Annotated in this window: 98 protein-coding genes and 4 tRNA genes (1 of these 102 running past the window's edge); 37 read left to right on the top strand and 65 right to left on the bottom strand. The window is 35.6% G+C overall.

Annotation, left to right across the window (positions count from 1 at the left end; genetic code table 11):
- From QOL71_RS10950 to QOL71_RS10915, 8 genes are all read left to right on the top strand, one after another.
- Positions 1 to 1,645: the 3' portion of a type IV secretory system conjugative DNA transfer family protein gene (locus QOL71_RS10950; RefSeq protein WP_283416964.1), read on the top strand. The gene continues 350 nt to the left of window position 1, outside the view; the window shows 1,645 of its 1,995 coding nt (coding positions 351–1,995); its start codon lies off the left edge, out of view; the stop codon is at positions 1,643 to 1,645.
- Positions 1,642 to 2,481 (top strand): M23 family metallopeptidase, encoded by an 840-nt coding sequence (locus tag QOL71_RS10945; RefSeq protein ID WP_283416963.1) that lies wholly within the window; start codon positions 1,642 to 1,644, stop codon positions 2,479 to 2,481. The genes QOL71_RS10950 and QOL71_RS10945 overlap by 4 nt, the downstream gene beginning before the upstream one ends.
- A gap of 15 nt (positions 2,482 to 2,496) precedes the next feature.
- Entirely contained in the window at positions 2,497 to 3,192 is a 696-nt protein-coding gene (locus QOL71_RS10940) for a hypothetical protein (RefSeq protein WP_283416962.1), read from the top strand.
- A gap of 61 nt (positions 3,193 to 3,253) precedes the next feature.
- Positions 3,254 to 4,906 carry a hypothetical protein gene (locus QOL71_RS10935; protein ID WP_283416961.1) on the top strand — a complete coding sequence of 551 codons (1,653 nt, stop codon included), beginning with the start codon at positions 3,254 to 3,256 and terminating at the stop codon, positions 4,904 to 4,906.
- Positions 4,907 to 4,974: 68 nt separating this feature from the next.
- Positions 4,975 to 5,655, top strand: coding sequence for a hypothetical protein (locus QOL71_RS10930; protein WP_283416960.1), 681 nt, complete (start codon positions 4,975 to 4,977; stop codon positions 5,653 to 5,655).
- The gene (locus QOL71_RS10925) at positions 5,648 to 10,816 is read left to right on the top strand and encodes an Eco57I restriction-modification methylase domain-containing protein (RefSeq protein ID WP_283416959.1); all 5,169 of its coding nucleotides are present in this window, start codon (positions 5,648 to 5,650) and stop codon (positions 10,814 to 10,816) included. Before QOL71_RS10930 ends, QOL71_RS10925 begins: the two co-directional genes overlap by 8 nt.
- A 144-nt stretch (positions 10,817 to 10,960) precedes the next feature.
- Entirely contained in the window at positions 10,961 to 12,034 is a 1,074-nt protein-coding gene (locus QOL71_RS10920; protein ID WP_283416958.1) for a ComEC/Rec2 family competence protein, read from the top strand.
- Positions 12,031 to 16,905 carry an NACHT domain-containing protein gene (locus tag QOL71_RS10915; RefSeq protein WP_283416957.1) on the top strand — a complete coding sequence of 1,625 codons (4,875 nt, stop codon included), beginning with the start codon at positions 12,031 to 12,033 and terminating at the stop codon, positions 16,903 to 16,905. Before QOL71_RS10920 ends, QOL71_RS10915 begins: the two co-directional genes overlap by 4 nt.
- Positions 16,906 to 16,939: 34 nt before the next feature.
- On the opposite strand, the gene QOL71_RS10910 is transcribed toward QOL71_RS10915, so the two are convergent.
- The gene (locus QOL71_RS10910; RefSeq protein WP_283416956.1) at positions 16,940 to 17,617 is read right to left on the bottom strand and encodes a hypothetical protein; all 678 of its coding nucleotides are present in this window, start codon (positions 17,615 to 17,617) and stop codon (positions 16,940 to 16,942) included.
- Positions 17,618 to 18,002: 385 nt separating this feature from the next.
- Here QOL71_RS10910 and QOL71_RS10905 point away from each other — a divergent pair, with 385 nt between their 5' ends.
- Together QOL71_RS10905 and QOL71_RS10900 are read left to right on the top strand one after the other, a co-directional pair.
- Positions 18,003 to 19,394: a hypothetical protein gene (locus QOL71_RS10905; protein ID WP_283416955.1), complete on the top strand. Its 1,392-nt coding sequence runs from the start codon at positions 18,003 to 18,005 to the stop codon at positions 19,392 to 19,394.
- A gap of 19 nt (positions 19,395 to 19,413) precedes the next feature.
- The gene (locus QOL71_RS10900) at positions 19,414 to 20,289 is read left to right on the top strand and encodes a DUF4238 domain-containing protein (protein WP_283416954.1); all 876 of its coding nucleotides are present in this window, start codon (positions 19,414 to 19,416) and stop codon (positions 20,287 to 20,289) included.
- Positions 20,290 to 20,566: 277 nt separating this feature from the next.
- Here QOL71_RS10900 and QOL71_RS10895 read toward each other — a convergent pair whose 3' ends face one another.
- From QOL71_RS10895 to QOL71_RS10810, 18 genes are all read right to left on the bottom strand, one after another.
- The gene (locus QOL71_RS10895) at positions 20,567 to 21,805 is read right to left on the bottom strand and encodes a site-specific integrase (protein ID WP_283416953.1); all 1,239 of its coding nucleotides are present in this window, start codon (positions 21,803 to 21,805) and stop codon (positions 20,567 to 20,569) included.
- Between the two features lie 438 nt (positions 21,806 to 22,243).
- Positions 22,244 to 22,317 (bottom strand) — tRNA-Asp (locus QOL71_RS10890).
- A gap of 135 nt (positions 22,318 to 22,452) precedes the next feature.
- A complete protein-coding gene (gene trxA, locus QOL71_RS10885; protein ID WP_123281215.1) occupies positions 22,453 to 22,770 on the bottom strand; it encodes a thioredoxin in 318 nt (105 codons plus the stop codon).
- Positions 22,771 to 22,836: 66 nt separating this feature from the next.
- A complete protein-coding gene (locus tag QOL71_RS10880) occupies positions 22,837 to 24,009 on the bottom strand; it encodes a cysteine desulfurase family protein (protein WP_283416952.1) in 1,173 nt (390 codons plus the stop codon).
- A 50-nt stretch (positions 24,010 to 24,059) separates the two neighbouring features.
- Positions 24,060 to 24,647 (bottom strand): HAD family hydrolase, encoded by a 588-nt coding sequence (locus QOL71_RS10875; RefSeq protein ID WP_283416951.1) that lies wholly within the window; start codon positions 24,645 to 24,647, stop codon positions 24,060 to 24,062.
- A gap of 84 nt (positions 24,648 to 24,731) precedes the next feature.
- The gene (locus tag QOL71_RS10870) at positions 24,732 to 25,457 is read right to left on the bottom strand and encodes an SDR family NAD(P)-dependent oxidoreductase (protein WP_283416950.1); all 726 of its coding nucleotides are present in this window, start codon (positions 25,455 to 25,457) and stop codon (positions 24,732 to 24,734) included.
- 29 nt (positions 25,458 to 25,486) lie between these two features.
- Positions 25,487 to 26,803: an FAD-binding oxidoreductase gene (locus QOL71_RS10865; RefSeq protein WP_283416949.1), complete on the bottom strand. Its 1,317-nt coding sequence runs from the start codon at positions 26,801 to 26,803 to the stop codon at positions 25,487 to 25,489.
- On the bottom strand, positions 26,803 to 27,687 hold the full coding sequence (locus QOL71_RS10860; protein WP_283416948.1) for a decaprenyl-phosphate phosphoribosyltransferase: 885 nt from the start codon (positions 27,685 to 27,687) through the stop codon (positions 26,803 to 26,805). Before QOL71_RS10860 ends, QOL71_RS10865 begins: the two co-directional genes overlap by 1 nt.
- A gap of 88 nt (positions 27,688 to 27,775) precedes the next feature.
- On the bottom strand, positions 27,776 to 28,465 hold the full coding sequence (locus QOL71_RS10855) for a YiaD family glycine zipper/OmpA-like lipoprotein (protein WP_283416947.1): 690 nt from the start codon (positions 28,463 to 28,465) through the stop codon (positions 27,776 to 27,778).
- Between the two features lie 18 nt (positions 28,466 to 28,483).
- Positions 28,484 to 28,978 carry a lipocalin family protein gene (locus QOL71_RS10850; RefSeq protein WP_283416946.1) on the bottom strand — a complete coding sequence of 165 codons (495 nt, stop codon included), beginning with the start codon at positions 28,976 to 28,978 and terminating at the stop codon, positions 28,484 to 28,486.
- A gap of 109 nt (positions 28,979 to 29,087) precedes the next feature.
- Entirely contained in the window at positions 29,088 to 30,779 is a 1,692-nt protein-coding gene (locus QOL71_RS10845; RefSeq protein WP_283416945.1) for a S8 family serine peptidase, read from the bottom strand.
- A 56-nt stretch (positions 30,780 to 30,835) separates the two neighbouring features.
- On the bottom strand, positions 30,836 to 31,450 hold the full coding sequence (locus QOL71_RS10840; RefSeq protein WP_283416944.1) for a WbqC family protein: 615 nt from the start codon (positions 31,448 to 31,450) through the stop codon (positions 30,836 to 30,838).
- Positions 31,451 to 31,785: 335 nt separating this feature from the next.
- Complete coding sequence (gene lepB, locus QOL71_RS10835; protein WP_283416943.1) at positions 31,786 to 33,420, bottom strand: signal peptidase I; 1,635 nt, start codon at positions 33,418 to 33,420, stop codon at positions 31,786 to 31,788.
- 68 nt (positions 33,421 to 33,488) lie between these two features.
- A complete protein-coding gene (gene dapB / locus QOL71_RS10830) occupies positions 33,489 to 34,187 on the bottom strand; it encodes a 4-hydroxy-tetrahydrodipicolinate reductase (protein WP_283416942.1) in 699 nt (232 codons plus the stop codon).
- 26 nt (positions 34,188 to 34,213) lie between these two features.
- On the bottom strand, positions 34,214 to 34,843 hold the full coding sequence (locus QOL71_RS10825) for a DUF5683 domain-containing protein (RefSeq protein WP_283416941.1): 630 nt from the start codon (positions 34,841 to 34,843) through the stop codon (positions 34,214 to 34,216).
- Complete coding sequence (locus QOL71_RS10820) at positions 34,844 to 35,737, bottom strand: ParB/RepB/Spo0J family partition protein (RefSeq protein ID WP_283416940.1); 894 nt, start codon at positions 35,735 to 35,737, stop codon at positions 34,844 to 34,846.
- A gap of 49 nt (positions 35,738 to 35,786) precedes the next feature.
- On the bottom strand, positions 35,787 to 36,560 hold the full coding sequence (locus QOL71_RS10815; protein WP_283416939.1) for a ParA family protein: 774 nt from the start codon (positions 36,558 to 36,560) through the stop codon (positions 35,787 to 35,789).
- Positions 36,561 to 36,748: 188 nt separating this feature from the next.
- The gene (locus QOL71_RS10810) at positions 36,749 to 37,579 is read right to left on the bottom strand and encodes an energy transducer TonB (protein ID WP_283416938.1); all 831 of its coding nucleotides are present in this window, start codon (positions 37,577 to 37,579) and stop codon (positions 36,749 to 36,751) included.
- A 183-nt stretch (positions 37,580 to 37,762) separates the two neighbouring features.
- Here QOL71_RS10810 and QOL71_RS10805 point away from each other — a divergent pair, with 183 nt between their 5' ends.
- Positions 37,763 to 39,094: a PDZ domain-containing protein gene (locus QOL71_RS10805; protein ID WP_283416937.1), complete on the top strand. Its 1,332-nt coding sequence runs from the start codon at positions 37,763 to 37,765 to the stop codon at positions 39,092 to 39,094.
- Between the two features lie 28 nt (positions 39,095 to 39,122).
- A complete protein-coding gene (locus QOL71_RS10800) occupies positions 39,123 to 39,638 on the top strand; it encodes a hypothetical protein (RefSeq protein WP_283416936.1) in 516 nt (171 codons plus the stop codon).
- Here QOL71_RS10800 and QOL71_RS10795 read toward each other — a convergent pair whose 3' ends face one another.
- The 3 genes from QOL71_RS10795 to QOL71_RS10785 are packed head-to-tail and all read right to left on the bottom strand — an operon-like array spanning position 39,639 to position 41,618.
- Positions 39,639 to 40,469, bottom strand: coding sequence for a glycosyltransferase family 2 protein (locus QOL71_RS10795; RefSeq protein WP_283416935.1), 831 nt, complete (start codon positions 40,467 to 40,469; stop codon positions 39,639 to 39,641).
- Positions 40,469 to 41,080, bottom strand: coding sequence for a recombination mediator RecR (recR, locus tag QOL71_RS10790; RefSeq protein WP_283416934.1), 612 nt, complete (start codon positions 41,078 to 41,080; stop codon positions 40,469 to 40,471). The genes QOL71_RS10795 and recR overlap by 1 nt, the downstream gene beginning before the upstream one ends.
- A gap of 43 nt (positions 41,081 to 41,123) precedes the next feature.
- The gene (locus QOL71_RS10785; protein WP_283416933.1) at positions 41,124 to 41,618 is read right to left on the bottom strand and encodes a dihydrofolate reductase; all 495 of its coding nucleotides are present in this window, start codon (positions 41,616 to 41,618) and stop codon (positions 41,124 to 41,126) included.
- 139 nt (positions 41,619 to 41,757) lie between these two features.
- Here QOL71_RS10785 and QOL71_RS10780 point away from each other — a divergent pair, with 139 nt between their 5' ends.
- Entirely contained in the window at positions 41,758 to 42,780 is a 1,023-nt protein-coding gene (locus QOL71_RS10780) for a glutaminyl-peptide cyclotransferase (protein ID WP_283416932.1), read from the top strand.
- A gap of 53 nt (positions 42,781 to 42,833) precedes the next feature.
- Here the strand turns inward: QOL71_RS10780 and QOL71_RS10775 are convergent, their stop codons facing one another.
- From QOL71_RS10775 to tsf, 6 genes are all read right to left on the bottom strand, one after another.
- Positions 42,834 to 43,277 (bottom strand): DUF6759 domain-containing protein, encoded by a 444-nt coding sequence (locus tag QOL71_RS10775; RefSeq protein ID WP_283416931.1) that lies wholly within the window; start codon positions 43,275 to 43,277, stop codon positions 42,834 to 42,836.
- Positions 43,270 to 43,950 carry a tRNA (guanosine(46)-N7)-methyltransferase TrmB gene (trmB, locus tag QOL71_RS10770; protein ID WP_283416930.1) on the bottom strand — a complete coding sequence of 227 codons (681 nt, stop codon included), beginning with the start codon at positions 43,948 to 43,950 and terminating at the stop codon, positions 43,270 to 43,272. The genes QOL71_RS10775 and trmB overlap by 8 nt, the downstream gene beginning before the upstream one ends.
- A 103-nt stretch (positions 43,951 to 44,053) precedes the next feature.
- A complete protein-coding gene (locus QOL71_RS10765; RefSeq protein WP_283416929.1) occupies positions 44,054 to 44,857 on the bottom strand; it encodes a hypothetical protein in 804 nt (267 codons plus the stop codon).
- Positions 44,858 to 45,006: 149 nt separating this feature from the next.
- Positions 45,007 to 48,162: a T9SS type B sorting domain-containing protein gene (locus QOL71_RS10760; RefSeq protein ID WP_283416928.1), complete on the bottom strand. Its 3,156-nt coding sequence runs from the start codon at positions 48,160 to 48,162 to the stop codon at positions 45,007 to 45,009.
- 59 nt (positions 48,163 to 48,221) lie between these two features.
- Entirely contained in the window at positions 48,222 to 50,573 is a 2,352-nt protein-coding gene (locus QOL71_RS10755) for a choice-of-anchor L domain-containing protein (RefSeq protein ID WP_283416927.1), read from the bottom strand.
- Positions 50,574 to 50,669: 96 nt separating this feature from the next.
- Positions 50,670 to 51,497, bottom strand: a complete 828-nt coding sequence (gene tsf, locus QOL71_RS10750) for a translation elongation factor Ts (protein ID WP_283416926.1) — start codon at positions 51,495 to 51,497, stop codon at positions 50,670 to 50,672.
- Between the two features lie 238 nt (positions 51,498 to 51,735).
- On the opposite strand from tsf, the gene QOL71_RS10745 reads away from it, so the two are divergent.
- From QOL71_RS10745 to QOL71_RS10700, 10 genes are all read left to right on the top strand, one after another.
- On the top strand, positions 51,736 to 52,299 hold the full coding sequence (locus tag QOL71_RS10745; protein ID WP_283416925.1) for a DUF6759 domain-containing protein: 564 nt from the start codon (positions 51,736 to 51,738) through the stop codon (positions 52,297 to 52,299).
- Between the two features lie 20 nt (positions 52,300 to 52,319).
- A complete protein-coding gene (locus QOL71_RS10740; RefSeq protein ID WP_283416924.1) occupies positions 52,320 to 53,081 on the top strand; it encodes a hypothetical protein in 762 nt (253 codons plus the stop codon).
- 75 nt (positions 53,082 to 53,156) lie between these two features.
- A complete protein-coding gene (locus QOL71_RS10735) occupies positions 53,157 to 53,771 on the top strand; it encodes a deoxynucleoside kinase (protein ID WP_283416923.1) in 615 nt (204 codons plus the stop codon).
- A gap of 72 nt (positions 53,772 to 53,843) precedes the next feature.
- On the top strand, positions 53,844 to 54,194 hold the full coding sequence (locus QOL71_RS10730; protein WP_283416922.1) for an arsenate reductase family protein: 351 nt from the start codon (positions 53,844 to 53,846) through the stop codon (positions 54,192 to 54,194).
- Positions 54,195 to 54,348: 154 nt separating this feature from the next.
- On the top strand, positions 54,349 to 54,597 hold the full coding sequence (rpmB, locus tag QOL71_RS10725) for a 50S ribosomal protein L28 (protein ID WP_120212588.1): 249 nt from the start codon (positions 54,349 to 54,351) through the stop codon (positions 54,595 to 54,597).
- The gene (rpmG, locus tag QOL71_RS10720) at positions 54,597 to 54,779 is read left to right on the top strand and encodes a 50S ribosomal protein L33 (protein WP_027384735.1); all 183 of its coding nucleotides are present in this window, start codon (positions 54,597 to 54,599) and stop codon (positions 54,777 to 54,779) included. The genes rpmB and rpmG overlap by 1 nt, the downstream gene beginning before the upstream one ends.
- A gap of 19 nt (positions 54,780 to 54,798) precedes the next feature.
- The gene (locus tag QOL71_RS10715) at positions 54,799 to 54,954 is read left to right on the top strand and encodes a DUF4295 domain-containing protein (protein ID WP_120212587.1); all 156 of its coding nucleotides are present in this window, start codon (positions 54,799 to 54,801) and stop codon (positions 54,952 to 54,954) included.
- Between the two features lie 109 nt (positions 54,955 to 55,063).
- Entirely contained in the window at positions 55,064 to 56,017 is a 954-nt protein-coding gene (ftsY, locus tag QOL71_RS10710; RefSeq protein ID WP_283416921.1) for a signal recognition particle-docking protein FtsY, read from the top strand.
- Positions 56,018 to 56,055: 38 nt separating this feature from the next.
- Positions 56,056 to 56,307, top strand: a complete 252-nt coding sequence (locus QOL71_RS10705; RefSeq protein ID WP_283416920.1) for a GlsB/YeaQ/YmgE family stress response membrane protein — start codon at positions 56,056 to 56,058, stop codon at positions 56,305 to 56,307.
- Between the two features lie 107 nt (positions 56,308 to 56,414).
- Positions 56,415 to 59,312 carry a reprolysin-like metallopeptidase gene (locus QOL71_RS10700; protein ID WP_283416919.1) on the top strand — a complete coding sequence of 966 codons (2,898 nt, stop codon included), beginning with the start codon at positions 56,415 to 56,417 and terminating at the stop codon, positions 59,310 to 59,312.
- 71 nt (positions 59,313 to 59,383) lie between these two features.
- On the opposite strand, the gene coaE is transcribed toward QOL71_RS10700, so the two are convergent.
- The 6 genes from coaE to QOL71_RS10670 all read right to left on the bottom strand — a co-directional run bounded on the left by coaE (position 59,384) and on the right by QOL71_RS10670 (position 64,420).
- Positions 59,384 to 59,965 (bottom strand): dephospho-CoA kinase, encoded by a 582-nt coding sequence (coaE, locus tag QOL71_RS10695; protein ID WP_283417191.1) that lies wholly within the window; start codon positions 59,963 to 59,965, stop codon positions 59,384 to 59,386.
- 52 nt (positions 59,966 to 60,017) lie between these two features.
- Entirely contained in the window at positions 60,018 to 60,884 is an 867-nt protein-coding gene (locus QOL71_RS10690) for an MBL fold metallo-hydrolase (protein WP_283416918.1), read from the bottom strand.
- Positions 60,885 to 61,141: 257 nt separating this feature from the next.
- Positions 61,142 to 62,164, bottom strand: a complete 1,023-nt coding sequence (gene ruvB / locus QOL71_RS10685) for a Holliday junction branch migration DNA helicase RuvB (RefSeq protein WP_120212581.1) — start codon at positions 62,162 to 62,164, stop codon at positions 61,142 to 61,144.
- A gap of 56 nt (positions 62,165 to 62,220) precedes the next feature.
- Positions 62,221 to 63,345 carry an LIC_10190 family membrane protein gene (locus QOL71_RS10680; RefSeq protein WP_379953571.1) on the bottom strand — a complete coding sequence of 375 codons (1,125 nt, stop codon included), beginning with the start codon at positions 63,343 to 63,345 and terminating at the stop codon, positions 62,221 to 62,223.
- Positions 63,326 to 63,823: an LIC_10190 family membrane protein gene (locus QOL71_RS10675; protein ID WP_283416916.1), complete on the bottom strand. Its 498-nt coding sequence runs from the start codon at positions 63,821 to 63,823 to the stop codon at positions 63,326 to 63,328. Before QOL71_RS10675 ends, QOL71_RS10680 begins: the two co-directional genes overlap by 20 nt.
- A gap of 63 nt (positions 63,824 to 63,886) precedes the next feature.
- Complete coding sequence (locus QOL71_RS10670) at positions 63,887 to 64,420, bottom strand: glycine zipper domain-containing protein (protein WP_283416915.1); 534 nt, start codon at positions 64,418 to 64,420, stop codon at positions 63,887 to 63,889.
- 441 nt (positions 64,421 to 64,861) lie between these two features.
- On the opposite strand from QOL71_RS10670, the gene QOL71_RS10665 reads away from it, so the two are divergent.
- Positions 64,862 to 65,521: a helix-turn-helix transcriptional regulator gene (locus QOL71_RS10665; RefSeq protein WP_283416914.1), complete on the top strand. Its 660-nt coding sequence runs from the start codon at positions 64,862 to 64,864 to the stop codon at positions 65,519 to 65,521.
- Positions 65,522 to 65,813: 292 nt separating this feature from the next.
- On the opposite strand, the gene QOL71_RS10660 is transcribed toward QOL71_RS10665, so the two are convergent.
- On the bottom strand, positions 65,814 to 67,100 hold the full coding sequence (locus QOL71_RS10660; RefSeq protein WP_283416913.1) for an adenylosuccinate synthase: 1,287 nt from the start codon (positions 67,098 to 67,100) through the stop codon (positions 65,814 to 65,816).
- 503 nt (positions 67,101 to 67,603) lie between these two features.
- Here QOL71_RS10660 and asnB point away from each other — a divergent pair.
- Positions 67,604 to 69,265 (top strand): asparagine synthase B, encoded by a 1,662-nt coding sequence (gene asnB, locus QOL71_RS10655; protein ID WP_283416912.1) that lies wholly within the window; start codon positions 67,604 to 67,606, stop codon positions 69,263 to 69,265.
- Positions 69,266 to 69,324: 59 nt separating this feature from the next.
- On the opposite strand, the gene QOL71_RS10650 is transcribed toward asnB, so the two are convergent.
- The 4 genes from QOL71_RS10650 to QOL71_RS10635 all read right to left on the bottom strand — a co-directional run bounded on the left by QOL71_RS10650 (position 69,325) and on the right by QOL71_RS10635 (position 73,131).
- Positions 69,325 to 70,146: a M23 family metallopeptidase gene (locus QOL71_RS10650; RefSeq protein ID WP_283416911.1), complete on the bottom strand. Its 822-nt coding sequence runs from the start codon at positions 70,144 to 70,146 to the stop codon at positions 69,325 to 69,327.
- 43 nt (positions 70,147 to 70,189) lie between these two features.
- A complete protein-coding gene (locus tag QOL71_RS10645; RefSeq protein WP_283416910.1) occupies positions 70,190 to 70,780 on the bottom strand; it encodes a DUF6705 family protein in 591 nt (196 codons plus the stop codon).
- A 180-nt stretch (positions 70,781 to 70,960) separates the two neighbouring features.
- Positions 70,961 to 71,554: a DUF6705 family protein gene (locus QOL71_RS10640; RefSeq protein WP_283416909.1), complete on the bottom strand. Its 594-nt coding sequence runs from the start codon at positions 71,552 to 71,554 to the stop codon at positions 70,961 to 70,963.
- Between the two features lie 17 nt (positions 71,555 to 71,571).
- Complete coding sequence (locus tag QOL71_RS10635; RefSeq protein WP_283416908.1) at positions 71,572 to 73,131, bottom strand: hypothetical protein; 1,560 nt, start codon at positions 73,129 to 73,131, stop codon at positions 71,572 to 71,574.
- 169 nt (positions 73,132 to 73,300) lie between these two features.
- Between QOL71_RS10635 and QOL71_RS10630 the strand changes: the two genes are divergently transcribed.
- Together QOL71_RS10630 and QOL71_RS10625 are read left to right on the top strand one after the other, a co-directional pair.
- Positions 73,301 to 73,537 carry a helix-turn-helix domain-containing protein gene (locus QOL71_RS10630; RefSeq protein ID WP_283416907.1) on the top strand — a complete coding sequence of 79 codons (237 nt, stop codon included), beginning with the start codon at positions 73,301 to 73,303 and terminating at the stop codon, positions 73,535 to 73,537.
- A gap of 35 nt (positions 73,538 to 73,572) precedes the next feature.
- Entirely contained in the window at positions 73,573 to 74,055 is a 483-nt protein-coding gene (locus QOL71_RS10625) for a hypothetical protein (RefSeq protein WP_283416906.1), read from the top strand.
- A 319-nt stretch (positions 74,056 to 74,374) separates the two neighbouring features.
- Here the strand turns inward: QOL71_RS10625 and QOL71_RS10620 are convergent, their stop codons facing one another.
- From QOL71_RS10620 to QOL71_RS10610, 3 genes are read right to left on the bottom strand one after another with little or no spacing between them, the layout of a single operon-like run.
- Positions 74,375 to 74,839: a hypothetical protein gene (locus QOL71_RS10620; protein WP_283416905.1), complete on the bottom strand. Its 465-nt coding sequence runs from the start codon at positions 74,837 to 74,839 to the stop codon at positions 74,375 to 74,377.
- Complete coding sequence (locus tag QOL71_RS10615) at positions 74,840 to 75,220, bottom strand: RidA family protein (protein WP_283416904.1); 381 nt, start codon at positions 75,218 to 75,220, stop codon at positions 74,840 to 74,842. It lies immediately after the preceding gene.
- 46 nt (positions 75,221 to 75,266) lie between these two features.
- Positions 75,267 to 77,888 carry a putative LPS assembly protein LptD gene (locus QOL71_RS10610; RefSeq protein ID WP_283416903.1) on the bottom strand — a complete coding sequence of 874 codons (2,622 nt, stop codon included), beginning with the start codon at positions 77,886 to 77,888 and terminating at the stop codon, positions 75,267 to 75,269.
- A gap of 42 nt (positions 77,889 to 77,930) precedes the next feature.
- Between QOL71_RS10610 and QOL71_RS10605 the strand changes: the two genes are divergently transcribed.
- From QOL71_RS10605 to aroQ, 6 genes are all read left to right on the top strand, one after another.
- Positions 77,931 to 79,214, top strand: coding sequence for an N-acetylmuramoyl-L-alanine amidase family protein (locus tag QOL71_RS10605; RefSeq protein WP_283416902.1), 1,284 nt, complete (start codon positions 77,931 to 77,933; stop codon positions 79,212 to 79,214).
- A 57-nt stretch (positions 79,215 to 79,271) separates the two neighbouring features.
- Positions 79,272 to 79,343 (top strand) — tRNA-Glu (locus QOL71_RS10600).
- A 276-nt stretch (positions 79,344 to 79,619) separates the two neighbouring features.
- Positions 79,620 to 79,874: a 30S ribosomal protein S20 gene (rpsT, locus tag QOL71_RS10595; RefSeq protein ID WP_120212569.1), complete on the top strand. Its 255-nt coding sequence runs from the start codon at positions 79,620 to 79,622 to the stop codon at positions 79,872 to 79,874.
- Positions 79,875 to 79,885: 11 nt separating this feature from the next.
- Positions 79,886 to 79,957: transfer RNA gene (locus tag QOL71_RS10590), tRNA-Glu, on the top strand.
- A gap of 104 nt (positions 79,958 to 80,061) precedes the next feature.
- Positions 80,062 to 80,133: transfer RNA gene (locus QOL71_RS10585), tRNA-Glu, on the top strand.
- Between the two features lie 66 nt (positions 80,134 to 80,199).
- On the top strand, positions 80,200 to 80,607 hold the full coding sequence (gene aroQ / locus QOL71_RS10580) for a type II 3-dehydroquinate dehydratase (RefSeq protein WP_283416901.1): 408 nt from the start codon (positions 80,200 to 80,202) through the stop codon (positions 80,605 to 80,607).
- A 30-nt stretch (positions 80,608 to 80,637) separates the two neighbouring features.
- Here the strand turns inward: aroQ and QOL71_RS10575 are convergent, their stop codons facing one another.
- The 10 genes from QOL71_RS10575 to QOL71_RS10530 all read right to left on the bottom strand — a co-directional run bounded on the left by QOL71_RS10575 (position 80,638) and on the right by QOL71_RS10530 (position 91,619).
- Positions 80,638 to 81,135: a hypothetical protein gene (locus QOL71_RS10575; RefSeq protein ID WP_283416900.1), complete on the bottom strand. Its 498-nt coding sequence runs from the start codon at positions 81,133 to 81,135 to the stop codon at positions 80,638 to 80,640.
- On the bottom strand, positions 81,098 to 82,489 hold the full coding sequence (locus QOL71_RS10570; RefSeq protein ID WP_283416899.1) for a DUF4153 domain-containing protein: 1,392 nt from the start codon (positions 82,487 to 82,489) through the stop codon (positions 81,098 to 81,100). The genes QOL71_RS10575 and QOL71_RS10570 overlap by 38 nt, the downstream gene beginning before the upstream one ends.
- Before the next feature lie 143 nt (positions 82,490 to 82,632).
- On the bottom strand, positions 82,633 to 83,316 hold the full coding sequence (locus tag QOL71_RS10565; protein ID WP_346772095.1) for a metallophosphoesterase: 684 nt from the start codon (positions 83,314 to 83,316) through the stop codon (positions 82,633 to 82,635).
- Between the two features lie 333 nt (positions 83,317 to 83,649).
- Positions 83,650 to 83,940 (bottom strand): winged helix-turn-helix domain-containing protein, encoded by a 291-nt coding sequence (locus QOL71_RS10560; RefSeq protein WP_248874359.1) that lies wholly within the window; start codon positions 83,938 to 83,940, stop codon positions 83,650 to 83,652.
- A 52-nt stretch (positions 83,941 to 83,992) separates the two neighbouring features.
- The gene (locus QOL71_RS10555; protein WP_283416898.1) at positions 83,993 to 84,610 is read right to left on the bottom strand and encodes a hypothetical protein; all 618 of its coding nucleotides are present in this window, start codon (positions 84,608 to 84,610) and stop codon (positions 83,993 to 83,995) included.
- Positions 84,611 to 84,689: 79 nt separating this feature from the next.
- Entirely contained in the window at positions 84,690 to 85,112 is a 423-nt protein-coding gene (gene paaI, locus QOL71_RS10550) for a hydroxyphenylacetyl-CoA thioesterase PaaI (RefSeq protein ID WP_283416897.1), read from the bottom strand.
- Positions 85,113 to 85,187: 75 nt separating this feature from the next.
- On the bottom strand, positions 85,188 to 85,979 hold the full coding sequence (locus QOL71_RS10545) for an enoyl-CoA hydratase/isomerase family protein (protein WP_283416896.1): 792 nt from the start codon (positions 85,977 to 85,979) through the stop codon (positions 85,188 to 85,190).
- A gap of 124 nt (positions 85,980 to 86,103) precedes the next feature.
- Positions 86,104 to 88,782 (bottom strand): reprolysin-like metallopeptidase, encoded by a 2,679-nt coding sequence (locus QOL71_RS10540; protein ID WP_283416895.1) that lies wholly within the window; start codon positions 88,780 to 88,782, stop codon positions 86,104 to 86,106.
- A 139-nt stretch (positions 88,783 to 88,921) separates the two neighbouring features.
- Positions 88,922 to 89,869 (bottom strand): T9SS type A sorting domain-containing protein, encoded by a 948-nt coding sequence (locus tag QOL71_RS10535; RefSeq protein ID WP_283416894.1) that lies wholly within the window; start codon positions 89,867 to 89,869, stop codon positions 88,922 to 88,924.
- A gap of 178 nt (positions 89,870 to 90,047) precedes the next feature.
- Positions 90,048 to 91,619 carry a helix-turn-helix domain-containing protein gene (locus QOL71_RS10530; protein WP_283416893.1) on the bottom strand — a complete coding sequence of 524 codons (1,572 nt, stop codon included), beginning with the start codon at positions 91,617 to 91,619 and terminating at the stop codon, positions 90,048 to 90,050.
- Positions 91,620 to 91,996: 377 nt separating this feature from the next.
- Here QOL71_RS10530 and clpB point away from each other — a divergent pair, with 377 nt between their 5' ends.
- Positions 91,997 to 94,588 (top strand): ATP-dependent chaperone ClpB, encoded by a 2,592-nt coding sequence (clpB, locus tag QOL71_RS10525; protein WP_283416892.1) that lies wholly within the window; start codon positions 91,997 to 91,999, stop codon positions 94,586 to 94,588.
- Positions 94,589 to 94,662: 74 nt separating this feature from the next.
- Here the strand turns inward: clpB and QOL71_RS10520 are convergent, their stop codons facing one another.
- Both QOL71_RS10520 and QOL71_RS10515 read right to left on the bottom strand, forming a co-directional pair.
- Positions 94,663 to 95,616: a hypothetical protein gene (locus QOL71_RS10520; protein WP_283416891.1), complete on the bottom strand. Its 954-nt coding sequence runs from the start codon at positions 95,614 to 95,616 to the stop codon at positions 94,663 to 94,665.
- A gap of 26 nt (positions 95,617 to 95,642) precedes the next feature.
- On the bottom strand, positions 95,643 to 97,499 hold the full coding sequence (locus QOL71_RS10515; RefSeq protein WP_283416890.1) for a M1 family metallopeptidase: 1,857 nt from the start codon (positions 97,497 to 97,499) through the stop codon (positions 95,643 to 95,645).
- Between the two features lie 223 nt (positions 97,500 to 97,722).
- On the opposite strand from QOL71_RS10515, the gene QOL71_RS10510 reads away from it, so the two are divergent.
- Together QOL71_RS10510 and QOL71_RS10505 are read left to right on the top strand one after the other, a co-directional pair.
- Entirely contained in the window at positions 97,723 to 98,697 is a 975-nt protein-coding gene (locus QOL71_RS10510) for a M43 family zinc metalloprotease (protein WP_283416889.1), read from the top strand.
- Positions 98,698 to 98,830: 133 nt separating this feature from the next.
- Positions 98,831 to 101,053: a glycoside hydrolase family 3 N-terminal domain-containing protein gene (locus tag QOL71_RS10505; RefSeq protein WP_283416888.1), complete on the top strand. Its 2,223-nt coding sequence runs from the start codon at positions 98,831 to 98,833 to the stop codon at positions 101,051 to 101,053.
- 125 nt (positions 101,054 to 101,178) lie between these two features.
- Here QOL71_RS10505 and QOL71_RS10500 read toward each other — a convergent pair whose 3' ends face one another.
- The 7 genes from QOL71_RS10500 to folK form a co-directional block, all read right to left on the bottom strand.
- Entirely contained in the window at positions 101,179 to 102,009 is an 831-nt protein-coding gene (locus tag QOL71_RS10500) for an endonuclease/exonuclease/phosphatase family protein (RefSeq protein WP_283416887.1), read from the bottom strand.
- Between the two features lie 34 nt (positions 102,010 to 102,043).
- A complete protein-coding gene (nudK, locus tag QOL71_RS10495) occupies positions 102,044 to 102,625 on the bottom strand; it encodes a GDP-mannose pyrophosphatase NudK (RefSeq protein WP_283416886.1) in 582 nt (193 codons plus the stop codon).
- A gap of 39 nt (positions 102,626 to 102,664) precedes the next feature.
- Positions 102,665 to 103,615 (bottom strand): methionyl-tRNA formyltransferase, encoded by a 951-nt coding sequence (gene fmt / locus QOL71_RS10490; RefSeq protein ID WP_283416885.1) that lies wholly within the window; start codon positions 103,613 to 103,615, stop codon positions 102,665 to 102,667.
- Positions 103,616 to 103,803: 188 nt separating this feature from the next.
- Complete coding sequence (locus tag QOL71_RS10485) at positions 103,804 to 105,705, bottom strand: RecQ family ATP-dependent DNA helicase (RefSeq protein WP_283416884.1); 1,902 nt, start codon at positions 105,703 to 105,705, stop codon at positions 103,804 to 103,806.
- Positions 105,706 to 105,778: 73 nt separating this feature from the next.
- Positions 105,779 to 107,215, bottom strand: coding sequence for an OmpA family protein (locus QOL71_RS10480; RefSeq protein WP_283416883.1), 1,437 nt, complete (start codon positions 107,213 to 107,215; stop codon positions 105,779 to 105,781).
- Positions 107,216 to 107,241: 26 nt separating this feature from the next.
- A complete protein-coding gene (locus tag QOL71_RS10475; RefSeq protein WP_283416882.1) occupies positions 107,242 to 108,663 on the bottom strand; it encodes an OmpA family protein in 1,422 nt (473 codons plus the stop codon).
- 21 nt (positions 108,664 to 108,684) lie between these two features.
- The gene (folK, locus tag QOL71_RS10470; RefSeq protein WP_346772094.1) at positions 108,685 to 109,080 is read right to left on the bottom strand and encodes a 2-amino-4-hydroxy-6-hydroxymethyldihydropteridine diphosphokinase; all 396 of its coding nucleotides are present in this window, start codon (positions 109,078 to 109,080) and stop codon (positions 108,685 to 108,687) included.
- 43 nt (positions 109,081 to 109,123) lie between these two features.
- Here folK and sppA point away from each other — a divergent pair, with 43 nt between their 5' ends.
- Positions 109,124 to 110,869 carry a signal peptide peptidase SppA gene (gene sppA, locus QOL71_RS10465; RefSeq protein WP_283416880.1) on the top strand — a complete coding sequence of 582 codons (1,746 nt, stop codon included), beginning with the start codon at positions 109,124 to 109,126 and terminating at the stop codon, positions 110,867 to 110,869.
- A 203-nt stretch (positions 110,870 to 111,072) separates the two neighbouring features.
- Here sppA and QOL71_RS10460 read toward each other — a convergent pair whose 3' ends face one another.
- The 4 genes from QOL71_RS10460 to QOL71_RS10445 form a co-directional block, all read right to left on the bottom strand.
- On the bottom strand, positions 111,073 to 111,741 hold the full coding sequence (locus QOL71_RS10460) for a DUF6048 family protein (RefSeq protein ID WP_283416879.1): 669 nt from the start codon (positions 111,739 to 111,741) through the stop codon (positions 111,073 to 111,075).
- Positions 111,707 to 112,189, bottom strand: a complete 483-nt coding sequence (locus QOL71_RS10455; RefSeq protein ID WP_283416878.1) for a DUF6452 family protein — start codon at positions 112,187 to 112,189, stop codon at positions 111,707 to 111,709. Before QOL71_RS10455 ends, QOL71_RS10460 begins: the two co-directional genes overlap by 35 nt.
- Positions 112,190 to 112,261: 72 nt before the next feature.
- The gene (gene rlmD / locus QOL71_RS10450; RefSeq protein ID WP_283416877.1) at positions 112,262 to 113,671 is read right to left on the bottom strand and encodes a 23S rRNA (uracil(1939)-C(5))-methyltransferase RlmD; all 1,410 of its coding nucleotides are present in this window, start codon (positions 113,669 to 113,671) and stop codon (positions 112,262 to 112,264) included.
- 3 nt (positions 113,672 to 113,674) lie between these two features.
- Positions 113,675 to 115,171: a TlpA family protein disulfide reductase gene (locus tag QOL71_RS10445; RefSeq protein WP_283416876.1), complete on the bottom strand. Its 1,497-nt coding sequence runs from the start codon at positions 115,169 to 115,171 to the stop codon at positions 113,675 to 113,677.
- Between the last annotated feature and the right edge of the window lie 172 nt (positions 115,172 to 115,343).

The following is a 115,343-nucleotide window of genomic DNA, read 5'->3' as shown; positions in this document are numbered from 1 at the left end:
CCCAGGAATGAACTTTTACCAGATCATCTATGCGAGTCTCTCTTTTATGGGGGCTGTAATCCTTCAAATGGGTGCAGACAGTATCTCCAAGCTGATGCAGCAGAAAATGGGGAAAGACCGATGGAATGTGGAAGAAGAATCCTTTGACCAGAACAAAGAGCTGGTAAATACCGAGACAAGCGTTAATATTCCCTACCTGTTTCGGTATAATGGCAAGATCAATAAAGGATGGATCAACATTAATCCGTTTCGTGGTACAACCGTGATCGGAACACCGGGAAGCGGAAAGTCGTTTGGGGTGATAAATCCGGCCATCCGCCAGATGATCGCCAAAGGTTTCTGTTTATGCATTTATGATTTCAAATTTCCGGATCTGGCGCAGATCGCATACTACCATTATCTGATTAAAAAAAGCAGGGAATCGGAATACAACTACCAGTTTCACGTCATTAATCTGAATGAGGTCGAAAGATCAAAACGGGTCAATCCTTTTCATAAAAAGTATATCCAAACCCTGGCGGAAGCACAAGAAATGGCGGAATCAATGGTATCCTCACTCCAGAAAGGCGGAAGCAGCTCCGGCGGGGGATCAGACGCGTTTTTTACCCAATCTGCGATCAACTTTCTGTCATCCTGCATTTACTTCTTTGCCACCCTGGAAAATGGGAAATATTCAGACCTGCCGCATATTCTTTCTTTTATGAACCGAAGCTATCAGGAAATTTTTGACACGTTGTTTACCAATGAAGAGATAGGCTCATTGCTTTCTCCCTTCAAAACAGCATATGACAACAAAGCTTTTGATCAACTGGAAGGACAGATTGGAACACTGAAGATATATCTCTCCCGATTAGCAACCAAAGAAAGCTTTTGGGTCTTCTCAGGAGACGAAGTCGAACTTAAAATTACTCACAGGGAGAACCCTTCCATCTTGATTTTAGCCTCGGACCCCGGAACACAGGATATTAATTCTGCTTTGTATTCGTCGGTGTTAAACCGAACCTTGCGACTGATCAACTCCAAGCACAACCTGCCGGGAGGTATCATTGCCGATGAATTTCCAACCATTTATATCCATAAGATAGACAATGTTGTTGCCACAGCAAGAAGCAACCGCGTTGCTGTATTACTCGGGCTTCAGGAAATTCCACAACTTCGGCAATTTTACAAAAAGGAAGTGGCAGACACTATTTCTGCCATTGTCGGAAATATTCTCTCCGGTTCTGCAAGAGATAAAAATACACTGGACTGGCTGGAAAAACTGTTTGGAAAGATCAAGCAGAAATTTTACTCACAGTCCATATCACAACAGGGAACAACGACCAGCATAAATGAGAAAATGGATAACATGATACCGGCCGGAAAAATAGCCGCATTAAAAACCGGGGAAATGGTTGGGATGATCGCCCAAGGCGAAGAAAACGATGCGGAGGAATACAAGACGTCAGCGATTCACGGGAAGATCAATCTGGATATGAAAGCCATTAAAGAAGAAGAGCGAAACTATGCTCCGATGCCGATCTATTATTCATTTCTGGATAAAAGGGGAGTTAACCGCAAAGAGGAAGTACTGATGAGCAATTTTCGGAAGATCAACAAGGAAGTGGAGCTCATCGTGAATGAATTTATAAAATCAGTCTCATGAAAACGCTTACAACATACTTTTTTATCGGGTTGTTTTTTTCTTTTCATTGCTTTGTGTATGGGCAATTCAATACCCTTATACCCATCCAGCCTAAGAAAACAGAGAATCTTCCAATTGTGGAGAAGACGGATGAGACTAAGGATTTGAAGCAGAAAAGCGACAAAAAATTCTGGAAGGCTATTTTTAACACAACCTCCAAAGCAGACCTGAAAAAAGAACTGGATTCTTTGAAAACAATGATCAAAGAGAATTCAGAAAATAACAACAAAAAATGGAGAATACAAAAAATCCAGGACTCGCTGATTTTACAGCTGCAAAGCCAGGTAATTATTAATGAACAGAAACGAACTACTTCTATAACGAGGAATGATTATGAAAATGAAACCGGAGAACTGAAGTTATCAAAAATCGCAATGCCATTAAGTAGGTCTGTTTCTCTAAAGTCTCCATACGGAATGAGAATACACCCCTTACTTGGAAGAGCCAAAATGCATAATGGTATTGACCTGAAAGCCAATTATGAGAATGTATATGCCGTGATGGACGGAATGGTTACCGCCACAGGATGGGATCCTAAAGGCGGTGGAAATTACATCAAAGTGAAGCATTATAACCGGTTTGAAACTTCTTACCTGCACCTTTCAGAAATTTATTACAGAACAGGAGACCCGGTGAAAGCGGGATATATCATTGCGAAAAGCGGCAATTCCGGAAATTCTACAGGAGCACACCTGCACTTTGCGGTCAGGGAGAATGGGAATTACATCAATCCTATCCGTTTTCTCAATGACCTTATCGAAGCCAATCATTGGCTTGCAACATCTTATCAAAACTAACAAAAACATCATCATATGGAACATCACAATTTACCCACCGAAGACCTGAAAACCTACGGCATCATCAATGAGGACCTGACGTTTTCCAAAAAGTTAAGTCCTGACGACGTCCAGAAGTTTCTTCGAGGCTATACGATTGTCGCCGATAATGACAGGAACCGGGCTACTTTTCAGCTGACCGATAACAATACCCAGCTGAAGGTCATCTTTCTAGAACGAGACAAAAGCCTTTCGGAGATTCTGGAACAAAGCAAAGAAAAAGTCCAATATACGGACATTAAGAACCTGTCAAAATCTCCGGACCAATGGAATATCGAAATGAAAGCCTTCATTTTTGATAAGGAAAACAGCAAAACAGTGGAATTCGATTTTATCAAAAATGCCACTGAGCTTACCGCTATTATCGCCGACCAAAAGGACCTGCAGGAACTGGGCCGCTACAAAGCAGAACTGCAGAAGCTGAAAAATTACCTCTATGACAAACTCGACAAGTACCCGGAGATTGCCAAAGAAATCGCAAATGATATGAACATTGTCTCCAGGGAACTTGATGCCGTGACGAGGATATCTGTAGAAGATAAAAGAATGTACAATGGCAATTCTGATGTTAAGCTCAATGTCAATGACAGGGATATGTATGAAGATGTTAATCGAACGCGGGAAAATGAAGAACAACAGCAGCAGGAAGAAAAACGAAGATTAAGAAGATAAATCCCTTGAAATCCTGTGACACCCTTCAAAATAATAAAATACCAAACTCAAAAATGTAATAATGGATCTATTTGAAAATTACCACCAACTTTCCGAAGAACTGCAGGCAGTCTTGGATAAATGGCAGCAAAAAGAAGCCAACATGGGACTTGATTACAAGGATTGTAAAGCGTTCCAGGAAGAATGTGAAGCTGTAGGTTACACCTTCGATTACCAGTTAGATGCTCAGCCATTTAATTTACGACCCCTCAGTTCTGAAAAACAACAATTAAGTAATGTGATCGATCATCATAACCCTGACAATATCATACCAACAAATGAAACCCAGGCAGCTGATCTTCCCAAAGGATGGAGCTGGAATGACTACGATGATGGAAGTGGTTCCCTGAAAAGTCCGAATGGAAACAGCTATTACAGCTATGACCTGCAAACCCAGGAATACCGATTACCGTACGGTAAAAACGAGTGGGCAGGGATGAAAGACGTTGATGAAACATCAAAAAGCCTGAACGAATTTAAAGTTTTTGCAGAAATTGACCTGACAGAAAAAGCCCAACTCAACCATCTTTCTCCGAAGCTTTCTAAAGAAGAAATTAATGATCTGCTTGATTATAGAAATAGTACAAAAGAGCAAAAATTTATACTGGAAGATTTAAACATTACCCAGCATCAAAGGGAAAGCTACCTGGAAGAGAAAGAATTCGGAACGACAAGCGGAGACTACTCTTTAAGCGAAGAGCAATTAAGACAACTACCGGATTTCGTTGATGGACACCATCTATCTAAAAATGATAAATACGAACTGGCTTATGGCTTACTTCAAAAACAGCAGTATGCGGAAGCTTACTCCATATTGCCAGGAGGTGAAATTATTAAAATGTTCCTGGACGAAGAAGAGATGTCAGCATATAGGCCATTATCAATCAATGAAATAAAATATAACAATCAAAATCCAGACATTATGGAAACACAAAAAGATTTCGACCAGGTACAATACCTGAAGGACCAGATGAAATACTTAGGTTTTGGCGAAGGTGAACAGCTTCACAAAGATCTTGAGAAAGCTATTACATCCAGCAAAACACAATTTGAACTAAAAACCTCCTCTGACAAGACATTGCCTGAAAATAAGGTAGGCTTTTTATTAAGATTTAACAAAACGGATAGCGGTGGAGTATTTTTCAATTCTTACCATGCGATTTTGGAGAATAAACAAAATGAGACCATCCATCAGAAATTTCAAGTTAACAAGGAGCATACATTTACCGCCAAGGAAGCCGTGAATCTTCTGGAAGGGCGTGCTGTAAAAATAGAATTTAAAAACGCGAAGACCGAACAAATGGAACCAGCGTTTGTTCAATTAAATTTCGATGAGCCAAAAACAGATAACGGAAATTACTATTTCAAGAATTTCTACAAAAATTATGGTGTGGATACCACGAAGATCGTTGAAAAAGCGGAGCTAGTATTTGATCGACCAGAATGGAAAGACAACGCGATAAAATCTCTTGAGAAAGGAAATATTGTCAAAGTAAAATTCAAACAGGATGATTCGGTCATCGAAGGCAAAGCAGTTCTTGATCCTCAGAACAGGAATCTTAAACTCTATGACAATGATATGAACCGGCTGAATACCAACAAGCCTCTGGAAGGCCTAGATCAGGATCATAAGCACGAAAAAAACAACGTGAAAGAGCAAAGTATCAAACGTTAGAAATACCTGAACATTATTTCGAAGGCGGTGGGTCTCATGATCTGCCGCTTTTTTAAAAATTCAACACGATGAAAATAAAATTGACACTATTATCCTATGCAGTAATGTTAGGCTTAAGTTCCTGCCACAAAGAAATTAAACCCGAAAAAGGAGGAATTGACATCATCTCTAATGTTTATTTCGAAGCTTCCAAAGGCCTGGACCAGACGCAGAGTTTCCATATTTCCAAAATGAGCTATTCTCAGGATCAGCTGATAGAGATCATTCCCGATCGAAGCTTTCCGGAAATTAATAGACAGATTTATTTTATCAGAGATTCTCTCTGTTATCCGTTAGGCACCGAAAGAAAGACCGTCCTGTTTTCAGAGCTTGTCTTAAAACAAAAGCCATTGCTGGTGTGGCAGAAGAAAGAAGGCTCTGTATTTTCAAAAGAATGGATCCCGAATTACAGGAACAGGAGAAAGCTATCGGACACCGTTTTGTTCGGGAAGCAATATAAACGCTTTGAGATCAATTCGCCCTGGAACTATACCCGGTTCTATATCTACCCTACCGACACCATCCTTCCCTACTCATTATACCGACACGCCGAACAGGACTATCGCGGCCGGCTGGAACGTATTGACTCTTACAATAAGAAGAATGACATTTTTGTCACGCTTCAGTTGATTCCGAGAAAAAACTGGGATGAGGCGGCCCGGGAACTATTTGAGTTTAATCGTTTTGTAACACGCACTAAAAATGAGTGAGCCTTTAGAAATAAATGATGACCTCACTGTCATTGAAGGAAGTAAAAACGAACTAATCCTTTTTGCAAAAGATGAGGATGCTAAGTCGTTTCTAAAACTGTTAGAACTTAACTGGCAATCCAATAGCAGAACCCTTGTTACGCTCAATGAGGTTACGAATACAAAAAAATTTCTCAACAGGTTCCAGTATTTCGAAGGCAAGATCTTTTTGTGTCTTGAAGCAAACCGGACAGGCGATGCAGCAACGCTAAAAATCCTGATGGATTTTAAGGAAAAGAATATCAAAGACATCCGGAAAATGTATGAGATATCCGCCAATGGAAATAAAGACCTGTCTCAGTATCTTAAAAACAAATTAGATGATCTTCATAAAAATAGTAATTTAGTCACATCAAAAGAATCAGAAAATGCAGCCACTACTATTAGACCAAACGGAATATCCGACACTCAGCACCTGGAATCCGGATCTGCTGGACGAGATTCTGGAAAACCTCTGCAGAACAGCCCATCCGAGCAAAAAGGAAATAACAACAGAGGACAAAATGTGGGCGGCTCAAATGCTGGAAATGGATCTTCAGGCACAGAGCGGAGCGATCTCACAACCGGAGAGCGAGGAAGAAGATCCACTGACGGAACACAATCTCAGGATGCTGAAGAAAAAGCTTCCGTGGGCAGAATCGTATTCGGACGAATTGCACCCAACACCGGAAGATCCGACGGACAAGTTCCCGAGATAACCAATAATTCTGCAAATGTCGCAGAATTAGACGGTCTCATCGCAAAATATAATGGTCAGAAGCTGACCAATCAGCAAGTTGCAGAAGTCGTTTCCGCAGCTTGTTTTATTTCCGATAACAAAAAGGTTGTTTTTAAAGATGGCGTTGCCATTACCGATGAATTGAAAGACATCTGCAATCAGTTCAAAAGCGGTGGTGTCGCAAAAGAAGGTCGCGGTATTCTTGACGAGTATTACACGGATCAGAAAATCGTAGAGGCTGTCCGAAACCTCATCAAAGAACCATTTAAAAACAGGAAAGAATTAAGCGTTTTGGAACCGAGCCTGGGGACGGGCAACTTTTTGTATGCAGCAAAAAGACTTTCTTCTAATACAACTATTTCTGCCTTTGAGATCAATGAGACCACAGCAAAGATCGCTAAAATACTCCATCCTGAAGCCAACATAAATCTCCGTTCTTTTGAAACTGAATTTATTGACGAGAAGGGAAACAAAAAGGATTTTTCTCAGCAATACGATCTTGTAATCGGAAATCCGCCTTATGGCGAACATCGTGGTCTCTATAAAGGGTTGGGTGAGGAACCCAAACTTTCCAAATACGAAGATTACTTTGTTAAACGCAGCCTGGATGTTCTGAAAGACGACGGAGTCCTGGCGATGGTCCTTCCGTCAGGCTGGATCAACCGCAAGAAAGATCTTGAAAATGCTGAACTTGTAAAGGCTTTCCGGTTACCGACAGGGGCTTTTTCAGGAACACAGATCGGAACAGATATCATTATCCTAAAAAAGTCCTCGCAAAGAATCAAGCATAAAATCTCGGATTACTTTGAAAAAAATCCAGAAAACATTTTGGGTGAAATCCGTGAGAAATCAAATCGTTTCGGACGGATGGAACTTTATGTCCACGGAAATCTGGATGAAGCATTAGCCAGGCTGCAGAGACTTGAATCGAACAGACAAACTGAAAGGATCGGAAATCTCTTTGAAGATCTTTTGTCAGAGCCTGCGGAACAAATGGTAATTCAAGCGTCTTCTTCCTTGCAAAAGACAGATCTGACCGAATCGAATTCGGAAAGTATTGCTGATAAGGAAAAAAGTGATGTCAGCCATAATGAAGTCCGGGAAAAAATTGAGACCGTACTTTCAAAGCTCAATACCATAAAATTTAAATCGCCGGCGGTTCTGAAAGAAATTGAAAAATACAAAAAGCTGCAGTCTGAGATAGCAGATCAGCCAAACAAATTTTCAAAGGAAAGAATCCACGAAATTCTGAAAAAAGCAGAGCGGCTTATTAGTTCCCATAAAGATAAAAACACGGAATACAGTGTCCAAACGAAGCCCCAAATCAAAAAAGGAATTTTAAAATACCTGTTTTCAAAAACTGATGAAGTGGTGAATACTTCGCTTCAGAATAGCTCTGATATTACTCAGGAACAAATTGAAGCCTTTCGGGATACTAATTATGACGGCACATTGAACAATTATGGAAAACATTATCAATTCGCTAATTACATGGATGGCAAGTGGGTTCACGATTTTTATTATGGAGAAGGAAATATTTATGCAAAGCTCGAGCAGCTGGAGATAGATTTCAAGGATAAATTGGCTGTCGGAGGAACTGAAGACCAATATGACAAGCAGCTGAATCTCCTTCTTAATGTGCTTCCCAAACCAAAAACTTTTGATGAGATTTTTATAAGTCCTAATCACGAGTTTGTCCATCAATTCGGATTGGGAGAGGTGGAAAAAGAACGGTACAATTATAATACAAAGCTAAGCGAGGTCGTCACTGTTGATTACAACCTTGCTGAAAAATTTAAAGATTTTATCGGAACTTTATCCAGCGAGGCTTTTCAAGGGTCTTCAGCCTGGGAAGTGAGACAATTTGTCGATAATGAGACGGTCACCGGAAGTGACAAGGAACGCAATGCTTTGGTTCGGGACAGGAGAAAGGCTGCAGCCAACGATCTGTTTCAAAAATTTATCCGAGAAGAATTATCGGATGAACTTAGGGAAAGATTTGTTAAGGATTTTAATAGAAATTATAACAACATTCACGTTCCGGACTATTCCAAATCCCCTTTGTTTTCTAAAATCTATAAGAACTTCAAAGGACAGGAATTAAGATTAACGGAAGTTCAAAAAACAGGTATCGGAAGGCTGACAACGAAAGGTGTTGGCTTGCTGGCGCACGAGGTAGGCTTCGGAAAAACCTTATCCGGAATCCTCTCGATGCACGAAGCGATGGAAAGGGGAAATTCCAAAAGACCATTGATCGTGGTTCCCAACGACAACATACTAAAGCAGTGGGTGGAGACCATCTTTGAAACGATACCTAATGCGAAGGTCAATGTGCTTGGCAATCTGGGTAAGGATTACGATCTTTCAAAATTTGACAATAAGGATGGAGAAATTACCATCGTTACATATGAAGGCTTCAACAACATAGGTTTCTCCGAAAGTACCACCCAGGATCTCGCCTCAAAGTTTTCGTATATCTCCGAAAGCGAACTACGCGGCGTAAACTCAATTAGTGAACGGGATTTTCACAAGGAATTAGAGAAGGGCAAAGAGATCGAGGGTAAAATGAAGCGTGGGAAAATCTATGACTGGGAAGATTTCGGTTTTGACCATATGACCTTTGATGAAGTTCATAACGCTAATCATATTGTAGGTAAGGTGAGAATTGAGGATAGAAGATTCTCTTCCGATTTCAGGAGCCAGAATCAGCAGACTTCGAAATTAGGCATCAACACCTGGATGGCGGCACAGTACATTCAGCAAAAATATGACGGTAGAAATGTTACCCTGCTTTCGGCGACACCATTCACCAATAAACCGCTTGAATATTATTCCATATTATCTCTGATCGCCAATAAACGGCTGGAAGAGTCCGGTTATTTCAATGTCAACACCTTCTTTGAAACCTTTATGGAAGCAGATACTGATATGGAGATCGACGCTAAAGGTGATGTGAAGTTTAAAGCCAATGTCCGCCGGTTCAAGAACAATTCTCTTTTTCAGCAGCTATTATCTGAATTCATCGACATCAAGGGTGAAGAGGATAATCCTGAACTGATTCGTCCCAACAAGATCAACAAAGAATACAAGATTGAGCAAAATGACCTGACGCGCGAGCAATATGATTTACTGACCGAAAGTTTCAGGGAAACAGAAAAAGGAGCAATTCTCACCCACATTCTAAATGCAAGGCTGATTGCTATTTCTCCCTATCTGTCACCCTATTACGATGGAGAATTTCCATCCTTAGAAGAATTTATTGAAAACTCACCTAAGCTGAACGAAACGATGAACCTCATCCGACAGAATAAACAAGACATCCCGGAAACTGGACAGATTATCTATTCCGAATTGGCCGTGTCGGAGTTCCCACGAATGAAAGAATACCTTGTGACCAATATTGGCTACAGACCAGATGAAATCGGGGTCATTACTGGTGCAACATCGAAAACGCAAAGGATATCTATACAGAATGACTTTAATTCCGGGAATATCAAGATCATTATCGGCAGTGAAGCAATTCAGGAGGGAATGAATCTCCAGGAAAATACTACGGACCTGTACATGCTTTCCCTACCTTACAACTTTACGACCTTGAGACAAGTGGAAGGCCGTGCCTGGCGACAGGGAAATAGGCATGAAAATGTTAGGGTGAACTTTATGTTGACTAATGACAGCATAGACGTCTTTATGCTGCAGAAGTTGCAATCGAAACAGGCAAGATATCTGGAAGCGATGAAGAAGGGAGCGGACGTCCTCGATATCTCGGATATCAGTACACAGGAACTTAAAACCTCAATCATTACGAATCCAGAAACACGGGCTACTATTGAAATTGAATTGCTGAAAAAGAAGATAGAAAGTGAGAAAAACAAGCATTTGGCGGATATTGCATTTGTCCTAAGAAAACAGGAAGACTTTCTAAAAGTGAAGGAAATGGTGAACAAAGCTGAACAATCTTACAACAGAATCTTGGGCTACTGCCAAAATGAAGATGAGAATACCGATTACTGGAAAAATCAACTCCCTGCTTACCAGAAAACAATCGACCTTGCTAAAGCTGAGGTTCAAAAAACAATCAAATTATTAGGAGAAAAAGGGGTTAATGTTGCAGAAATAGAAAAGCAAACTAAAAATACCGAAGAGAAAATTGCAGAACTTGATAAAAAATTAGAAGAACTTCCTGAGATTAAACAGCAACTAATTACAAAATATAAAATACAGAACGAGAAAACGTTGAAAGAAAAACAAAAAGTCAATGTTGTAAAAGAAAGATCTCAAGAAAATTTTAGAATATTTTCTATGACCGATAAAAAAATAAGTTTTAGCAATTCTGTAGATTCTCCGCGAAATAAAGAAGGAAATGAGTTAAAGCTAAATACTATGGTTTTTAGAAAAAGGTGAATCAAACTTTATGACAGATAAATTATTTATTGAAAAAAAAGGCGGTAATCCTAAATTTTGCGAACTAAAATTTACACTAGTATTTTTGTAACGGTATTTTTTTTACTTTAGAAAGAAGATTATATACATTAAAAAATTTACGTGATGATCCAACAAACACATCAGATCAGTTTTCATTTTTTCGACGTAGGAGGTGGAGATGCAATTTATATAAGATTTTTAGGCACAGATTCCGATTGGCATAACATACTGGTCGATGGCGGGTATGGGAAGGAATATAAAAATGCTTTCGGACCTTTAATAAAAGATCTAATATCAAATAATGAGAAGATAGACAACTGGATTATCACCCATGTTGACCGTGATCACATTGGAGCAGTACTGGGCTTTGTGAGAGATATTAAAATCTCGGATAAGCATGAAGTTGTAAAGAATTTTTTGTTTAACCATTCACCTGAAGTAATACAGGCTTCTAACGGCAAGATTTCAGTAGGTGATGGTATTAAATTTAGAGATTATCTTTCTGAAAAAAATCTCCTTTCAACATTTCCAATTAATACTAAAACAATTCCTGTTGAATGCTCTGGATTTAAAATGACCTTCCTTTCACCAACCCCTGAAAAGGAAGCTGCAGCAAAAGAGTTATGGAGGGAAGAAGAAACAAGTGGTAAAATAGGCAGACCAGAAGACAAATCGGATCACAAAAAAACGATAGAAGAACTTAAAACTGCCAAATTTAATGAGGATACAGACCCTATCAATGGCAGCTCCATTTCTTTACTAGCTGAATATGGAGACTTGAAAGCTTTATTGCTCGCAGATAGTCATCCTTCTGATGTAATTGACAGTCTTTATGCTTTGGGATATTGTAAAAAAAACCCAATTGAAGTTGAATTTATGCAATTGTCTCACCATGGAAGCAAAGCAAATACAAGTTCTGAACTTTTAGAAATAGTCAATACCAAATGTTATGTTGTAACGGGAAATGGCATACATAACAGACATCCGGATAAGGAAGCGATTGTGAGATTATTGACAAAGGACAAAAGGAGCTCAGAAATTTTAAATATTCATTTTGCTTGCGACACGAGAGATTTAAGAAATCTCTTTGACGTGGATATAAATGCATGTGAAAATCATAAATTTGAGTGTAGTTATTCGGAATTAGGCTCTGAAAGTAAAACGCTTGCCTATTTACCATTAAAAGATAATCTATGAAAAAAAATATACAACAACTTGCAGCTGTTAAAATATCCAGCAATAAGGAGGTAAGTACAGCAGTAATATATTTTCCGGATCCAGATGTAGACTATGTTTATGTTCTTACTGCCAAACATTGTTTAACAGGAAAGAATTTTGATAAAGAAATCATTAAAACAGGAATCGTGTTGGATGAGATCTTTAATGAAGAAACATCTACATTCCATTCTTATACCTTAGTTGATACAGATATTGTCTTGGTGTCTGAAAGCGATGAAGAAGATATGGCATTATTGATTTTGCCAAAAGAAGATATTATCTCACTTACCGGCAAACAATTTTTCTGTCAAGTTATCGATACTAATCAATCTATTGATAACTATCAAATAAGGGGATTTGCGAGTTTTAATAATCAGGATAAGGATCGTTATTTTCCCTTGAAGTTTAATGAGGATGAGAAAGCAGGCCCACAGCACTTCTCTCTCCGGTCAGAAGAACCCCTAGATACCTTTGATGCAAGAGCATTGGAAAATGTTAGTGGCCTATCCGGAAGTGGCGCTTATTCCATACTTTATGATAATGCTTATCTTACAGGAATCATCGATAATTATGAAGATAAAGACATTTTTATAGCAACCAAAGTATTTGCTTATAATGTATTATTGAATAAGGTAGAAAACTTTCTACCCATCACTTTAACAGTACCAGAGACTAATGAGGAAGTTGTGAGCAGCTATTCAGAAATGGAAAAGAATGAGAAAAAGACCATCGAAAAAACGAATGAAACAGTAGGTGATTTTAACGTGCCACGTGACAATACAAAGCTTTTACAATCTTTAAAGAATAATAATTTAATTGTGGTTCATGGAAAGCCAGGAGTGGGAAAGTCGGCTTTGACCAAATCGGCGGTATCGACTTTAAAGCTATCAGGTGATCACACCATTTTAACATTTACAGCTGAAAATCTTTATTGTGAAACATTGAGCGAAGCTTTAAAAAACTCAGGATGCAATGCAAGTATGGAGCAAATTCTTGATAGTCCATTGTCGAACAAATATTTTTTATTTTGGATAGAGAGTTTTGAAAAATTATTGGAGTCTGGAAAATTTGGGGCATTTAAAGAATTACTTCAATTACTTAACAAAAATAAACATGCAGGGGTGGTTTTAACAATGCGGGATTACCTTATCCAGAATTTTAGAATCAATTTTTATACTGAGCTACCTGGTAATATTAGCTATTTACAAGTGGACGAATTTGATGATCAGGAAATTGCAATGATTCGCGAAAGGTTTCCCGAGCTTAATTCTTTGCTTGATAATCCAAAAATTAACCATTTATTACGCACTCCTTATTATTTAGATAAAGCTCTAAGAATTTTACCAGTACTTTCAGGTGAAGAGGCCTTAGATGAAAAGCAGTTTAAAATGTTAATGTGGAAGCATATTGTGGAAAATAATTCCACAAAACGTGGAAATGTTTTTTTTGATATATGTGTAAAAAGAGCCATTGAAATGACTCTTTTTACAACTTATGCTGCAGATGAGGAAATAACCAATGAACTTGTTCGCGATAATATTCTCCAATTTGATAATACGGCGGATGAACCTTCATTTTGTCCATCTCACGATATGCTAGAGGACTGGGCTTTAATTAGATATATACGAAAGCAAAAATATCAATCCGCTAGTGCAAAAGAATTCCTTCTTAAATTAGGAGTTACACCATCACAGAAAAGAGCATTCCGCTTGTGGATGGAAGAACTTTATATAAGTGAACCTGACAAGTCAATTAGTTTTGTGCATGAACTTCTTAATGACCCTGAGTTATCGCAAGCTTGGAAAGATGATTTATTAATTGTTTCTCTTAGATCTAATCATTCAAATGTTATTTTAGATAGTTTGAAAGATCAACTTCTGAATAATTCTGGGAACTTAATTCAAAGAATTATTTTTTTACTTCAAACAGGATGTAAAAAGATGGATCCAACGAAAAGAGACTTTGATCACTTACTTCCAGTAGGAAATGGATGGGATTACATTATAAATTTCATCAAGGATAATTTTTCTGAATTAATAGAAATTCCTGGATTTGAAACAAAATATCTTACATTGATAGTTTCGTGGTCTGCACAGCTAAAAGAGTTTAATCAAGATATGCTTCCATCTGGTGCAAAAAGCGCTGCGTTTCTGCTGGAAGATTTTATATATAGATCTCAAGCAATAAAATCAACAGGATATTTTAGAAAGGCTGATTATTCTTATCTCAAAATTTACCTAGATATTCTTTTTAAATTGACTGAAGCAGACCCTGTCCTAGTCGGAAATTTGATTCAGTCATGCGTAAATCCACAAGAAGCTGATACGAGATGGACGAACCAAGTTATTCTATCTAAGGTGAGAAATTATATTATTAATGGTTTGACCTCTGATCAGATATGCCGTTTCTTTCCAGACGAAGTTCTGAAAATGGCAACCGAAAAGTGGGCTAAGAAAGTTATACCGCGCTCAACGGGTCGTTCCAGCGACTGGTATGACAAAAAACCAAAACATAATGATTTTGGATTAGATAAAGATTTGGATTATGACTATGAATTCCCAAGCGGTTATTACACTTTTTTTTACTGGATGTTTTTATATCATCCAGTACAGGCACTTGATTTTATCGTTCCATTCTTAAACACAGCCTTTGACTACAACTGGAAGATATTGTCCGCAGATGATGATGGATTAGAAGAAATTAAGATTAAATTTGAGAACGGTACAGAGAAAATGTACTACGGTACCACTTACTATTGGTCAATGTATAGAGGATTTAATGTTGATAATCGCGTTTTAACTTCTTTATTAATGGGATTAGAAAAATCTTTGTTGGATTTAGGAGAAAAAGATTTAAAAACTGTACAAAATTATCTGAAAAGGCTGATCCTAGAATCCAATAATGTTGCCGTATTAGGAATTGTTTCAAGTGTTATTCAAGCATATCCATCTGTGTTGGATGAGTATTCTGTCTCTTTACTCGGAATTCCTATTTTTTTTGAATGGGACTCATCCAGATCAACATCGGAAATGATAGATGTTTCATTTTATCCGGATGACGATTTTGAAAAGAGAGAACGTATAACAGAAAATAACAGATTCCATCGTAAAAAATATTATGTTGGCTTGGTTGGTTTTGTAGCACACTATATTTTTTATGAACGAAAGTTTAATCATCTTCTTTTTAAACAGATAGATGCCATGTGGGAAAATCTCCACCAAGATAATATTGGCTTTAAGAAGTTTTTATTCGATATGGACGCTCGCAAATACGCCATTAATATAATTGAAGAGGAAGGAGAAAATAATCTTGTACAATTATCTCCGGGTTACGACGCAGAAACTATGCAAATGGTTAATAGTTTTATGCAGGATGAATACCCTTCTATTAATGCTACGTGGGCCAGAAATGCTTACGATAATGTAACAATGTCCAATCACAATTATGAAACCTGGAAAAAAGGTTATGAATTTATACTAAGGTTGGAAGGTAAACCTCATTTCATGGTTACACCTGTAACTATGGCAGCCGTTGCTTTGCGGGATTTCGCACATAATCTTTCACCGGATGAGCTATCGTGGTGTTGCGAAACAGTTGTAAATCTTGGGGAAAGTAAACTTTTGGATAAGGACGCTTATCCAATGAATCTAGATATGGTAGATAGTGGTCCCGGTTTAAGAAGCTTATCGTATATCTTTAAGTATGATCTTGATGGGTCATTTCAATTAAAAGTAAAGGAACTGCTTTTTCGCTTACTATTAAAAGGAATAGACGAAAGGGACCGCTTTTCTCTATTAGCAGGTATATCTCATGACTTACCGGTTTATCAGCCAGAATTCGTAAAAAATTGCTGGTTTGGATTACTCGAATTTATAAGGATACAGAAAGAGCTAAATCAAGAATATAAAAGAAAAAAAGCTCAATATCATCGAGAAGAAATAACATTAGAACAGTTAAATGAAGCAAACCAGGATTGGTTTGAAAAATTAGTGATGTCAGTACTTTCAGGAACAATCACTGCTCCAGAAACAAATAATATTTCATTAGATATGGCTACGCACTGGTTTCTAGACGATGCTGTACGTATGATTCCTTGGAAAACTAATGTTCCGGCACATCATCAGTTTATACAGGAAATTTTACAGATGCATCTGGAATATTTAAACGATCAAAAAGTAGATAGTTATTCGGACTATCATGACAGTAGAAGTGCATTTATATTTTTTTACCCAAGATATCTTTTAAATCAGCCTCTTGAGTTTTCGAAACCTCTTTTTAGTTCTATTTTATATTTAACATTGAGCAATGAGCAAGACATAAAAACGGATAAATTTCAACAATTTATAAGTAAACTAATCAAGGAGTTTATTTTGGCAAGAGGAATTGACTTAGGAAAGTTTTGGATACTTTGGGAAGTTCTGAAGGATTGGTCTTTGAAGAATAGGAATGGTAAATTTTTCCCTTTTTTGCTATTAGATATTGACTGGAAGGAAAGTGAAGAAAAATGTAGTTTTATCGAAGGCAGACAGTTGTTTTATAAAGACCTGATTACAAATTGGGGATTCAACAGAATTAATTCTTCAATAAGATTCTTAAACGGTATCGCATTTTATAACTATATGCCTGAATCCATATCTTGGATTGCACTGATGCTTAAAACGGAAAAATCTGTAGAAGCAGATTATACTCTGCTAAATAATTATATTGAAAAAGCTTTTTATAAATACGGCGCAAAGATAAAACGAAACAGAAGTGTCTTAAAAGATTTTCTATTTATCCTGGATTTTCTAATTGAGAAAAGCTCCACCAAAGCTTATATGCTAAAAGATGAGTTTCTTCAATATAAATAAAAATAAGGTCGGAAAATAGTTTTCCGACCTTATTCTAGCGATAAAATTTCCCATCAGATTGATATCCTTCGGATTTGATAAAAGGTAATTCTTCAAGTTCTATTTTCTCCCCTTTTCTTACATAATACTTGCCAATATGCTCACCGTCTTGTCCCATCAGATAGTGGCCTGTTAATCTTTCCAGCCATCCATACACTACAGCTCCTACAAACTTTCTGTAATGCCTTTTGTCAGCTAGCGGAGTATCATTAAAATTTTCTCTCTCATTTCCTGTTAGATTAGCTTGCGGATTTTTTGAATGATCATATTTCCACCAGACGGTAATCATCAGTTCTTGGTAGCTGATCTCTCTCCAAAGAATCGCACAATTCTGTCCAAATAATTTTGTCAAAAAATGTCCATCCATATCTCCAGCTTTTCCAGGCTGTTCATTATTAACATCAAAATTGATTTTTTTCTGTTGTAAAAGTTCATTAATCGCTGCAACAATTAAATTTCTATAAGGATCTTTGTTAAGAGACTTAACAGTTTCCTGTCTCTGAATTGAGGCAACATTTTTTAATTGGTTTTGAAAGTTTTTCCAGGAATGAAAACCGCAGTTTATAGAAGCTTTCTCTAAGGCTTCAGCGTGTGTTATGCCTTCTGCTTTTTTGATTGATTTTGCCATACGCTTGATATACTCGGCAGTATAGCCCTTAATTTTTAAGACCATAATAACTAGTTTAAAATCGAAAAAATGACACCTGCCTCTCAAGTTTTCAAATTAAAAACTCGCTATTGGTATGTAAATTTATTACTACAGCACTGAAACAGTTTTGCTAAGACAAGTGGCAAGCTTCTGTAAAAGCTTTAACCAAAGTTACATTTTTTTTCTGTTTATCAGAGTAGCTTATGGAAATTTTATTATTTTTTTCACTTCTAAAAATTTATATGCTAGCAGAGAAGTATCAATGCTTTGTGCCAAGTAGTTCTTGAATATATTCTATTTTTTGATAAGTAGCTTTTTAAATTTTAAATTCAATTTTTGTATTTACAATTGCGATTATGAAAAAGATGTCAAAAAAAAATCGTACTTTTTAATACAAAAACGTTCTCTCGTGGAAAATATAGACCTAACCAAAATAAAATATTATCCAGATCGATTTTACATATGTCTAGATGGATTTGACATTGAAAATTTAACAACTTTTCTCACTGATCTAAATATTGGTCAACAGCAGGCCATATTTATACATGAATACTTTCACTACTTAACTAATATAGGAACTATTCCAGGAATCCGCCAGTTTGCTCTTAACTTTTGTGACAGATTTAAAGCAACAACAATTTTGACTGAAGCAGAAGGCTTAGATGCATTTCCGATAAATTCAAACAGCTACGAAACTTGTGCGGATATGGTAAAATACTGGAAAGATACTCTGAAAATAATTGAAGAAGATGATCTCGATTTTGATTTAGTACAGGAAACAGAAAGGTCTCATAACAAAAAGTTTTCAATATCATCTGTGGAAAGAGTAGTAAAACCTATGAACGTAATCGTCGAAGGAAATGAAATAGAAGGAGGACGAGACCGAGTAAGTATTGCTATTAAAGGTTTATTAGGTATTAAATCTTTCACTTTAACTTTTGGAGCAATCGATGAGTTCCTGAGTTCATCTATTGACGAATATTTATTTGAAAACGACATTTCAAATATAAATCCAAGTACTATAAGCAACAGACCTTTTTATCCATATTGCTTTTTTGATGAGTTACTTTCATTTTATGGAATACAGAGAGCTTCAGCATTTGAAAAAATTATTATAGCCTACTTTTCACTCAACTCTCCAAATCCTCCAATTACTATTGTCAATATTCTCGAAAAGCTCCAAGATGGCAATTATCATGAATTTCAGAAGAATCCCGAAAAATTTTTGATTGCAAATTTCCTCGAATGTTCACAATTTAATGATACTCTTAACTATATTAAATCATTTGCTGATCAATGTTTTGAACAAGGCAGAATTCATATTGCCAAGGCACTATATTATTATTACGATAAGTTTTATATTGCTCAGAAATTAAAGGAAAAGGATTTTTTCTATTTTATTAGGCCATTCTTTGTAAAAGCAGAAGAGACTTTGAGGATGAGGCAAAAATTTCTCTTAGTTCTTTCGAGCATTATTAAAGTATTTACACCACCATTAATACTAAAAGATAATGAATTCTATTGTACCGATAAATTAACCTCTCCTGGCGAATCTACAGTTTTAATATTAGCTATATATGAAATTTTAGAAAGTGTTAAGACTAATCAGATTGCTAAACGACCACCGCATATTAAAGCTAAATATAATTTCCCTGATGGTGATCCTGATTGCGACACATTCGAACTTTTTACTCCTCCACCTATATATGCTGTTTTCCGATTAGCACTTAATGAAATTGGCTTATATGGCGTATACTTAAAGGAACTTGAAAAACGAAAATTACAGAAAGAAAATGATTGAAAAATTAATATAAACATCCATGGCAATATCTAAAAGGCACCATTACATACCACAATTCCTCATTAAAAGATTTGCTGACGAGGATAATATGCTTTATATATATGACAAAGAAAAGAGTAGCTTCGCCAAGGCAAGAAGAAGTCCAAAGTCTGTTTTCTTTGAGATGAACAGAAATACTTGGCATTTTGGTGGAACTCCGAATGACAGCTTAGAAAAACTATATGCTGAACTTGATGAAATGTTTTCAGAACATTTAACAGAGATAACACGTACAGGAATTGTTACTGAAGAAGGGTTAACATCTTTATTGATAATGGCTTCATCTATGAAATGGCGCTTGCCAGCGAACGATAGACTTTTTGACATCAAAGACAAGGAATATCCTTACGAAAAACTACCCGTTAACATTACTATTAAAAAGGACGATGGAACGGATCATACAGAGGCGATGGGATATCTAATTAATTCGAAATTTTTTCGAAAGACAAAAAGATTGATTTTCCCGTTTCTTCCATTTTACGAAAATCTTGATATAAGCGAGGAAAAATTACTTCGTATTCATAATAACAGTTATGTAAATTCGAATGCGAATATAATATCAATATTAGGAGATGTTCCCTTAATAGAAAGTGACAGTAATAAACTTGATGATTTCGGAAATTTCATTTTGCCACTTGGTAATAGTGAAACTTTTATTTGTAGTGATTCTCAAGAAAAGTATGTCAAAAACGTCGCTTTCTATTTAAATAAAGATTTAGCAATGTTTCATCAGGCTCAGAAATATGTTGTATGTAAGGATAAAGAATATCTTCAGACAATAATAGAAACTTATAAGCATCTCCAAAATCAGGGACAGACAGAGATGATTAATCGCTATATATTTCAGTTTGTATAGAAAGAAATTGTAGATATAGTGAACTTCCATAAGTTATAACTACTAGGTTTTTTCTAATGCGATAACTTTAAATCAATTTCAAGTTAACTAATTTTTTCACGTAATTGACTTTAGATAAATTGGAAGAGTTGATTCTGGTGGAAAATTAAGAAAGTAATTTTGGAAGAATAAAATTAATCGCTGAAGTCTACACTTTCGCAAGACTATCTCGTTAAAAAAAGCGGCAATGTTATTAGTTGACCGCTTTATCTTTAATTCTGTTTTTAATTGCAAAGGTTTATCCTAATTTTTGTAATTGTCTTTTATTATCCAAAACGGTTTTCAAAAGCGACATATCCTCACTTACTTTCTTATCTAAAATCTTAGCATAATGCTGAGTGGTTTTTATATTCTTATGACCAAGCATTTTGCTTACACTTTCAATAGGGACGCCGTTAGCTAGAGTAACTGTAGTTGCAAAAGTATGACGAGCAATATGATAGGTTAGTTCCTTATCAATTTCGCAGAGATCTGCAATTTCTTTCAGATAAGCATTCATTTTCTGATTGCTCAAAACGGGAAGCAATTTCCCACTATTCATGCAAACCGGATGATCCTTATACATCTCTATAATTTTCTGCGCATCAGGAAGCAAAGGAATGTTAGAAGCTGTTTTGGTTTTCTGGCGTTTTGTAAAAATCCACTTATTTCCGTCTAAACCAACACTGATATTTTGCTGTGTCAATTTCTGAGTGTCAATATATGCTAAACCTGTATAGCAACTGAACAAAAAAATGTACCTGACTTGTGAAAGACGTTCATTTCTAAAATCCTTTTTGAATAATCTCTCAATTTCCTCCTCATTGAGGAATGCCCTTGTAACTTCAGTAAAAGTTGAGCTATAGTGTACAAATGGATCCTTTTCTATCCAACCATTGGCTAAACAGGTTCTAATGATTTTGCCAAAATTCTTGACATATTTGACCGCTGAATTATTGTTACATTTCTTTTCCGTCCTTAAAAACATTTCAAAATCGTTGAGAAATGCATAATCGACTTTTTTGATATCGATATCAGAAAGATTGTACTTCCACAAAAGAAATTCTTTAGTATGGCTCAGACAAGTTTTGTAACGTGTTAAAGTACCCTTTGCAAACTCAGATCCTACTAATTTCTCCATACGATCGTTATGGTCTCGGAAAATGTGAATCAAAGTTCTGGCACGTTCATTAGTACCTAACAATTTATTTTTTAGTATTTCACAGGTTACCATCTCATTGTCTTTAAGCAGTGAGTAGTAAGTATCATAAACCTTTTGTTCAAAAGCTTTTAAATACATATTAAGTGATTTGGCTGCTTCATTAGAACCAGATACTTTCTGGGCTTTAGCAATCCATTTAGAAATGTGAGCGGAACGTTTCGTACTAATCTCGCATATTTTACCGTCAATCGTAATTCTCAAATAAATAGGAGCCTCTGCTTCGGAGTTTACTTTAGATTTTTTAACATAAAAAAGTAAGTTGAATGTCTTGTTCATTTATTGGGCTTTTAAGTGTTTAAAATTAACTTCAGTAAAACACATTAACAAGATATTCATTTTCTAAACAGGCTTATCAGAAGGCATCTCCAGAGATTTAGTGACCTCGATTAACCAATTGAGGAAGGTCACTAATATAGGTCACTCTGCATTAATAAACCCGAATACCATTTCTTCGAATATTCTAATTTTTTAGTGACCTTTTTTAACCAAATATAGAGGTCACTGACCAAGGTCATTTTTTCCGTTGCTAATTTTGAAAATTATCCAATTGAATATTCAAATTTCTCAGTGACCTGTTTTAAGCATATTCATTTAGTCACTGAATAGGTCACTTTTATATTGTTAATTTTTAGCCTTGTTTGAACAGCTATAAAACAAAAAATGCTTTAAAACATACATTTTAAAGCATTTTGCACTATTTTGATATAATAGTTGCGATCCGGACGGGACTCGAACCCGCGACCTCCGCCGTGACAGGGCGGCATTCTAACCAGCTGAACTACCGGATCTTTTGTCATAACTAAGATTATTACCTTTCGTTATTGTGGTTGCAAAAATACAACAATAATTTACATCTCCAAATTTTTCACATAAAAAAACGCCTTTCAAATAGAAAAGCGTTCATTTTCAATTATATTATTTTCCTACAAGTAAGAATTTAATTTCTCTGCGATAACTTCTTTCGGTGCTACACCTACGATTTTATCAACTACTTCTCCGTTTTTGAAAATCAAAACCGTAGGAATATTTCTGATTCCGTAATCTACAGAAACCTGTTGGTTGTTATCAACATCTACTTTACCTACCAATGCTTTACCTTCAAAATCTGCTGCAACTTCTTCAATGATCGGTCCCAACATTCTGCAAGGTCCGCACCAAGTTGCCCAGAAGTCAACTAATACCGGTTTATCTGAATTTAATACTGTTTCTTGAAACGATTGATCTGTGATTTCTACTGCCATGATTTCTTATTCTTAATTAATTTGTAAAACAAAATTACAAAATTTATAATTGATTTTTTCTGTTGATTATCTATGTAAACTATCAGCTTTTTCTATAATGAATTGCTTTCCGATTTCTTCTAATGCATTTACAAAAGCATCAATATCAGACTTTTTCGTAAAGTGGCTAAATGAAACTCTTACCGGTGTTGAATGCTCCAAATCCTCTTCTGACAAAACAGACATCAAAACCATTGACGGTTTTGCCGCACCTGAACTACATGCACTTCCCTGCGAAATAGCAATCCCTTTCATATCTAATTGCAAGCCGATCAATGGATTTTTATAAGGAAGCAAAAGATTCAGAACTGTATATAAACTGCTGTCGTCTGCACTTCTTCCATTGAATTTTATTCCCGGAATCTTATTCTGCAATTGTTGAATCGCATAATGCTTAATGTCAAGAATATGGTTTCTATAAGCTTCCATTTTTTCCTGTGAAATGTCCCAAGCCTTTCCAAGACCTGCAATTCCAGTTACATTTTCGGTTCCGGCCCTCAAGCTTCTTTCCTGCGGTCCGCCTGTGATAATTCCCTTAAGTCCTGAAGATTTTCTTACGAAAGCAAATCCCGAACCTTTTGGCCCGTGAAATTTGTGAGCACTGCAAGATGCAAAATCTAATGGGATTTTAGAAAAATCCAGATCCAGATGTGCCATTGTCTGAACAGTATCGGAATGGAAAAGGGTTTTGTTTTCTTTACAAAGATGAGCTACTTTTTCGATATCAAGAATGTTTCCGATTTCGTTGTTAGCGTGCATCAATGTTACAAGGGTTTTCTTTTCTGAGTTTTTCAGTAATTCCTCCAATTTATTCAAATCGAAATCACCGTTGGAGTCCGGTCTTAGATAAACCAATTCTACTCCCTTCAATTTCTTCATTTCCAGGCAGGTTTCGGCGACACATTTGTGTTCCAAAGCAGAAGTGATGATTCTTTCTACACCAAGATAATTAACCGCAGATTTGATAATCATATTGTTGGATTCGGTTCCACAAGATGTGAAAACGATTTCCCCCGGAGTCACTTTCAAAGAATCTGCAATCTTTCGCCTAACTTCTTCCAAAATGGTCTTGGCTTCCTGTCCCAAACTGTGCGTTGACGACGGATTGCCATAATTGAATCTTAAAACATTCACCATACAGTCTATCACCTCATCATCAAGAGGCGTAGTTGCTGCATTATCAAGATAAATTCTTTCCATTTTTAATTAGATTTGAAGCCGAAAAATTGTTCGAAAATTAAGGTACTAAATTAGTGAAAAAATCGGTAATGCGATTCATTTGCGAACTTGAACATTGCTTTATCTCCGGAAGTATCTCCAAAAGCTATGATTTTATCAAATTTTTTATCCCCGAGTTCTGCTTCGATTCTGCAGACTTTCTCATCTTTATTACAGTTTTTGCCTATAAATTCCCCAGTAAAAACATCATCTATAAACTCCGCTTTTGTAGCTAACAAAATCATGTTAAGCTTGTCTGCAAATGGTTTTACCCAAATATCTAAAGAAGCAGAAACGATATAAGACTCGGTATGTTCCCTGTCAATATTTTTGATGAAATCCAAAGCATTTTCTCTGAATAAACCAGGATAATTCTCATCAAAGAATTGCTGTGCTTTTTTCTCTATCTGATATCTGGATTGACCTTTCAGAATGGATGCAATGAAACTTTTCTTCACAGCTTCTGCATCTGCCAATTTCATTTTTAGTAAAATAAAAAGTGGAATATGCTTCAAAAACTGGACGGAAAATTTTGCAGGGTCATAAAACTTTAAAAACAAAAACATCGTGTCTTTGTAAGTTAAGGTTCCATCAAAATCAAATAGATATAATTTCTTCATAAGTGATAAATTATGAATGATAAATGATTATTTGCTTCGTTTCTTTAATAGAACTTCAATAGATTATCATCTATCAATCATCAACTATAGTTTTAGTTTTTTAAAGATAAACTCAGGAATATTTCTGATGATCATCATAATGATTGCCCAAATTGGTAAAACGTAAGCAACGTCTTTTTTATTTTTATAGGCTTTATAAATTCCTGCTGCTGCTTTTTTGGGTGTTGCTGTCAAAGCCGGATTCAACGGTAAACCTTCCGTCATTTTAGTTTCCATAAAACCTGGTTTCACGGTTAAAACCTGAACTTTCTTATCGAAAAGGTAGTTTCTCAACCCACTCAAATAAGCTGTTAATCCGGCTTTTGCACTTCCGTAGATGAAATTACTTTGCCTTCCTCTTTCGCCGGCAACGGATGATAAAACGATCATTGCTCCATTTCTTTTAGATTCCATTTTTTTGGCGAAGAAATTAAGAACAGGAACTAATTTTGCGTAATTAATATCAATAATCTGAGCCGTATTTTCATCATCATAAAGTCCTTCTTCCGTTCCCAAACCCAAATAACCTGTAGCACAAAATAACAAATCCGAATTGATGTTTTCCAAAGTTTTATAATCAATTTCTTTCATCAAATCCAAAGGAATGATTTCAGAGTTTTGAAGAAACTTAACCTGAAGATGACCTGCAAATTTCTCAGTCGTTTCCGGATTGGAACTTAATAAATAAACGATCGGAAATTTTTCGCCTTTAGCTAAACATTCTTCTACAAATGCTTGAGCAACTTCGGAATTAGAACCAAGAACAATCATATGAATTATAAATTATTAGTTATGAATTATTAATGGTTATTGATAATTCTTTTGTGTTGTAATGAAACGAATTTGGACGAATTGACATTCTGAAGATAATTAGTCAAAGAAGATTTACTCATACTGTCTTTTGTCAAGTAAATTCTTCCTCCGAAATTTTCTACGATTGTGTCTAATTTATCAACCAGCTTCTTCAATCCCTTATTCACTTTAAAATCTAAAGCCAAGGTATATCCTTCTTTTGGAAAAGAATTATAAGCCAAAGGATTATCTTTGCCAAATAACTTCAAAACAGCCAGAAAAGACCCATTCCCACTTTTTGCAATGGTGTCAAGAATCTGTCTCATCCCTTCTTTTCCGTTGTCTTTCGGGATCACCATTTGATACTGAATAAATCCGCTTTTGCCATAGATTTTGTTCCAGTCATTGATGATATCCAAAGGATAAAAAAAAGTTTCGTAATCAATAAAATTGTTGAGCTGTTTCTTTGTCTGTTTGTTGTAATAAAGGAAATTAAAAATCTTAATTGTGAGCGCATTCAAGACAAATCCGGGAAAATAGAAAGGAACTGTTGGCTTGAACTTTTCTTTTAATTTCAAAGATTTTTTTTGAAGATTGGATGGCAATTCTGCTTTCAAAGCGTGTTCGCCACGCATCAAAATGGAACGGCCCAGGTTTTTCCCTTTTTGAAAACAATCAATCCAGGCAACGTTGTAAGTCCAGTCCTCACTCTCATCAAACAATCGGAAAACCTCATCCAGATTCTCAGCTTTGATGCTTTCCTGTCTGATGTATGCCGACTCTATATTTTTTAGTTTGAATTTAGCCGACAGAATAATTCCCGTCAATCCCATTCCGCCAATTGTTGCCCAAAATTTATCCGGGTTTTCTTCTCTGGAACAAGTAATAACTTCAGAATTTTCATTTAATAATTTAAATTCCGTTACATACTCGGAAAAACAGCCTTCAGCGTGGTGATTTTTTCCATGAACGTCAGATGCAATGGCTCCTCCCACCGAAACAAACTTTGTTCCCGGCGTCACATAAAGAAAATAACCTTGCGGAACCGAAACCTCTAAAACTTCCGATAAAAGAACCCCGGATTCGCATTCGATAATACCATTAATCCTATCAAAAGAAATAAATTTATTCAATCTTTTTGTAGAAAAAATATGTTCGCCAAGGGAAGCATCACCATAACAACGTCCATTGCCACGAGCAATCACTTCATTATTTTCCCTTACGAACTGTTTGATTTTAGAAACAGAATCATCCGACTTCATTTCTTTTTCCACAACCGGGAAATTCCCCCAATTGGTAATTTTCTGAACAAAATTCGGCTTCATTATTTAAAATAGATTTGTAAAAGAAAAACAATTACCCAAAGAACAATTGTCACTTGTATATATCGGTCTTTATAAACGATTTTAGTCGGAGATTCGGTCTTATTGTAAACCAATGTTTGCTGCAGATATCTCAGAAATGCAAATACAACAAAAATAACAGTGTAAAAAACCCGGGAATGGAACTTTGTCTGAACTTCCGGAGACAAAGTAAACATCAGATAGCAAACAATGGCTAATGTGCAACTGATAGACAGTGCAATATCTGCAAACTGAACGTTATACCCGTCCAAAGCTTTTCTGGTTTTCCCCGAAATCTGAGCATTGATCAGCTCTCCTCGTCTTTTTCCTATTGCCAGAACCAAAGCAAGGACAAATGTAAGTAAGACAGCCCAATTCGTCACTATAATTCCTGTAACATAACCACCAGCTAATACTCTCAGAACAAAGCCTATTGCAATGATGCAGATATCAACAATGGCGACCTGCTTTAGTTTAAATGTATAAAAAAGATTCATCACAAAATAAAATGCGATGATCACTCCGAACTTCCAAAAATTGGTGTGAAAAATATAATTTCCTACGAAGATTGAAAATATGGATAACAGAATTAAAAATCCTAACAGCAATTTTGCGCTTGTTTTGGAAACGGCTCCACTTGCTAATGGACGATGCTTTTTTTCCGGATGTCTTTTGTCAGATTCTATATCAAAATAATCATTGATGACGTAGATAGAACTTGCAGTAAAAGAAAAAACCAAAAATGCAAAGATACTTTCGTAGAAAAGATGAGTATTGGTAATGTTACCTGAAAAAAATAGCGGAGCAAAAACAAATAAGTTCTTCACCCATTGTTCCACTCTTATTAATTTTAAATAATTCTTCATCTAATGCTTTTAATTATGCAAAAGTAACATTAAAATAAAAAAACCGCAAACTGCGGTTTATTATTTAATGAAAATGTAAGAATATTTCTTATTTGCCAGATTGTGCGTCATTAATCATCTTCTCATTTGCAGTGATAGCAAATTCTACACGTCTATTCTGAGCTCTTCCTGCATCTGTATCGTTAGAAGCGATTGGACTGGATTTTCCTAATCCTTCTGTAAACAATCTTGAAGCAGAAATTCCGTTGGCTACAAAATAATTCTTAACAGCCGCAGCTCTTTGAGCAGATATCCTAAGATTCACCGCATCTGTACCAATACTATCAGTATGGCCATAAATATTGATATTGGTATCCGGATTATTTTTAAGAACTGTAACCAGTTTGTCTAAATTTGTTTTTGCAAGAGAAGTTAAATTAGATGAGTTAAAATCGAAGTTAACTGTATTTTCATGCAGAGTAACCTTGATACCTTCCCCCACTCTTTCAACTTCTGCTCCCGGTAAAGTCTCTTTGATTTCTTTAGCTTGTTTGTCCATCTTGTTACCGATCACACCACCTGCAACTCCACCAACAACTCCACCTAAAACAGCTCCAAGTGGAGCATTTCCACCTTTTCCAATGTTGTTACCTAAAATACCTCCGATCACTGCACCTGCAGCTGTACCAATTGCAGCGCCTTTCTGAGTATTATTTGCATTCTGAACAGCCTCACAGCTTGTTAATAGAAGTGATCCTGAAATAAAGAATGCAGCTATATTTAATTTTGTTAATTTCATTATATGTATTTTATTTGATTATTTACCTTTTCTCACAAAGTTATAACGGATATCCATTGGTTTTCCATCAGCCGTTACAGACTGTACCAAAGTGAAGCTATTATCTGTTGGATTTTCCAGAATGAGTTTATATCCTGCAAGAACTCTTTTAGCTTTTTCGCCTTCACCAACTTTCTTAAGAGAAACTACACTATTTTTATCAACACTAAAAGTGATTGCCTGAATCTTAGCAGGGCAACCATTCTCTCCGTGTAAAGTATAAGTTCCTGTATAATTATTGGGAATCAAAGTCCAAGAACTTCCTACGAAGCAATTGATACTTGCACCTTCGTCAAATGGTTTTACAGAATAATTTCTATCATAGTCTATGTTGGATATATCCCACTGACCTTTTAATTTCATCACTTCAGAGCGTAATGTTTGCGCTTCACCAGCACTCACACCATTTTTACTTGAACAAGAGGTCGCTAACAGTGCTCCTCCTATCATTCCTAAAAAAATTAATTTTCTCATAGTTTTTATATTTACTGCTAAGTTATGATAAAAAATTATGCCAAATGTTAAAAAATAAAAAATCTGAGATGCTCTCAGATTTTTTTATTTTGATATATTATCCTAATTATTAAAGCTTTGTCTTATCAATTGCTTTATGTAATTTTTGTTTTTTAACCGTTTTTTTTACTGATTTTACAGGTGAATCTGCCTTATAAAAATTCTTATAAGCATATTCCGCGGCTTTTGCAACATCAATTACACCTGCAGATCTTGACAGGTTTTCAAATCCATTATTTGCACTCGTGTTGGTAGTTTTAACCAATGATTCTATTATCTGCTCCGGTTTAAGATTAGGCATATAAGCTAATAGAACAGCTGACGCTCCCGCAACGACTGGTGATGCCATCGAGGTTCCTTGCAGATATTCGTATTTTCCATCCGGAACTGTTGAATAGATCTCAGACCCAGGTGCAAAAACATCCACCATTTTTTTATCATAATTAGAGAAGCTTGATTTCAGTGCGTTGGCATCATTCGTATTAGATCCCACCACAATCATGTTGCTAATGAAAGGCTTTTCATCTGCAGTAGATTTGAAGTTGGTTGGAAAATACTGATGTTCAGCAATATCTTCGTTCTCATTACCAGCAGCTTTTACCAAAAGAACGCCTTTGCTTTCTGCATACTTGAATGCATCCCAAACTACATTTTTCCCGGGAGAAACCGGTTTTCCAAAGCTCATATTAAGAATTTTCGCACCATTGTCAACGGCATAACGAATGGCATTAGCCACATCTTTGTCTCTTTCGTCACCATCCGGAACAGCTCTTACTGTCATAATTTTAGCCACTCTGGAAGCAACCCCATATTGAGGTTCAGAACCATTAGCTAAACCCGCGATGATCCCCGCAACGTGTGTTCCGTGTTTTGCATCCGGACCTTCGTAATGGTTATTACCATAGTTTTTCTCCGAATAATCATCATAATTGTCTCCAACGATTTCTTTTCTTGGATCAAAATCCAGATTATAGCCTTTTTCAGCTTGTGGCGTAAAATAATCCAGCGCTTCCTTCATCTGTCCTTCCATATAGGTTTTCACTTCAGGAGCTGATTTACCTGCAACCTGAGGATCATTTGCAACCTGAGAAAGAACCTGCATTGCCATTGCTTCTTGCTGGCTGGAAGGTTTGATGGTTGCCAAATTCTCCTTAGTCAGCGTTTTATTGCCCAACAATTTCACCATATCGGGTATGGAATTGTTGATCATTGTATAAAGCTGTAGATTTTGTTTAGCTTCCTGGCTTTTCTTTGTGAAAATATCCTTGGACTTCATGTACATCGCAAATTCGTCCGGCATTTTGGATTGATTCTCTTTATTCTTTGCAGAATCCGCCCCTTCAAAAACCGACTGATATTTTTTCACGACTCTCGTCACCTCCATATTATCAACATCAATGTCACCGTTTTTACCTCCTAAGAAATTCCAACCATGGATATCATCCACATATCCGTTTCCGTCATCATCTTTTCCGTTATTTGGGATCTCGTTCGGATTGGTCCATATATTTTTCACCAATCCCGGATGGTCTACTTCTACTCCGCTATCCAAAACACCGACAACCACAGTTTTTGGCTTCAGTCCTTTAGACTCGAGAAACTTATAGGCATTTTCCGTATTAACTCCATAAACTTTTGTAGTTGCATAGTTTTTATGATACCAGGTTTTTTGGTCTTTGTCTTCCTGCGGAGAAGCTGTCTGCGCCTGAACCAATCCAAATCCTGCATATAAAAAAGCTGCCGCTATCAATAATTTTTTCATATTAAATAATTATTTGTTTCTGTTAAGGAAAATCTCGTTTAAGAGTTTCATGGATATTAATCGAGTTTTATATTTTTGATATAAGTCAAACTTTCCGGTCCAATGTTACAGATCAAGTCCAAAATCGAAAGATCTTTTATAAATCCGTTTCTGTCTGAAAAGCTCTGATAATATTCCGGCATTTCATATTCTGATTCTGATTTGGCTGAAAACTTTCCTCTGTAATCTTCTGCTTCCGGATTTTTAAAATATTCATTGGTGAGCTCATACTTTTTTTCGGTCTTCAGAATAGCAAGAATGATACCTAACGCGTTGAGATTGAAATCTTGCAATGAAGACACCTGTTCTGCATAAATGTTTTTGAGCTTATCTTCATAAAACTCAAAATAAGGCGTACTCTGATAAGCTGTTTTGATGGACTTCCAATGCAGTTTTTGCCAATCTTCTGCAAAAGAAATCACGATGTCTTTGATTTCCCGTTTGCCTGTATGTCTGATAGGAATGATCAGAGGTAATTTTCCGTTGGCACCGTAAATTGCCGCACGGTTTCTGTAGGTCTGCTTTGGAAAGTTTTCGAATTGTTCGAAAGTGACTTCATTTTCTTCATTCAAAAATACTGAGAACCAAGAAACTGGCGGTAAGTAGAATATTGGTAAAAGAACTTTTTTCATATTTATTTTTGATAATCCTTCTTTAATATTCAAAATTTCAACACAAAGCACACTAAGTTCTTTTACAACTAAATGTTTTTAGGCTAACAAAGGCGCTTCGCTTATATAAGCTTTGAATGATTATTTGAGGATATTAATTAAAAAAAACTTTGTCAAAGATAATAATCTCTGACAAAGTGTTGAATCTTTATTTCGGAGGACAAATCCCATAGCCCCGATAGGAACGGCATCCTTTTTTGTTATTGCGATTGTCAAAAATTTCAACAGAATGCTTCACGTTGTTCGCAATGACAAAAAAGATATAGTGGATAGCGGGATTGAGCTCCTAATTCATATTAATCTTCTTCGTTTTTCTTTTTGAATAATTTGGCGAAATAATCCCAGCCGAAGAACAATACCAAAATAATCACAGCTACCCACCAATACGATGTTTTGTTGGCTTCGCCTGTGTTGGTGGCTTTGAACATCCTATCCCAACGGATTTTTTTGCCTGGCGCCTGATAAGTGGAACCAGCATCGGAGAACAATCCTTCTACACTTAGCCAAGTGAACATCGGCCTTCCGACAATATTCTCTTCCGGAACGACTCCAAAAAACCTTGCATCCAAAGATGCATCACGGTTGTCTCCAATCATCATATAATAGTTCTGCTTGATGGTATATTGATTGGTTTCCTGTCCGTTGACATAGATCTTCCCGTTTTTGTTTTCAAGCTTGTTGTGCTCGTACTCGGAGATAATCCATTTGTATGTTGGTAAAGTTTCTTGATTAAGTGTTACAACATCGCCTTTTTTCGGAATTCTAAGCGGTCCGTACCAATCCTGGTTCCAAGGTTTGTTGATCGGATAAATGGATTGTGTTGTATCCACATTTTTTGTGTAGGCCGTTTTATCAGCATTCAGTTTAAATCTTACTGCACCTTCTCCTTTTTCTTCGATGATTTCTTTCATCTCAACAATCTCCGGAAGGGCTTTGATTTCTTTTGCTGTCTGATCTGTCAAACCCTGAAAAGCATATACAAATCCTGTATTGGTCTGATTTTCCTGCACCGGAAGAAATCCGTATGCTTTGTACAACTGAGGAATATTAAGCTGTGAACTCGTCGTAACCAGATAACCGTGTTGCTGTTGTTCATCACCAAGAATTTTCTCCGGTGCATTGTTCACAAATAATCTTCCGGCTCTGAACTCTATAACATCTCCGGGAATACCGACACATCTTTTTACGTAAGGATCTTTTCTGTCGATTGCCGTATGCACAGAATCCTGCGGATAGTTGAAAACAACAATATCATATCGCTTGATCTCATCATAACCAGGAATTCTGAGATATGGTAATTTAACCGCATCAATATAAGATTTTGGGTCATCTTTCGGATTGCCTTTTTGACCCGTATCGAAAATCGTTCCCTGCAAAAACGGCAAAGCAACAGGTCTCATTGGCATTCTGTAACCATAAGCCCACTTATTTACAAACAAGAAGTCTCCAACTAATAATGTACGTTCCATTGACCCTGTCGGAATCCCGAAAGGCTGCGTGATAAATGCGTGAATAATGGTTGCAAAAACCACAGCAAACGTTACCGAACCCAGGAAAGTTTCTTTCTTTTTGCTTTCTTCCTCCTCTTCTTCAGTTTCTATTTCCGGATCTTTCCCATAATTGACCGTTGCCATAAAAATAAAAGGCAGAATCACAGTCAATATTCCATTTACAGCGCCTCTTTTTCCGAATTTTTTCATCAGGAAAAGATGGAAAACAGACATCATTATCGGACCAACGATTGGTAAATAAGATAAAACCGCCCACCATTTCGGATGTTTGGTCTCTTTGAGAATGATTAAATAATTATAAAAAGGAATAAAAGAAAATAATGGGTTGTAGCCCATTTTTTTAAATAATTTCCAAGTTGTAAGTCCCATCAAAAAACTGATGATGAGTACATACACGGTATAAGTAATAATATAATCCATAAATATCGCTTTTAATTTTAAGCGTAGCTTCTATATTAGTTTTTTATATGCTGCTTTTGTTACAGTTTTTACAAACCTAAAACATCTTTCATAGAAAAAACCCCTTGTTTTCCAACAATCCATTCTGCTGCAATCACAGCACCCAATGCGAATCCATTTCTGTTAAAGGCTGTATGTTTGATTTCTATCTCATCCACTTCCGATCTGTAGAAAACACTATGCGTTCCAGGAACTTCGTCCTCACGAATGGCAAAAATCCCCAATTCTTTATCCTTGGTCTCATCCAGTTTCCAAGCTTCGTACTTAGAATTCTCAATAATTCCCTCTGCGATGGAAATAGCAGTACCACTTGGCGCATCCAATTTATGAATGTGATGGATCTCTTCCAGCTGAACAGAATATTCGGTAGTTTTTGACATCAGTTTTGCTAAATTTTCATTAAGCGCAAAAAAGAGGTTCACTCCCAAACTAAAATTTGAGCCATATAAAAACGCTGTATCTTGCTCTAAAGTGATCTTCTCAATTTCCGGTTTTTTGTCCAACCAACCTGTTGTTCCGCAGATTACGGGAATATGATTTTCCAAGCAAACTTTGATATTTTCAAAAGCAGCTTCGGGATTTGAAAATTCTATGGCCACATCAGCTCCGTTCAGAGAATCTTTGGTTGGCGTTTCTCTCAATCTTGCAACTACTTCGTGACCTCGGCTTTGGGAAATCTCATCAATTATTTTTCCCATTTTTCCGTAACCTACTAATGCTATTTTCATTTTATAATTGATATAGATTTTTAATTTTAGAATCTGAAAGTTAAAGTCATTCCTGCTTTTGTTTCAAAATTACTGAACTGATCATTGATGATGGAAGGTGTCAATGCCAGATCCGGATCGTGACGGCCTTCGTAAAGATGCGCATCTACAACAGCATCAACAATATTAAGAATATAAATCAAACCGGTAATTCCAATCGCATAATCCCGCTGTCTTTTGGATCTGTCCTGAGCATTACCAAGAACCGTTTTGTCGATTCCGTTAATATTGGAAAACTCGTGGGGCAGACCATTTAATTCCGCAACAAAGGCATTTCTGTATCGCTTGTATTGCTTATCATTCCAAAGCGCAATCCCAACTCCTGTTCCTACTGCTCCCCAAACCAGCGGGATTTTCCAATATTTTTTATTGTAAAATTGTCCAAGGCCGGGCAAAACTGCAGAATACAAACCTGCTTTTGCAGGACTTAGCTTCGTGATTTTTGCAGGTGCATTTTTTTGTTCTATATCACCTAAAACCTGGGCTTCCGACATTGGTTTTGCGGCAGGAATACTGTCCTTTGGAAGATTTTCAACCCGAATAGTATCATTAGGATTAACCTGTGAAAAAGCCAAACAAAAAGAAAAGAACAAAAAAATTGAAAATATTTTCTTCATTTATCTTCTAATGTGAGCCAAAATATTTTCCAGCTCTTCTTCATTTTTAAAATCGAGAACAATTTTTCCTTTTTTCCCATTTGCCGAAGTTTTGATTTCGACATTCACATTCAGAATATCAGATAGATTTTTCTGAGCTTTTTTCACGTGATTAGGAATAATGATTTGCTTTACTGCTTTTTCTTTATCCTGAGGATTCTTCAATTGCGCAGCTAATTGCTCAGCTTGTCTTACATTCAGTTGATCCTGAATAATTTTATTGAACAAAGTCTGACGTTTTTCATCTGTATCCAAGCCCATAATCGCTCTTCCATGGCCAGCCGAAATTTGACCACTTCTGATCCCGTTTTGAATATCCGGCGACAGCTTCAACAAACGAACACTATTGGTAATTGTACTTCTCTCCTTTCCAACGCGTTGGCTAAGATTCTCCTGAGTCATTCCAACCTCATCCAAGAGTCTTTGGTAAGTTAAAGCAACTTCTATCGGATCAAGGTCTTCTCTCTGGATATTTTCTACCAAAGCCATTTCCAGCAATTCCTGATCGTTAACCAAACGGATATAAGCAGGAATAGATTTTAATCCAGCAATCTTAGAAGCGCGGTAACGTCTTTCTCCGGAGATAATTTCGAATTTTTCTCCGTCTTTTCTCAGTGTAACCGGCTGGATGATTCCAAGACTTTTAATCGATTCAGCAAGATCGCTCAATGCTTTTTCGTCAAAATAAGTTCTTGGCTGATTCGGATTTGGGTAAATGTCTTCAATAGAAACTTCTACGATGTTTCCTACCAATGTTTTAGCACCTTCATCAGACGCCGAATTGATATTGGTTTTACTTTCAGCATTTAGAATCGCGCCTAGACCGCGGCCCATTGCTCTTGTTTTGTCTCTCATTTTATAAATGATAATTAATGATAATAGATAAACTTATCTCAAGATCATTTTAATTTTTAACTAATTTTTCGTTCTTCAGCAGTACTTCTTCCGCTAACTGAATATATTGAATAGCGCCTTTGCTTTCCGCATCATATTTCAGGATACTTTCTCCAAAACTTGGTGCTTCGCTTAAACGCACATTTCTGCTGATAATGGTTTCAAAAACCATCTCCGGAAAATGAGAATTAACTTCCTCCACGACCTGATTGGATAATCTTAAACGGCTGTCATACATCGTCAGCAATAATCCTTCTATATCTAAATCCTGATTATGAATTTTCTGAACATTTTTAATTGTATTCAACAATTTACCTAATCCTTCCAAAGCAAAATATTCGCACTGGATTGGAATTATCACAGAATCTGCTGCTGTTAAAGCATTAATTGTAATCAAACCTAAACTCGGTGCGCAATCGATAATGATATAATCATATTGATCTTTAATCGATTTTAATGCTTCGCGCATCATGTACTCGCGATTATCACGATCAACCAATTCTATCTCTGCTGCTACCAAATCTATATGGGAAGGAATAATGTCAACATTGGGAGAACTCGTTGGCAAAATACATTTTGTAGCTTCTGCACTATGTTCCAATAAATTATATGTAGAAAAATTAACTTCTTCCACACCCAAACCTGAAGTTGCATTGGCCTGTGGATCAGCATCTATCAAAAGGACTCTTTTTTCCAAAACACCCAAAGCTGATGCAAGATTAACAGCAGTTGTCGTTTTACCAACTCCACCTTTCTGATTTGCAACGCCTATAATTTTTCCCATAAACAATAATTTAATCATCAAAAATACAATTTTTTACCACTTAGAATGTTTTGAAAAACACAGCCAGCCGTTAAAGTATTGTTAATTAACGAGTTGACAAATAAAAAAATTATCCACATTTCGCTAAAAAATGTGGATAATTATAAAACTCTGATTAATTTGATATCAATATAGCATTGATAATCAATCTATTCGATTCTCATAGAAATTGGCATTCTGAAAGAGGATCTGACAGCTTTACCATTCAATTGAGCTGGCGTCCATTTTGTTTTTATGGATTTTATGGTTCTTTCTGCTTCATTATTAAAATCAGCGTTTTGTCCCGTAACTTTAATATTTGTAATACTTCCGTCTCTTTCCACTACAAAAGTAATAATACCGGAAACCATTCCTGAATGATCAACTGATTCCGTATCAAAGTTCTGAGACACTTTTTGGCGGAAAGCATTGATTCCACCTTTGAAATCCGCGGCAACATCTACTTCAGATCCAGTTCTTATTTTGTCAGGATCTTCTGCCGGCGCAACCGGGGCCATAGTCGGTTTATAAGTATTTGCCGGAGGCCCTGCTTGAATTGGCGGCGCAACAGGAAGCGTAGTTTCTACTCCTGGGGATGTGGTGGAACTAACAGCAGCATTTTTTTTGTCTTCTTCTGTAGGTCCAGGTTTATCATTTTTCACTACTCTTACTGGTGTATAGTTTGTAGATTCCACAGTTTTAACTTTTGGAGGAATAGCTCTAGATTGTTGAATTACAGGCGGCTCATAAATATCAACCGGTGTTAAATCAAATACTGGAGGGCAAGCATGTATAATTTCTGAGTCATTATTTGATATTGCGGAAACAATCAAAGGAATCACTGATAATGACCCAAAAAAAGCAACTCCTACAAGTAATGCTTTTGTTAATTGATTAGAATACTCGTTTCTAAGAACATAAGCGCCATAAGCTTTATTTCTATTTGCAAATACAACTTCGTCCAAGTGATCTTTCCCAAATGCATGTAATAGATTTTTCATAAAAATAAAATAAATTTTAATTAAACGATTGATAACAATTTTAGCAATTGAATGAAAACACATCAAATAACATTCCATTTCACCAACCAAAACCTAAACAAATTATGAAATACATAAATTTTATTCAAAACAAAAATTAAAATTATTATACTTGTATCTTAAAATTATAATTAATTTGATGCAATGAAATTCAAATTGTTTATTTGCTTGTTTTGGTGTTTCTGGATTGGTGCTCAGGAAGGCTTTTTATTGGAAAATACCGAAAAAACTGTTATAAAATTCAAGTTGATTAATAACTTAATTTTCATTCGGATGAATGTTAATGGTGTTGAACTGAATTTTATGCTGGATTCCGGAATATCAGAAACATTACTGTTCAGCCTTGAAAACAAAGAGGTTGATTTTAAAAACATTGAAAAAATCACTTTCAAAGGTTTAGGTGAAACAGTAAGTGTTGAAGCTCTGAAATCAATCAAAAACAATATCAAAATCGGAGAACATTTTGTGGACAGATCCCACACCGTTTTCATTGTACTGGATGAAGATTTTAATATTTCTCAAGATATCGGAATTCCTGTGAATGGAATTATCGGTTATTATTTTTTCAAAAACCATCCTATTGAAATCAATTATAATAAAAAAACAATTACAGTCTATAAAGACAATTCTAAATTTCCGAAACGTATCAAAAAGTATTCTGATTTCCCAATGAGTGTGGAACTCAACAAACCTTACATGTATGCGGATGTGGAAATGAAACACGAGAAACAAAGCTCAAAATTGCTTCTTGATCTTGGCAATACAGATTCGGTCTGGCTTTTTCCTGTTCTTATCAAGGATTTTGTCTATAACCGTCCTAATATTGATGATTTCCTTGGTAGAGGTTTTAGTGGTGATATTTTTGGAAAAAGAAGCAGAATCAACTCCCTGTCGATTGGCAATTTCCAGCTTAATAAACCAATTGCAGCAATGCCGGATGAGTTTTCTATCCAACATCTGAATATTGTTAAGGACAGAAAAGGCTCTATCGGATCGGAAATCCTTCGGCGGTTTTCTGTCATTTTCGATTATCCCGGCAAGAAAGTTTACTTCAAACCTAACCAACACCTGGACGATCCTTTTCTGATTGACGGAAGCGGACTGGAAATAAAACAGGATGGACTAATCTGGGAACAAGAGCAGGTGAAAGTGGAAACCGCGAAAAAAAATTCTGCAGGAAATGAAATCAATGTCCTGGATAACAGTGATAAATTTCAATATAAATTTTCTTTGAAGCCGATTTTTGTCGTTTCCGGAACCAGAAAAGATTCACCGGCGCAGAAAGCAGGAATATTGAAAAACGACCAGATTGTTACGATTGATAATAAAGCTGCTAAAGAAATGACAATGAGCAAGATCCATTCGATCCTGAAAACCGATACCAGCAGAAAAATAAAGCTGGAAGTCAAAAGAAATAATCTCCCGATTAAAGTTGAATTTGTGTTAGAAGACCCAATTCCTTATATAGAGGAATAATTATTGAAACAAAATTTCAAAAAAAACTATGAACGAGACACTAAACAGCATAAGAAACAGACCAAGGTTTAAGCTTTACACCAATCTTTCTCCTGATGAATATGAAGCGAATCTGAGAAAATATCTTGATGAAAACCGGGATAGATTCTATGGCAATATCAACCGGGAAGTAGCAACCATTTTTGTAAAAACTGAAGATGAAAATTATTGGAAACCGAATCTTGCGCTTAGAATCGAAAAAGAAGATGACGTAACCGTTATCAGAGGTATTTTTGGGCCAAGTTCTGCTGTATGGACTTTTTTTATGTTTCTTTATTTTCTTTTTACAGTAGCCTGGATGACATTTTTTACACTTTATTATGTGGAGAAGCAAATCAAATCCAATAATTATCCGTGGGCGCTGCCTTGCTCATTTGTTGTATTAGTTTTTATTGCGTTGACATATGCAGCAGCAAGATTTGGACAACTGAAAGGGAAAGAAGAAATGAATGAATTAAGAAAATTTGCAGAAGAATCTACTTTTCCTATTGAGAAAGAAGACTAATTATTTTATTTTACGGCTTTCTAAAGAATGCTTTAATTTTAGTCCTATTTTCATTAACAGATATTGAAAAGGCTTCTGTCGTTTGTAATACTTTCCAATGAAAATATTCATTGCCCCAAAAAATCGATCAAGATATACTTTATCTTTAACGGTACTTTCGCCTTTGTAATGGAGGAGCGAATATTTCCCATAATAGAAATTCTTACAACCTTTTCTCAAAATAGTATAACAAAGATCTATGTCCTCGCCGTACATGAAGTATCTTTCGTCAAAACCACCAACCTCTTCATAAACCGATCTTTTCAGCAGAAGATTAGCGCCAGTCATGATTTCTACTTCCGCTATTCCAAACTCATCAACATCGTTTCTGTAATATGTTTTTGAATTGTTGTTGAAAGTCGTGAATAATTTTTCGAAGGAATTAATCAAAGCAGGAACCGACCTTTTACTTTCCGGCAAGAAATCACCTTTCAGGTTATGCATTCTAAGACCGAGAGCGCCAAATTTTTCCTGGTTATCAGCAAAGTCTAGAATTTCCTGGAAATAATCCCCTTCAATTTCAGTATCGGGATTAAGTATGTAAACGTATTCTCCTTTAGCCGATTTTACACCAATGTTATTAGCCTTTGAGAAACCATAATTCTTGTCAAGTGCCAAGAAATTAACCTCCGGAAATTCAGAAATCAATGATTTCCAAGTAGAATCCGGAGAATTATTATCTACAACAATAATCTCATATTCAAAACCCTGAAAATATTTTTTAATCGAAAGGATACAGTTTCTCAACAGATCCTTCACTTGATAATGAACAATGATGACACTTACTTTCATTAGCCGGCTTCGTTATAAGCAATCCTGTTGGTAATAGATCTTCCCAAAGAGATTTCATCCGCATACTCCAGCTCATCGCCAACTGCAATCCCTCTGGCAATACTTGAAAACATCACCTGAGAACCCTTAAATTTTTTATAAATATAATAAGCTGTTGTATCGCCTTCCATAGTTGCACTAAGCGCAAAAATCAATTCCTTTACAACACCTCCGTTCAGTTTTTTTTCCACGCTTCCTATTCTTAGCTGGCTTGGGCCAATCCCTTCCATTGGAGAAATCTTACCACCTAAAACCAGATATTTCCCTTTGTATTTCCCCGTATTTTCTATCGCCATAACATCTCTTACATCTTCTACAACGCAAAGTAATTCATCGTTTCTTTTTTCGTCGCTACAAATATCACAAATATCAGAATCTGAAAAATTGTGGCATTCCTTACAATATTTGATATCTGTGACCAAGTTTTGTATTGATGTTCCCAAAGAAATCCCTTGTGAAGCTGGCTGACGAAGCAAATGCAACGCCAGACGAAGCGCAGATTTTTTCCCGATTCCGGGCAAACCTGCAATTTCTTCAACGGCTTTTGATAAAACTTTGCTTGGATAGTCCATTATAAGAAAACAGATTCAAAACAGAAGAATCTGAATAGGAAATTTAGTCTTTATTAATTCTTTTATAAGTCTGAAAACAGAAATCATGATCATTCTTATCGTCTTTGGAATGGCATTCTTCATCCGTTTTCTGCCAAGTTTCCGGGTCGATCTGTGGAAAAAAAGTATCGGCTTCAAAATCTCCGTTAACCCTGGTAATTTCCAATCGATCCGCAAGCTCTATGGTTTGCCCGTAAATATCTCCGCCTCCTATTATAAAAATATCTTCATCAATTTTTTTAGCAAATTTGATGGCCTCTTTCAATGTGGATACAATTAAGATATTTTCCTCAAACCAGTTTTCTTTTCTGCTGACAACAATATTCGTACGGTTTGGCAACGCCTTGCCAATGCTCTCATAGGTTTTCCTTCCCATCACAACAGGGTGATGTTCTGTAAGAGTTTTGAAACGTTTGAGATCTTTTGAAAGATGCCAAATAAGCCGGTTATCTTTCCCCAAAGCATTATTATTTCCTATTGCTGCAATTATCGTAATCATATCTCTACAAATCTAAGATTTTTATGCTTAAATTAAGAAATATTTATGAATTTTTAGTTTTTATATTTTCGTATTTTTGAACATTCCTATTTACTAATAATTTTATTCCTTAAATAAGAATAGATAATATCATACATTAATGAAAAAAATTTTCTTAGCATCTTCTCTTGCTCTTTTGGTATTGGCAAGCTGCAACAAAGACAAAGAAATCCTTAATACCCTGAATGATTATAACATCAATCAGCAAAATAAAGGTTATCATTTTGGAGATAAGCTAAAACTACCTCAGGACGTTTTGGATTATGCAGAAGCCGTTACCATTACTTATAATGATAAGGAAACCAGTAATCTGACAATAGACCCAAACATTTTTTCATTGGGTGAAAATGATGTGACATTCAACATCAAGACAAAAGGTGGTGAAGTTCTAACTCAGGATGCAACCATTAATGTTTTTGCTAAAGTAAAACCCCGAGAGATCTCATACGAAGTTGTCAATCAATATCCACATGATCCTAAGAATTTTGTCCAGGGTTTTCAACTGGATGGAAATACAATTTATGAATCCGATGGACAACATGGTGAATCCAGAATCCTTAAATATAATCTAGGCTCTACAACACCCATTGCAAGTACATCTCAACCCCAGGAAATTTTTTCTGAAGGAAGCGCGATTGTTGGTGATAAAATATACCAATTAACCTGGCAAAACAAGAAAGGATTTATTTACGATAAAAGTTCTTTAAAGCTATTAAGCGAATTTGCTTATCCTGCTGAAATTGCAGAAGGCTGGGGACTAACTTATGATGGAACAAACCTGATCTTATCCGACGGAACAAAAAACATATACTTCCTGGATCCTGCAAATCCATCCAAGGTTGTAAGAACAATTGCTGTTGCGAGCAATACAACAGGTTATGATCAGCTCAATGAGCTGGAATATCACAATGGCGCTATCTATGCGAATGTCTGGCAGAAACCAATTATCCTTAAAATCAATCCTGTTAATGGAGAAGTAACAGGAATTTTGGACTTAACCAATATTGCAAAACAAAATACAACAGGAAACGATGATGTCCTGAATGGCATAGCCTTCAAAGGTGAAAATATGTTAATAACCGGTAAAAACTGGAGTAGAATCTATGAATTAATTATTAAGTAATTCCACAAAAAATAATAAAAGCTTCAAAAATTTTGAAGCTTTTATTATTTTGACTATTGTTGAGGATTCTCAAAATTCTTCACAATAGAATGTTTTATACTCAGTTCAGTATTTTGATAAAGTGTTTTGTTCGCTTTATAAAAACTATTACAAACCTGCGATTTCATCTCATATTCGCCCTGCTCTACAACAATACTTTCTGTTTTCTTTGCACCAACTGGCAAAATGTAATGGTTATTTCCAGAGATGTCCATAGTAAAATCACAGTCTGACTCGTTACTGATAATCAAAACCATGCTTTTGTTAGAAGCATCGGTATTGAATAACTGATTAAGCAGCGAAACGGCCCTTTCCTCGAGAGTTAACTTAGCCTTGATCTGATCGGATTCAAGTATTACATTAGAATTCTTACCGATGAATATTGGCGATATCACATTATTTGTAGCACAGCTTGTTAAAAAACAACTACCTAATAAAAGTAAAAATAATTTATTCATCCTTCAGCCTGAATTTGATATACGTAATTGTTTTTCCCTTGGAAGAAAATAATTCTTCGTAGTAAGTTCTGATGTCTTTCAGCAAAGGCGTATCCGGCTGATATTCTTCCGCGCCATAAATATCATGATGAGAAGTAAGAATCTGGTGGCCAAGACCTTGTAATATTCCTAAAGTGTAGCCGTGCAAAAACTCGGAGTCGGTTTTGAGATGGATGATTCCATCCTTTTTGAGAATGTGTTTGTATTTGTCTAGAAATTCCGGATTGGTAAGCCTATGCTTTGTTCTTCTGTATTTGATCTGAGGATCCGGAAAAGTGATCCAGATTTCGGAAACTTCGTTTTCAGCGAACAGGCTTTCTATCAGTTCTATCTGAGTCCTTACAAAAGCAACATTTTTCAGCCTGTAATGAATTGCTTCTTTGGCGCCAAACCAGAATCTTGCACCTTTGATATCTATCCCGATGAAATTTTTCTGTGGGAAAGCTTTTGCCAAACCAACGGAATATTCTCCTTTTCCGCAGCCTAGTTCTAAAACAATTGGATTATCATTTCCAAAAAACTCAGCCCATTTTCCTTTATGCTTGAAATCATTGATTGCCTCTTCCCGAGTGGGTTGAATTACGTTAGGTAACTTTTTATTTTCCTCGAATCTGGCAATTTTGTTTTTCCCCATTATTTTAAATTTCTACACGTATAAAAAACGTTATAAAAATAAACATTTCCAGATAATTTCAAAAAAATATTTAATAATATTTGAATTTTTTACAAAAAAAACATTATTCTTTTTTGATATTGTCTGTAATCTGCATCAAATGAGAGTTTTGGAGTCTTTTGAGATAAATCGGAAGATACTTTTCTATATAAACTTTGGTCGCTTCATAATTATTCGACTCCAAAAATATCGAAATGTTATCCGAACTGTAAATAAACTGTAAGAAGTTAGGAATCAATTCCTTTGGCACTTTGAGCTTTATGAAATAATCATCTCCAAAATAATCCTGAAGATTTTTTATGCCCTGACTCATTTTTTCATATTTATAATAGCGCTCTTTCTTTTTCTTTTCTCCGGAAATGAGATCAAAAATACTGTCAATGCTAAAACTAAGACCCTGATTGAATGACAAAACAGGAAGCTCGGGAGAAGTTCCATCACCTTTCGGTTCGGGCAAACCAATCATTTTTCTAAGCTCAAAAGCTTTCTCGGAAGACTTAAGCATAGATACATCCTTTCGCAGATTACCTGTCGGTCGGAAGGAACTTATGATCACTTCCTGGATCTCGTAATAAGCAATCTGGAGTTCGACAAAATTTTTACTGAGATTGAGCATCTGCTCTGTTACAGTGATATCTTTTCTTTCTGTTGCAATAGATGTAAACCTTATAATATCTCCTTCTTTTGCCTGTATTCTAAACTCTCCGTTATAATTGGCCAGAACACTTTTATGTGCATTAAGATTGGTAACATACATCTGATTAAGATAAAGACTTGACTTATCTCTGATGTAAATCTCACCGTTAAAGAATTGCCCGTAAACGGATGCCAGGCAAAAAAGCAAAGCAATAGTAAAAATCTTCCTCATAATAATTGGGCAAATTTATAGAGAATTAGAACTAATAGCATTACAAAAAAAAACCGATAAGGTTAAAATTTTATTAAACTTTATCGGCTTTTTGTTAAGTAATTAAAATTAAAATCTTTTTTATAAAATAATTGTTAAAATATCATACTTTAATCAGAATTCCTGTTCTTCAAAAGGATCCAACCAGTATATTTTACAGGTGGTGATTTTTCAAAATCTTTCCATTCCATAATATACCAATAGCTGGAAGTTGATAATACTTTACCTCCTAGTTTCCCATCCCAGATATAATTATTATTGGAATCTCCTTCAAAAAGTTTTTTGCTCAGTCTATCGAAAATCTGGAATTTCACATCGATTTTATACTTAAGGAGCGACATGTCCAAAACATCATTGACTCCATCTCCGTTAGGTGTTATCAAGTTATAAATTTCTATTACCGAAAATTCCTCTTCCACTGGCACACAATTATCAGCAGAAATAACATAAACCTTGTGAAAACCCGATGAAACATTATTAAAAACATTAGAATCCTGATAATTGCCATTATCTAACGCATATCGGTATGGCGGAACTCCTCTTTCTACATTGACTTTTACATTATTTCCATTGATTTCTATGCTTTTGATTTCAGGAAGTTCAGCTGCCTTAATCTCAACATTTTGTTTATATAGACATCCATTAGGAGCGGTAAGAAGAACATAATACTTTCCAATATCCAGATTATTAATCTCTTGACTCAAGCCTATTGGAGAATCAGCAGCATTAAACCATTCATATTTATCAAAACCCGGCCCTGCATTCAGACTTGTTATTGTGTTAGGGCAAATTATTTTATCATTTAAAACAGTTGATTTTGAAGGAATTTTAATATTAATTATCAACTCGACAACAGAATAGCAACCGGCAGTGTTAAAAAACCTCACATATAAAGTCTGTTGCTTGTTAACGCGTATTTCCGAAATATCATTAGCGGCATTAGCTTGTGCATCATTTATTTTAGTATAAAATTTAGCTGTTACGGTTGTGTCTGAAGTAAATAATGTTTTATAATTGTTTAAGTTTTGTATCAGTTTTTCTTTATCAAAATCATCATCACATTCTTCTACAGTGACACTTGGTTTAATTGCAGGATAAAATTTAGATTTTAACTCTATTTTCTGAATGGCAAAACAGTTTTTTACATTACTGATCCGAACATAAACAAAAGTATCGGCAGAACGATATGCTGTGTAATTTTTAATTTCATCACTAGCAATTTCAAAAAGTGCTCCGTTAGAAGTCTTATAATAAGTTTTTTTTGCGGTAGTATCAGCTGTAACATTCGCCTTACTCAGATTATAATCTGCAATCCCGTTGGAAGTACATTCTTGCAGAATATCATCATGAGAAACAACTTGATTTATCCGAACTGTTGCCTGCCCAACTTCACAGTCAGGAATAGATCCGATGCCACAATATGAATATTTAAAAGTATCAATTCCTGAAGTACCTGGATTAGTAGTATATATTATTTCACCATTGGCTTGGGTAGTCGCAATTCCATTCGACGGTGGTATATCTATTTTTACAGATGCCGGGTTATATGTTTGTGTACTCAAACTAAACTTAGGCTTAATAGTAACTGTTGAGCAACCTTCATAATTTGAATTTGTATAAGTTGTACAGTTATAAAATTTAAATTCATCAGTTTTAACTTCTAAACATGATCCTTGCCGGATACGAACTCTATAGATACCTGCCTGTTGAGGATAATAATAAAACTCTTTATTAGAAGGGTATTGACTTGTTACAGGTGCATTAATAAAATTACCGGCACTATTTTTTATCTCCCATTGATAAAAATCAAAACCTTCGGTTACTGCCAGCTTCACTCCAGGCAAACACTCTCCTTCTACTTTCAAGATTACAGGAGTTGAAGAGAATCCTGCAAAATATCCTCCATAGCCAAATGCTTTATTCCCACTTGCAATACCTGCAGTTACGGCTTTGGTTGATTTGACAGTAATGTTTCCTGTAACATTGGGGATAGAATAAGTAACCCATTCTTGATTTGCAGTAATTGTTGAGATATCGTATGGCCCATACTGAGAATCGGGAGTTTCACCGTTAACCGTTACATTGGCTCCTTTTTCGGTAATAATATTTAATTTAGTGTAAAATTCCGGATTATGTGGTTGGTCAGATAGATAATTGATATAACTAATTTCATCAATTTTGCGAGGAAGATAACAGTTAAGTGGCGGGATATAATTCATACCGCCTGTTGCTAGCGGACTGTCTCCAGCCTCAACACCACCAAGCAGTTGATATACATATACATTTTTATTCGTTTTTATATGTAGGTTATAATGCTCATTACCTCTATCAATATAATTTGTTTCCTCTACACGATAATAATCTCCCTCATTAGCCAAGGTTTTAATTGGCGTCGTGGCATCATTTAAATAAATAGATGTATTTTTTTGTGTAGCAACCACAATAGCCCCTTCCATATTATTTCCAATTTTTCCATAACCTTTTACTATCACAAACTCGTCTCCCAGCTTGTTGACAGGAACAGACTGATCCATTAGAATATCAGATCCAGCAGCCGTATTAGAAGCATATTGTCCATTGAAGTTACCATTGGTTATTGAAATAGGTTTATCGGAAGTAATTTTAGCACCTATAAACCCATCCGAATTATCAAGAGCATCAACAGTTCTTACATCCGCTATATAAGATTGTCCTTTATCCAGATTGAAGGTAATACTTGAAGGAATACCCAGTGCCCAAAAAAATATAGGTTTTTTAAAATCGCTAATTGTAACTTTTGTATTATCTTCAGTAGCCAGAACACTCACGGATGCTCCAAAGAAAAGACTTGTTTGTACATTTGGAGCCATTACTGTGTAAAACTGAGTCCCAATACCAGAAGTTCCTTTGGAAGTAATAATCTCAGAATGATTTGTCACACCAAAACGAAGATTTGCAAAACATGGTCTATCACCTTTCACATATAGACCTCTTGTACCAACGATAAAAACATCATCAGGATTTGATGTTATAATGTAATCCCGCGGAATATCTATGACTTTAGGAGATCCTTTACTAATTGTTACCTGATCAATTAAAGTATTATTATTATAGATTGAAACATTGAAAGGTGTGACTTCGTTCGTAGAAAGATGAAGAAATTGCTCAAAACCGTTATTGTTACTTTGACCATCAAACATCGGAGCAAACCAATGTTCTCTATCCAGTTGCGCTAAAATTTTTGCGGTAAAAATAAAAATAAAAACAAAAAATAAAATTTTCTTCATTGTAATAGCCTTCAATATATTACAAATGTAGAAAAAAGGATTTTATTGTAATGTTAACATTAATTTCTATTCTTCAGCAGAATCCAACCAGTAATCTGAACTCGTTTTGGATTCCCGGTTTCATTCCATTCCAGAATATACCAGTATGATGATGTCGATAATGCCCTGCTGTTGAGTTTACCATTCCAGATGAACTGGTTATTTACATCACCTTTGAAAACCAGATTGCCATAACGATCATAAACTTCGAATCTTGGATCGGATTTTGTCAAAAGATCGGAGTAGTCAATAAAATCATTGATCCCGTCATCGTTTGGTGTGATGACATTTTTCACACCAATGATTGTAAAGCTCTGAACTGCAGTTCCGCAGGCATCACGCACGGTAACTATGTGCTGTCCCCTATGAACATTTTCATAAACATTGCTTGTCTGATAAGGCTGTCCATCCAGACTATACTGATAAGGCGGAATTCCGTTTGCTGCGAAAACAGTGACTTTATTACCTTCTATCAAAGCATTATTAATAACTAAATCTTGTGGTTCTGATATTTTGACAAACTGTTGGTAAGTACAACCATTGGATGTCAACTTCACCCAATAATCGCCAGCTTTTTGATTCTTGATTTTATTAACACTGGTTCCTTGTTCTCCATTGCTCCATTCATAATAATCAAAAGCAGGTTCTACTTCCAAATCAGTTGTTGTACTTTTACAGATGATTGTGTCTTTAAGAATACTTGATTTTTTCGGCTGTTTGAATCTTAATTTGAATGAAGAATAATTATCACAAAAATTGCCTGCCTTACTGATTCTTATATAAAATGTCTTTTCGGCTTGCGTCGGGCTTAGGGTTTGCGATTTGCTGATTGATGGCTTATCTGCTTTGAGCTCCGAAATCTTTTCATAGAATTTGACATCGGCTGGATTGAGCGTTTCGGTCGTCATCAGACCAATATAGTCATCCAGATTCACGGTTTTGCTTCCTTTCAGTTCATTATCGCAGACATCAAAGACCGGAATGGTAGCAGGAGCCGGCTGCTGAGGATAGTTCATCTGGAGTTGAGAACCGTGATAGAATCTTAAAGTATAAGCATCCGGTGTACAGCTAAATGCACCAACTTTTACCGTAATATCCTGAGGATTCTGTGTAAATTCAAAATTATTATCGGGATTAATTTGTATTCCGGCCTGTGTATAATATTCAACTTTGAAATTCCCGCTAAAATTGGTGACAATCTGATTCGTAAACTTAGATAATTTTTCTATATATCTTCCATCAAAATCATCATCACAAATCATTATCGGAGATGTGTCAATGATTGCAACCGGCGCTTTTTCTATTTTTACCTGCCCTTGTAATCGACAGCCACTTCCCAACTTAATACTGACACTAAAATTTCCTTCATCATTTAATACATCATAATACGATTGTGTTATAGGTACACTTAACGGAAGACCATCTTTAAACCAATGATACTCTGCAAGAGGATCGTTAATTGAAGGGGTTGGCTGTATCCTATAAGGTATATTTTCACAAAGTGGATCCGCATTATCAAGAGTAAGATCATTTCCTATATTTACATTACCGGTAAAACTACCCGATTTCAGGAAAACAGCGGAATCATAAAGGCCACTTGAATCTCCATGATCAGCAATCACTAATTTTATATGATATTTTACTCCTTTTTGAATATTTGCAATTGCTTTTAAAACCTTAGTTTGTCCATTAAAATTAGTTGGAGTATTTACACCATTAAAACCGCCAAAATATTCAATATTTCTTTCACATAATGTTGCTCCATTAATCGATAAAGAAGTTACGGGAGTGCTGGTTCCTGGAACCAATGCAATATTCTGATAAGGATTAGTCGTATTGGCTTCTTTAATTAAGAATGCAAAAGCATCCGAATAACGACAATTTGTATTTCGGTATTCTTCAGATAAAAACATGTAATCAAAGCTGATTTTATCACTTTGTAGTGAAACAAAATCAAATTCTAAGGATGTAGCATTCAGAATATTATCAGTCGGCAAACCAGATTGTTGTAAAACATCAATAAGGTCATTATCCCCGCCCCAGCCGGAGACAAATTCGCTTTGAAGATTATTATTCGGCCCGGATGCTTTGGATACCCGTCCCGTAGAAAGAATAATACCTTCATCTATTTCAAAGTTACTTGATCCTTTATCAAAATACCCATAGCTAAGATCTGTACCTCCAAAAAGTTCTCCTGTGGCGGACACATTGGAAACAGTAATACAACTTGCATTTTGAGCACCAATAAATTTGTCAACTAAATCCTGAGCTGTATAAGTTATATTGGTATTTATATATTGTGCTTTTGTGTAATTTGTAACAGCCACACAAAAAAAAGAAATAAGAGAGAATAAAAATCTATATGTTCTCATTTAACATAATTGGACTGCAAAATTATTCATTAATTATGACAAAAAAAATCCTGCCATAAAATATAGCAGGATTTTAACTTTTTATTATTTCAAATCTTAAGAAAGAGCAACTCTTACGAATCCTGTAACTTTAAGATCTGCGTTTACAGATTTTACATAGTCAGCAACTGATACACTAGGATCTTTGATAAAATCTTGGTGTACCAAAGTGTTGTCTTTGTAGAATCTCTGCATTTTACCTTTCAGGATATTGTCGATAATGTTTGCAGGCTTACCTTCTTCAGTTAATTTATGTCTTTCGATTTCCAATTCTTTATCGATAGTTTCCTGAGAAACCGCATTCTCATCAAGAGCAATTGGGTTCATCGCGGCAACCTGCATAGAAACAGCTTTTGCAGCCTCTTCAGCACCTTCAGCCTTAGCAGAAAGAGAAGTAATTGCAGCAATCTTGTTTCCAGCGTGGATATAAGCACCTAAGAAAGCTCCCTGAATGCTTTCAAAAGCTCCAATCTCGATTTTTTCTCCGATAACACCTGTTTGTTGGATCAATTTCTCAGCAACAGTTTGCCCGTGGAAATCAGAAGCAAGAAACTCTTCTTTGTTAGAATAGTTGATCGCCTGTTCAGCCAATTCATAAGCTAATTCTACGAAAGCTTCATTCTTAGCAACAAAGTCAGTCTCACAATTCAAAGAGATTACAGCACCTAAAGTATTGTCCTCATTTACTCTAGCGATAACAGCACCTTCAGAAGATTCTCTGTCAGCTCTGTTAGCAGCAACTTTTTGTCCTTTTTTTCTAAGGATATCAATTGCTTTTTCGAAATCTCCTTCAGCTTCGGTTAAAGCTTTTTTGCAGTCCATCATTCCTGCACCTGTTGTGTTTCTTAGTTTTGCTACGTCTGCAGCTACTGGTGTATAAGACATAATATTGATTATTTTTTTATTTAATTGTTGATTCCTCCTTCATGATTTTCAGCGTGCAAATATAGTGATTTTTATAAAAATAATTATCAATAAGAAACAATCTTAATAAAAATAGAATATTGTTATAATATTATCAGATTATGTGAAAAATCGAATTAATTTTTAATTTAAATTTCACACAACATTACAAGATTTGGTTTATTTTTACGTTTCAATTAAAAACAGATCCCCATTTATAATGAAGAAGATATTTTTACTTTCATTTTTTTTAGTTTCCATAAGTATATTTTCCCAAGTCAGCATATTTGAAGCCAAAAGATCTACAGACAGAGCGGTTATAGAAAAATTTATCCGAGACAATCCCAATCACCCCGCTGTTCCGGAACTGAAGCAAAGAATTCTGTCTCTTAAATATGGCGGAAACGCTCAAGTTGCAAAACCAACCGTAACTCCTATGACAGAAAATAAAATTGAAAAAACCTCAAAGATAGGAACAACAGCGGCAAAAGGTGAACCCTCTGAACAGGCAAAAAATACGGCAGCAGTTCTTACAAGTCTTTTCAACAATGATCCTAACAAAAAAGAAGCTATTGTCCAATTTGTCAACAAATCCAAATGTGTGCTTGTTATCAAAATCAGTGGGAAAAAATTCTATAACCTTACTGTTCCTGCCAACGGACAAAATTATATTTTGGTTGACAAAGGAAGCTATAATGTTTCTACTTCTATTTGCGATGCAACTTATAACCAGAATAAAGCCTTCACAAAAGATCTTATCATTACACTGAATGGTGCAAAATAATTAACTTATAAAATATCTTATTGAAATTATTATCCCTCATATTAATATTAACTTCAGTTCTCACTTTTTCTCAAAAAAAAATCGGACTGGATTCTTTGCAGATGAGAGATATCCAGGAAGTTTTGGGTGACGATTACGGCAATATCTATTTATATAAGAAGAAAGATTTCAGCCTGACAAAATATGACTCGGTTGGGATTCAACTCGGGAAAGTAATGATGACTTTTCCTTACAAAATCCAAAGCGTGACCAATCCTCTCAACATTGTCATGTTTTCTGAAAATGCCCAGGAAATTAAATTCCTGGATCAAAATCTGAATGAGATACAGAAAATCAATCTAAGTTCAAATTTTGGTTTCATAAGAGCTGTGTATGCGGAAGACTTACAATTTGCATGGCTATTGGACGATAGTAACAAAACACTTATTCAATACAACTTCAGAAGCAATTCTGTCATTAATTCTTTTCCATTCAACATCAACCTTCAGTCGTTAAAGGACTTCCTTGTCTATAATAATAAGATTTATATTCTTCGTGAAAATGCTTTTGAAGTTTATAATACAAAAGCCACATTATTATTTTCGGAAGGTATTAATAATGCCAGAAAACTAAGCCGGAACAATGATGATATTCTAATATTCGGAAACCAAAGCATCACAAGATTTGACGGTAAAACCATTACTGAAATTTTCCAAAATCAAAATGCAAAAATTGTGGATAAAAATAACTCCGGATTTTTGGCACTCATAAAAGACAAACTTTATCTTTACAACCTTAAATAATTAATAATTGATCTTTGATAAATCATTGTAACTTTATCATCGATTATCACTCATCATTTATCAATAATTAGAACAATGCATATTGCTGTTACAGGAAATATAGGTGCCGGAAAAACAACTCTTACAACAATGCTGTCAAAGCATTACGGTTGGGAAGCACAGTTTGAAGATGTAGATCACAATCCTTATTTGGATGATTTTTATGGCGATATGTCAAAATGGAGTTTTGCACTTCAGATTTACTTCTTAGGAAGCAGATTCCGTCAGGTAAAAGAGATCCGTGAGAGTGGAAAAAATGTAATTCAGGACAGAACGATCTACGAAGATGCCCATATTTTTGCAGAGAATCTTGCAGAGATGAGCTTACTTTCTGAGCGTGATTTTAATAATTATTTATCCGTTTTCCAGCTGATGAAAGACTTTGTTTCGGCACCGGATTTGCTAATCTATCTCAGAGCAGATGTCCCGACTTTGGTAAGACAGATTTCCAAAAGAGGACGCGAATACGAAGCAGGAATCAGCATTGACTACCTGTCAAAACTGAATAACAAATATCAAAACTGGATAGAAAATTACAAGGAAGGAAAACTTCTTATAATAGATGTTGACAATCTGGATTTTGTAGAAAAACAAGAAGACTTCGGTTATATCTTGGAAAGGATTGATGCAGAGTTGAATGGTTTGTTTTAAATTATTTGGCCGATAATTTTCTACAGCCATAGGAGATTATAACCGCCAAACTTTTTAACACCACAACAACTTATGATCAAAGTAATTCATAATAATCAATGTCCCAAGTCCAAAGCTATTTTGGAATATCTGGACGAGAATGATATCAAATTTCAGATCATTGATATCAATAAAGATCCTTTGAGCTTATTTGAGTTGAGAACCTTATTTAAAAAACTCAACAAAAGACCAAGCAAGATTCTTAAAAAATCGACAGACCTTTTTAAAAAATATTTTTCTGAAAACGAAGTTGTAAATGAGGAAAAAGCGTTGGAAGTCATTGCTCATAATCCGGAATTGATACAATGTCCTATTCTTATAAAAGGTAAAATTGCAATGCCGGGAAACCCTATAGAAAATGTAAAATTCTTCATTGACAATTAACACTCAACAACTTAGATAATCTTAGCGTGAAATATTAACAATCAATATTTCACGCTTTCTTTTTTAATAATTATTTTAAAATTATTTGTCTGAATGAAAAATAATCCGTTATTTTGCACTCTCAAATATTCATTAGTCAAAAGAACATCGAGATATGTCAAGAATTTGCCAAATAACAGGTAAGCGTGCAATGGTAGGAAACAATGTTTCCCACGCTAATAACAAAACGAAAAGACGTTTTGAAATTAATTTACTAGAGAAGAAGTTTTATCTTCCTGAGCAAGAAAAACATGTTACTCTAAGAGTATCTGCTCACGGATTAAGAGTAATCAATAAGATTGGTATAGAGGAAGCACTTGAAAGAGCTGCTAGAAACGGATTCATTAAAAACACTACTAAGTAATGGCTAAAAAAGGTAACAGAGTTCAGGTAATTCTAGAATGTACTGAGCACAAAGAAAGCGGAGTAGCAGGAATGTCAAGATACATTACTACAAAAAATAAAAAGAACACTACAGAAAGATTGGAGCTGAAAAAATTCAATCCTGTTCTTAAGAAATATACAGTTCACAAAGAAATTAAGTAATTTATAAAAATATTTTACAATGGCAAAGAAGGTAGTAGCAACACTTCAGGGTGGAGCTGGTTCAAAAAAAATGACGAAAGTAATCAAAATGGTTAAGTCTGATAAATCAGGGGCTTACGTTTTTGAAGAAAAAGTAATGAACGCTGACGAAGTTGACGGATATTTGAAAAAATAATCCCGCAATCGATACAATATAAAAACTACTCTTTCAGGGTAGTTTTTTTGTTTATCTTTGTTTCTGATAAAATCATTTAACGATTTATCCTTAATCATTTATACATCCAATGAGTTGGTTTAAAAAAATATTCAAAAAAGAAGATAAAGAGACACTTGATAAAGGTTTGGAAAAATCCAGTCAAGGTTTCTTTGATAAAATATCCAGAGCCGTTGTCGGAAAAAATACTGTAGATGATGAAGTTCTTGATGATCTGGAAGAAGTACTAATTGCTTCTGATGTTGGCGCAGAAACAACGATCAAAATCATCAAAAGAATAGAAGATCGCGTTGCAAGAGACAAGTATGTTAATGTTACAGAATTGGACAATATTCTTCGTGAAGAGATTTCCGGACTTCTTTTAGAAAATCCTCATATTGATACAGATAATATTGATACCAGCAAAAAGCCTTATGTGATCATGGTAGTCGGCGTTAATGGTGTTGGAAAAACAACAACCATCGGAAAGCTGGCTCATCAGTTCAAATCTCAGGGATTGAAAGTTGTTCTGGGAGCAGCGGATACTTTCCGTGCGGCAGCTGTGGATCAATTAGTCATCTGGAGCGAGAGAGTTGGTGTTCCAATCGTAAAACAAGGTATGGGTTCTGATCCAGCCTCGGTTGCATTTGATACAGTTCAATCTGCGGTTGCTCAGGATGCCGACGTTGTCATCATTGATACAGCAGGAAGACTCCATAACAAAGTAAATCTAATGAATGAGCTTTCTAAAATTAAACGAGTGATGCAAAAGGTTATTCCGGACGCACCTCATGAGGTTTTATTAGTTCTTGACGGTTCTACGGGGCAAAATGCATTTGAACAGGCAAAACAATTTACAGCAGCAACCGAAGTTACCGCATTAGCCGTTACAAAACTGGACGGAACAGCAAAAGGAGGCGTCGTAATAGGCATTTCGGATCAGTTTCAAATTCCTGTTAAATATATAGGCGTAGGTGAAAAAATCGAAGATCTTCAGATTTTTAATGGTATGGAATTTGTAAATTCATTCTTCAGAAAAAGATAATATACTAAACCAAAATATTAACATTAAAAATTTAAACTATGGGTATTTTAACTTGGATTATTTTCGGACTTATTGCCGGAGCCATCGCAAAAGCTATCCATCCTGGGAAAGATCCCGGAGGATGGATTATAACAATTATCATCGGAATTCTGGGAGCTATGCTTGGAGGCTGGCTTGGATCAATGCTTTTTGGTGTTGATGTGACAGGATTCAACTTTTCCAGTTTTTTGGTAGCAATCGGAGGATCTGTTCTTTTATTATTTCTATATAGAATGGTTGCAAACAAATAAATATTTATTAATAATTCAAAAACACTTAAGCGTCGATATAATCGGCGCTTTTTTGTTACTAAATATTCAAAAAAAATCATATATTTGAAGAGAAAAATTAAAAAAATATGAAGAAAATCTTTACTCCCCTTCTTTCTTGCGCGATGATAACCGGTGCTTTTGCACAGTGGTCACCCACATCTATGAAAGGAGAAAAACTTCGTGACACAAAGGTCACCAATTTCTATTCTTTGGATCTTAATGGTATAAGGTCGCAACTGGCAAATGCTCAGGAAACAGGAAAAAACAGCAAACCTGTCATTATTAATCTTCCAACTCTTGATGGTAAGATCGAAACATTTGCAGTTTATAGTTTACCTGTTGTTGAGAAATCTATGGCTGACAGATACCAGTTGGGGTCTTACGCGGGTACTAAAGTTGGTGATCCAACGGTATATGTCAGATTTAGTGTATCTCCTTATGATCTACAGGCGATGATGTTCAGAAATGGACAATACGAATTCATCGAGCCTCAAAATAAAGATAAATCTGTCTATGGCGTTTTTCCAAAAAGCAATAAGCCAAGTGAAGGAAAAGCTTTTGAATGTAAAACATCGGAATCTTACCTGAGCAAAAAACAATTGGATGCATTAGCCAATTCAACAGATTTTACTCACAGTGTAACAGAATTCAATAAAGCCAGTGATAAAAAATACAGAACTTACAGACTGGCAATCTCTGTAACAGGAGAATACACACAATATTTTGGGGGAGTGAGTCAGGCTGCTGCTGCTATCAATGCGACAATGACAAGAGTGAATGGTGTTTTTGAGAAGGACTTTGCAATTCATATGAATGTTCTTGATCTTCCCCAATTAATTTATACTGATCCTAACACAGATCCTTATTCACCGGCATCAACTGGTGCTGGTGGTGCCTGGAATCTTGAAGTACAAAAAACATTAACAAACGTTATTGGAAATGCGGCTTATGATATCGGACATCTTTTCGGAAGATCCGGAGGTGGTGGAAGTGCCGGTGATATTGGTAATGTTTGTCGAAATCCTTCTAATGCCAGTGATGATACTTCAAAAGGTTCCGGTTTTACATCTCCGGGAACAGGTGGTCCAGAAGGTGATAACTTCGATATAGATTATGTTGCCCACGAAATGGGACATCAGTTTGGTGCTGACCATACATTTTCGCATGCAATCCAGAGTTCGCCTTACAATACCGCTCATATGGAACCCGGCTCAGGATCTACCATTATGGGTTATGCGGGGATTACCAGTGCAGATGTTCAGCCACATTCCGATGCGTATTTTCATGTAAGAAGTGTAGAGCAAGTTCAAACCTATGTTAATGGCCAGAATTGTGACGTCAGTACAGCTATTACAAACAATCCACCGGTAGTTGCAACATTGCCAAGCAAGACAATTCCTAAGGGAACGGCTTTTGTGTTAACTGCTTCTGCAACTGATGCGGAAAATGATCCTATTACATACACCTGGGAAGAGTATGACAGATCCACATCTGCCGTGACAACAGTTACCGGAAACAATACTGCAGGTCCTAAATTCAGATCTCTTACTGGTTCTGCATTGCCATATAGATTTTTCCCTAAATTAAGTAACGTTCTGAATGGCACTCTGTCCAGCGCTACAGATTGGGAAGCTGTCTCTAATGTGGCAAGAACCATGAACTTCAGAGTCCTTGTAAGAGATAACAATGCAGATATCAAACAACAGCAGACACAGATTGGATCTCAAACAATCACAGTTGGAAATGATGGTCCTTTTAAAGTTACAAGCACAAAAGTCTACAATAATTCTCCGGCTGCATTCACTTGGGATGTTGTCAATACTAATGCTTCTCCTTACAATGTATCTGATGTCAAAATTGATTATACAAAAGATAACGGAGCAACATGGGCAGTGCTATCAGCATCAACTCCAAACGATGGTTCTGAAAATTTAAGTTTTACAGGAATCCCAACAAATTCTCAGATTATCGTAAGAGTTTCTGCAATTGACAATGTATTTTACGCCGTAGGAAAAGTGACGGTTTCTGCAATGGTAAATTGTGATGGAACAGCTCCTGCCGGACTTACAGCTAATAATATAACTCAAACAGGAGCAAAAATAGATTGGGATGCTGTTGCCAATGCAACTTACATTTTAAGATATAAAAAAGCTGCTGATGCCAATTGGACAGAAGTTAATAATCTTACCACAAATACTTATACCATTTCGGGATTAACACTTAACACACCTTATAATGTAACGGTTGCTACAATCTGTAGCGGAAATGTTGGAACCTATGCTACAACAGACTTCACAACAAAAGGTATAGAATATTGTACAGCCGGAGCAACAAGCACCAGCTTTGAGAAAATTTCAAATGTGACTTTTGCCAACATTACCAATAACTCTACTTCCACAGCAGGTTATGAAGATTTTACATCTGTGACCGGGAATGTAACTGCAGGGCAGTCTTACAGTTTCTCTGCTACATTTACAGGGACTTCTTACGATGCCGATCAGGTTCTGGTATGGATTGACCTTAATCAGGATGGTGATTTTGAAGATGCAGGCGAGTTAGTATTAACAACGGCTAAGAAAAAATCACCTTGGACGGGTAATATTACAATTCCTGCCAATGCTTTATCAGGAAAAACAAGAATGAGAATTCGTTTACATGATTCGTCGTTAACACCAAATTCTACACCTTGTGGAACTTCCAGCTATGGACAAGTAGAAGATTATAGTTTAAATATTGGACAATTAGCTGTTGCAGATGTTAAGAAAAACAACATCAGTGTTTATCCAAATCCTGCAACGGACATCATTAACATCTCTAATGTTTCTTCCAAAACTACATATGAAATCTATTCTGTAGGTGGACAATTGGTAAATCAAGGAACAACTGATGGAAAAGTAAATGTTTCTAAATTGACAAAAGGTGTTTACATCTTAACTGTAGAATCTAACGGAGAGAAATCTCAAACTAAATTCATCAAGAATTAACACATTTAAACCTCAATAAAAAATCCCCGAATCTTGGATTCGGGGATTTTGTTTTTATAAAGTAAATATTTTTATTCAAGTTCTTCAATAAAAGCTTCTGTTGCTATCCGTAAACTTTCAAAATCAGAATTATTATAAATGATGTAATCCGCTAATTTACATTTCTCTTTTTCCGGCATTTGCTTTTGAATGATAGCTTCTACCTCACGATAGGTTTTGCCATCTCTGTCCATCGTTCTTTTGATTCTGAGATTATCATCTGCAGTAATCAGAAGGGATTTGTAACATTGTTGATTTAGTTTAAGTTCAAAAAGAAGCGCTGTTTCTTTGAAAACATATTCAGAATTCTGAGCTTCGACCCAATTTTCAAAATCGATTCTTACAGCCGGATGAATCAGATGATTTAATTGTTCCAAAAGTTCAGAATTATTAAAGACTTTTTCAGCAACATACTTTCTGTTATAAACACCATCAATATAAGCCTCAATGCCTAGAAGCTTAATGATTTTCTCTTTTAAAGCCGAATCTTTATTAACTATATTTTTCGCCTCATCGTCCGAATAATAAACAGGAAAACCTTTTTCCTCCAATAATTTCGCGACTGATGTTTTTCCGGAACCAATTCCGCCTGTTAATCCAATAATCTTGGGTATGGGAACATCTTCTTCCTGATTTTGATTAATATCTTGTATTTCCATAATTTATTTAATATCCAAAAACTTCATTAAAACTAAAAGTCTGGTCTAATTTCATACCTCTTTCCGTCATTTTCAAACTTGCCAATTCGTTATGAGCATCATGTTCAAAAAACAACAGGTAATCATTATCCACGCATTGTTTCAGGAATTTTCCTTTTTCTTCCAACGTTAACAGTGGCCTTGTATCATAGCCCATCACATACACCTGCGGGATATGCCCAGCCGTCGGAATCAAATCTGCTGCAAAAACAATTGTTTTTTCCTGATATTGAAGAACCGGAAGCATTTGTTTTTCCGTATGTCCATCAACAAAAATCACATCCATTTTCAAATCGGGAGCAAACCCATAATTACCGGTTGTTGGTAATGGTAAAAAATTCAGTTGCCCGCTTTCTTCCAATGGAAAAATATTTTCTTTCAGGAAGCTTGCTTTTTCTCTTGGATTCGGTTCTGTTGCCCATTTCCAATGATTTTCGTTGGTCCAGAAATTCGCATTTTTGAATGCCGGTCTGTAACCGGATCTATCATCATTCCATTCCACTGCTCCTCCACAATGGTCAAAATGAAGATGCGTCAAAAAAACATCTGTAATATCCTCTCTTACAAATCCGAATTTTTTTAAATTTTTATCCAATGTATCATCACCCCAAAGTGAGTAATGTCCGAAGAATTTTTCGTCCTGTTTGTCTCCAAGTCCGCAATCGATAAGGATTAATTTTTTGCCATCTTCTACCAAAAGAGAACGTGTTCCTAGTTCGATAAGGTTTTTTTCGTCAGCCGGATTTGTTTTTTCCCAAAGCGTTTTTGGAACAACACCAAACATTGCACCACCATCTAATTTGAATTTTCCACATTGGATTGGATAGAGTTTCATACGTAGTTATTTATTATTTTTATCTGCCATATGCAATCACCAAGGCTTCACATTTAATCAAAAATGATATCCCGGAAAGTGATTTCATAAGAGTTTTTGTTTTTTACTAATATAAGAAATTAAGTCGAATTGCAAACACCGAATTGCAGCAGCCCGACCTGAGTGGAGCTCTTTTTCTTTTTTTCAAAAAGAAAAAAGCGGGAACGGAGGGCGGATAAGCTGCCCAAATCTAATGTAGTGACTTTTAATAATTGATATTAAAACAGTTCACCCGGATTTTTCGGTCTGGAAATTTTCAGATGTTTATAGGCTTTGTCCGTTACTTCCCTACCTCGTGGTGTGCGGATAATAAACCCTTCCTGAATCAAAAATGGCTCGTAAACTTCTTCCAAAGTTTCCGGATTTTCACCGATAGAAGTCGCCAATGCAGAAATCCCGACCGGTTTGCCACGGAAATTCTCTATCATTACACGCATAATTTTGTTATCCATATCGTCCAGACCAAACTCATCCACATTCAACGAGTTTAATGCAAACTTTGTGATTTCGATTTCGATTTCTCCATTGCCTTTGATTTCTGCAAAGTCACGAACTCTACGCAAAAGTGCATTGGCAATTCTTGGTGTGCCCCGGCTCCTTCTTGCAATTTCCAGCGCTGCATCTTCATAGATTTTCACACCTAAAACGCGAGCGCTTCTTTCGATAATCATTCCGAGAAGTTCAATGGTGTAATATTCTAACCGGCTTTGGATTCCGAATCTTGCGAGCATTGGTTTGGTCAGCATTCCGCTTCGTGTAGTTGCACCAATTAAGGTAAACGGATTGAGGCCGATTTGTACAGAACGTGCATTGGGACCTGTTTCCAGCATGATATCAATTTTATAATCTTCCATTGCAGAATACAGATATTCTTCTACAATCGGCGACAAACGATGAATCTCATCTATGAAAAGGACATCATTTTCTTCGAGATTGGTAAGTAGCCCAGCCAAACTTCCTGGCTTATCGAGAACCGGACCTGAAGTGATTTTACAATTAACACCCAATTCGTTGGCGATAATATGCGACAGTGTTGTTTTTCCCAATCCCGGCGGCCCGTGAAGAAGAACGTGATCCAGGGCGTGACCACGATTTTTAGCGGCGGCCACAAAAACTTCCAGATTATCCAGCGTTTTTCTTTGCCCGGCAAAATCTCTGAAACTCTGCGGACGGATTTTTTCTTCCTGAATCAAATCGTCATCGGAATAATTGTCTTTATCGGGATGTAAAAAATCGGGCATTGTTCTGAATTAATAATTAAAAAATGATATTCAAAGATAGAGAAAATTTAAAGTAATCAAGGCTTGGTATTTTCCAAATCATTGATGATTTTTTTTAGCTCCATTTTCTCTTTTTCAGTCAACTTTTTCTGGATAAATCCATTTTCTGAAATTTGAGGAAAAACATTATAATATTGATAAGTTTTCAGCCAATAAAGTGACATCGCCGGAAATTGAGTTTTATAAATCAGTTCCTTCGTAGCGTGAAATTTGAGGTTTCCTAACTGATAAGATTTGGGGTTTTCTGATTTGAATTCCGTTGGTTTTATCAACTGTGACATCTGAAAACCGGACATCCATTTTCCCATATTAAATTGACCTTTGACAAAACCTGGCAAAGTGAAAATAATGGAAATAAAAACGGATAAAAATACAGAAACAAAGACCGCTTTTTCTTCGGAAATATCTTTGAAAATCAGAAATAATACAATCAGATAGATATCAATAAAGAATCGATACTGAGCTGAAAAGACAATAATCAAAATAAACTTCAATAAAACACAAATGAAAAGTAATGTGAAAAATTTCTCTTTCTTTTTAAAAGCTAAAAATCCTAAAATAAGAATACTTAATACAATTAAAAAATTGAAAACTGATTTCAATCCAATTGTAAACCAGTGATCGATTCTTTCCAAAAAATTAAAATCCATGATCTGCTGATAAGAATAATGCATATCGTAAGATTCCATTAACCCAATTTGTGAAGAATAGGTCAGAATCTCCTGACTCGGTTTCCAAGATAAATTAAAATCAACAGCTGAAACAGGAAAAACAGGAAAGCCAAAAAGCCAGATATTTTTAATGATAAATAAAATACCAAAAGCCAAAATCGGAATTAACATTTGAAATTTTAAATTTCTTTTATAAATACTTTCCAAAACAATCAATAATGGTAACCAAAACATTGTCGGTTTTATACAGAATACAAATATGGAAAGGTATAAAAGTGATTTTTTGTTGGTGTTATTTAGTAATTCATTCACAACAATTAGAGCAATGATAAATGTTGGCAAATCCGGACTCGGCTGCTGAATAAAAATTAAGAAAAAGGGAATAAAAAGAAACAAAACCCATTGCCTTCTTTCGTAAATGTAAATCAAGAATAAGATCAATAAATAAACATTAATCCTTAAAAAAACCATCGCTTAAATTTGAAAATCCGGCGAGATAAATATGCCAGAAAGAGGTTTGCCCTAATAACAAATCCAGATTTGAAATTCCTTTTACAAAGCCAACTTGTTTGAGGAGAGTAATAGTTGGAACGTAATAACTGTAATTGTCATACAAATAAGGAGAAAAAGAGCCAACAAAAATAATTAGTACAATAAAAAAGTAAAACCAGAAATTGATGTTTTTTTTGAATTCAAAATGAGTAAAATCTTTTTCTTTTAAAAATAATACTAATCCAACAACTCCTGCAATCAAAAAAGCAATTTCCACATAAAAATTCAACGGAAAGAAAAAAGCTAAGACTGTCTGTAAAAACGCCATGCTTAAAATTCCTAAAAGAGAAATTAATGCAAAACTTTTACACTTAATTTTAAGTAGTTTAATTGCGATAATTCCATTACCAAAATTGGCCAGTAAAAATATCAGAAGAGTTTTGAGAATTATAAGCATAAAAAAGATTGCTTACCAAAAATAAGCAATCTTTCCGTGTTAAAATATATATGAAGAAATTTTTTACTTCTGTACTCTACCAGATTTTCTATCTTCTGCTCTACCGATAGTATAACCGGTTGCACCACCCGCAATACCTCCAATTACAGCTCCAAGACCAGGATTCTTTTTGGAAATAATGGCTCCGGCTGCTGCACCTCCAACTGTACCAATAACAGTACCTTTTGCGGCGCTACTCCATCCTTTTTTCTGAGTTGCAGTTGTACCTGTAGAGGCAGCTGTTCCGGATGATCCGGAAGAAGATGTTCCCGCATAAGTTCCGGATGATCTTCTAGGTGAATCTCTGTAAACCACTCTTTCTTTTACCTGTACTTGCTTTTTAGCTTTTTCTGCTTCTACTTTGTTAAGGCTGTCTTTTTGTTTTTCGAAATTGATTTTTTCTTTTTCGATTGCCAGCTTTTGTTTCTCTATATCAATCTGTCTTGCTTGATAATCCAATTTTTGTTGTTCTAAGGATGCAGTCTGTATCTTTTCATCTTTGTTACAAGATGTAAATAATAAAATGATGCTTGCTCCTGTTAAAAATAAATTTTTCATAATCTATCATTTTTTCACAAAATGTGAATTACGTATAATCTGATTTCAATTATGATACCAAAATAAAAATCAAACTAAATAAATTAATATAATCAATTCCAAAATGTCGAATTTTATTAGGTTTTATGTGTTAATTTAAATAAATTAGACTGCATAAAACACAGCTTATATATGAACTATATAAAGTCTATAATAATCAAGAAAAGAGATCTCGCAAAAAATGAAATGGAATATGAGAAAAGTATTTTGTTTGACGTGTACACACTTACTCTTGTATTTTTGTTGTTGTGTAACTTAATTCTAAATGTTATTCTTAAATATTATATAAACTGTGTAATATTTGGCAGTTTTACTCTTTTTATGTTAAGTACGTTATTATGGCCTGACAGAATCAGATTCAACACAAAACTACTCATGCTTCTGTTCTTTTTTTTGGGAATAATGATTTTTTATTTCGATACCGTTTCCGGAAAAGGCTGTATGAACTATTTATCATACGTCTCCTTAACAATTGCTGTAGCATTTTTCTTTGATTACATAAAAGACAGATGGATTATTGTTTTCCTGATTGTTTCTTACTTAGCCTGGTTTTTAACGAATGTAACAACCGATTATTATCTCAACAGATTTTCCACTCAACATCTCACCGATCTGGAAGAATGGTATGTGAGAATATATAAGATCATAGAGATCACATTCTGCACTTTTATCGGGATGTATTTTATTTACAGAAAGGAAAAAGTACTTGTAAAATATTACATTGAAAAGGAAAGGCTGAATGCTATGATTCAGAAAACTGATAAAATTAATTTCTCTGGTGAATTGTATGACCTTGCAATGAGTAAAAACTCTCTTTTTATTACTTATTTCAAATCGCAGTTTCCAGATTTTTTCGATAAAATTTTAAATGCTGCTCCTAATGTTATTTCTTCTGAATTGGAAGTTTGTGCTTTATTGAAACTGAATCTTACTACAAAAGAAATAGCGACAGCCACTAATTCTACCGTGAGAGCAATTGAAAACAAGAAATACCGTATCAGGAGAAAGCTAAATATTTCTACTGAAACAGACATAAACCTTTATATTATCAATAATTTTTAAAGCTATTTTACAAATAAACAACACTATATATCAACACATTAGATAAATAGAGTGAATTAAGTGTACAAATATTTTTGATTGACTTTGAGAATTTTTATTATTGCATCGTCAAATGACACTGAAATAAAAACACAAATTTTTCTAAATCACAAATGTTTGAAATCTGCTGCAATTTTCAAACTTGAAAAGAAATCAATTTATTAGCATTTCTTTTTTAAAAAACACAAAAGCACAAATAAAAAAATCCGGAGCTGATGGCTTCGGATTTTGTTTTTATAAAAATGTAATATGTTTAGAAGAGTTCCTTTCTGATAATATTCTGAGAACGCTCCGGTCCTACAGAAACCAAATATACATTAATCCCCAGATGCTCTTCTATAAACTCGATATATTTCTTCGCATTGTCAGGAAGTTCATCATAAGTTCTTGCATTTGTGATATCTTCGTTCCAACCTTCCAGTTCCTCATAGATCGGTTCGTAATCATATAATTTGGTAGTGGAAGAAGTAAAATAATCTATAATTTTCCCGTCTTCGGTTTTATATTTTGTAGCAATTTTCAAAGGATGTATGCCTGTAAGAACATCCAGCTTAGTAATTACCAAGTTATTAATACCGTTAATCATACAAGCATGCTTAAGAGAGACCAAATCCAACCAGCCTGTCCTTCTTGGCCTTCCTGTTGTAGCTCCAAACTCAAAACCTATCTGTCTGATTTTTTCTCCGAGTTCATTGTCCAGTTCTGTAGGAAAAGGGCCATTTCCAACTCTTGTGGTATATGCTTTCGCAACACCAATAAGATTTTGCAAAGCAGTCGGAGGAACACCCGCTCCTGTACAAACACCACCTGTGGACGGCGAAGAAGAAGTTACAAATGGATAAGTTCCGAAATCAATGTCCAGCATTAAAGCCTGGGCACCTTCAAACAAGATATTCTTCCCTTCATTGATTGCTTCATTAATTTCTAATTCAGTATCAACAATTCTGTCCTTTAATTTCTCTCCAAGTGCCAAAAACTCCTGATAAATCTCCTCAACGTCCAATCCCGGCTTTTCGAAATACTTTTCAAAAAGAGAATTTTTTACTTTCAAATTTTTCTCGATTTTTTCTCTCAGCACATCTGGATTCAGAAGATCAATCATTCTGATTCCAACTCTTGCTATTTTATCTTCGTAACAAGGTCCTATTCCTTTTTTAGTTGTTCCAATCTGTGTTCCGCCCTGTTCTTCTTCTCTGTAGGTATCTAATAAAATATGGTAAGGCATTATAACATGAGACCTTCTGCTTATAAAGACATGATCGGTCTTCAAACCCTTACTTTCGATCTGCTCAATCTCTTTGATGAATGCTTTGGGATTTACCACTACACCATTAGCAATGATACATTTTCCTTTACACTGCAAAACCCCGGACGGTAAAAGATGCAGAACGAATTTTTCATCTCCAACATAAACCGTGTGTCCTGCATTATCACCACCCTGAAAACGAACAACATAATCCGATTTTGCAGATAAAACATCCGTAATTTTACCCTTTCCTTCATCTCCATACTGGAGACCTACAACTACGTAAGTTGACATATTTTTTACTTTTTTTAGATTATTTACAAAGTTATACTATATATACGGCTTAGCAAAATCATATAAAATAAAAAACCCTCTTACTATAAATAAGAGGGCAAAAACACAAATGATGAAAAAAATTATAAATGCACTGCTGCATCTACAATACAATTTTCGATACAAAAATCGTACATTTTTTTATAAATTACATTAAAAAATCGAACTTTCTTTCACTGAGTTAAATATTTATTAACAACGACTAAAAATAATATGAAAATATAAACTTATTTAACGTATATTATATTTTTTTATTAATCAAAATAAAAAAAGAAATCTTTTCAGTAATCAAATATAAAAAAATCAAGCAAAATCTATTTTTAAAACGAACAATAAGAATATATTACCACAAATAAACAAATTAAATTGTTTTTTTTAAAGCAAAACATAAAAAAAATTTTAAATTTAAATTAATAAACTTATGTTTGCATCATAATTTTAATCTAAATATAAATACTAAAACGATGTGCGGAATTGTATGCGTGTTTGACACCAAACAAAAAAATGAAGTTATAAGACCTCAAATATTAGAAATGTCTAAAAAGATTAGACATCGTGGCCCGGATTGGTCAGGAATTTATCAACACGACAATGTTATTTTCTCTCACGAGAGACTGGCTATTGTTGATCCGACTTCGGGGAAACAACCATTATTTACAAAAGATAAAAAAGTGGCTTTGGCTGTTAACGGTGAGATATATAATCATCAGGAGCTGAGAAAAGAATTCCCTGATTATGAATTTTTAACTCAGTCCGACTGTGAAGTTATTTTGGCTTTATATAAGAGAGATGGAAAAAATTTCCTGGAAAAATTAAATGGAATTTTTGCTTTTGCATTATATGACGAAGAAAACGATGCTTACCTGATCGGCAGAGATCATATGGGTATCGTTCCTTTATATATGGGCTGGGATAAAAGCGGAAGTTTCTATGTAGCTTCCGAACTGAAATCATTAGAAGGTGTTTGCAATAAAATTGAAGAATTCCTGCCTGGGCACTTTCTTTATAGCAAAGACGGACAAGAATTACAGCAATGGTACAAAAGAGACTGGGAAGAGTTTGAAAATGTAAAAGATAGCGCAACGGATATCTCTGCTATCAGAAAAGGATTGGAAGAGGCTGTCCACAGACAGCTGATGAGTGATGTACCTTATGGTGTTTTGCTTTCCGGTGGTCTGGACTCAACAATTATTGCAGCTGTAACAGCAAAATTCGCAAGGCAAAGAATCGAAAGTGGTGATACACAAGAAGCGTGGTATCCGAGATTACATAGCTTCGCTGTGGGATTGGAAGGTTCGCCGGATTTAGCTGCGGCAAGAAAAGCAGCAGATCACATCGGTTCCGTTCACCATGAGATTAAATATACCGTCCAGGAAGGTTTGGATGCAATAAAAGACGTTATTTATCATTTGGAAACTTATGATGTGACAACCATCAGAGCTTCTACGCCGATGTATCTTCTGGCAAGAGTGATAAAATCAATGGGAATCAAAATGGTTCTGTCAGGCGAAGGTTCAGATGAATTGTTCGGTGGTTATTTATACTTCCACAAAGCGCCATCTGCACAGGCTTTCCACGAAGAAACTGTGAGAAAATTAGGCAAACTTCACCTTTATGACTGCCTTAGAGCCAACAAATCTCTGATGGCTTGGGGCATCGAGGGACGAGTACCTTTCCTTGATAAAGAATTTATGGATGTGGCAATGACCATCAATCCAAAAGATAAAATGGTAACGCCGGAAAGAATGGAAAAATGGGTTTTGAGAAAAGCTTTTGAAGATATTTTACCGGAAAGCATTGCATGGAGACAGAAAGAGCAATTCAGTGACGGTGTTGGTTACTCCTGGATCGACACATTGAAGCAAATCGCAGAAGACGAGGTTACAGATGAAATGATGACGAATGCAAAATTCCGATTTCCTATTAACACGCCAATGAGTAAGGAAGAATATCGATACAGAACAATCTTCGAAGAACATTTCCCAAGCGATTCTGCGGCAAGCTGTGTTCCTTCTGTTCCATCCGTCGCCTGTTCAACACCGGTTGCTTTGGAATGGGATGAAGCCTTCAAAAAGATGAACGACCCAAGCGGACGCGCTGTGAAAGTCCACGAAACGGCTTATTAAATTTATTAAACTAACTACAAAGGAAAACCACAAGTCTCGGCTTGTGGTTTTTTTATTAATTAATAATTTTTTCTATAGTTGACCCCTTGTATTAGATATTCGGCTTTATGCCCATCATTAATACGAAACAATGTTTTAAGACTTCTATATTTATTAAACACATAGCAATTAAAATGCAAATGTGGACCTGTGCTCCATCCTGTATTACCACTCAATGCTATTGCTTGTCCTTTTTCAACTTTATCACCTCTATTTACTTTTAAACTGTTAAATTTCAAGTGGACATAAGAGCCCATTGTTCCATCAGAATGTAAGATATTTACAAAATTTGCATCTTTAGCGCAAGCTTCATTGTCACATCCTGTATTACTATCTTGCTTAAGTAGCATTACAATACCTTCTCTCGCCGCCAGAACCTCAGTTCCTTCCGGCATTTCAAAATCAAGGGCATTTTGATTTTTGTGAGAATACTCTCCATTATATCCCTGTATTATTGCAAACATTTTTCCTTTAGCATAAGGCAGGTCATAAATATAATCTTCATCCACATCTTTCCACTTATTACCTGGCGTCAACTTGAATTCAGGTATTTTTTTTAAACTGGAGGGTTTATGAATATCTAGAGGAACAAATTGAGCTAACCTTAATTTGGATGTATTTTCTTCAATCACATATCGATTTTTGAAATGCTCGCCTATCGACCGCATATTCTCAACCTTCGGCTGTCCAAAAAATTCAATTGAATAGGGAAAAGGATCATTATTATCCATAAAGACAGTGATCGTATCTTCTTTTTTCTGATAATAAAGCTTGAAATGATATTCTTGTGAAAATATAAAACTGTTACTTAAAATAATTACCAGCCAAATTAGTTTCTTCATCTGTTTTTTTTTAAAAGAAAGCCCCATTGCTGAGGCTTTTGATTTACTGTTTTGTAAAAACAAGGTTCTCTGTTTCTGGCAGATAGATATGGTAATCAAGATTTGGTGGGCAGGTTACATCATTTCTTGTTGTAACTCCCGGATAATAACTCCAATAAAACTGTGTATTGCTGATTTTCTGAAATTTTATTTCTCCACCACCTGCGCCACAATTTCCGCCGGCATACGCAAGATTTACTTCATTGTTGCTATCTCGATTTGTTCCCGTGCTTATTATTAAATATTTTACACTACCGCCAGTAGGATATACAGCATTTAAAGATGTTTGTAATATATTTCCATTTGTATCTTTCACTTCATATTTTATTATTAATACATCCTCGAAGAAATTTTTACCAAACATTTCATAAGATCTTTTCAATTCTTTTGTTATAATAAGAGTGGTTGTATTTCCTTGGAAAGTTCCTTTCCAAGTTCCGATATAAGGATCTAATTCATTATTTAAATCCTTAAAATAAGAATTTGTTGGTGTTCTAAAAGCAGAAGCATTCAAAGGATAAACTTGTTGTGATTTACAGGAAATTATTCCTAATAAAAAAAGTATAATAAATTTAAATTTTATAATATTTTTCATATTGTTTGATTTTAAATTTTATAAACAAGGTATTGGTGAAGTGCTTCCGTCTGAATTTTGATTAATAGTAGAAATGTTATTATTATCATCTATTTTTTGAACAACAATTTTGTTCTTCGGTCCTTTTCTAATATTCTTTCTTATAAAATAAAACCTCCTTTTCACGGGAGGCTATTTTCTTTACTGTTTTGTAAATACCAGATTCTCCGTCTCTGGTAGATAAATATTATAATCTTGATTCGGAGGACAATCTATGTCATTTCTTACAGTGGTTCCGGGCGAGTAGTTCCAAGAGAATTGGGTGCTGTTTATCATTTTTATTATAATTTCTCCAAGACCTACACTACAATTACCACCTGCATACACCAAGTTTAATTCATTATTACTATTAAGATTGGTTCCTAAGCTCATAATTAAATTCCTTACTCTATCTCCTGCAAGATATGCTTCGGGCAGAGTAGTTTGTAAAATATTAGCGTTTGAGTCCTTCACTTCATATCTTATTATTATGATATCCTTTAAAAAATTCTTGCCCAAAATTGCATATGGTCTCTTCAATTCTTTTGTTACTACAAGTGTGATTGTTTTTCCTTGAAATGTTGCTTTCCAAGTTCCGACATAAGGATCTAATTCATTGTTTAAGTCTTTAAAGTAAGTGTTTGTTGGCGCATCATATTCTGAAGCATTTAATGGCATTGTTTGCGCTTTACAAGAAGTTAGTTTAAGTGTAAATAATATGATAATTACAAATTTTATATTTAAAAAATTTTTCATAATAATTAAATTTTTAGTTATGGACAGGAAATTGGAGTTGTAGATTTATCAGGGTTTTGTATAACCATAGATATTTTAGTATTATCATCAATTTGCTGTAATACAATTTTATCCTGTAATCCCATTTTTATTAAGGTATCAAATAGGATTTGTTCCAATCCTTTCGAATTTAATACTTTTTTACCATTTATAGTTTGTGAAAATTCATTTTTCTTTAAAAGTACTGACATCAAAACTACCTGTTCGATATTCCAAATTTCTTTTTGAACATCAGAAAAACTATTAAATGGCGGTAAATCTGTTTGAAGCCCATTAAATCTTATTATATAATGTATTCCATTAGGTGCAATCAGTCCCATAAATGCATTAGTGGGATTAGAAGAACCATTATACCTGGCTATTTCTATTAAAGTGGCAATATCTGTCGAAGAAAAAATATCCACCTTTGTCCCGGTATGGTTATGATATCCTGCATTTAGAAGGGAAGGATCTCCAAAATTCACGCTATGGTCACTGTTTTCTGTGGTCGGTGAAACTGTGCCATTCTTTTTGATGCCGTATCCTTTCTCACCACCTGCTCCGCTGCTAATATGCGTTTTAAGATTTTGTATTACTTCTTTTACAGATGCTGTGCCAAGCTGGCTTTTTGTCTTTGTACACGGATCATTCTGCGTTGTGATCACCACCCCTCCATCATTCTGACCACAAGTAGATGCAGACATTCTATTAGCGGTGAAAGTAACTGTTTCAGTAGTCTCATTATCGCCGGGAAGCCGGTATTGCACTAGCATTGTTTGTCCACAACCATTTACATAAATTGCCCCAATAGGATTACCCCAATTATCTCGTATATAGTGAGAAAAAACCCAACCACCACAGCCGCTGCTACCTGAGCCACCACCTCCAGTATTAGGATAGCTTACAGGGCCGCCTGTTCCGGTTGGCCCATTCCCACCACCGGGATTCCCGCCACCACCGCCACCAGTTCCGCCACCGCCCCCCGGTCCTTGTGGCTGGGTCGGGCAGTCCGGGCAGGGCTCCGGATTACAGTTGCCTTTTCCGTTGAGATATGAGACAGTATTTTCCAAAACTCCTTCCAAAGAATAAGTATAGACTTTGCCGGAATAGCTTAGATAATCATTATTCCCATTCGCAAGCCACTCAGCGGTGGGCTCATAGACTACTACTTTTCCGGTGGTCATCTCAGCATTGTCCGCTTTCACCTCCAAATTGTAGGTCTCGGCAGTAGTATCTGTAACGGAAGATGACAGTATAGGGAAGGTGTAATACACCTCACCATTCTCGGTGATACTCTCGATAATGTAGCTTGTGACCACATCCCCAAAGGCGGTCTCCACTTTTCCCTGCGCAGAGTAAGAACTTCCCAATGGGACTTTGAAGTTATTGGTCTTGGCTTGCAGACTGCTCATGATTCCCGGGATCTCGTCTCTGGATACGAGCCTGAATTTAAGAGCTTGCTGGTTGTTGTGGGTTTCGTTGGCGTTGAAATTGTCATTCCTACAGCCAATCATGAGGATTGCCAGAATGGCAAACCACAATACATAGGTTTTTCTCATTGGTATTTTTGTTTTTAAGTTTATAAAACTAATGATTTCATATCAATTACACTATATTTTCAATTAAAAATTAAATATGATGTAATTAATTTTCCAAATATATAAAACAATTTTAATTATGGCAAATTTGCCATAATAATTTTTGCATATATTCTCAATCTTTGTTGTTGTGAAGACAAGCATAGATCAAGAGTTTATTATTTCATTTGGCAAAAACTTAAGAAAAATAAGAGAGTCAAAAAAGATGAGTATGCAAACTCTCGCTGACATCACAAACATAGAGTATTCACAAATAAGCCGAATTGAACGGGGTTTGATAAATACCTCAGTCGGCATTATTTATGAAATTTCCAAAGCCTTAGAAATAGACATCAAAGAACTTTTTAATTTTACTATAGAAAAATAATCAACAATTAATTAATCAAAAAAACAACACAAAAGATGAGAAAATTCATTCTTTCTATCCCGGCAAAAGCCGTTACGGATACCTACACTGCAACCATTACCGGAGCACTTACACCACTAACACCTTACAAGATCAACCTTACGGATGACAAGAAACCCGGCATGCGCACCATGGCAGAAGGCAGAGAAGGCTATGCCCGGTTAATATCAAGAATTGCAACACAATTCCCCGATGCGCTGAGCCGTGCAGATAACCCGGCGGAACTTAACGGGCTGCTGGATTACTACAGCAACCTGGAAGGCAACAGGATGGCGATTCTGCAAAATCTTGAAACTATCGAGGAAATCCAGCTGGGTGCTTCTGCAGATATCATGACACTGGCAGACCGTTACAAATCTAACCTGGAAATATCCAGACAAAATGATACTGCCCTGGACCTGGCAATGAGAGATGTGGATACATGGAACAGCAGGTTTGCCAACAAAGGCAATGATAATAAATCACCGGACAAAGAATAATATTTAAACCATACACTAACAAAGCCCGCCCTGCAAAATCCAGGGCGGGCTTTATTTTGAACAGGCCAGCTTACTTCTATGAATGGTTCGCCTATTACTTTCATAGGCTCGCCTACCTTTTGGATAGGCTCGCTTATAATTTTTACAGGCGTAGCTATGATTTTAATAGCCCAGCCTACCCTTTTTGTAGGCACACCTATGATTTTGACAGTTTCGCCTGCTATTTTTGCAGGTTTACCTGTCATTCTTTCAGGCTCCTACAGTTTTAACAAGTGAATTATACTTTTTTTAAAAAGACTAATAAATAAAAACCACAAGTCTAGGCTTGTGGTTTTTTATTCTTTAGTTGTAATTGTTTAGCTCGTTTTTTTCGTCTTTCGTAGATAACTTCGGTGATCTTCCCCCCAATCCAGGAGAACGGAAAGAAAATCAAGAATATCGATATCTTATAAAAAACGGGATGATAGGGATAGATGATGATATCCAGCATCGCAATGAAAAGCATAATGAAGCCTATCAGAATAGCATAAGCGACTTTAGCATATTTTACAATGATTGCCGTAACCACGCCCCCAAAAGTTACACCTAAGCCACCGAAAAACAGTAAGGCCACAAAAAAGGAATCTTTTTTCTCAACCGACTGGAGAAGTGCTTCCCAATGATCAAAAGGTGCAAACTGCTTGTAAGTAACCCAGTCGGAATCGATCTTTATCCCGAATGTGATAATGAGAGCGGCCACCGTTAAACCAGCCAAAACACCTAATGTATTCCTAAGAAAGTTCATTTAGTCTTTGTATGCAATCATTGATATTTCTACATCAACATTTTTTGGGAGACAAGATACCTGCACGGTTTCTCTTGCAGGAAACTGATCGTTACTAAAGTACGATGCGTAGATCTCATTCACGACGGCAAAATCATCCATACTTTTAAGAAAGATCGATGCTTTTACAGCATTATCAAAACTCATTCCAGCTTCATTCAGGATAGCTTGCAGGTTCTTCATCACCTGGTGCGTTTCCTTTTCGATGCCCTCAACCAGTTTTCCGGACTCGGGATCTACAGGAATCTGCCCAGAGATGTATAATGTTCCGTTGACTAAACAAGCTTGTGAATAAGGCCCGATGGCTGCAGGCGCTTCTGACGTATGAATGATCTTTTTCATTAGAAAAATTAAATTTTTACAAAACTATACAAATTTTCATTAAATCCTAAAAAGTACTGTTCGGCTGGGTAAAACTTCTCTCTTTGTATTTCACCGCATCTTTCAGGATATTGGCTTTGATACCGATGAAAAAATCGTAAACTTTATATTGTCCAAACGGAACCCAGTTGAAGGTAATGGTAAAACTACGCTGATCTCTGGAAAATCCTAATCTTGTGTAGCCTAAAACTTTTTTCTCAATATCATAATTGGTGCTTCCGTTGATGTTCCAATACGGCGTCAGCTTTATACTTCCGTCCAGACCAACAGTAGCAACCTTGTTAGCTGTTCTTGTAAGACCTCTTGTATAGGCATAGTTGGCATTCACGTTCAGAGTCCAGGTTGGCTGGTAATGGGAATAATTATCATCATCGAAATAATAATTTTCATTCCTTATCTCTCCTTTCTTTTTATATATCTTGGATAATTCTTCTTTCTTGCCAAAAATAGCCTCACTCATAGGATAAGATAACTGAACATTGAATCCCTGTAAGCTAAAGTGTCCGAAATTCTCTGTTCTCACACCAACATCACTACCATCGGTAAAAACAATTTCATAAGGTTCGATCGTCAGGCTGGAATTAACATTCAGTTTATTATTAAAGAAAGATGATTGTGCATTAACGCTGAAAACTGACCACTTATATTTTTCTGCAGCAAAATTATAGCCTCCGGAGATATTAAGATTTTCAAAGATCTTGACCTTTTTAACGCCGGTAGAGTCGGTTTTGGACTTTACCTTCATTTCAAGATTATTCGCAATGTTGAATCCAATACTTTGTGTAAGGCCCGAAGATGGCGCTCCGTAAATTCCGTTATCAAAAATAGAATAAGGTGTCATCTCACCTCTCGCATTAGAATAATTTTTGAAATAGCCCCAACTCCTGTCACCAAAATCAGGGGAATAAGTAAAACTGAAACTCGGGGTTACCATATGACGGATGGCAACAATAGGAGAGTTTTTAGCAAAATTCTTCTGACCATACAAGATTGTCTGCAGACTTGCACTGGTTGAAAATGTTGAATAGCCGGCAATCCCTTTGTTATATTTATCTTCCACAACATTGGTAACAGGATTATAGCTCTTCTCGAGCGTTTTGGTTGTCAAAACGTTATCTGCATTGGCACTCAGCGAGAATGTAAAAAACTTGGCTAACGTTGTATTCGTCGAGATCGAAATATTGTTTTTCGCTCCAGTTTTCAACTCATCCCACATCTCCTTTTTGAAAAGCTTATCTTCTGTTGTTGTCACATAATTACTTAGTGCCAGTCCCGTATTCACATTGATATTTTCCAATAATCCTGTTCTGACACCCGTTTTTGGTTTGAATAGATAGAATTGATTAATCGCCACTGTCATATCCGGCAGTCGCAAGTCTGTAAGCCCTGTTGCAAAATTCTGATTATAAGCTGCACTGGCACTTATCGTCACAGGGAGATTCAGAAATCTTTTGGTAACGTTAACTCTTGACGTTTGAGTCGTGTTAAGCACATTCTGATTAAAAATATAGTTGTTATTAACCGTATTATTATAGAACTTACTGCTGACAATATCCACACTCGCATTGAAGGTAAAATACGGATTAGCCTTAGAATCCTGAGAATGTCGCCAGGCAATCCGGAATGTTTTTGTTTTGGAGTAGTTATCAAGACCTTTTATGCCCCGAACTGTATAACCATAATCCGCGGCAAAGTTCCCGGAATATCTATATTTTTTAAGATAGTTAAGTTCCGGTTTTAGGTTCCAGCTGCCTTTTGTATAGATATCAGACAAAATTTTCAAATCGAAATGATCTCCAATCGGCTGATAATAACCCAATCCATTCAAAAAGAATCCGACATCCTGACGCTCACCAAAACTCGGAATCAAAATCCCGGCAGATCTTTTATCTGAAAAAGGAAGAATGGCGAAAGGCATAATCAGAGGTGTCGGCACCTGTTCTATATACATCTGGATCGGCCCGGTCACAAGCTGTGAGCTGTTTTTACCTTTGATTAATTTGATATTCGGTGCAGACATATGATAATCCGGAAGCGAATCTTTTTTCTTCAGAAAATATTCATCTGTCGTATAAATCGCCTTTCTCATAAAGAAAACCGAGTCATTATATTTTTTAGTTTTCTCCGCAACGATCACACCTTCGCTTTCTTCAGTTCTCGCATTGAAAGCAATGGCCTGTTTGGTCTTATAATTATAGATGACTTCGTTGTACTCGTATTTTTTGCCTCCTTGTGTTGCTACTGCGGGAACAGTAATCCTCCCTTTCTCATCCTGTTCACCTCTTGCATAGATCTTGCCGGTATCCCAATCTATCCTGATGTAATCTGCATCTATCTGCATATCCTGATAAATGATCTGAGCCTTTTTATTAAGAAATGTTTGTTTGTTAGATATGGATGAGCTACTTTTATATTCGGCTTTTGTCTTGACGACATCATCCAGTTGCTCTTTTGGTAAGATTGTATCTTTTTTTACAGATACGGAATCTCTGGATACTTTTAAAGTATCCTGAACACCAGCTTTTTTATCAATATTTTGAGGCACGGTTTGTGATAAAATATTGTTAAAAATTAGGATATTTAAAATTAGTAATATATTTTTGAAAATACTTCGAGCCAATGCAGTCATTCTGAAATTGGGTTCAAAATTAATTAAATTTTAAAGATTAAAATGACTACCCCGATATTTTATAAAAAATTTTTTTTTCTATTAACACTTTTTATTACGTGTAGTAATCTCTTTTCACAGAAAAAATTCACTATAGTTTTAGATGCCGGTCATGGTGGGAGTGACATTGGAGCTAACAGATATTATAGCGACATCGGAGCCGTCCAGGAGAAAAATGTGACGCTGGGCGTTGTTTTGAAACTTGGAAGAATGCTGGAAAAGAACAAGGATTATAAAGTCATCTACACCAGAAAGATTGATGAATATCCTTCCTTAACTTACAGGACAGATCTTGCGAATAGAAGCAAGGCGGATCTGTTCATTTCTGTCCATGTTAATTCTTCTCCGAGTAAAAGTGCAACTGCGCAAGGAACAGAAACATTTGTGCAAGGCCCTAATCAAAACAAAGCTAATCTGGATGTTGCAAAAGCGGAAAATGACGTAATCTTTTTAGACGAAAAAGATAAAGAAAACTTTGCATCATACAATCCAAACTCTCCGGAATCTCTGATTGCACTTAAAATCCAACAAAGCAAATATCTGGAAGCCAGCCTTATTATTGGCGGACTGGTAGAAGAAAATTTTGTAAAAAAAGATAAAAGATTGTCCAGAGGTGTAAAACAAGAGAATCTACACGTCCTGAGAATGAATGCAATGCCATCTATTCTTATAGAAACGGGTTTTGTCAATAACTATGATGACGCTCATTATATTTCCACAGAAGAAGGCCAGCAAGCCATTGCGGAAAGCATCTTCAACGCTATTACAAGTTATAAGAAAATGATTGACAGAAATGTGAAGGAACCAGAGCCTGAAAAACCTGTTGAGCAACCATTAAAAAATGATTTCAGGATTCTATTAATGAGCACACCTACCAAATATAATGATGATGACCCTGCTCTTAAAGGACTCAAATACATTTTACCAATCAAGGAAAACGGAGCTTATAAATACTATTACGGAACAACCAACTATGCATCAGTAAGAGATACAAATCTAAAAACAGCAAAAGATGCGGGATTCCGTAATGCTATATCAATCAGCTTTGTTCCGAATCAGGCACTTGGAATAGGCTATTATACAATTGAAGTTTACACCGGAAAAGACAAACTGGATTCAAAATCTGTCATTTTGAAATCACTTCCGGATATTGTTAGAACAAAAGAAAACGGAATGTTCTACTATACAAATGGCAAATACAAAACTTTGGAAGACGCCGTCAAAGCCCAAAAGGAGCTTGAAGGGAAAGGAATCACCAATACGGTTATTGAGAAAAAGCTGAAATAGATAAAAACTGTTGCAGAAAAAATATAAAGTCCATACTTTTGCAGACTGAAATATAATGGCCTATTCGTCTAGTGGTTAGGACTCAAGATTTTCTTTCTTGCAACAGCGGTTCGATTCCCCTATAGGCTACAATTGAAAAACAAAATGAAAGTTATCGATGATAGCTTTCATTTTTTTATCCGAATCAAAGTCTAAAAAATATCAAAAAAACATTTTGAATTTTAAAAAATATCTATACTTTTGCAACGCCTTAAAAGAGGAATGAAGAGCACTAAATCTTCATAATCAAAAAATGATTCTAAAATCATAAATCAGCTCGATCAAGGCAAAATAAATTTTAATTTTTTTTTAAAAAGTTTGCAAATTAAAAAATAGTTTTTATCTTTGCACCCACATTTGAACGATATGGCAAATCATAAATCAGCACTTAAGAGAATCAGACAAAACGAGGTAAGAAGACTTCGTAACAGATACTACCACAAAACTGCTAGAACAGCTTTGAAAGTATTAAGAAATGAAGCGGATAAAACTGTTGCTGCTGAGCAACTTCCAAAAGTAATCTCTTTGTTGGATAAATTAGCTAAGAAAAATATTATCCACAAAAACAAAGCGGCTAACTTAAAAAGTAAATTAACTAAGCACGTTAACAGCTTAGCTTAAGATAAGAGTCTGGCCCGTTCGTCTATCGGTTAGGACCTCAGATTTTCATTCTGGTAAGAGGGGTTCGATTCCCCTACGGGCTACTTAAAATACCTTCATTAATTTTCTGGAGGTATTTTTTTTAAAACATTTAGAATCTGTTTTTCATTGGAATAATAGATCTGAAGCAAACATAGAAAATTAACATGGCCCGTTCGTCTATCGGTTAGGACCTCAGATTTTCATTCTGGTAAGAGGGGTTCGATTCCCCTACGGGCTACTTAAAAAACCTTCAGTCATTCTGAAGGTTTTTTATTTTTATTATATTTGATCATTATTTGAAACTATGACAATCCTCATCATCAACGGACCCAATCTTAACTTACTTGGAACACGTGAACCAGAAATCTACGGCTCTGTTTCTATGGAAGATTATCTGAACGAACTAAGAACAGAATTTAACACTGACGAAATTTTGTATTACCAATCCAATATTGAGGGAGAATTAATCAATCGATTGCAGGAAGATGATTTCGAAGCTGTAGTTATTAATCCAGGTGCTTTTACCCATTATTCTTATGCGATTTCAGATTGCCTTAAGAATATTGGCAAACCTAAAGTTGAAGTTCACATCAGCAATATCTACAAACGTGAAGAATTCCGAAAAAAATCTGTAACCGCGGAAAGTTGCGATGCTGTGATTTCCGGATTTGGGATGAAAGGCTATAAATTAGCAATCCAAAGTTTAAAATAAAAAAGAATCTCACGTGAGATTCTTTTTTGTTTATTCTATTTTGACAAAAAACTTACCGACCGGCGTGCCTTCTGCCATATTGCTTTTGGCCAATATCAGCCAGTACTCGCCTTTTTGTTTGGTTTCATATTCTATAGTTTGTCCAAATGGTCCGTCGAAGGTATTGTCCGGCATTCGGATTTGATTGAATCTCAAATTCATTAGCTTTTCTGTTTTGATGTAACCATTGATTTTGGCTTGGTTGAGATTTTCTAATTTTAAAATCAGTTGGTCATCCGGATTTTTGATTTGGAGATTGAGACGAATTGGCATTTTTGATGCGTCGACGGTTACGATATTTTGATTCGATTCTTTTTCGGTCTTCAAAATGGTTGATAATGAATCCACCGGTTTTTCAATTGTGGTGATAGTATCTACTTTCTGTTCTTTGATTTCCGGTTCTTTTTTACAGGCGACCAAAAACAGTGGAATTAATGCCAAATATTTTAAACTATTTACTTTTTGGTTTTTCGATATTAATTGTTTCATAATATAAAATTTTTGAAAGAAAAGTTTCTTTTTGATAAGACATAATTCTTTCCTGGAGTTTATTTTTCATTTCGAGATTTCCGGTTTTCTCAGCATAGTCCAGCAAAGTTTTCTCATTGTAATTGATGGAAACGAGGTGGTAATTGTCGGCAAAATCCTTTCTTTTGATATTGTTTACAGTGATAATTCCACCCCAATTGACGTAACTGCAAACCAAAATCAAGCCATAACACGCCCAAAACATTTTGTTGAAAAGAAACGCATTGGTCTTCCTTTTTTGGATCTTAATGAAAGTAAAAATCAATCCGATCAAAGCCATTGCCAGGAAAGCATAAACACCGAGACGTTTGTAAGTCAAACCATAATTGATGATGTATTCTGAATTTTTAAGGGAAGCTGAGATGACCAAAACAGCATTCAGAACAATCCAGATTTTAGCTGAAATCTTAAGTGATTTTGCTTTTTCATCAAAATTAAATCCTTTTTTGAAATAAAATAGTATGACGAGAATCGCCATCACGATGGACATTATCACAGCGTTGACACGTTCGTGCGTTTCAGCACTCAAGCTATCGGCCGATTTTGTGATTTCGAAAAACTGTTCGTAATTGTAAGTGACAATGAAAATCAACAGCAAAATATTAAGCGCAGAAAGAGAAATAAATCCGCTGGTCCTTTCGGAATCGATATCCAGGAAAGAAAATGTTGGTTTTTGAATTTTGACTAAGCCAGAAAAATCATCATTCAAATATCTGTTTTGTTTGAAAATAAATCTTTCCACTCCGAAATTCCAGAAAATAAAACCGATATAAAATCCGGCAATTGCCAAAACAATAAAAGTTAAAGGCTGAAACTCAAGCTCAGAATCTTTAAATATATTAGCAAAATGGTCACTCCCAAAAGCGTAAATGAAAAAGAAAATTGTGATAAAAAACGCAGGGATGAGAACAATGGCGATGAGTTTTTTTGCAAAACTTCTCTCTCTGGATTTCTCGTACCATTGCTCTATGTTGAAAACTCTTCCCAAGAATGTGAAGAGATTCAACAATAGAACTTCAATATATAGAAATGGTTTTAGTTTCGGATAAGTTCCTCTGAATCTCAATAAAAAAAGTGAGATGAAAACAGCAACAAACGATATAGCATCACCAAACCAGGCAAAAGCTAATGATGAGAAAATAGAGGTTACAAAAAGTGTAAGAAATGTTCGGTTCTTGAATTCTGTTTTAGTTTGAATGTAAGTCAGAATGCTCAGGAAAATCCCGAAGATTCCCAGATTGAGCGCAATGTATTCTTTGTAAAAGAGAATGATAACTGCCAAAACTGTGATGAAGATTAAATGATGTTTTTTCATAATGATAGATGTTTTTAATTGTTTTTTAACACAAGGAGCACAAGGTTTTTGCACAAAGAGCACTATTTTTTTTTCGTATTTATAAAATTGAAAGCTTTCAATCGTGCACATTGTGAAGACATTTGTGTTCTTTGTGGTTAAATTTATATCGATTTAAGTGTGAACAATGTAATCTCCGGTCTGCAATTGAACCGGACCTGATAAGAATGTCCGAGGGCGCGATTGATATAAAGCATTCGTCCATCTTCCAAATCGATGATTCCGGAAGTGTATTTTCTATTTTTTACAGGCAAAATCAATGGCGGAAGAAAAGGCGGCTTACACTGTCCACCGTGTGTATGTCCGGATAAAATCCAGCCTTTATAATTATTCCAGACATCCAAATCGCAAACATCGGGATTATGGCAAAGAATGAGATTAGCTTCGTCCTGATTAATAGTTTTTGTTAAATTTTCAGGATGAAAATTGTTGCCCCACAATTCTTCAAAACCATAGATATTAAGTCCAGAATAATTCACTTTTTCATCCCGAAGAACTTGGATCTTAGAATTTGTCAATATTTTTGAAACCTCATCCGCAACATATTCTTCTCTCCATTCTGCGCCGTAATCGTGATTGCCAAGAATTGCTACAGTTCCGAGAGTTCCAAGAATTGCTTCTTTCATTACAGTTTTCAATTGTTCAAATTGTTCAGCATTATCTTCCCAACAGACAAAATCGCCGGTGTAAACCACAAAATCAGGTTTGTAAGTTTTAGCTTTTCCGAAAGAATCGATCAAATAATTATAATCGAATCTGTTACCAACGTGCAAGTCTGAAATCTGCATCAGGACTTTGTTATGTAGACTTGAAGGTAGATTTTTGATTGGTAAATCTTGTTTGACAAACTCCAAAACGGTTCAATTTGCCAACTGTAGAATAACGATAATCCTGCTGTTGCGAGTAATGATTTTTTGATGAATGATTTTCTGGTCATAGGTTTTTATTTTAAATACAAGGTTCATAAGGTTTTTGCACAAAGAGCACTAATTTTAATTTTATAGTTTTAGATTTTTTCGAATAAAACATTTGTGTCCATTGTGAAAATATTTGTATTCTTTGTCGTTATTGATAATAAAGTTCTTTGAATTACAAAGTTAATTTTCAAAAAAAATCGGGAGTTATCTTCCCAACAATTTCTCTAAGTTATTGATATGTTCTTTGAAAGCATCTCGTCCTTTTTGTGTGACACGGTAAGATGTTTTTGGCTTTTTGCCTACGAATTCTTTTTTGATTTCTATATATTCAGCTTTTTCGAGAGCGGAACTGTGGCTTGCCAGATTTCCATCAGTGGCATTCAGCAGGTTTTTCATTTCGGTAAAATCAACCCAGTCGTTGACCATCAGAACGGACATAATGCCCAATCTTACACGGCTTTCGAATTCTTTGTTGAGTTGATTGATGTTTAACATTACTTAAAAATAAATGATAATTGATGAGTGATAATCGATGACATTAAAAAAGTTAATCATACTTTCTATACATCAAAATCCCATAAAAAATATGCAAAAATCCAAAACCTACCGCCCAAAAAATCAGTCCCCAACCCAACCAAAACAAAGCAACAATCCCAAGAATGACTTCGCAGATTCCAAGATATTTAACATCACTTAAGGTATATCTTTCAGCATTAATCAAACCTAATCCATAAAAAATGAGCATTGACGGCGCAATTAAAGGAAAATAATGATGATACCAAAGCGCAATGCAAAAAAATCCGCCTGTAACTAATGGAATTGCAAAGTTGGCTAAGAGTCTTTTGGTAATAGAATCCCAAACTTTCAGGTTTTTCTTTTTACCCTTTCTTGCTGTGAAAATATAACCGCTGGAAATTGCCAAGACCAAAATTACCAAAGCAACAAAGAACAGTTCCTGAGCTAAAGCTGGCGTATAAATGTTTCTTTCTCCATCAAAATAATCAACACCTTCTCTCTGGAAAATGAAGTAAACATAAATGGAACCCAGAAGCGCAACAATACCTGCAACAACACCGGACAAGCCACTCAATGAAATAAATCTCGAACTGCGCTCCATCATTTGACGGATATGTGCTAATTCATCTTGGTAATTTTTCGATTCCATAAAAAGAACTTTGAATTACAAAGTTATAATTTATTTTAAAACTCCAAAATAAAATTTGAAGTTTTTACATTTTATTTTCTTATAAAACTTTAAGTTCCGTAACTTTCTTACCAATTTTATAAACCGTACCACGGAAACCTGCTACGACCTCATCATTCTGGTTTTTAATTGTAATATCATAAATAGCCGTTTTCCTAGTATCGTTCAAAAGGATACTTTCAGCAGTTAGAACATCGCCATTTTTTGCAGCTTTTGTGAAATTGATATAACAATTGAGCGCCACCGCAGCTTCACCACTATTGTTGGAAGAAAACGCCAACGCCGAATCTGCAAAAGCAAATGTAACACCACCGTGAACAGTTCCAAGTCCATTAATCATCTCCGATTTGACTGGCATTTTTATAAGACAGTAATTATCTTTGATTTCGGTCAGTTCAATTCCGAGCCATTGAGAAAACAAATCTTTCTCAAACATATATTCCGCCGTTTCGCGAGCATTCATAAATTATACTTGATGATTGATAAATGATTAAATTTCTTTAATCTCTAAAGTTCTCCGATTCTCAAACATTCAAACTTATTTCCCTTTGTAATTTGGCAAACGTTTCTCGATGAAAGCGGCAACACCTTCCTTGAAATCTTCGGTTTCTGCTGCATCTTGCTGGATAATGGATTCATAGTCCAGTTGTTCGTTCAATGTAAAGTTGTAAGATTTATTAAAAGCTTTTTTGGTCAAATAAAGAGCTGTTGTTGCAGCATGGGAAAGCCGAGTCAAAACTTCCATAGATTTCTCCACAAATTCCGAATCTGCAAAGACATCAGCAACCAGACCAATTTTTTTAGCTTCTGTTGCAGGAACCTTTTTACCCGTGAAAGACAAATAACTTGCTAATTGCCTTCCTACTAATTTGGGTAGATAATATGTCCCGGCAGTATCAGGAATCAAACCGATATTGGCAAAAGCAAAAGAGAAATAAGAGCTTTCTGTCGCCAAAGTAAAATCACATATCGAAGCCAGCATTGCACCTGCTCCAACTGCAGGTCCGTTGACCAAAGCTATTACCGGTTTTTTACACTTAACAATTTCAAGAACCAAAGGATTATAATATTCGATCACAAATCTCTGGATTGTTCTATCATCCTCATCGAAACCCAAAGCTTCCTTCAGGTTCTGACCGGCGCAAAAAGCTTTTCCTTTCCCAGCAATTGCAATACATCTCACATTACCGTCATTGCTGAATTTGTGAACTGCATTCCGCAATTCTCCAAGCATCACTTGGGTAAGACTGTTATAACTTTCGGGCTGGTTCAGGTAAATCAGTTGCAGTTTTCCATCGAACTGAGCATCTATCTCTATTTGTGAGTACATAGTTTTACTTTTTAAATATTAGCAATTTAATATATTTTATTGAAAGGATTAAATAAAATTCTATTCTCAAAATAACAAAAGCCGATCAGTGATGATCGGCTTTAAAAATTATAATTAATCAAGACTATTTGATGATTAATTTTTGAGTATAATTAGCTTTTGGAGAAGTTACTTTCAATAAGTAAACACCTTTCGTCAAATTAACATTGAATTCATTTGTTGACTCGCCAGTTATTACATTGAAACCTGAGTTGTGAACTACTCTACCATTCATATCATAGATAGTCACATTGGCATTTCCGCCAAGATCTTTGGATTTGATAAAGAAGTTTCCATTTGAAGGATTAGGATAAACTTTGATATTGTTAGAATTGAAAGCACTTTCGTTTACCGCCAATGCTTGAGAATCTCTTGTACAAAGCTCTAAAGACCAGCTAGTAATTTTACCAACAAGATTTCTTACATTATCAGATGCAAATAGGTTCCAAGTACCTTTAGTACCGTTTCCTTTAAAAATATTAAGAGCTTCGTCTGGTTTTACTGTTCCAGAAATTGGAGAAGCGCAGACATAAGCTGAACCTTCATCGCTAAAAGTAGCGTTAATTCCGGAACTTGTACATTTTCTATTCCATAGCCAAGCCGTCTGTCCCAACGGACCTTCTATTCCAACTACAATCTGGCTCGTTCTTGGATGTTCAATAATTGGTTTAACTCTTATTTTTGTAATAACACCGCTATCCGTAACATTGATGGGAACTAATACTTGTGGTGAAGAAATTGGACCGCTTGTAGTTCCCGTCCCATCATTGATATCAACAGCCGGACCTGTATAACTGTAAGTATTACAAACTTCTCCGTTCACGCTGTAATCGATAACAAAACTGGAACTCATTGCAAAATAAATGTTGTTTACAGCTTCAATCATTATATAAGCATTCGCTGTTGTAGATCCTGCAGGAATTGTAACCGTCTCATCACCATCATTTGCAGTATTTGCAGCAATAGTGCTCCAAGTTTTACCTCCGTCTGTTGATAATTTAATATTAACTGTTGTAGTATTTATCGGAGCAACATTGGTATTGGCAACATTCCACTTAACGTTATAAGTATTACCAGATGTAAGCGCATCTCCAAATACTGGTGCTGTTACTACAAATGGTCCAGCTGCAGCACTAACAGTAATTTTCATAGCATCAGTCTGTGTTTGCTGACCATTCGGAGAGTTATCTCTTGCCGTTAATGTAAAATCAAGTGTTCTTGCCACACTGGAAAGAGCTTCCCATCTTGTAGCATTAACACCAGCCAGAACTTTCCCATATTCTGGAAAGTATCTTACAGTTGTTGATTTTGGTGGAAACATTTTGAAATTAGGTCCTCCCGCTTTCGTAGGTGAAGCATAAGAGCCTGTCGTAAACTGAGCAGTTCCTGAAGCAGAATTATTTTGCTCCCAAACATAAGTCATAGGGTCATTTTCTGCATCAGTAACTGTACCTTTCAATACAAAAGGCGTACTGATAGGAATAGTTACATCCGGACCTGCATCTACAACAGGAGGTGTATTAACTATGGGTGTATTAACCGCACATGCTTTATTCGCAAGATTATTTTGAATTTGCTGAATATTTCTATAAGTGAAAAAATCATTAGAATTGAACTGAGTATCATATTGGCCCGTGATACCGGTATAAGCCATAATTGTGTTTCCACTTCCTACCTCCACTTGCACTCCGGATCCTTCTGAACCACTGTAGGTATGTGTATGGTTGGCTCCAACCTGATGACCCATTTCGTGAGCAACATAATCAATATCAAAAATATCGCTTACTGGAATATAATGTGACGTAAAAGCAGATCCCTTACTGCTGTTGGTACAGATACAACCAATACAGCCTGCATTACCATTTGGACTGTCATAGGCTAAAAGGTGTCCTATATCATAATTGGCAGCCCCTATTGCAGATGTTATTGCAGATTGAACCTGTGAATTATATGATCCGGATGTAGTATAAGGATCTGTTGTTGCATCCAGATAAATGATATCCAAATTATTAGGAATCAAATTAAAGTGAACGGCAAGATCTTTTTCATAGAGAGAGTTGACACGATTCACAGTATTATTGATTGCCGCAAGCACTACAGCTTTCTTTTCTGCATCTGTTGCTGATCCTGCATTAGCTCTTGTAATGTGATATTGAGAATATTCTGCCTGAGCAGACATTGCCAGTCTGAAAGTTTTATACACCTGATTATTAGATTTTCCGGTAGTATGTACATCTGCCTCGTCAGCCATCTCATTCATAGTACTGCATACAAAAGCCTCTTTTTCATCTAATAGTCTGGACGTAGACTCATAAGCGGCATATACATTACTACCTTGTGCATAGGGTTCAATAAAACTTGATCCGCCACTTTTCAGCATTGTTGAGGATACTCCAAGATCAGAAATACTGAATCTTAAATATGCAGTAGGATCTGTAATCCCAATTCCCATGTACGATCTGATATTTGGGAACTGAGCCTGTAACTCTGGTGAGAAGTTAGAATATTCCCATACTTGGAACTTTTGCAGTTGTCCTTTTTCATCAGGCATCAGAATTTCAATACCTTTTTGTCCTGAAAATTTTTGAGGCGCATTTTGCAATTTGGAAATCAAAGCATCTTTATTTAGTGAAAAAAGCTGTTTTTCCTGAAGATTTGCAAACTCTTCTTTTACTTGTTTGCCTGTAAAATTACTGACCTTTGACCATTGACTGAATCCCAAAAACGGCAAAGCAAATACAGAGAATAATAGATATTTTTTCATATAACATTATTTTTCTGCAAATTATGAATTTTTAAACGAATTAAATAATTCTGTTACACAAAAAATAGATATAATGTAATATTAATTGCAAAAAAGTCAGAAGAAAACCCCTGACTTCTATAATAATTTAAAATATGAGTTACTTTTTTATCAGCTTATTGGTAAAAGTATTTCCGTTTTCGGTTTTAGTCTGGACAATATAAACTCCATTTTTTAGATGACTGATATTAATTTTAGTATCATTGGAACTAATTGATTTAATAAGACTTCCATTAGTTGAGTAGATATTTGTTGAAACAATCTTAGTTCCACTTAAGCCCTTGAATTCGAAATAATCCTGAGCCGGATTCGGATAGATTCCAATTTTAGAATTGAAATCAGTATCGGAAACATTCAAAATATCACACTCCGCCTGAAGCTCATATAAACCTTCCATATTCACCAGCTGAAACCAGTCGAAATTATTACCTCCCATTGCTACGCTTTCTCCAATTACTCCTTCGCCGGTATCAAAATGACCTGTTGTGGACCAGGCATTGGCATCAGACTTTACTCCGAACCAAATTCTTCCGTCAGACATTGTCCCATTCAAAAGAATCGGATTTGCTAGCTTCACTTTTATTTTTCTTACAACAAATTCATGCAACGGTTCATAGCCAACTTCTTCATAAGACTCGATAGTGCTGTCAGTAATCTGCAGAATCTGTTGGTTCGGAATATTTCTTCTCGGGTCTTCCGGATCTTCCGGAGTGGAAAGAATATTATTATAAAAAACAAAATTGACAAATGTTGGTGGAAATTTACTGGAGAGCGTTACAACGATACTATTGATTTTAATCGTTTGATTAGCTTCGATCGGAATATCAACAGCCGCCTTTTGCCCACCATTTCCGATGATGAAAACACCATTCTCTTCATCTGTATCATTGATAACAATGGCATTACAACTTTCTGCTTTTGCCGCTGATTTGGTTTGAGTTTTAACTTCTCCGGATAATGATTGGGAAACAGAATTTCCGTAACCTAAATTCTGTGAAAAGGTAAATATCGAGCCTAATGCCGACACAAAAAATACAATTTTCTTCATAATTAATTTTTTAAGATTTAATAAAATACAATGAGATAATCTCATCAACCATAACAATATTTTATCTCATTGGTGAAGTAAATGTATATACTTTAAGAATTAAAAAATAGTAAAACATTTTCGAAATATGATATTTCGAAAAATAAAAACAGATCTTAAATCACTGATAAATAAAAGATTAAATATTCCTATGTTTCTTTTCCGCTTCTCTCAAAAAAGCGGATGGAGAAATCCCTGTGACATTTTTAAAAACCGTTGTAAAAGAACTATGGGAAGAAAACCCGGCTTGTTCCCCCAAATAACTAATTTTATATTTGAGAAATTCCGGACGCTCGTTGATTTGCTTACAGATATAGTTTATCCGAAGCTCGTTGAGATATTGATTGAAGTTTTTCCCTTTATGTTTTTTAATCGTTTCCGAGAGATAGGTCGGATTGGTTTTGAACATCACCGCCAGACTTGCAACCGTCAGTTTTGAATTGGTAAATTTCGCCGACTCTTCAAACTTATCTAATTTTTCTAAAATATTGGACTCAGCAGAACTTGGAATCGAGAAAGATGGTTTTTCTTTTTGCTCAATTTCCGGTTGAATAATTTCTTTTGATTCTGGAGTTTCTTTTACTTCTTGTTTCTCAAGATTGGTGATGAAGTTTTGATAAAGAATTTTTTCTTTCCTTCTTTTCTGATTGATATAAAAAACACTCATTCCTCCAATCAAAACCAATAAACCACAACCAAAAATCAGAAGTTGATTATAGCCTTCTTTATCAGAAATTTTCTCCAGCAGATTTTTTTGTTCTTCTGAAACGGCTGTATTAATAGCATTAAGATTATTCTTTTTAACATCCGGCTCCAGGTCCAAAAGTTTCTCAGAATACTCAATATATTTATCGTGACTATTCAAGGCTTTGTAAGAAGCAATCAGTTTTTTGTACATATCAGCTTTTAACCGGTTATCTTTAAAAGCATCTTCTTTCAGAACTGTTTCCAAAGAATCTATTGCTCTTTGATGCTCATTTTTAGCAGCATAAACTTTAGCTAAATTGTTATAAATAAAATATTTAAGTTCTTTATTTTCATTATCACGAATTGCCAAAGCTTTATTCAGAAAATACTCAGCGGAATCATTTTGCTTCAGATAAGCATAAGAAACACCGATATTATAAAATGCTCTGCGATACTGGAAAATATCCTTTTTGTTGAAAGTTCCATTCATCTGCAAAAATTTAAGAGCTTGCTGATAATCTTTCTTCGCTTCTGTAAAATTTTCTTGATCTGCTTTTAAATTGCCATATTCAATAAACAAACGCGCTGTGAGAAAATTCTTTTCATAACCATTTGGAAAATGATCCAGTTCGTGCTTCGACAAATCGAGATAAGGTTTTATTTTTTCAGGAAAATTGAGAAACGAATATTGATTAGCAATTGACCCGTAGATTTTTGCTTTAAGTTTTGGATTGTCTAATTTCTCAGCAATTTCTTTGGCTTTGAAAAGCATTTCAGTTGACTTTGCAAAATCAGGTTTTCCGATTTTCAGATAACCATCTGCCATTTTCATCCGAACTTCATATTTCTCTTCGTCAGAAATCGGTTGTTCCAATTTTTTAAGACTTTGTCTAATGATTTGCTCAGACGAAATTTTACTTTTATCCAAAGTCTCAGCACCAGACAGGTCTTCCTGATTTTGCTTTTGGCCAAAACAAAATGGAGTCGTAAAAACTAAAAAGAAAATTAAGATAAGACGATTCAAGTCCAGATTTTATTCACTCAAATTTATAAAATAAAAATCCCGAATTAAAATAATGATGAATGTTTTCAAAAACCTGTTACAAATTGACAATTATTTTTAATCTAAATTCTAAACTTTCGGAAATTTTGTCTCTTTAAATCAATACAAAATTAAACAATTCGGAAATTTTGTCCTTAATTTTTAAAAATTCATCAATAGAACACTTTTTGTGATTAAGGTTTCAGAATTAAATGATTGATGAAGCATTAAGATTAGAATTAGCAACTTTGATCTTAATGTTTTTTGACAAAACAAAAATCATTGTTTTCAAATTGATAATTGTATAAATTTTGTATTAATCAATCAACTATAAACCAACAACAATCAACTAAAATATTATGAACTTAAACCAATATACTGTAAAATCACAAGAAGCCATCCAGGCTGCACAACAAGTGGCGATGGAATTTGGCAATCAGCAGATTGAACCTCAACATATACTTGAAGGAATTTTTCAGGTAGATGAAAATATATCACCTTTCTTACTGAAAAAATCTGAAGCAGATGCTACTTTAGTAAGAGAGCGCAACCGGGAAAGTTTAGAAAAGCTTCCGAAAGTACAGGGAGGAAACATTTATCTTTCACAATCGGCAAACAAAGTGTTACTTGATGCACCCAACATCGCTAAAAAAATGGGCGATGAATATGTAACGATCGAACATTTATGGCTTTCTCTTTTGGAAACCAATTCAGAAGTTTCGAAAATGCTGAAAGATATGGGCGTTACGAAAAACCTTTTGGAAGGCGGAATTAAAGAATTAAGAAAAGGCTCAAAAGCAACTTCTGCAAGTTCGGAAGAAACTTATCAGTCCTTAAATAAATATGCAAAAAACTTCAACGAATTAGCAGCAGAAGGAAAATTAGATCCCGTAATTGGTCGTGATGAAGAAATCAGGAGAGTTTTGCAGATCCTTTCCAGAAGAACAAAGAACAATCCGATTCTGATTGGTGAACCCGGTGTTGGTAAAACTGCTATCGCTGAAGGAATTGCCCACAGAATTATCAGCGGAGACGTTCCTGAAAACCTAATAGATAAGACTTTATATTCATTGGATATGGGAGCTTTGATCGCCGGTGCCAAATACAAAGGTGAGTTTGAAGAGCGTTTGAAATCCGTAGTAAATGAAGTGATCAAATCAGATGGACAGATTATTCTTTTCATCGACGAGATCCACACTTTGGTGGGAGCCGGAGGCGGTGAAGGAGCGATGGATGCAGCAAACATCTTGAAACCTGCCTTGGCAAGAGGTGAATTAAGAGCTATCGGTGCAACGACTTTAAATGAATATCAAAAATATTTTGAAAAAGATAAAGCGTTGGAAAGACGTTTCCAGAAAGTAATGGTGGAAGAACCAGATACGGAATCAGCAATTTCCATCCTTCGTGGAATTAAAGATAAATATGAAGCGCACCACAAAGTAAGAATCAAAGATGAAGCTATTATTGCTGCAGTTGAGATGTCTCAAAGATATATTTCAGACAGATTTTTACCGGATAAAGCGATCGATTTGATTGATGAAGCTTCTGCGAAATTAAGAATGGAAATCAATTCAAAACCTGAAGAGCTGGATGTTTTAGACAGAAAACTGATGCAGATGGAGATTGAATTGGCTGCGATTTCAAGAGAGGGAAATCAGACGAAAATCGATCATTTGAAAGAAGATATTTCGAAAATTTCTGAACAGAGAAATGAAATCAATGCAAAATGGCTGAAAGAAAAACAAAAATCTGAAGACTTAACTCAGATCAAAAAAGATATAGAATCTTTAAAATTAGAAGCAGAAAGAGCTTCAAGAGCAGGAGATTATGCAAAAGTAGCGGAAATTCAATATGGAAAGCTTCGTGAAAAAGAAGAAGAGCTTGGAAAACTTGAACTTGAAATGCAAAATCATCAGAATGAACTGATTAAAGAAGAAGTAACTTCTGAAAACATCTCTGAAGTGATTGCAAAATGGACAGGAATTCCTGTAACCAAACTCCTTCAATCTGAAAGAGAAAAATTATTAAATCTTGAAACTGAACTTCATCACAGAGTTGTAGGACAGGATGAAGCAATTACAGCTGTTGCAGATGCCATTAGAAGAAACAGAGCAGGATTAAGTGACGATAAAAAACCAATCGGTTCGTTCTTATTCTTAGGAACAACCGGAGTCGGAAAGACCGAGCTGGCAAAAGCCTTAGCAGAGTTTTTATTCGATGATGAGAACAATATGACGAGAATCGATATGAGTGAATATCAGGAACGTCATTCCGTTTCGAGGTTGGTTGGTGCGCCTCCCGGATATGTCGGTTATGATGAAGGCGGTCAGTTGACCGAAGCAGTAAGAAGAAGACCTTATTCTGTGGTGCTTTTGGATGAAATTGAAAAAGCGCATCCTGATGTTTTCAACACGTTGTTACAGGTTTTAGATGATGGCCGTTTGACGGATAACAAAGGTAGAGTGGTAAATTTCAAAAACTCGATTATCATTATGACTTCGAATTTAGGTTCGCACCTGATTCAGGAGAATTTTGAAAATATTACTGATGAGAATCAGGATGAAATTGTTGACAAAACAAAAGATCAGGTCTTTGATTTATTGAAACAAACGTTGCGTCCGGAATTCCTGAACAGAATTGACGAGGTGGTATTGTTCCAGCCTTTAAGAAAAAAAGAAATCGGAAAAATTGTAACTTATCAGTTGAGAGGATTCAATGATATGTTGGCAAAACGTAATATCATTATGACTGCAACTCAGGACGCCGTAGATTATCTGATGAATAAAGGGTATGATCCTGTTTTCGGAGCCAGACCGTTGAAAAGAGTGATCCAACAGGAAGTTCTGAATAAATTATCCAGAGAAATCCTTGCAGGAACTGTGAATGACGGTGACAGAATTACTTTGGATTATTTCGAGGAAACAGGTTTGGTTTTCAGACCGGTGGAATAAGAGTTAAATTTTTTCTTCATATTAAATACTATTTTAAACAAGAAAACCTCAGCTACTTTGGCTGAGGTTTTTGATTATTCCAAAGAAATCACCTTATCCAAATCCAGTAAAAGATAATTAATATTCTGATTAATGGTTCTCGTTGCAGACTGCATCTGATTCAGCATCGATGCGCGATTGTGCAAATCTGACGAACGGTAAAGTCCGCCGTTTCCGAAATTCACCGATCGATTCGCCGCATTTTCATCGCTGTCAAACTGGTACTGAATCCATCTTTGCTTCATATTCTCTATGATAGAATGTTGGCGGTTTCCTGTAAATTTTTTCTCGGTGTACATATACCAGATAAACGGCGGAAAATTTTTAGACTGTAATTTTTGTTCCCAAATGTCACGCAGAAGATTTCGCTCATGAATGAATTCCACTTTTTTACCCTTCGGATTAAAAGTTGCCAAACCCAGCCCAGCTCCCAACAAACCACCACCGATATTCACAGCATTTTCCACACCATTGTCTTTGATAACACCGCCTGCAACAGAGGTTACTGCGCCGGTAATAATTGAGAAAAGAATCAATCTATTATTTCGGTTGCTGTTAATATTGTCTACATAATTGGCCATTTGTGCAACCCTTTCACCTTCGCAGTCAAATTCTGCAGCAACAGCATCCAACTCAGTCAGTGCAATACTGATTTTACTATTGATTTTTGTTTTCAGCTGAACCACTCTTAATTGAGATTTTAGAGTCGAATCTTTTTTCAATTCAATAATTTTCTCTGCTTCATCAATACTTTCCAGAGCATTCAAGATCAAAATGCTTTGGTCAGAAAAATATTGCTTGAGTTTCTGATTGGCATTAATAATAGAGTCAGAATTATAGGAAGGAACTTTCTGGGAATAATTGTACTGCAAAGGCGCTTTACAATAACTATCTTTCAGTGTCAGAATATTCTGCTGAATAGTTTTATTCTTCTGCGAAACACAAGACGAAAAGAAAAGCAAAATCAATAAAAGACCAATTTTTTTCATTCGAAATCAATTCACTTAAACTAAAATTAAAGCATTTTCAAATTATCATCCGGTGTATAATCCATAAAAATACCTCCATCCAGGCTAATGGATTTAATTTTCCTTTTCGTTGGGATCGTCAGATTTACCGACTTTTGATTTTTCTCCCAAGCTGCTGGTGTAAAATGAACTTTCTCCAGAGAATTATCTTCATAATTCAAAACTACATCAAACGGAATCGCAAAGCCACCAACATTATCCACGGTTAAAATCGTCTGATTCTCTTTCTGAGAAAAGAAACTGATTTTCAAATCAATATAATTATTCGTGTAAAACCAATTGTTGAAAAACCAATTCAGATTCTTTCCGGAACCAGTATTCATAGAATTAAAATAATCCCATGGAATCGGATGCTTCCCGTGCCAGTTGTCCATATAATGATGAAGTGCTTTTTTGAACAATTCATCACCCAAATAATCCTTCAGAGCCAAATAACTCAACGCCGGTTTCACATACGCATTATTCCCATAACCTGCACCAGAAAGTTGAGAACTTAGCATAATAATCGGTTGATCTTGTTCCGTAGAAGCATCATTAATCCAACGCTTCACTCGGAAGTTTTTCATAAATTGATCTGCAGCTTCTTTTCCGTTTTCATCTATGCCAATCAGATATTCCAGCATAGTTGCCCATCCCTCGTCCATATAAGCATATCGTGTTTCATTGATGCCCATATAGAAAGGAAAGTAAGTGTGCGCAATCTCATGGTCAGCAGTCAGTCTCGCATCCCGCAGATCATCAGGAATACTCGTATCGTTTATCATCATCGGATATTCCATATCAGCGTAACCCTGGATAGCAGTCATCACTGGAAACGGATATTCAACACCTGGCCAATTGTCTGTAAACCATTTCAGGTTGTAACGCATCCATTCCGTATATTGTTCAAAATCTTTAGCACCGGCATTGTAAGCAGACTGCACACTAGCCCTTTTGGTTTTTAACTGGACGCTTGATGCATCCCAAACATAATGATTGCTTAGCGCAAAACAAAAATCAACAATATGATCAGCTCTGAATTTCCAGATATTCCAATCATTCTGTTTCGTCACTTTCCCTGATTTCATTTCTTCGGCATTCGCAATATGAATGATTTTATCCGATTTTAATGATTCTTTGAAACGTTTAAGATATTCCGGCTGTAGTACCTCATCAGGATTCAGAAAATCTCCCGTTGACCAAACCACAAAATTCTTCGGTGCAGAAATCGAAAAAGAATAATCATTAAAATCATTATAAAACTCCTGTCTGCCGTTATGCTGCAACATATCCCAACCGTTGTAATCATCATAAACCGAAACTCTCGGGAAAGAATAGGCGACATAAAAAGTTTCGGGATCAATTTGTCCCTCTCTTCCACTTTCTTTCGCCAACGGATATTCCCATTCGATTTTGATTTCGGTTTGAGATTTTGAAGCCAATGGTTTGGTCAGTTTCACAGCCTCCACTGTTGACCAGTCATCACTATTAATGTTGTATTTTTCATTGTTGATAAAGAAGGATTTGATTTTAAGCCCATCCGTTAAAGCATCTTTTGGAGTATATCCAGCTCTCCCCGATTGTGGTTTATTGACATTATTCACAAAACGAATCGCTAAAACCTTTAGCTCATCCGGACTATTATTAGAATACTGAATCGTTTCGGAACCGGAAACAATCTTTGTTTTGGCATCCACTTTTACGTTCACATTATAAACTCCTTTGTTTTGCCAGTAGTTTTTCCCTGGTTTTCCAGACATATCACGTGTTCCGTCAGCATAAGCTTTTTTGATATTTCTCGGCATATACAATTCCTGAGCTGTAGCCGTTGTTCCAATCAGCAACAATAATAATAGTTTATTCATCCTTCAAATTTTAAATACCAAAAATAAAACTTTTATACCAGAAAGAATTTTCACCAATCAATAAGCGATATAATTCTTATTTCTGGGATAAAATCAATTTAAACAAACGATTAATTAAATAATATTCAACACATACTAATAATTGTTAAATATTTTATAAATTAAAATACATTTGAATGAAAAAAATATATACATTTGATAAAAATTTTAAAAATATAATCTTATGAAGAAAACTTTTTTTTACATCACTGCTGCATTAACTCTTACTGCTTGTAATCAAAGTTCAGAAACAGAAACCCTGGTTGGCGAAAACTCTACCACAAATGTTTCCGCCAGACGTGCTTGTCCTTCCGAAGAAATCAGAGCAGAGTTATTAAAAAACGATGCTGCTGCCAGACAGCGTTATAATAACATCGAAGCAGGAATCAATGACTTCATCACCAGCGGAAAAGTGTTATCGGACGGAACTGTTGATATTCCCGTTGTAGTCAATGTACTGTATAAAACTTCTGCTGAAAATATTTCTGATGCCAGAATTGCAGAACAAATTGCTATTCTTAATGCTGATTTTAGCGGAACCAACACAGATGCCTCTAAAATCCCAACTGAATTTTCCGGTGTTAAAGCCGGTGATACGCAGGTAAGATTTCACCTAATTAAAACCGTAAGAAAAGCTACAACTAAAACAAAATGGGGAACCAATGACGCCATGAAAAAATCTTCTACAGGCGGAATTGATGCAACAAGCCCAGGCAGCTACTTCAATCTTTGGGTTGTTGGGAATATGGGAGGAATTCTTGGTTATGCTACTTTTCCGGAATCTGCAGGACTTTGGAATGATGGTGTAGTAATTGCGGCTCCTTATTTTGGTAAAACAGGGGCAACTGCACCTTATAACTTAGGAAGGACAGCCACTCACGAAGTCGGACATTATCTTAACCTGAGACATATATGGGGAGATGCATCTTGTGGAAATGATCTGGTAGCAGATACACCAACTCAAACAGGAGCTAATTACGGAAAACCTACTTACCCTTTATACAATACTTGTAGCGGAACTTCCAGATCTGTTATGTTTATGAACTATATGGATTATGTGGATGACGCTGCAATGTTTATGTTCTCTGCAGGGCAAAAAGCCAGAACTCAATCTGTTCTTACTTCCACAGGCGCAAGATCTGGTCTAAGAGTTTATTAACTAACTATTTAATTATTTACAGCTGTTTTTGCAGATTGCGAAAACGGCTTTTTTGTTTTAAATATTATTAATATTGAAATTAAATATTATTTTTACGATATTAATTTCTCAAAAAGAGACAAAAAGCTTTCTAATGAAAAAACATTTCCTTTCCTTCCTGTTTCTGATCTTCGCGATTAGCATTCCTGCACAAAAAAGCATAGAGCAAAAAGTCAATGAACTGATTTCCAAAATGACTCTGGAAGAAAAAGCAGGTCAATTGGTTCAATATAGCGGTTTCGAATATGCAACCGGACCACAGAACTCTAATTCCAAAAAAGTTTTAGAAGAAATAAAGCAAGGAAAAGTCGGCTCTATGCTGAATGTGACCGGAGCAGAAGAAACAAGAGCTTTTCAAAAATTAGCATTAGAATCAAGACTGAAAATTCCGTTGATTTTCGGACAAGATGTGATTCATGGATTCAGAACAACTTTTCCTATCAATCTTGGCCAGGCAGCAAGCTGGGATTTGGAAATGATAGAAAAATCTGAAAGGATCGCAGCAATAGAAGCATCTGCTTATGGCATCCAATGGACATTTGCACCAATGGTGGATATTGCAAGAGACCCAAGATGGGGACGTGTAATGGAAGGCTCCGGTGAAGATACTTACCTCGGAACAAAAATCGGATTGGCAAGAATTAAAGGTTTCCAAGGTAAAGGTTTAGGAAATATTGATGCGATAATGGCTTGTGCAAAACATTTTGCGGCTTATGGTGCTGCTGTTGGCGGAAGAGATTACAATTCTGTGGATATGAGTTTGAGACAACTCAACGAAACTTATTTGCCGCCTTTCAAAGCAGCTGCTGAGGCTGGCGTTGCAACCTTTATGAATTCATTTAATGACATTAATGGTATTCCTGCAACGGCTAACAAATATATTTTACGAGATTTATTAAAAGGGAAATGGAACTTCAAAGGTTTTGTGGTTTCCGATTGGGGAAGTATCGGCGAAATGATAAAGCACGGCTATGCCAAAGACAATGCTGAAGCCGGAGAAAAAGCCATTCTTGCAGGAAGTGATATGGATATGGAAAGCCGAATCTATATGGAACAACTTCCAAAACTCGTAAAAGAAGGAAAAGTGGACATCAAGTTCGTGGATGATGCCGTAAGAAGAATTTTGATTAAAAAATTTGAATTAGGATTGTTTGATGATCCTTACAGATTTTCAAATAACGACAGGCAAAAACAACAAACCAACAATCTTGAGAACAGAAAATTCGGGAGAGAGTTTGGAGCAAAAAGTGTGGTTCTATTAAAGAACGAGAAGAAAATCCTTCCGCTTTCAAAATCTACAAAAACGGTTGCATTGATTGGTCCTTTCGGAAAAGAAGCGGTTGCGATGCACGGATTCTGGTCAGTTCCTTTCAAAGATGATGCACAAAGAATCGTGACTCAATTTGACGGTATCAAAAATCAATTAGACAAAAATTCAACTTTACTTTATGCCAAAGGTTGCAATGAAAATGACGAAGACAAATCTATGTTTGCAGAAGCCATCGAAACAGCTAAAAAAGCCGATGTTGTGATAATGACTCTTGGAGAAGGACATGCAATGAGTGGTGAAGCGAAAAGCCGAAGTAACATCCATTTTTCTGGTGTTCAGGAAGAATTACTAAAAGAAATTGCTAAAACAGGAAAACCAATCGTTCTTTTGATTAATGCCGGAAGACCTTTGGTTTTTGACTGGGCGACGGATAATATTTCGACGATCGTTTACAGTTGGTGGTTAGGAACAGAAGCCGGAAATTCTATCGCCGACATCCTATTCGGAAATGTAAATCCTGGTGGAAAACTTCCAATGACTTTCCCAAGAACAGAAGGACAAATCCCAATTTATTATAACCATTACAACACTGGAAGACCAGCCGAAAAATCCACTGAAAGAAATTATGTCTCGGCTTATATCGATTTGGACAACGACCCGAAATTCCCTTTTGGTTTTGGATTGAGTTATACGGATTTCAAATATTCAAACTTTAATCTAAGTTCTGATAATCTTAAAGGCAGTCAAACTTTAACCATCAATGTTAATGTTGCCAACACAGGCAATTTTGATGGTGAAGAAGTCGTTCAGCTTTACATTCGTGACCTATTTGGAAAAGTAGTTCGTCCAATCAAAGAACTGAAAGGTTTCCAAAAAATATTCCTGAAGAAAGGTGAAAATAAAACCGTTACTTTCAAATTGACGCCGGAAGATTTGAAATTCTACGATGACGAACTGAATTACGATTGGGAAGCCGGTGAATTTGAAATAATGGTCGGGACTAATTCCAGCGATGTGATAACGAAGAAAATTGTTTGGGAGAAATAATATTTTGTCATTCCAAAGGAATCTGTATTAGAATTGATAACAGTATGTTTAGATTCCTACGGAATGACAAGCTCACGTTTTAATTATCCAAAAAAATCCTCTTTCACAAGAGGATTTTTCATTTGCTATTTCTTAAACTTAATCTCTGCCAAGATCGGAAAATGGTCAGATGGATATAGCAAATTTTCTCGCCTGTCATTGATGGTTCTGTTGGACAACACATCAAAACCTTTCACAAAAATATAATCTATTCTCTCTTTCGGAACAGTGTTGACATCAAACGCTGTAAACGTTCCTTTTGGTCCATAATGTGGCATTTTCGAGTGGTAATAAGCATTATCCAAAGACTTCGAAATAATTTTTATTGGTTCAGAATCATCTGTTAAATTAAAATCTCCAGTTAAAGTTAATGGCAGATTTTTCGGGTTGAGTTCTTTGATTTTTTCAAGAATCAGTTTTGCAGAATTCACCCTAGCAACATCACCAACGTGGTCAAAATGCAGGTTCATCGCCAGGAATTGCTTACCTGTTTTCTTGATTTTAAAAAATGCATAAGTACAAACTCTATTGTACGCCGCGTCCCAGCCTTTGGAAGGTTTTTCCGGCGTTTCACTCAACCAGAATGTTCCGGATTTAGTGACTTCCAGTTTAGTTTTATCATAGAAAATCGCAGAATATTCACCTTGATTTTTACCATCATCTCTTCCAACACCCACGTAATCATAATCTTTCAGACTGGTTTTGATATCCGTCATTTGCTGAGGAACCGCTTCCTGAACACCGAAATAATCCGGATGGTAATATGACATCAACGCCAAAGCATCGTTTTTTCTATTGTCCCAAGAATTTTCCTTGTCACTTTCCAAAGACAGCCGGATGTTGTAAGTCATCACTTTCAAATCCTGGGAAAAGAAAAGGTTAGACGACAATAATAATCCGAAAAATAATTTTTTCATTTTAATTTTTTTTATAATTGAATTGATTTTAAATCTATAAAATACCTTTTAGTCTTACGTGCTGGAGGAGCATAATCGTTTTTGCATCTTTGATTTCGCCCAAGTCAATCATTTCAAGCGCTTTCTCGATGTCAAGTTCCATAACTTCTATTTCTTCCTGCTCTTCTTCCAACCCGCCTCCGTCATTGATTTTCATCGATTTGGAATATTCTGCGATGAAAAAATAAAGAATTTCCGTTACCGAACCCGGCGACATATAAACCTCAAACACTTTTTTGACATCCGAAATCTCATAACCCAATTCCTCTTCCGTTTCCCTTTTGATACACTCTTCCGGGTTATCTTTGTCCAAAAGTCCGGCGCAAGCTTCTATCATCATTCCGTCTGCGTTGCCATTGATGTAAGTTGGTAAACGAAATTGTTTCGTCAGAATTACGGTTTCTGATTCTTTGTTATAAAGTAAAATTGTTGCACCATTTCCGCGGTCATAAGCTTCTCTGCTTTGGGTTTCCAGCGTTCCGTTATTCTTTTGATATTCAAAAGTGACTTTGTTAAGCGTGTACCAATTATCGGATAAGATTTCTGTTTTTAAAATCTTGACTTTGTTGTTATTCATTTTTTAGAATCTGTTATCTATTCGTCTATTATCTAAAGTCTAAGCTTTATAATCCTCAAAATTCTGAATTCCATTAAGAAAATCTTTAACAGGCATTCTTTTCTTGCCCTGAATCTGAACATCTTCCGGATAATAGATTCCGTCTTTTGTGTAGAATTTGAACTCATTTTTTGAAATATCAAAATCTTCGGCTTCTCTCGAATGGGATTCTAATTCAAAATGTCCTTTGAAGATTTTCAGTGATTTTTCTTCGTCTCCGATTTTCAGAATGGTGAAAGCTGTTGGATAAGGCGACATTCCTCTCACGAAATTATGAATCGTTTCAGAACCTTGATTCCAATCGATTTTTAAATTTTCTTTAAAGATTTTGTAAGCTGTTTTTGGATTTTCTTTTTCAGGCTGAGGTTTCTCCGTGATGGAATTTTCAGCTAATCCGTCCAAAGTTTTAATCACCAAATCCGCACCGATGACCATTAATTTATCGTGTAAAGTTCCGGCGTTGTCTTCCGGTAAAATTTTGGTTTCGGCCTGAAGCAGAATATTACCTTCATCTATTTTTTCATTGATGAAAAACGTTGTCACCCCAGATTTGGTTTCCCCATTAATGACGGCATAATTAATTGGTGCCGCACCACGATAATCCGGCAGCAACGAACCGTGCAGATTGAATGTACCCAATTTCGGAATCGAAAACAAAACCTGAGGCATCATTCTGAAAGCTACCACCACAAAAACATCTGCGTTTAGGTTTCGGATGGATTCTAAGAATTCCGGATTTCTAAGTTTTTCCGGCTGGAAAAGGTTGAGGTTATTTTCTTCTGCGAAAACTTTCACTGGCGAAGGTGTGAGTTTCATTCCTCTTCCACTTGCTTTGTCAGCCGCTGTTACAACACCGACAACCTTGTGATGAGATTTGAATATCGCTTCCAAAGAAGCTTTTGCAAAATCGGGAGTTCCGAAAAAAACGACATTAAGAGGTTTCGTCTGCATTTATTTTATAATTGATGATTTATTAAAACTGAATATTTGTATATTTTTCTCAACAACAAAAGTCACATAAGATTTCATTCACTACTCTTTTTTAAAGAAGAAAAAAGCAATAATTATTTCTTTTTACTCTTAATAGAATTTTATTTAATAATTTTCTTTTGTAACTTTTGTGGTTATTATTTAATGCTTCAACTATTTAACATATAAGTTTTATAGTTCAACATTTTGACTTTTCCAATGTCCAAAAGGAAAATCAAGGTTTCTGAAATAGATTCTTTAGAGTAAAAATTGAGATTTGCCGCCATCTCATCCAAAGACATCGGCCGGTTCGACAATTGTTGAGTAATATCTGAAGACAAAGTTCTTTTGGAGTTGGTTCTCTTTCTGCAAACCGAACATTTACCACAATTTTCTGCATCTCGTTCTCCAAAATAGCTGAGAATCAATTTCATTTTACAGAAATCAGAATCCTGGATATAGAATTTGTTCTCTTCCCATTTTCTGAGTTTATTTTTCTGAATATTATGGAAAAGCGACCAGTATTCTCCGAACAAATGCCGATCATTCCTAGGTTTTAAAAACCTGATAGAATGGAGACTTCCGTCGAGATATTCCAAATGTCCCGCTTTCTGCAACTGCAATAGTTTTTGTTTGAAATTCTGAAGATCCATTTCATTTTTTTTGCAAAATGCTGCATCACTGAAATGCACTTTGTGAATCGACAATCCGGGCAAATTTCTAAACAACAATTCCATAAAATAAGCATCGCTTGGTGGTAATTGCTCCAATTCATCTGACTGAACAAAACTCTGAATCGTGGAGGCAGAGATATTATTTTTATAATAAATTAATTCCTGATTGTTCAAAAATGTCAAAATATTTTTGATTTTCGCAGTGGACAATTTCGTCAGATTCTTGATTTTGTTAAGGTCAAGCTGAAATGTTTTTTCCGGCCAATCGCTATCTCCAATTTGAAAAATTGAATAGAGATAAGTCAATATTTTTTCATATTCCGTTTTGTTAGGAATCTGATTTTTGAAAGTATTATCGATGTTAGTTAATTCCTGTTCGTTCCAAAGCAGTAGTGCTAACGCCTCTTCTCCGTTTCGTCCGGCTCGGCCAATTTCCTGGTAATAATTTTCAATCGTGGAAGAAGGCGACAAATGGATTACAAATCGCACATTGTCTTTGTCAATTCCCATCCCGAAAGCGTTGGTGGAGATCAAAACATGAAATTGGCTGCTAATCCATTTTTTTTGAAGTTTTTCTTTTTCACTTGAAGATAATCCGGCATGAAAAAAATCTGCGTTTTGGAATTTGTTATTTTTAAGGTAGTAAGTTAATTCCTCTGCTTCTCTTCTCGTTCTTGTATAGATGATTCCGGAAGAGAGATTTTGTCTAAGAAATTCTAAAATCCTGTTATACTTATTGGAGATATTTTCAACAATAATATTGAGATTATCTCTTTTGAAACTTTGTTTGTAAACCTGAGGTTGATGAAGCCCTAATTTGCTTATAATCTCCTCGACAACATGATTGGTTGCAGTAGCTGTCAAGGCAAGACAAGGAACATTCTTGAATTCTTGCCGAAACTTTTTGATGTTCTGGTAACTTGGACGAAAATCCGAACCCCATTCTGAGATACAATGCGCTTCATCCACCGCAATGAATGAAACCTCAATCTCCTGAATATTTCTTAAGAATAATTGATTTTGTAATCTTTCCGGTGAGATATAAAGAATTTTTATTAATCCTTCTTTGCATCTATTGTAAACAGATTCTTCTTCAAATTCGTCTAATTCTGAGCTTAACAATTCTGCTTCGATTCCTACAGATTGTAAAGCATCTATTTGGTCTCTCATCAATGCTAAAAGTGGAGAAACAACCAGACAAGTTCCTTCCAAAACAAGGGCAGGCAATTGATAACAAAGTGACTTTCCACCACCTGTCGGCAACAATGCTAATGTATCTCTACCATTAACAATAGAAAGAATAATGTTTTTCTGAGAAGAACGAAACTCATCAAAGCCCCAAAATTGTTTGAGTGTTTTATGAATTAATCTGTCTTGTGATTCTGTGGAAGAAAGCATTTGTAAATTTAATCAATTCCTGAAAATAAAAAAACCGCATTTACTGCGGTTTTCATAATATTGTTTTTATATTTTATTTAGCTTCAAAATAAACTCTTCTGTTCGCTCTGTTTTTCCATTCAGGGCATTTTTCAGCAGGATCACATTCCGGATAAAGAAGATTTTTTTCTCCTCTACCGAGTGCTTCAAGTTTACTTTTATCCGCACCATTTTGTATCAGATAATTTTTAACATTCTTAGCTCTTCTTTCTGAAAGACCTTGATTATACTTTTCTGTACCTCTTGTATCTGTACCTCCAATAACCTTAAAGCTGGAATTAGATGCATTAATATAACTGATAGCCTGTGCCAGAATTGGAGAATTAGAAGGCAAAATCCTATCAGAATCCAAATCGAATTCAATACCTTTTATCATTCTGTCTTCATCCGTAACAATACCCGTAGTCGAGTTTGAAGGGTAAGGACAACCTTGATTTTCTACTGGTCCTGGAACCGTTACACACTTATCATAAAGATCAATTACTCCATCCAAATCAACATCCAAAGCAACACCAGCTCCATCAACTCTTGCTCCAGCCGGTGTATCCAATTGTCTGTCCCAATCATCACAAACACCGTCATTATCAACATCTCCTTTTTTGCAAACTTCGATATCCTGAGTTTTGTCGTTAAGAACATCTAACTTATAGTAAATCTCCTGAAGTGGATCATGCCACATCAAATGAGATTCGTGCTTACCAAGTTTGAAAGTAACTCCTAAAGTAGTATTAAAGAAATTATCTGAAATTTGATCTTCGATTAGATTATAGCCATTCTGTCCAACTCCAGCCCCATCAAACTCATCGTCACCAGTTACAACATACATCACTCTACCTTCTATATCAATTCTATTATTGACTTTGAATTTCAGCCCTGCTCCAGCCTGTCCGAAAAGAGACCCAAGCTTGAAGGGTTTAGTTTCATAATTGAGCGTTTGGTTATAAACAGGACCTGGATCTTGTCTGTAAGATCTATATGCTAAAGTACCAATACCCGCATAACCATGAAGTGCCCATCTGAAAGGTGACTTATTATCTACTCTTCTCAAAAGATTAGAAAAATTAACATCTCCTAAGATAGAGATTGCGTCATATTGTGTTCTACCAGCCGGATAATTACCAGGTAAAGGCTTATGATCTTTCGTATTAATCTGGCCTTGTCTTGTTTCTCCTCTGTCATACTGTAAATTAAGACCAAATGCGTGAGTAATTGCTTTATCGACACTAATGTAAGCAGAATATCCAAAAAGGTTTTTACCATTCCCATTTTTAATCGATGTCATATCAGCCGATTGTATCAAAGGCACACCCGCACCCACTGATATAGACCAATCATTGAATCTTTTTGATGCCTGAGTAAATGGAGAAACATTTTGAGAACCAGAGTTAGCATCTGACGATACTTCCTGGCCTGCCAAACTCATAGGCAACAATAATCCTACTGCTACTAATGATAATAAATTTTGTTTCATATTTTTTAATGTTTTTTTCTAGTTTATTATTTTGCTACAAAATATACCCTTCTATTAGCTTCATTTTTCCACTCCGGGCATTTTGTTGCAGGGTCACATTCGGTATATTTAAGATCTTCTTTTCCTCTTCCTTCTGCCAATAGCACATTCGGAGAGACACCTTTATTTATCAAATAATTTAAAACTGCATTTGCTCTAGCTTGGGATAATTTTTTATTATATTGTGCCGATCCTCTACTGTCAGTAGCACCAACAACAATAAATTGACTATCTCCTCCTAATGTTTTTATTATATCAGCAGCCTTATCAAGATCCGGGTAGGATTTTGGTCTAATTACATCCTTGTTCAGTTCAAACTCAATTCCATTGAAATACTTATTAATTTCATCAATTGCTATTTCTTTGACTGGTAATACCTGAGGGGTAGCTTCTACCGGACATCCATTATTTTGTATAGGTCCTGGCACAGTTACACATTTGTCATTCAAATCTATAACTCCATCCAAATCAGTGTCCAAAGCAACACCCGCACCGTCAACTCTGGCACCTGCAGGAGTATCTAGCTGTCTATCCCAATCATCACAAACGCCATCATTATCCTGATCTCCTTTTTCACAAACTTTGAAATCTTTGAACTGCTCTTCCAGATTAGCCGCTTTTGTATAAGCATCCTGCAATGGATCTACCCAACGAAGATGATCTTGATGCTTACCTAATTTAAATGATAATCCTAAATTGAATAACCATGCATTATCAGAATATGTATCATTAATTAAATTATATCCCGGAGCTGCATTTCTGGACCATCCGCCGCCATCAAATTCTTCATCTCCACTGATAAGGTATAATGCTCTCAGCTCAATATCAAGTAATCGGGAAATATTATACTTTAACCCTACACCACCTATATAACTAAAGCTACCAATATCCATTTTTTGCTCTATGTACAATGGCCACTTACTCAATACATTATTATCTTGTAAAAACGTTTTGTAACCTGTAAGTCCAATTCCCGCATAACCGTGCAAAGCCCATTTGAATCTTGATCTGTTATCAACTCTTCTCATCAGATTAGAAAAATTAATATCACCCAATAGTGCGATCTGGTCAAATTTTGTATAGCCGTGTCCTACTCCTGCCGCATCATTCAAATATGCTTTCTGATTGGTCTGACCACGTGTATACATCAATGACAATCCAAATGTGTGGCTAATTTGTTTGTCCAAACTTACATAACCGTTCCAACCCCAGTTGATTTTTCCATCATAAAAGGAAGTTAGATCTGCGTTTGTCATAAAGGCTGCCCCTCCGCCAACAGAAACAGACCAATCTTTAAAAAGTCGGCTTTTGTTGTTAAACGGTTGTGTTTCTGGCTTACTGCTTTCCTCTTTGGTCTGGGATAGACCAAGAACTGGTAATAGGAAGAATAGTAAAATTTTTTTCTTCATAGTCATCTGTGTTATAAAAATTTATTTCACTTTATTAATGAGTTCCTTTGCAAAATCTCTGTCGTAAAGATTTTTTTGATGAGGAATTATTAACTTCTTAGAACTAAACTTTATATTGTTATATAATATTATATCAATATCTATAATTCTATCCTGATAAGCTCCAATAGCTGAAGAATCGTTTACGCGACCCATCATTTTCTCAATAGCTTTAACTTCAGAAAGTAGTTTTATAGGTGAAGATTGTGTTTTTAATTTAACTGCAATATTACAAAAAATATTAGAACTTTCAAATTCTACAGGTTTTGTTAATATTAATTCAGATTTTGTTAATATTGTACCTACCTTAGATTCTATATTTTCAAGGGCTATTTCAATATTTTTTTGGGGATTATTTATATTACTTCCAAGTAACAAAATAACATCATTGTACGACATATAGAATAAATAATTTATTTAGATGAAAAGTTTTTTCAAAATAGTTTTAGCAAATTTAACTGCAATTTTTATTGTCATTGCAGGATTTTTCTTGTTTTTTATCGCATTTCTCATTTTATCTTCAGTTTCCGGGGGAACTGATGTAAAATCTGATTCGGTATTAACTTTAGATCTCAAGACAAAAATCATTGACAGTCCTTCTGAAGATCAGGAAGATATTTTTTCCTTCAAAAATGATCAAAAGGCTGTCTTGCTTTATGATGTTTTGCAGGCTATAAATAATGCAAAGACAGATAATAAAATCAAAGGAATCAGTTTGGAAATGGATAATATCAACGCCGGGATCACTCAGTTGGATGATATCAGAAATGCCTTAAATGATTTTAAAAAAAGTGGAAAATTTGTATATGCTTATGGGAATACCGTTTCTCAAGGTGCTTATTACCTGGGTTCGGTAGCGGATAAATATTATCTGAATCCAGCCGGCCTAATTGAATTGAAAGGACTTTCTACAGAAGTAACGTTTTTCAAAAACTTTGCTGAAAAATACGGAATCGGAATCCAGGTAATACGTCACGGGAAATTCAAAGCAGCGGTTGAACCTTTTTTAAGGGATGAAATCTCACCTGAAAATAAAGAACAGCTTTCGACTTTGTTAAATGACATCTGGTCCAATACTTCGACTAAAATTTCTGGTTCAAGGAAAATCCCTTTAGCTGAACTTAATACGATCACTGACAGCTTATACAGTTATCTTCCGAATCTTAGCCTGCAATATAAATTGGCAGATCAACTGATTCAGAAATCTGAGTACGATAATATCATCAAGAAAAAACTGAACATCGATAAGGACAAAAAACTGAATAAAATATCTTTTGCTAAATATTCGGAATCTGTTGATCAGGATCATGACGGTAAAAAGATTGCGATCCTGTATGCATCCGGAGCTATTTATAATGGTAAAGGTTACGATGGGATCTACTCTGATAGCTTTATAAAAGAAATTAAAAAGCTTCAAAAAGATGATGATGTGAAAGCTGTCGTTTTCAGAATCAATTCTCCGGGAGGAAGCGCCAATGCATCTGATGAGATTCTTTTTGAAATGCAACAACTAAAACGTAAAAAACCTGTTATAGTTTCTTTTGGTGATTACGCTGCTTCCGGAGGTTATTACATTGCGATGGGTGCTGACAAAATCTTCTCAGAGCCTAACACTTTAACGGGATCAATTGGTGTTTTTGGAGTCATTCCATATTTCAAGGATCTGGCAGAGAAAAATGGGATCAGAAGCGATGTGGTCTCTACTAATGCCAATTCTAATATGATCTCGGCTATTAATGGTTTGAGTCCGGGAACATTGAATATTATGACAAGAAGCGTGGAATCTACTTACCAGCGTTTCGTACATTTTGTAACACAAAACAGAAAAAAATCTTTTGAAGAGATTGACGCGATCGGTGGCGGAAGAGTATGGTCCGGTGTGAGAGCAAAACAAATCGGTCTGGTTGATGAATTGGGATCGTTGCAAGATGCCATCAAGTTTGCGGCTAAATCTGCAAATCTTAAAACTTATAATGTATCTTCCTATCCTTCCAAAGTTTCAAAATTTGAGCAGATATTTTCTTCTGAAACTGAGGAAGATTTCTCAACAAGACTGATCAAAAATAAGCTTGGAAAAGAAAATTTCAAAATTTTCCAGCATATCACAGACCCTGATACCAAATCTGCTGTGGTGATGGAAAATCCATTCAGTATTAAAATTAATTAATAGGACATCTATCAAATGAAAAAGCCTTGCCGGATCGACTCCGACAAGGCTTTTTCGATTAATATAGAATTGGTATAGAATTGCAAACTAGCCCCGATTGTAGCGGTTACCCCGCAGTTGGACCGGAAAGCTGCCGGGTTTCTGCTGCTGGCAAGTATTGGCACGAGGAGTATGAGCGGAAAGCGGGATTAAGCTCCTGAAAATTAAAATTTATATGCTAAGCTCCAGCTGAACCCCATATTGAAATTCCCCGAACTTCTTCCGAAACCAGGAACAATCATTGGCGTAATCTCTTCCTGTTTCGTGGTGTAAGCCAGATATCTTGGCTGCACGTTAACATCAAGAAAGAAATTGCTTTCAAAAACCTGAACTCTTGCACCCAAGGACGCTTCTATCCAATAACTGCTTTGAGTTGATGGATCAAAGGCAACTGTCACTCCTTCGGAATATTGTCCTTTTACAGGAATGGCCATATATTCCTGGGAATAAAAACTTGCGGCTAATTTGGCTCCAGCATAGAAACCATTAAGCTGGTTCTCCGGATCCATTGTCAACATATAAAACCCTCCAATCTTAGCGAATAATCCGTCCGCTTTGGCATCGTAACCGTTTTTCTGATAGACATTTTTATCATAGCCCAAATCGATAATGGCATGGACTTTTTTATTGATCCTACTGGAAATAAATCCCTGATATAGTTTTCTATCACCGAAAAAACCTGATCCCAAGTTGAGAGCATCCACTCCAACAGTAAAGTTGGGTGTATATTTCCATTTTACAGAATCCTGTTTTTTCTCGTCTTGTTTTTGCTGGGCAAATCCAAAAATAGAAAACACACTAAAAGCGCAGATAAAAATTGATTCTACTTTCATCAGTTAATGAGGTATGATTGGATTCAACATTTTGTACAGGATTACTTTCCAAAAGCTCTGCATTCAGATTCTCGTAATTAATCTTATAACCGCAAGCCGGCGAAACATAGATGGGTTTTGTTATATAACTGACTCTCATCTTGCTCCGTGGACCATTTTTTCTTGTTCTGAAATAAATATCCGTATATACAGCATTATCTACTCTCATCGGAACAAAAATAGAATCCACGTTGGGCTGGGCTGTCATAACATTGGTTAAACTGGTTTTACCATAATCTACATCCACATAAAGCGTATCAATTCTAATAAGCTGATTACTGGTATTAGCCGCACTTCTGAATTTTAATTTCAATCTGGGTGTTGAATCTGAGCTGAGGCAGATATCGTCATCGCTTCCACAACTTGTCAGGATGAATAGAAAACTTAAAAAGAAAAATATTTTTTTCATCTGTACTTATTTATTACTTCGATGTCAGATGGAATGCTAAAACTTTCATTATTTAAAGATAAACAAATCGTTCTATTTTTTAAGAAGCAAAGCGATGTTTTCTACATGATGCGTTTGAGGAAACATATCGACAGGCAAGATTTTTACCAGCTCATAATCTTCTTTCAAAAGTGCAATGTCTCTCGCTTGTGTAGCTGAATTACAACTTACATAGACGATTCTTTCCGGAGATAATTTGAGGATCTGTTCAACCACTTTCTGATGCATGCCATCTCTTGGAGGATCTGTAATCAAAACATCTGCTTTGGGATGATTTTCCAAAAACTCATCATTAAAGACGTTTTTCATATCACCGGCATAGAATATTGTGTTATTAAGGCCATTCAATTCAGCATGTTCTATAGCTGCATCAATCGCTTCCTGCACGGCTTCGATTCCTATCACATGTTTTGCATTTCTTGCTACATACTGTGCAATTGTACCGGTTCCTGTATATAAATCATAAACCACTTGATCACCCGTTAATTCAGCAAATTCGAGTGTTTTTCTGTATAGTTCTAAAGCTTGGCGATAGTTGGTCTGGAAGAAAGATTTCGGTCCGATTTTGAATTTTAAACCATCCATTTCTTCATATAGAAAGCCTTCTCCGAAATAAGTCTGGATATCCAGGTCGTAGATGCTGTCATTTCCTTTTGGATTAATTGCAAATACCAAAGTTTTGATCTGAGTGAATTGGCTTAAAAGAAAATCGAATAATTGGATTCTCTCAGTCTTCATTTCCTTATACAATTGGAAGAGAATCATCCATTCGCCTTTAGAGTTCTGGCGGAGCATCAATGTTCTTAAAAATCCTTCCTGAGCTTTTACATCATAAAATTCCAAACCATGATCAACAGCATATTTTTTCACTGCTAATCTGATCCGATTCGAGGGATCTTCCTGAAGGAAACATTCTTTAAGATCAAGAATTTTGCTCCACATCCCCGGAATATGAAATCCTAAAGCATCTTTGTTTCCGAAATTTTCTTCTGAGCTGATTTCGTATTGCGTCAACCAACGGGCATTAGAAAAAGAAAATTCCATCTTATTTCTATAGAAGTATTGTTCTTCTGATCCTAAAATAGGAATGATATCAAAACCTGAAACGCCACCAATCCTTGTAATATTATTAACAACTTCGTTATGCTTGAACTCGAGTTGTTTTTCGTAAGCAATGTTTTGCCATTTACAGCCGCCACATGTCCCGAAATGAACACATTTTGGTTCCACTCTGTCTTGGGAATATTCTAATATCTCAATTGCTTCGCCTTCGAAATAGTTACTCTTTGATTTCTTAACTCTTACATTCACCAGATCACCAGGAACAGCTCCGGAAACCAAAACCGTTTTTCCGAGTTCCGTTTTACCAACAGAAACTCCTTTCGCACCGGCAGAAAGGAGTCTGATATTTTCAAGAATTTGATTCTTTTTTTTGTTCCTCATTGATTATTTCGTTTTTGCAGAATCAGCTTTTGGATTCTGTTGCAACAAATCGTTTTGAAGTTGAACCTGCGGATTAACAGAAGGCGCCTGCAAACCAGAAATCTTATTCATCTCTTCCACAAATTTAGCATCACCTAAATTATAGAAAGTTTGGCTGGCTATTTTTCCATCTTTATCAATTAGAAAAAATCCAGGAATTTTGAATCCATAGATAAAGAATTTTTTAGCGTAGTCTGATGACAATCCACCTTCAGCATAATAATTAGTTCCAGGGATTCCTTTCAACATTGCATTCGCAGTTTTTGTAAATTGCTCTTTCGTATCATCAACATTTACAAATGCAAAATTAACTTTTGATTTGTAGAAGTTAACAACTTCCTTAAGAACAGGTATTGTAGATTGTCCAATATATGGATTCCAAGATGCATAAGTCATTACCAAAGTTGGTTTTCCATTAGATTCTAAATTACCAGATTTACCATCTAATTTTACAAAGTTAACTTTTGGAGCTTCTTCTCCTTTTTTCAAACCGAATACGGCGTTGATAGCAGAGTTCAAATCTTTTTTGACTTCAGAATCTTTGATATACTCTTCACTAACTTTCTTAACCTTTTCTACTTCAGAAGTATAAGGATTAAGATCAAATTTGGCAATAACAAAAGCTAACAAATAATCTTTTGTTTTTTGAGACATTTCTTTATTTGTAGCCAAAAATCTGGCAAAGATAGTTGACATGCTTGCTGTATCTTTATCTTTTTGCTTTACAGCAAAGTTTTGGAAATCCTGACCAAGTTTATTCAATAGATAGTTTCTGTAAACTGGAAGTTCTTCAACCATTCTGTCATTATTCTTAGTCAAAGATTTTTCGTAGTCAGTGAATGTCTTGGAAACTTTGAAAGAAGGATCTCCAGCCGCTTGACCATGAGTCGCTTCATATTGAACCAAAAATGTAAGAATATTAGTTGTTAATTCATCTTTTTTAAGTTTTACCACGTCGCTATCCGGACCAATCTTATCAGCAGTCTCATCTAGATTTTTTTCAAGATCAGAATATATTTTTTTAATTTCAGTTAAGAAATCGGATTCTTTTTTCTGAAGCAATTGCATATTTAGCTTCGAGCTATATGTCTGTAAATACTTTTGAGTTTCGGTAATGAAATCGTTGTTCTTCTTAGCATCGCCTTCAATTTTATAAACCTCAGGAAAAGTAGCAGCATCTCCGGAAACTTTCAGTGTTTGGCCTTTTTTAAGGTAAATGAAATTCATTTTTCCAGCATAAGTCATTGCGTACATACCATTCTTAGGAGCCTTGAATTCACCTTTGAAATTACCTTTTTCGTCAACACCTATATTAACCAGTGGTAGTGTTGCAACACCAGAAGCTTCAATAAATTCAATTCTTTCTAAAGGAGAACCCCCTTTTACATTTCCTTCAACTTTAACTTTGGAGCAAGAAACCACTAGCAAAGAAATTAAAAGAAGAAATAAGTATTTTTTCATTTTAAAAATTAATTTATGCAAAAATAATCTAATTAGGAATTCAAAAAAAATGAAAACAACATTTTTATCAAAAGATTAACAGATTTATAAGTAAATAATAGATTATTCTGAGTTTAAGATTGATGCTTGACCTAAAGAATTACAATTAATCCATTCTTGATTATCTAATAAT

Origin of the sequence: Epilithonimonas pallida, from assembly GCF_900182975.1 — a bacterium.
Lineage (GTDB): Bacteria > Bacteroidota > Bacteroidia > Flavobacteriales > Weeksellaceae > Epilithonimonas > Epilithonimonas pallida.
Note: the sequence above shows the minus strand (reverse complement) of the source record. Positions and strands in the feature narration are given on the sequence as shown.

Coding starts and splice junctions, on each gene's coding strand:
- QOL71_RS10945 (WP_283416963.1), top strand. CDS start 1,642: ATGAAAACGCTTACAACATACTTTTTTATCGGGTTGTTTTTTTCTTTT.
- QOL71_RS10940 (WP_283416962.1), top strand. CDS start 2,497: ATGGAACATCACAATTTACCCACCGAAGACCTGAAAACCTACGGCATC.
- QOL71_RS10935 (WP_283416961.1), top strand. CDS start 3,254: ATGGATCTATTTGAAAATTACCACCAACTTTCCGAAGAACTGCAGGCA.
- QOL71_RS10930 (WP_283416960.1), top strand. CDS start 4,975: ATGAAAATAAAATTGACACTATTATCCTATGCAGTAATGTTAGGCTTA.
- QOL71_RS10925 (WP_283416959.1), top strand. CDS start 5,648: ATGAGTGAGCCTTTAGAAATAAATGATGACCTCACTGTCATTGAAGGA.
- QOL71_RS10920 (WP_283416958.1), top strand. CDS start 10,961: ATGATCCAACAAACACATCAGATCAGTTTTCATTTTTTCGACGTAGGA.
- QOL71_RS10915 (WP_283416957.1), top strand. CDS start 12,031: ATGAAAAAAAATATACAACAACTTGCAGCTGTTAAAATATCCAGCAAT.
- QOL71_RS10910 (WP_283416956.1), bottom strand. CDS start 17,617: ATGGTCTTAAAAATTAAGGGCTATACTGCCGAGTATATCAAGCGTATG.
- QOL71_RS10900 (WP_283416954.1), top strand. CDS start 19,414: ATGGCAATATCTAAAAGGCACCATTACATACCACAATTCCTCATTAAA.
- QOL71_RS10895 (WP_283416953.1), bottom strand. CDS start 21,805: ATGAACAAGACATTCAACTTACTTTTTTATGTTAAAAAATCTAAAGTA.
- trxA (WP_123281215.1), bottom strand. CDS start 22,770: ATGGCAGTAGAAATCACAGATCAATCGTTTCAAGAAACAGTATTAAAT.
- QOL71_RS10880 (WP_283416952.1), bottom strand. CDS start 24,009: ATGGAAAGAATTTATCTTGATAATGCAGCAACTACGCCTCTTGATGAT.
- QOL71_RS10875 (WP_283416951.1), bottom strand. CDS start 24,647: ATGAAGAAATTATATCTATTTGATTTTGATGGAACCTTAACTTACAAA.
- QOL71_RS10870 (WP_283416950.1), bottom strand. CDS start 25,457: ATGATTGTTCTTGGTTCTAATTCCGAAGTTGCTCAAGCATTTGTAGAA.
- QOL71_RS10865 (WP_283416949.1), bottom strand. CDS start 26,803: ATGAAGCCGAATTTTGTTCAGAAAATTACCAATTGGGGGAATTTCCCG.
- QOL71_RS10860 (WP_283416948.1), bottom strand. CDS start 27,687: ATGAAGAATTATTTAAAATTAATAAGAGTGGAACAATGGGTGAAGAAC.
- QOL71_RS10855 (WP_283416947.1), bottom strand. CDS start 28,465: ATGAAATTAACAAAATTAAATATAGCTGCATTCTTTATTTCAGGATCA.
- QOL71_RS10850 (WP_283416946.1), bottom strand. CDS start 28,978: ATGAGAAAATTAATTTTTTTAGGAATGATAGGAGGAGCACTGTTAGCG.
- QOL71_RS10845 (WP_283416945.1), bottom strand. CDS start 30,779: ATGAAAAAATTATTGATAGCGGCAGCTTTTTTATATGCAGGATTTGGA.
- QOL71_RS10840 (WP_283416944.1), bottom strand. CDS start 31,450: ATGAAAAAAGTTCTTTTACCAATATTCTACTTACCGCCAGTTTCTTGG.
- lepB (WP_283416943.1), bottom strand. CDS start 33,420: ATGGATTATATTATTACTTATACCGTGTATGTACTCATCATCAGTTTT.
- dapB (WP_283416942.1), bottom strand. CDS start 34,187: ATGAAAATAGCATTAGTAGGTTACGGAAAAATGGGAAAAATAATTGAT.
- QOL71_RS10825 (WP_283416941.1), bottom strand. CDS start 34,843: ATGAAGAAAATATTTTCAATTTTTTTGTTCTTTTCTTTTTGTTTGGCT.
- QOL71_RS10820 (WP_283416940.1), bottom strand. CDS start 35,737: ATGAGAGACAAAACAAGAGCAATGGGCCGCGGTCTAGGCGCGATTCTA.
- QOL71_RS10815 (WP_283416939.1), bottom strand. CDS start 36,560: ATGGGAAAAATTATAGGCGTTGCAAATCAGAAAGGTGGAGTTGGTAAA.
- QOL71_RS10810 (WP_283416938.1), bottom strand. CDS start 37,579: ATGAAAAATCTATTACATGCATTTGGGAAAGATCACTTGGACGAAGTT.
- QOL71_RS10805 (WP_283416937.1), top strand. CDS start 37,763: ATGAAATTCAAATTGTTTATTTGCTTGTTTTGGTGTTTCTGGATTGGT.
- QOL71_RS10800 (WP_283416936.1), top strand. CDS start 39,123: ATGAACGAGACACTAAACAGCATAAGAAACAGACCAAGGTTTAAGCTT.
- QOL71_RS10795 (WP_283416935.1), bottom strand. CDS start 40,469: ATGAAAGTAAGTGTCATCATTGTTCATTATCAAGTGAAGGATCTGTTG.
- recR (WP_283416934.1), bottom strand. CDS start 41,080: ATGGACTATCCAAGCAAAGTTTTATCAAAAGCCGTTGAAGAAATTGCA.
- QOL71_RS10785 (WP_283416933.1), bottom strand. CDS start 41,618: ATGATTACGATAATTGCAGCAATAGGAAATAATAATGCTTTGGGGAAA.
- QOL71_RS10780 (WP_283416932.1), top strand. CDS start 41,758: ATGAAAAAAATTTTCTTAGCATCTTCTCTTGCTCTTTTGGTATTGGCA.
- QOL71_RS10775 (WP_283416931.1), bottom strand. CDS start 43,277: ATGAATAAATTATTTTTACTTTTATTAGGTAGTTGTTTTTTAACAAGC.
- trmB (WP_283416930.1), bottom strand. CDS start 43,950: ATGGGGAAAAACAAAATTGCCAGATTCGAGGAAAATAAAAAGTTACCT.
- QOL71_RS10765 (WP_283416929.1), bottom strand. CDS start 44,857: ATGAGGAAGATTTTTACTATTGCTTTGCTTTTTTGCCTGGCATCCGTT.
- QOL71_RS10760 (WP_283416928.1), bottom strand. CDS start 48,162: ATGAAGAAAATTTTATTTTTTGTTTTTATTTTTATTTTTACCGCAAAA.
- QOL71_RS10755 (WP_283416927.1), bottom strand. CDS start 50,573: ATGAGAACATATAGATTTTTATTCTCTCTTATTTCTTTTTTTTGTGTG.
- tsf (WP_283416926.1), bottom strand. CDS start 51,497: ATGTCTTATACACCAGTAGCTGCAGACGTAGCAAAACTAAGAAACACA.
- QOL71_RS10745 (WP_283416925.1), top strand. CDS start 51,736: ATGAAGAAGATATTTTTACTTTCATTTTTTTTAGTTTCCATAAGTATA.
- QOL71_RS10735 (WP_283416923.1), top strand. CDS start 53,157: ATGCATATTGCTGTTACAGGAAATATAGGTGCCGGAAAAACAACTCTT.
- QOL71_RS10730 (WP_283416922.1), top strand. CDS start 53,844: ATGATCAAAGTAATTCATAATAATCAATGTCCCAAGTCCAAAGCTATT.
- rpmB (WP_120212588.1), top strand. CDS start 54,349: ATGTCAAGAATTTGCCAAATAACAGGTAAGCGTGCAATGGTAGGAAAC.
- rpmG (WP_027384735.1), top strand. CDS start 54,597: ATGGCTAAAAAAGGTAACAGAGTTCAGGTAATTCTAGAATGTACTGAG.
- QOL71_RS10715 (WP_120212587.1), top strand. CDS start 54,799: ATGGCAAAGAAGGTAGTAGCAACACTTCAGGGTGGAGCTGGTTCAAAA.
- ftsY (WP_283416921.1), top strand. CDS start 55,064: ATGAGTTGGTTTAAAAAAATATTCAAAAAAGAAGATAAAGAGACACTT.
- QOL71_RS10705 (WP_283416920.1), top strand. CDS start 56,056: ATGGGTATTTTAACTTGGATTATTTTCGGACTTATTGCCGGAGCCATC.
- QOL71_RS10700 (WP_283416919.1), top strand. CDS start 56,415: ATGAAGAAAATCTTTACTCCCCTTCTTTCTTGCGCGATGATAACCGGT.
- QOL71_RS10690 (WP_283416918.1), bottom strand. CDS start 60,884: ATGAAACTCTATCCAATCCAATGTGGAAAATTCAAATTAGATGGTGGT.
- ruvB (WP_120212581.1), bottom strand. CDS start 62,164: ATGCCCGATTTTTTACATCCCGATAAAGACAATTATTCCGATGACGAT.
- QOL71_RS10680 (WP_379953571.1), bottom strand. CDS start 63,345: ATGGTTTTTTTAAGGATTAATGTTTATTTATTGATCTTATTCTTGATT.
- QOL71_RS10675 (WP_283416916.1), bottom strand. CDS start 63,823: ATGCTTATAATTCTCAAAACTCTTCTGATATTTTTACTGGCCAATTTT.
- QOL71_RS10670 (WP_283416915.1), bottom strand. CDS start 64,420: ATGAAAAATTTATTTTTAACAGGAGCAAGCATCATTTTATTATTTACA.
- QOL71_RS10665 (WP_283416914.1), top strand. CDS start 64,862: ATGATTTTTTATTTCGATACCGTTTCCGGAAAAGGCTGTATGAACTAT.
- QOL71_RS10660 (WP_283416913.1), bottom strand. CDS start 67,100: ATGTCAACTTACGTAGTTGTAGGTCTCCAGTATGGAGATGAAGGAAAG.
- asnB (WP_283416912.1), top strand. CDS start 67,604: ATGTGCGGAATTGTATGCGTGTTTGACACCAAACAAAAAAATGAAGTT.
- QOL71_RS10650 (WP_283416911.1), bottom strand. CDS start 70,146: ATGAAGAAACTAATTTGGCTGGTAATTATTTTAAGTAACAGTTTTATA.
- QOL71_RS10645 (WP_283416910.1), bottom strand. CDS start 70,780: ATGAAAAATATTATAAAATTTAAATTTATTATACTTTTTTTATTAGGA.
- QOL71_RS10640 (WP_283416909.1), bottom strand. CDS start 71,554: ATGAAAAATTTTTTAAATATAAAATTTGTAATTATCATATTATTTACA.
- QOL71_RS10635 (WP_283416908.1), bottom strand. CDS start 73,131: ATGAGAAAAACCTATGTATTGTGGTTTGCCATTCTGGCAATCCTCATG.
- QOL71_RS10625 (WP_283416906.1), top strand. CDS start 73,573: ATGAGAAAATTCATTCTTTCTATCCCGGCAAAAGCCGTTACGGATACC.
- QOL71_RS10620 (WP_283416905.1), bottom strand. CDS start 74,839: ATGAACTTTCTTAGGAATACATTAGGTGTTTTGGCTGGTTTAACGGTG.
- QOL71_RS10615 (WP_283416904.1), bottom strand. CDS start 75,220: ATGAAAAAGATCATTCATACGTCAGAAGCGCCTGCAGCCATCGGGCCT.
- QOL71_RS10610 (WP_283416903.1), bottom strand. CDS start 77,888: ATGACTGCATTGGCTCGAAGTATTTTCAAAAATATATTACTAATTTTA.
- QOL71_RS10605 (WP_283416902.1), top strand. CDS start 77,931: ATGACTACCCCGATATTTTATAAAAAATTTTTTTTTCTATTAACACTT.
- rpsT (WP_120212569.1), top strand. CDS start 79,620: ATGGCAAATCATAAATCAGCACTTAAGAGAATCAGACAAAACGAGGTA.
- aroQ (WP_283416901.1), top strand. CDS start 80,200: ATGACAATCCTCATCATCAACGGACCCAATCTTAACTTACTTGGAACA.
- QOL71_RS10575 (WP_283416900.1), bottom strand. CDS start 81,135: ATGAAACAATTAATATCGAAAAACCAAAAAGTAAATAGTTTAAAATAT.
- QOL71_RS10570 (WP_283416899.1), bottom strand. CDS start 82,489: ATGAAAAAACATCATTTAATCTTCATCACAGTTTTGGCAGTTATCATT.
- QOL71_RS10565 (WP_346772095.1), bottom strand. CDS start 83,316: ATGCAGATTTCAGACTTGCACGTTGGTAACAGATTCGATTATAATTAT.
- QOL71_RS10560 (WP_248874359.1), bottom strand. CDS start 83,940: ATGTTAAACATCAATCAACTCAACAAAGAATTCGAAAGCCGTGTAAGA.
- QOL71_RS10555 (WP_283416898.1), bottom strand. CDS start 84,610: ATGGAATCGAAAAATTACCAAGATGAATTAGCACATATCCGTCAAATG.
- paaI (WP_283416897.1), bottom strand. CDS start 85,112: ATGAATGCTCGCGAAACGGCGGAATATATGTTTGAGAAAGATTTGTTT.
- QOL71_RS10545 (WP_283416896.1), bottom strand. CDS start 85,979: ATGTACTCACAAATAGAGATAGATGCTCAGTTCGATGGAAAACTGCAA.
- QOL71_RS10540 (WP_283416895.1), bottom strand. CDS start 88,782: ATGAAAAAATATCTATTATTCTCTGTATTTGCTTTGCCGTTTTTGGGA.
- QOL71_RS10535 (WP_283416894.1), bottom strand. CDS start 89,869: ATGAAGAAAATTGTATTTTTTGTGTCGGCATTAGGCTCGATATTTACC.
- clpB (WP_283416892.1), top strand. CDS start 91,997: ATGAACTTAAACCAATATACTGTAAAATCACAAGAAGCCATCCAGGCT.
- QOL71_RS10520 (WP_283416891.1), bottom strand. CDS start 95,616: ATGAAAAAAATTGGTCTTTTATTGATTTTGCTTTTCTTTTCGTCTTGT.
- QOL71_RS10515 (WP_283416890.1), bottom strand. CDS start 97,499: ATGAATAAACTATTATTATTGTTGCTGATTGGAACAACGGCTACAGCT.
- QOL71_RS10510 (WP_283416889.1), top strand. CDS start 97,723: ATGAAGAAAACTTTTTTTTACATCACTGCTGCATTAACTCTTACTGCT.
- QOL71_RS10505 (WP_283416888.1), top strand. CDS start 98,831: ATGAAAAAACATTTCCTTTCCTTCCTGTTTCTGATCTTCGCGATTAGC.
- QOL71_RS10500 (WP_283416887.1), bottom strand. CDS start 102,009: ATGAAAAAATTATTTTTCGGATTATTATTGTCGTCTAACCTTTTCTTT.
- nudK (WP_283416886.1), bottom strand. CDS start 102,625: ATGAATAACAACAAAGTCAAGATTTTAAAAACAGAAATCTTATCCGAT.
- fmt (WP_283416885.1), bottom strand. CDS start 103,615: ATGCAGACGAAACCTCTTAATGTCGTTTTTTTCGGAACTCCCGATTTT.
- QOL71_RS10485 (WP_283416884.1), bottom strand. CDS start 105,705: ATGCTTTCTTCCACAGAATCACAAGACAGATTAATTCATAAAACACTC.
- QOL71_RS10480 (WP_283416883.1), bottom strand. CDS start 107,215: ATGAAACAAAATTTATTATCATTAGTAGCAGTAGGATTATTGTTGCCT.
- QOL71_RS10475 (WP_283416882.1), bottom strand. CDS start 108,663: ATGAAGAAAAAAATTTTACTATTCTTCCTATTACCAGTTCTTGGTCTA.
- sppA (WP_283416880.1), top strand. CDS start 109,124: ATGAAAAGTTTTTTCAAAATAGTTTTAGCAAATTTAACTGCAATTTTT.
- QOL71_RS10460 (WP_283416879.1), bottom strand. CDS start 111,741: ATGAAAGTAGAATCAATTTTTATCTGCGCTTTTAGTGTGTTTTCTATT.
- QOL71_RS10455 (WP_283416878.1), bottom strand. CDS start 112,189: ATGAAAAAAATATTTTTCTTTTTAAGTTTTCTATTCATCCTGACAAGT.
- rlmD (WP_283416877.1), bottom strand. CDS start 113,671: ATGAGGAACAAAAAAAAGAATCAAATTCTTGAAAATATCAGACTCCTT.
- QOL71_RS10445 (WP_283416876.1), bottom strand. CDS start 115,171: ATGAAAAAATACTTATTTCTTCTTTTAATTTCTTTGCTAGTGGTTTCT.